At 43.6% G+C, this 115343-nt stretch carries 97 protein-coding genes, 1 pseudogene and 1 riboswitch (2 of these 99 cut by a window edge); of the genes and pseudogenes, 57 read left to right on the forward strand and 41 right to left on the reverse strand.

Annotation, left to right across the window (positions count from 1 at the left end):
* Positions 1 to 421, forward strand: the 3' portion of a protein-coding gene (locus tag FTU95_RS05685) for a hypothetical protein (RefSeq protein WP_180049340.1). It extends 236 nt beyond the left edge of the window; 421 of the gene's 657 nt are visible here — the last part of the coding sequence; its start codon lies beyond the left edge, outside the window; it ends in the stop codon at positions 419 to 421.
* A 132-nt stretch (positions 422 to 553) separates the two neighbouring features.
* Here the strand turns inward: FTU95_RS05685 and FTU95_RS05690 are convergent, their stop codons facing one another.
* The 6 genes from FTU95_RS05690 to FTU95_RS05715 all read right to left on the reverse strand — a co-directional run bounded on the left by FTU95_RS05690 (position 554) and on the right by FTU95_RS05715 (position 7061).
* On the reverse strand, positions 554 to 1792 hold the full coding sequence (locus tag FTU95_RS05690; protein WP_005096993.1) for a mechanosensitive ion channel family protein: 1239 nt from the start codon (positions 1790 to 1792) through the stop codon (positions 554 to 556).
* 187 nt (positions 1793 to 1979) lie between these two features.
* Positions 1980 to 2516, reverse strand: coding sequence for a DUF2058 domain-containing protein (locus tag FTU95_RS05695; RefSeq protein ID WP_005096992.1), 537 nt, complete (start codon positions 2514 to 2516; stop codon positions 1980 to 1982).
* Between the two features lie 15 nt (positions 2517 to 2531).
* Positions 2532 to 3206, reverse strand: a complete 675-nt coding sequence (locus tag FTU95_RS05700) for a YoaK family protein (RefSeq protein WP_005170772.1) — start codon at positions 3204 to 3206, stop codon at positions 2532 to 2534.
* A gap of 42 nt (positions 3207 to 3248) precedes the next feature.
* Positions 3249 to 4445, reverse strand: a complete 1197-nt coding sequence (gene sstT, locus FTU95_RS05705; protein ID WP_100357624.1) for a serine/threonine transporter SstT — start codon at positions 4443 to 4445, stop codon at positions 3249 to 3251.
* A 328-nt stretch (positions 4446 to 4773) separates the two neighbouring features.
* On the reverse strand, positions 4774 to 6522 hold the full coding sequence (locus tag FTU95_RS05710) for a SulP family inorganic anion transporter (protein WP_005096988.1): 1749 nt from the start codon (positions 6520 to 6522) through the stop codon (positions 4774 to 4776).
* A gap of 221 nt (positions 6523 to 6743) precedes the next feature.
* A complete protein-coding gene (locus tag FTU95_RS05715; protein ID WP_005096987.1) occupies positions 6744 to 7061 on the reverse strand; it encodes a helix-turn-helix transcriptional regulator in 318 nt (105 codons plus the stop codon).
* A 281-nt stretch (positions 7062 to 7342) separates the two neighbouring features.
* Between FTU95_RS05715 and cysK the strand changes: the two genes are divergently transcribed.
* From cysK to FTU95_RS05735, 4 genes are all read left to right on the forward strand, one after another.
* On the forward strand, positions 7343 to 8341 hold the full coding sequence (gene cysK / locus FTU95_RS05720) for a cysteine synthase A (protein ID WP_100357622.1): 999 nt from the start codon (positions 7343 to 7345) through the stop codon (positions 8339 to 8341).
* A 191-nt stretch (positions 8342 to 8532) separates the two neighbouring features.
* Complete coding sequence (locus FTU95_RS05725; RefSeq protein ID WP_180077815.1) at positions 8533 to 11235, forward strand: heavy metal translocating P-type ATPase; 2703 nt, start codon at positions 8533 to 8535, stop codon at positions 11233 to 11235.
* Positions 11232 to 11639 (forward strand): Cu(I)-responsive transcriptional regulator, encoded by a 408-nt coding sequence (cueR, locus tag FTU95_RS05730; protein WP_005096982.1) that lies wholly within the window; start codon positions 11232 to 11234, stop codon positions 11637 to 11639. The genes FTU95_RS05725 and cueR overlap by 4 nt, the downstream gene beginning before the upstream one ends.
* 74 nt (positions 11640 to 11713) lie before the next feature.
* A complete protein-coding gene (locus FTU95_RS05735; RefSeq protein ID WP_005096981.1) occupies positions 11714 to 11908 on the forward strand; it encodes a heavy-metal-associated domain-containing protein in 195 nt (64 codons plus the stop codon).
* Positions 11909 to 11973: 65 nt separating this feature from the next.
* Here FTU95_RS05735 and FTU95_RS05740 read toward each other — a convergent pair whose 3' ends face one another.
* The gene (locus FTU95_RS05740; protein ID WP_005096979.1) at positions 11974 to 12579 is read right to left on the reverse strand and encodes a TetR/AcrR family transcriptional regulator; all 606 of its coding nucleotides are present in this window, start codon (positions 12577 to 12579) and stop codon (positions 11974 to 11976) included.
* A gap of 532 nt (positions 12580 to 13111) precedes the next feature.
* On the opposite strand from FTU95_RS05740, the gene FTU95_RS05745 reads away from it, so the two are divergent.
* The 3 genes from FTU95_RS05745 (at position 13112) to FTU95_RS05755 (ending at position 17764) form a co-directional block, all read left to right on the forward strand.
* On the forward strand, positions 13112 to 14893 hold the full coding sequence (locus tag FTU95_RS05745) for an acyl-CoA dehydrogenase C-terminal domain-containing protein (RefSeq protein WP_005096978.1): 1782 nt from the start codon (positions 13112 to 13114) through the stop codon (positions 14891 to 14893).
* Between the two features lie 81 nt (positions 14894 to 14974).
* Complete coding sequence (locus tag FTU95_RS05750; RefSeq protein WP_180076350.1) at positions 14975 to 16150, forward strand: thiolase family protein; 1176 nt, start codon at positions 14975 to 14977, stop codon at positions 16148 to 16150.
* A 117-nt stretch (positions 16151 to 16267) separates the two neighbouring features.
* A complete protein-coding gene (locus tag FTU95_RS05755) occupies positions 16268 to 17764 on the forward strand; it encodes a succinate CoA transferase (protein ID WP_005096976.1) in 1497 nt (498 codons plus the stop codon).
* 88 nt (positions 17765 to 17852) lie between these two features.
* On the opposite strand, the gene FTU95_RS05760 is transcribed toward FTU95_RS05755, so the two are convergent.
* Entirely contained in the window at positions 17853 to 18929 is a 1077-nt protein-coding gene (locus tag FTU95_RS05760; RefSeq protein WP_180077818.1) for a putative zinc-binding metallopeptidase, read from the reverse strand.
* 246 nt (positions 18930 to 19175) lie between these two features.
* Between FTU95_RS05760 and FTU95_RS15155 the strand changes: the two genes are divergently transcribed.
* The 3 genes from FTU95_RS15155 to FTU95_RS05775 all read left to right on the forward strand — a co-directional run bounded on the left by FTU95_RS15155 (position 19176) and on the right by FTU95_RS05775 (position 20627).
* The gene (locus FTU95_RS15155) at positions 19176 to 19340 is read left to right on the forward strand and encodes a hypothetical protein (RefSeq protein ID WP_005096973.1); all 165 of its coding nucleotides are present in this window, start codon (positions 19176 to 19178) and stop codon (positions 19338 to 19340) included.
* Positions 19333 to 19623, forward strand: coding sequence for a GNAT family N-acetyltransferase (locus FTU95_RS15160; RefSeq protein ID WP_159515743.1), 291 nt, complete (start codon positions 19333 to 19335; stop codon positions 19621 to 19623). The genes FTU95_RS15155 and FTU95_RS15160 overlap by 8 nt, the downstream gene beginning before the upstream one ends.
* 116 nt (positions 19624 to 19739) lie before the next feature.
* Positions 19740 to 20627, forward strand: a complete 888-nt coding sequence (locus tag FTU95_RS05775; RefSeq protein WP_180077820.1) for a DMT family transporter — start codon at positions 19740 to 19742, stop codon at positions 20625 to 20627.
* A 68-nt stretch (positions 20628 to 20695) separates the two neighbouring features.
* Here the strand turns inward: FTU95_RS05775 and pcaD are convergent, their stop codons facing one another.
* The 12 genes from pcaD to FTU95_RS05835 form a co-directional block, all read right to left on the reverse strand.
* The gene (gene pcaD / locus FTU95_RS05780) at positions 20696 to 21475 is read right to left on the reverse strand and encodes a 3-oxoadipate enol-lactonase (protein WP_005096968.1); all 780 of its coding nucleotides are present in this window, start codon (positions 21473 to 21475) and stop codon (positions 20696 to 20698) included.
* A gap of 63 nt (positions 21476 to 21538) precedes the next feature.
* Entirely contained in the window at positions 21539 to 22744 is a 1206-nt protein-coding gene (gene pcaF / locus FTU95_RS05785; RefSeq protein WP_005096966.1) for a 3-oxoadipyl-CoA thiolase, read from the reverse strand.
* Positions 22745 to 22870: 126 nt separating this feature from the next.
* Positions 22871 to 23524 carry a 3-oxoacid CoA-transferase subunit B gene (locus tag FTU95_RS05790; RefSeq protein ID WP_180077822.1) on the reverse strand — a complete coding sequence of 218 codons (654 nt, stop codon included), beginning with the start codon at positions 23522 to 23524 and terminating at the stop codon, positions 22871 to 22873.
* 19 nt (positions 23525 to 23543) lie between these two features.
* Positions 23544 to 24215 (reverse strand): 3-oxoacid CoA-transferase subunit A, encoded by a 672-nt coding sequence (locus FTU95_RS05795; RefSeq protein WP_004731110.1) that lies wholly within the window; start codon positions 24213 to 24215, stop codon positions 23544 to 23546.
* Positions 24216 to 24258: 43 nt separating this feature from the next.
* Entirely contained in the window at positions 24259 to 25473 is a 1215-nt protein-coding gene (benE, locus tag FTU95_RS05800) for a benzoate/H(+) symporter BenE (protein ID WP_180077824.1), read from the reverse strand.
* 58 nt (positions 25474 to 25531) lie between these two features.
* Positions 25532 to 26317, reverse strand: coding sequence for a benzoate diol dehydrogenase BenD (gene benD / locus FTU95_RS05805; protein WP_180077826.1), 786 nt, complete (start codon positions 26315 to 26317; stop codon positions 25532 to 25534).
* A gap of 17 nt (positions 26318 to 26334) precedes the next feature.
* Positions 26335 to 27351: a benzoate 1,2-dioxygenase electron transfer component BenC gene (gene benC, locus FTU95_RS05810; protein ID WP_180077828.1), complete on the reverse strand. Its 1017-nt coding sequence runs from the start codon at positions 27349 to 27351 to the stop codon at positions 26335 to 26337.
* Positions 27352 to 27441: 90 nt separating this feature from the next.
* On the reverse strand, positions 27442 to 27933 hold the full coding sequence (gene benB, locus FTU95_RS05815) for a benzoate 1,2-dioxygenase small subunit (RefSeq protein ID WP_005096959.1): 492 nt from the start codon (positions 27931 to 27933) through the stop codon (positions 27442 to 27444).
* On the reverse strand, positions 27930 to 29318 hold the full coding sequence (gene benA, locus FTU95_RS05820) for a benzoate 1,2-dioxygenase large subunit (protein ID WP_005096958.1): 1389 nt from the start codon (positions 29316 to 29318) through the stop codon (positions 27930 to 27932). Before benA ends, benB begins: the two co-directional genes overlap by 4 nt.
* Before the next feature lie 74 nt (positions 29319 to 29392).
* Positions 29393 to 30313: a catechol 1,2-dioxygenase gene (gene catA / locus FTU95_RS05825; RefSeq protein WP_004731099.1), complete on the reverse strand. Its 921-nt coding sequence runs from the start codon at positions 30311 to 30313 to the stop codon at positions 29393 to 29395.
* Between the two features lie 154 nt (positions 30314 to 30467).
* Complete coding sequence (gene catC, locus FTU95_RS05830) at positions 30468 to 30758, reverse strand: muconolactone Delta-isomerase (protein ID WP_004647036.1); 291 nt, start codon at positions 30756 to 30758, stop codon at positions 30468 to 30470.
* Positions 30759 to 30771: 13 nt separating this feature from the next.
* Positions 30772 to 31881, reverse strand: a complete 1110-nt coding sequence (locus tag FTU95_RS05835) for a muconate/chloromuconate family cycloisomerase (RefSeq protein ID WP_180077830.1) — start codon at positions 31879 to 31881, stop codon at positions 30772 to 30774.
* A gap of 115 nt (positions 31882 to 31996) precedes the next feature.
* Here FTU95_RS05835 and FTU95_RS05840 point away from each other — a divergent pair, with 115 nt between their 5' ends.
* The 3 genes from FTU95_RS05840 to FTU95_RS05850 all read left to right on the forward strand — a co-directional run bounded on the left by FTU95_RS05840 (position 31997) and on the right by FTU95_RS05850 (position 35972).
* On the forward strand, positions 31997 to 32908 hold the full coding sequence (locus FTU95_RS05840) for a LysR family transcriptional regulator (RefSeq protein ID WP_005096953.1): 912 nt from the start codon (positions 31997 to 31999) through the stop codon (positions 32906 to 32908).
* A 229-nt stretch (positions 32909 to 33137) separates the two neighbouring features.
* Complete coding sequence (locus FTU95_RS05845) at positions 33138 to 34508, forward strand: aromatic acid/H+ symport family MFS transporter (RefSeq protein WP_100357612.1); 1371 nt, start codon at positions 33138 to 33140, stop codon at positions 34506 to 34508.
* A 111-nt stretch (positions 34509 to 34619) separates the two neighbouring features.
* On the forward strand, positions 34620 to 35972 hold the full coding sequence (locus FTU95_RS05850) for a DcaP family trimeric outer membrane transporter (RefSeq protein ID WP_180077832.1): 1353 nt from the start codon (positions 34620 to 34622) through the stop codon (positions 35970 to 35972).
* A gap of 48 nt (positions 35973 to 36020) precedes the next feature.
* Here the strand turns inward: FTU95_RS05850 and FTU95_RS05855 are convergent, their stop codons facing one another.
* Positions 36021 to 37442 (reverse strand): PLP-dependent aminotransferase family protein, encoded by a 1422-nt coding sequence (locus FTU95_RS05855; protein WP_114541220.1) that lies wholly within the window; start codon positions 37440 to 37442, stop codon positions 36021 to 36023.
* 378 nt (positions 37443 to 37820) lie between these two features.
* Here FTU95_RS05855 and FTU95_RS05860 point away from each other — a divergent pair, with 378 nt between their 5' ends.
* The 4 genes from FTU95_RS05860 to FTU95_RS05875 all read left to right on the forward strand — a co-directional run bounded on the left by FTU95_RS05860 (position 37821) and on the right by FTU95_RS05875 (position 42599).
* Complete coding sequence (locus FTU95_RS05860) at positions 37821 to 39458, forward strand: long-chain-fatty-acid--CoA ligase (RefSeq protein WP_114541221.1); 1638 nt, start codon at positions 37821 to 37823, stop codon at positions 39456 to 39458.
* A 298-nt stretch (positions 39459 to 39756) separates the two neighbouring features.
* On the forward strand, positions 39757 to 40779 hold the full coding sequence (locus FTU95_RS05865; protein ID WP_180077834.1) for a flavin reductase family protein: 1023 nt from the start codon (positions 39757 to 39759) through the stop codon (positions 40777 to 40779).
* A 42-nt stretch (positions 40780 to 40821) separates the two neighbouring features.
* The gene (locus FTU95_RS05870) at positions 40822 to 41988 is read left to right on the forward strand and encodes an acyl-CoA desaturase (protein WP_180077836.1); all 1167 of its coding nucleotides are present in this window, start codon (positions 40822 to 40824) and stop codon (positions 41986 to 41988) included.
* Between the two features lie 260 nt (positions 41989 to 42248).
* Positions 42249 to 42599 carry a hypothetical protein gene (locus FTU95_RS05875; protein ID WP_004280391.1) on the forward strand — a complete coding sequence of 117 codons (351 nt, stop codon included), beginning with the start codon at positions 42249 to 42251 and terminating at the stop codon, positions 42597 to 42599.
* 82 nt (positions 42600 to 42681) lie between these two features.
* On the opposite strand, the gene FTU95_RS05880 is transcribed toward FTU95_RS05875, so the two are convergent.
* Positions 42682 to 43398 carry an HAD family phosphatase gene (locus FTU95_RS05880; protein ID WP_180077838.1) on the reverse strand — a complete coding sequence of 239 codons (717 nt, stop codon included), beginning with the start codon at positions 43396 to 43398 and terminating at the stop codon, positions 42682 to 42684.
* 281 nt (positions 43399 to 43679) lie between these two features.
* On the opposite strand from FTU95_RS05880, the gene FTU95_RS05885 reads away from it, so the two are divergent.
* The 4 genes from FTU95_RS05885 (at position 43680) to uca (ending at position 49949) form a co-directional block, all read left to right on the forward strand.
* Positions 43680 to 44573, forward strand: a complete 894-nt coding sequence (locus FTU95_RS05885) for a LysR family transcriptional regulator (RefSeq protein ID WP_004647024.1) — start codon at positions 43680 to 43682, stop codon at positions 44571 to 44573.
* A 205-nt stretch (positions 44574 to 44778) separates the two neighbouring features.
* Positions 44779 to 44894: riboswitch (guanidine-I (ykkC/yxkD leader) on the forward strand.
* Positions 44895 to 44924: 30 nt separating this feature from the next.
* The gene (locus tag FTU95_RS05890) at positions 44925 to 45662 is read left to right on the forward strand and encodes an urea amidolyase associated protein UAAP1 (protein ID WP_064102896.1); all 738 of its coding nucleotides are present in this window, start codon (positions 44925 to 44927) and stop codon (positions 45660 to 45662) included.
* 11 nt (positions 45663 to 45673) lie between these two features.
* On the forward strand, positions 45674 to 46324 hold the full coding sequence (locus tag FTU95_RS05895) for an urea amidolyase associated protein UAAP2 (RefSeq protein ID WP_005266347.1): 651 nt from the start codon (positions 45674 to 45676) through the stop codon (positions 46322 to 46324).
* 4 nt (positions 46325 to 46328) lie between these two features.
* Entirely contained in the window at positions 46329 to 49949 is a 3621-nt protein-coding gene (uca, locus tag FTU95_RS05900; protein WP_180049365.1) for an urea carboxylase, read from the forward strand.
* Between the two features lie 23 nt (positions 49950 to 49972).
* Here the strand turns inward: uca and FTU95_RS05905 are convergent, their stop codons facing one another.
* Positions 49973 to 52033, reverse strand: a complete 2061-nt coding sequence (locus FTU95_RS05905) for an AAA family ATPase (RefSeq protein ID WP_180049366.1) — start codon at positions 52031 to 52033, stop codon at positions 49973 to 49975.
* A gap of 613 nt (positions 52034 to 52646) precedes the next feature.
* Between FTU95_RS05905 and FTU95_RS15020 the strand changes: the two genes are divergently transcribed.
* Genes FTU95_RS15020 through FTU95_RS05920 form a run of 4 tightly spaced genes read left to right on the forward strand, consistent with a single transcriptional unit; the run spans position 52647 to position 56056 of the window.
* Positions 52647 to 52781, forward strand: coding sequence for a hypothetical protein (locus tag FTU95_RS15020; RefSeq protein ID WP_257220109.1), 135 nt, complete (start codon positions 52647 to 52649; stop codon positions 52779 to 52781).
* Positions 52774 to 53217: a transcriptional regulator gene (locus tag FTU95_RS05910; RefSeq protein WP_180049367.1), complete on the forward strand. Its 444-nt coding sequence runs from the start codon at positions 52774 to 52776 to the stop codon at positions 53215 to 53217. Before FTU95_RS15020 ends, FTU95_RS05910 begins: the two co-directional genes overlap by 8 nt.
* Before the next feature lie 11 nt (positions 53218 to 53228).
* Entirely contained in the window at positions 53229 to 55037 is a 1809-nt protein-coding gene (atzF, locus tag FTU95_RS05915) for an allophanate hydrolase (RefSeq protein ID WP_180049369.1), read from the forward strand.
* Positions 55034 to 56056, forward strand: a complete 1023-nt coding sequence (locus FTU95_RS05920) for an ABC transporter substrate-binding protein (RefSeq protein WP_180049371.1) — start codon at positions 55034 to 55036, stop codon at positions 56054 to 56056. Before atzF ends, FTU95_RS05920 begins: the two co-directional genes overlap by 4 nt.
* Before the next feature lie 87 nt (positions 56057 to 56143).
* Here FTU95_RS05920 and FTU95_RS05925 read toward each other — a convergent pair whose 3' ends face one another.
* The 7 genes from FTU95_RS05925 to FTU95_RS05955 form a co-directional block, all read right to left on the reverse strand.
* Positions 56144 to 56473, reverse strand: coding sequence for a multidrug efflux SMR transporter (locus tag FTU95_RS05925; RefSeq protein WP_114541230.1), 330 nt, complete (start codon positions 56471 to 56473; stop codon positions 56144 to 56146).
* A gap of 8 nt (positions 56474 to 56481) precedes the next feature.
* Positions 56482 to 57363 carry a hypothetical protein gene (locus FTU95_RS05930; protein WP_180049373.1) on the reverse strand — a complete coding sequence of 294 codons (882 nt, stop codon included), beginning with the start codon at positions 57361 to 57363 and terminating at the stop codon, positions 56482 to 56484.
* A complete protein-coding gene (locus FTU95_RS05935) occupies positions 57360 to 58367 on the reverse strand; it encodes an isopenicillin N synthase family oxygenase (protein ID WP_180049375.1) in 1008 nt (335 codons plus the stop codon). The genes FTU95_RS05930 and FTU95_RS05935 overlap by 4 nt, the downstream gene beginning before the upstream one ends.
* A 77-nt stretch (positions 58368 to 58444) precedes the next feature.
* On the reverse strand, positions 58445 to 59326 hold the full coding sequence (locus tag FTU95_RS05940; RefSeq protein ID WP_064096740.1) for an ABC transporter ATP-binding protein: 882 nt from the start codon (positions 59324 to 59326) through the stop codon (positions 58445 to 58447).
* Positions 59326 to 60270, reverse strand: a complete 945-nt coding sequence (locus tag FTU95_RS05945) for an ABC transporter permease (RefSeq protein ID WP_180077840.1) — start codon at positions 60268 to 60270, stop codon at positions 59326 to 59328. Before FTU95_RS05945 ends, FTU95_RS05940 begins: the two co-directional genes overlap by 1 nt.
* A gap of 244 nt (positions 60271 to 60514) precedes the next feature.
* Entirely contained in the window at positions 60515 to 61531 is a 1017-nt protein-coding gene (locus tag FTU95_RS05950; RefSeq protein WP_180077842.1) for a CmpA/NrtA family ABC transporter substrate-binding protein, read from the reverse strand.
* 10 nt (positions 61532 to 61541) lie between these two features.
* A complete protein-coding gene (locus FTU95_RS05955; RefSeq protein WP_100328604.1) occupies positions 61542 to 62120 on the reverse strand; it encodes an ANTAR domain-containing response regulator in 579 nt (192 codons plus the stop codon).
* A gap of 491 nt (positions 62121 to 62611) precedes the next feature.
* On the opposite strand from FTU95_RS05955, the gene nirB reads away from it, so the two are divergent.
* From nirB to FTU95_RS06020, 13 genes are all read left to right on the forward strand, one after another.
* Complete coding sequence (nirB, locus tag FTU95_RS05960; protein WP_218944625.1) at positions 62612 to 65158, forward strand: nitrite reductase large subunit NirB; 2547 nt, start codon at positions 62612 to 62614, stop codon at positions 65156 to 65158.
* 24 nt (positions 65159 to 65182) lie between these two features.
* Complete coding sequence (nirD, locus tag FTU95_RS05965) at positions 65183 to 66793, forward strand: nitrite reductase small subunit NirD (protein ID WP_180077844.1); 1611 nt, start codon at positions 65183 to 65185, stop codon at positions 66791 to 66793.
* A 180-nt stretch (positions 66794 to 66973) separates the two neighbouring features.
* Complete coding sequence (locus tag FTU95_RS05970; RefSeq protein WP_180077846.1) at positions 66974 to 69751, forward strand: nitrate reductase; 2778 nt, start codon at positions 66974 to 66976, stop codon at positions 69749 to 69751.
* Positions 69748 to 70374, forward strand: coding sequence for an NTP transferase domain-containing protein (locus tag FTU95_RS05975; RefSeq protein ID WP_005096934.1), 627 nt, complete (start codon positions 69748 to 69750; stop codon positions 70372 to 70374). Before FTU95_RS05970 ends, FTU95_RS05975 begins: the two co-directional genes overlap by 4 nt.
* 230 nt (positions 70375 to 70604) lie before the next feature.
* Entirely contained in the window at positions 70605 to 71630 is a 1026-nt protein-coding gene (gene moaA, locus FTU95_RS05980) for a GTP 3',8-cyclase MoaA (protein ID WP_005096933.1), read from the forward strand.
* Between the two features lie 2 nt (positions 71631 to 71632).
* Positions 71633 to 71899: a MoaD/ThiS family protein gene (locus tag FTU95_RS05985; RefSeq protein ID WP_004280351.1), complete on the forward strand. Its 267-nt coding sequence runs from the start codon at positions 71633 to 71635 to the stop codon at positions 71897 to 71899.
* 1 nt (position 71900) lies between these two features.
* Positions 71901 to 72443, forward strand: coding sequence for a molybdenum cofactor biosynthesis protein MoaE (locus FTU95_RS05990; RefSeq protein ID WP_004646997.1), 543 nt, complete (start codon positions 71901 to 71903; stop codon positions 72441 to 72443).
* A gap of 70 nt (positions 72444 to 72513) precedes the next feature.
* Positions 72514 to 73437, forward strand: a complete 924-nt coding sequence (gene moaCB, locus FTU95_RS05995) for a bifunctional molybdenum cofactor biosynthesis protein MoaC/MoaB (RefSeq protein ID WP_004646996.1) — start codon at positions 72514 to 72516, stop codon at positions 73435 to 73437.
* Positions 73434 to 74675, forward strand: coding sequence for a molybdopterin molybdotransferase MoeA (locus tag FTU95_RS06000; RefSeq protein ID WP_180077848.1), 1242 nt, complete (start codon positions 73434 to 73436; stop codon positions 74673 to 74675). Before moaCB ends, FTU95_RS06000 begins: the two co-directional genes overlap by 4 nt.
* A 47-nt stretch (positions 74676 to 74722) precedes the next feature.
* Positions 74723 to 75487 (forward strand): molybdate ABC transporter substrate-binding protein, encoded by a 765-nt coding sequence (modA, locus tag FTU95_RS06005; protein WP_180077850.1) that lies wholly within the window; start codon positions 74723 to 74725, stop codon positions 75485 to 75487.
* A 6-nt stretch (positions 75488 to 75493) separates the two neighbouring features.
* Positions 75494 to 76177: a molybdate ABC transporter permease subunit gene (gene modB / locus FTU95_RS06010; RefSeq protein ID WP_180077910.1), complete on the forward strand. Its 684-nt coding sequence runs from the start codon at positions 75494 to 75496 to the stop codon at positions 76175 to 76177.
* Position 76178: 1 nt separating this feature from the next.
* Positions 76179 to 76820: an ATP-binding cassette domain-containing protein gene (locus FTU95_RS06015; RefSeq protein ID WP_180077852.1), complete on the forward strand. Its 642-nt coding sequence runs from the start codon at positions 76179 to 76181 to the stop codon at positions 76818 to 76820.
* A gap of 329 nt (positions 76821 to 77149) precedes the next feature.
* A complete protein-coding gene (locus FTU95_RS06020; protein WP_180077854.1) occupies positions 77150 to 78499 on the forward strand; it encodes an MFS transporter in 1350 nt (449 codons plus the stop codon).
* Between the two features lie 298 nt (positions 78500 to 78797).
* On the opposite strand, the gene cynS is transcribed toward FTU95_RS06020, so the two are convergent.
* Positions 78798 to 79247, reverse strand: coding sequence for a cyanase (gene cynS / locus FTU95_RS06025; RefSeq protein WP_180077856.1), 450 nt, complete (start codon positions 79245 to 79247; stop codon positions 78798 to 78800).
* Between the two features lie 188 nt (positions 79248 to 79435).
* Here cynS and FTU95_RS06030 point away from each other — a divergent pair, with 188 nt between their 5' ends.
* The 3 genes from FTU95_RS06030 (at position 79436) to FTU95_RS06040 (ending at position 82982) form a co-directional block, all read left to right on the forward strand.
* Positions 79436 to 80182: an IS5 family transposase gene (locus FTU95_RS06030; protein WP_180077858.1), complete on the forward strand. Its 747-nt coding sequence runs from the start codon at positions 79436 to 79438 to the stop codon at positions 80180 to 80182.
* Positions 80183 to 80375: 193 nt separating this feature from the next.
* Entirely contained in the window at positions 80376 to 81185 is an 810-nt protein-coding gene (locus FTU95_RS06035) for a formate/nitrite transporter family protein (protein WP_180077860.1), read from the forward strand.
* A gap of 66 nt (positions 81186 to 81251) precedes the next feature.
* Entirely contained in the window at positions 81252 to 82982 is a 1731-nt protein-coding gene (locus FTU95_RS06040; protein WP_180077862.1) for a bifunctional protein-serine/threonine kinase/phosphatase, read from the forward strand.
* Here FTU95_RS06040 and FTU95_RS06045 read toward each other — a convergent pair.
* The gene (locus FTU95_RS06045; protein WP_180077864.1) at positions 82972 to 83238 is read right to left on the reverse strand and encodes a hypothetical protein; all 267 of its coding nucleotides are present in this window, start codon (positions 83236 to 83238) and stop codon (positions 82972 to 82974) included. The two genes, FTU95_RS06040 and FTU95_RS06045, sit on opposite strands and share 11 nt — an antisense overlap.
* On the opposite strand from FTU95_RS06045, the gene FTU95_RS06050 reads away from it, so the two are divergent.
* Positions 83237 to 83434 carry a hypothetical protein gene (locus FTU95_RS06050; RefSeq protein WP_004646985.1) on the forward strand — a complete coding sequence of 66 codons (198 nt, stop codon included), beginning with the start codon at positions 83237 to 83239 and terminating at the stop codon, positions 83432 to 83434. The genes FTU95_RS06045 and FTU95_RS06050 overlap by 2 nt on opposite strands.
* 158 nt (positions 83435 to 83592) lie before the next feature.
* Here the strand turns inward: FTU95_RS06050 and FTU95_RS06055 are convergent, their stop codons facing one another.
* Positions 83593 to 83760: a hypothetical protein gene (locus FTU95_RS06055; RefSeq protein ID WP_004280333.1), complete on the reverse strand. Its 168-nt coding sequence runs from the start codon at positions 83758 to 83760 to the stop codon at positions 83593 to 83595.
* Positions 83761 to 84090: 330 nt separating this feature from the next.
* Here FTU95_RS06055 and FTU95_RS06060 point away from each other — a divergent pair, with 330 nt between their 5' ends.
* Both FTU95_RS06060 and FTU95_RS06065 read left to right on the forward strand, forming a co-directional pair.
* Entirely contained in the window at positions 84091 to 85008 is a 918-nt protein-coding gene (locus FTU95_RS06060) for a LysR family transcriptional regulator (protein WP_005096924.1), read from the forward strand.
* Between the two features lie 501 nt (positions 85009 to 85509).
* Entirely contained in the window at positions 85510 to 87717 is a 2208-nt protein-coding gene (locus FTU95_RS06065) for a TonB-dependent receptor domain-containing protein (RefSeq protein WP_180049407.1), read from the forward strand.
* 67 nt (positions 87718 to 87784) lie between these two features.
* On the opposite strand, the gene FTU95_RS06070 is transcribed toward FTU95_RS06065, so the two are convergent.
* Together FTU95_RS06070 and FTU95_RS06075 are read right to left on the reverse strand one after the other, a co-directional pair.
* A complete protein-coding gene (locus FTU95_RS06070; protein WP_005096921.1) occupies positions 87785 to 88393 on the reverse strand; it encodes a MarC family protein in 609 nt (202 codons plus the stop codon).
* A gap of 28 nt (positions 88394 to 88421) precedes the next feature.
* A complete protein-coding gene (locus FTU95_RS06075) occupies positions 88422 to 90458 on the reverse strand; it encodes a choline transporter (protein ID WP_005096920.1) in 2037 nt (678 codons plus the stop codon).
* Between the two features lie 270 nt (positions 90459 to 90728).
* Between FTU95_RS06075 and betI the strand changes: the two genes are divergently transcribed.
* From betI to FTU95_RS06100, 5 genes are all read left to right on the forward strand, one after another.
* Positions 90729 to 91307, forward strand: a complete 579-nt coding sequence (betI, locus tag FTU95_RS06080; protein WP_005096918.1) for a transcriptional regulator BetI — start codon at positions 90729 to 90731, stop codon at positions 91305 to 91307.
* A gap of 21 nt (positions 91308 to 91328) precedes the next feature.
* On the forward strand, positions 91329 to 92804 hold the full coding sequence (gene betB / locus FTU95_RS06085; protein WP_180077866.1) for a betaine-aldehyde dehydrogenase: 1476 nt from the start codon (positions 91329 to 91331) through the stop codon (positions 92802 to 92804).
* Positions 92805 to 92815: 11 nt separating this feature from the next.
* Positions 92816 to 94471 carry a choline dehydrogenase gene (gene betA, locus FTU95_RS06090; protein ID WP_005096915.1) on the forward strand — a complete coding sequence of 552 codons (1656 nt, stop codon included), beginning with the start codon at positions 92816 to 92818 and terminating at the stop codon, positions 94469 to 94471.
* A 128-nt stretch (positions 94472 to 94599) separates the two neighbouring features.
* Positions 94600 to 95370 carry a hypothetical protein gene (locus FTU95_RS06095; protein ID WP_005096914.1) on the forward strand — a complete coding sequence of 257 codons (771 nt, stop codon included), beginning with the start codon at positions 94600 to 94602 and terminating at the stop codon, positions 95368 to 95370.
* Between the two features lie 334 nt (positions 95371 to 95704).
* On the forward strand, positions 95705 to 97906 hold the full coding sequence (locus FTU95_RS06100) for an OsmC domain/YcaO domain-containing protein (RefSeq protein ID WP_180077868.1): 2202 nt from the start codon (positions 95705 to 95707) through the stop codon (positions 97904 to 97906).
* Between the two features lie 275 nt (positions 97907 to 98181).
* Here FTU95_RS06100 and FTU95_RS06105 read toward each other — a convergent pair whose 3' ends face one another.
* Together FTU95_RS06105 and FTU95_RS06110 are read right to left on the reverse strand one after the other, a co-directional pair.
* Positions 98182 to 99894 carry an electron transfer flavoprotein-ubiquinone oxidoreductase gene (locus FTU95_RS06105; RefSeq protein WP_180077870.1) on the reverse strand — a complete coding sequence of 571 codons (1713 nt, stop codon included), beginning with the start codon at positions 99892 to 99894 and terminating at the stop codon, positions 98182 to 98184.
* Between the two features lie 209 nt (positions 99895 to 100103).
* A complete protein-coding gene (locus tag FTU95_RS06110; protein ID WP_005096911.1) occupies positions 100104 to 100940 on the reverse strand; it encodes an IclR family transcriptional regulator in 837 nt (278 codons plus the stop codon).
* A gap of 504 nt (positions 100941 to 101444) precedes the next feature.
* On the opposite strand from FTU95_RS06110, the gene FTU95_RS06115 reads away from it, so the two are divergent.
* The 5 genes from FTU95_RS06115 to FTU95_RS06135 all read left to right on the forward strand — a co-directional run bounded on the left by FTU95_RS06115 (position 101445) and on the right by FTU95_RS06135 (position 106737).
* On the forward strand, positions 101445 to 102599 hold the full coding sequence (locus tag FTU95_RS06115; protein ID WP_005096910.1) for an acyl-CoA dehydrogenase family protein: 1155 nt from the start codon (positions 101445 to 101447) through the stop codon (positions 102597 to 102599).
* A 31-nt stretch (positions 102600 to 102630) separates the two neighbouring features.
* Positions 102631 to 103830: an acyl-CoA dehydrogenase gene (locus FTU95_RS06120; protein WP_005096909.1), complete on the forward strand. Its 1200-nt coding sequence runs from the start codon at positions 102631 to 102633 to the stop codon at positions 103828 to 103830.
* Between the two features lie 255 nt (positions 103831 to 104085).
* Positions 104086 to 105366, forward strand: a complete 1281-nt coding sequence (locus tag FTU95_RS06125; protein ID WP_004646972.1) for an MFS transporter — start codon at positions 104086 to 104088, stop codon at positions 105364 to 105366.
* Between the two features lie 40 nt (positions 105367 to 105406).
* Positions 105407 to 106078 (forward strand): 3-oxoacid CoA-transferase subunit A, encoded by a 672-nt coding sequence (locus FTU95_RS06130; protein ID WP_004730985.1) that lies wholly within the window; start codon positions 105407 to 105409, stop codon positions 106076 to 106078.
* Entirely contained in the window at positions 106078 to 106737 is a 660-nt protein-coding gene (locus FTU95_RS06135) for a 3-oxoacid CoA-transferase subunit B (RefSeq protein ID WP_005096908.1), read from the forward strand. Before FTU95_RS06130 ends, FTU95_RS06135 begins: the two co-directional genes overlap by 1 nt.
* Before the next feature lie 211 nt (positions 106738 to 106948).
* Here FTU95_RS06135 and FTU95_RS06140 read toward each other — a convergent pair.
* A pseudogene (locus FTU95_RS06140) lies at positions 106949 to 107889 on the reverse strand (IS5 family transposase).
* Between the two features lie 142 nt (positions 107890 to 108031).
* On the opposite strand from FTU95_RS06140, the gene FTU95_RS06145 reads away from it, so the two are divergent.
* The gene (locus FTU95_RS06145; protein WP_180049420.1) at positions 108032 to 110611 is read left to right on the forward strand and encodes an EAL domain-containing protein; all 2580 of its coding nucleotides are present in this window, start codon (positions 108032 to 108034) and stop codon (positions 110609 to 110611) included.
* Between the two features lie 172 nt (positions 110612 to 110783).
* On the opposite strand, the gene FTU95_RS06150 is transcribed toward FTU95_RS06145, so the two are convergent.
* The 3 genes from FTU95_RS06150 to FTU95_RS06160 all read right to left on the reverse strand — a co-directional run bounded on the left by FTU95_RS06150 (position 110784) and on the right by FTU95_RS06160 (position 114682).
* Positions 110784 to 111983 carry an MFS transporter gene (locus FTU95_RS06150; protein WP_004646967.1) on the reverse strand — a complete coding sequence of 400 codons (1200 nt, stop codon included), beginning with the start codon at positions 111981 to 111983 and terminating at the stop codon, positions 110784 to 110786.
* A 17-nt stretch (positions 111984 to 112000) separates the two neighbouring features.
* Entirely contained in the window at positions 112001 to 113266 is a 1266-nt protein-coding gene (locus FTU95_RS06155) for a DcaP family trimeric outer membrane transporter (protein ID WP_004646966.1), read from the reverse strand.
* Between the two features lie 117 nt (positions 113267 to 113383).
* Positions 113384 to 114682: an MFS transporter gene (locus FTU95_RS06160; RefSeq protein ID WP_005096906.1), complete on the reverse strand. Its 1299-nt coding sequence runs from the start codon at positions 114680 to 114682 to the stop codon at positions 113384 to 113386.
* A 454-nt stretch (positions 114683 to 115136) separates the two neighbouring features.
* Between FTU95_RS06160 and FTU95_RS06165 the strand changes: the two genes are divergently transcribed.
* A protein-coding gene (locus FTU95_RS06165) for an enoyl-CoA hydratase (protein ID WP_180077872.1) crosses the window boundary here: on the forward strand, positions 115137 to 115343 show its start. The gene runs 567 nt beyond the window's last position; the window shows 207 of its 774 coding nt (coding positions 1-207); it begins with the start codon at positions 115137 to 115139; its stop codon lies off the right edge, out of view.

The following is a 115343-nucleotide window of genomic DNA, read 5'->3' on the forward strand; positions in this document are numbered from 1 at the left end:
GTTCGCCTATATTATTGTTGATATTGACGGGCAGGATACATCTGCCTTGCGTTCAGTCCTGAAACATGCAGATAAGCTGATTATTCCCAGTTCCATCAATCCAGAAGATATTCAACTTGAAACCGAACTGGTGCAATTGGCGATTGGGATCGCACAATATAATACTCAATTAAAAATTTATACGGTATTGAATAAGATTCCTGAACAGCAGCAACTTGCAGAAATGAAACAGACACAGCACCTGCTCAAGCATATGCCCGGTGCACAGTTTCTGAACACGGTGATTTATGAGCATCAAAGCTATCATCATTTATTACTAAACGGCGAAAGGATCTGTGAAGAGCAGTTTGACTCAGAACATGATTTTTATAAAATGCTACAAGAACTGATGCAGCCGCAAGCGTCTGTAATCTCAGCCTGAGCATCTCAATATCCAATCTAATATTTGTTTAAGTTGTCGTTTTTTATATTTTTATTTAATTAGACCAATTAAAAAGCCTGAAACTGTAGCCAGTTTCAGGCTTTTATTTTATTTGAAGATTGTCGCAGCTTTTCAGGAAACGCTAAAAGATTCCTTGAGGTCGAAACCTGAAGGTGCCTGATACACTTTTAGGCCAAATTCAGGAATAATCGCCAACAGGTGATCCAGAATATCCGACTGGATATTTTCATACTCGACCCAGACCGTGGTATTGGTAAATGCATAAATTTCCAGAGGCAAACCTTCACTGGTCGGTTGTAACTGACGAACCATCAGCGAGTGATTTTTACTAATTCCCGGATGCTGTTGCAGATAAAACTCCACATAGGCACGGAAAGTCCCCAGATTGGTCAGACGGCGCTGGTTATATTGCGAATGATGGCTGAGCTGCAAGTTAAATTGCTGCAGTTCTTCAGTTTTGGTATTTAGATATTGATCCAGCAGAATAAATTCTTTCAGCTTGTTCTGTTCCTCAGCTGACATGAAATGCACGCTGCTCTGATCGACATGAATGGAACGTTTAATCCGGCGCGCACCGGCTTCCTGCATGCCACGCCAGTTTTTAAAGGTATCCGTCACCAGTTTATTGGTCGGAATGGTGGTGACTGTTTTATCAAAGTTCTGCACGGTAATAGTGTGTAATGACATATCAATGACATCGCCGTCCGCATTTAAAGATGGCATTTCAATCCAGTCACCAATACGCACCATGTCATAAGAGGAAATCTGTACCGAAGCCACCAGCGATAGGATGGTATTTTGGAACACCAGCATCAGTACCGCAGCCATGGCACCAAAACCGGCCAGCAAGGTAAAGACATCTTTCTTGAGGAAAGTCCCCAGAATCATCAAACCACAAACGATGAAGATGATCAGCTTGACCAGTTGCAAATAGCCTTTAATCGGCTTGTTACGCGATTTCGGATTGCGCTGATAAATCAGGTTAAAAATATTCAGCAATTCGCCAATCGCCAGGGCAATGGTCAGGAAGATAAAGGCCTGCGCACCCATCTGGATAAAGGTCTCGACCTTGTCTGATAAATGCGGAACGGTGGTAATTCCATTCATAATCACAATGGCCGGCACAATATTGGCAATACGGCGGATCACGCTATGCTCAGCAATGATTTCATTATGCGCAAAAGGCATTTTGGAAATCAGTTTACGAATTCCGCGAACAACGACTTGTTTGGCAAATAAATTTGCAATAATTGCCAGTAAAATCACAATGCTCAATGAAGAGAGCATTTCTAGCCAGGGATATTGATCTGCCCACACTTGTATATTCTGGACAAGCTTAAACTGTTCCAACTTATCTTTTCTCACACTGTTAAAATTGTGAAAGAGTTTATAGCTTTAAGCTGAGTTTTTTAATTTTAATTAAACTTTTAATACATATCTTTGGAAAGTGTTTACCTGAAATAGCTTTTAGACTGTGATCTGATATAAAAAAACCGGCCTAAGCCGGTTTAGTATGATATCAAATACTAATAATAACTTACCACATCAGGTCATCCGGAATGACATAGGCTGCATACGGATCTTCTTCATCGGTAATTTGTTCATTTTTCTCTGAATTATTCACAATGATAAAGCCTTGCATCTTGGCATTAATACGATCTCCCAAAGCCTTAGGCAAGAACACATAACTGTCATTTTCACGTGCAATCACCAGACTGCCTGCCACCAGTGCATTATAGATCTGCTGGTTCAGGTAAACCTTCTTGATCTTGCTGTCATCAATAAACTGATACACCGCATCACCATCCGTATCGCGGATTTTGTGCTGGTTAATCATCTGGATGATCGCGGCTTTCAGTTCTTTTTCCTGTAAGGCCGCTTTTTTCTCTAACTCGATGGCTTGGTCTTTGGCCAGTTTCTGCTGCTTGTCTTGCTCAATTTTCGCCTTGATTTCAGCCTCGGTGCTATCACCGGTGCGTTTTTCATGCACAGCCTGTTTAGACAGTTTTTTGGCTTTTTTATTATCGACCAAACCTGCCTTTAACAATTGTGCCTGCAATGCATTTTTAACCATGAGAATGTCCAGAAATTAATCGTGTTGATGTCGATAACGTAAATAAATCACCCAGTAAATCAGACTGAGCATCAGGCTCAGCCCTGCCGGGATCAGGAATGCATTTAATTTTAAATAAGGATAAAGCCAGCTGGCAAGAATACCACCGCTTAAAAAACCGAGCAAAATAAGTAAATGTAAAACGACTCGGCGTGGTTCTACATCTAAGCCGCGTAAACGGTAACCCATGGCCAAGCCAAGGTCGGTCAGTACACCAGATAAATGCGTGGTGCGAATAATGGCACCTTTATAATGGCTGACCATGGCATTTTGCAGACCCATCGCGACACAGGCCCATAACAGGGCATAGCGCGGGAAATAGGGCAATAATAACCAGCAGATCAGAATAAAAAAAGCCACCAGGCTTAAAGGGTAACCATAAAGTCGTCCCAAGCGAAAGTGACTATTTCCTAGAATCAGCCCGCTATACAGAGAACCAATGACATAGCAGAGTGTGACCAGAAGCAGATATAGCATCATGTCTGGCTGCCAGTCCAGCAGCGCCATGGCCAGCATACTGACATTACCGGTCATATGTGAAACAGACTGGTGTAATACCGTCACCAGACCCAGGACGTTAATCATGCCGGCATTCACCGCAAGAAAGAACGCCCCTAATTGTATCCAGGTAGGTAAACGCTGTAATGGCATAACAACATCATTGGCAAAAAATTTTGATTATTCAATATAAAATCAATTTGATGCGCGGTCTACTGCTGTGGTAAATAAAACATCCGTAGACGAGTTTAAAGCAGTTTCAGTAGAATCCTGCAATACACTGATTACCATACCAATCGCGACCACTTGCATAGCGATATCCGAAGAAATACCAAACAGACCACAGGCCACAGGAATCAACAATAATGAACCACCGGCCACACCTGAAGCACCACAGGCCGAGATGGTTGCTACTACGGAAAGAATTAGCATGGTGGTGAAATCTACGCTAATGCCCAAGGTATTTACCGTTGCCAGTGACAATACGGTAATGGTGACCGATGCCCCAGCCATATTGATCACAGCACCGAGAGGAATCGCGATACTTGCGGTTGATTCTTTGACACCTAGACGTTTTGCCAGATCCAGATTGACGGGAATGTTGGCTGCCGAACTACGGGTAAAGAAGGCGGTAATGCCACTTTCACGCAAGCAGGTAAAGACGAGTGGATAGGGGTTGTGACGCGTCACTAAAGCCACCAACATTGGGTTAATTACCAGTGCAACAAAAGCCATCGTACCTAATAGTACCGCAAGTAAATGTGCATAACTGGTCAGCGTATCCAGACCGGATTCAGCAAAAGTCACTGCAACCAGACCAAAAATACCCACAGGTGCAAAACTGATCACTAAACGAATCACATAATTAACCGCAAAGGCGGCATCATTCAAAAGGGTCTTGGTGGTATCCGATGCATGACGGAAGGCGATGCCCAATGCCACAGACCAGGCCAGAACGCCAATGAAATTTGCTTCAGCAATAGCAACGACCGGGTTGGCGACAAAGCTAAGCAGCAGATTCTTCAGGATTTCTACCAGACTGCCAGGTGGCTGTAAGTCCGCTTGTGCAGCAATATCCAGAAACAGCGTACTTGGAAATAACATACTCGAAACGACAGCACTGAGTGCAGCAAGGAACATACCTACCGCATACATCATCATAATCGGTTTAATGGCGGTGTTGGATTGCCCCACTTTAAAATTTGCGATAGAAGCTAAAACTAAAATGAAAACCAGGATCGGTGCAACAGATTTCAAGGCTTTAATAAACAGGTCGCCCAATAGGCTTAATGAGGGAGTAGCTTCGGGAAATACCACAGCCACACCTACACCTAAAATAATGGCGATGATGATTCGAGAGACTAGGCTCATACGCATAAGGGCAGAAAACATAAGATTGCCTTGTGAAAATTACGAGGGCTAAATTTGGGAAAAAGTTGCGCTATTTTATACTTAATTTAAACAAGGCTTGAAATATATTTTTATATAAAAAACAAGTTATTGATATAATTGATTTATTCAAAAATTAATCAATATAAAAGAATACTTTTATTTGAAAAAACAATCTAAAGATGCTGAATAAATCATCTCTTTTAAAGTTATATTCATGAAATAAATATCAAAGTTAAATCGATAAATTCAAATTATATTTGAAAATTTAAAAAAGTTTGGCGTCATGACCGGTTTGAATCTCCGGCCATAAGTTTAACGATCTGCTGTCCTAAATCGTATAGTCTTTATGCTGCTCAAAGATTTCTGGAGCCAAGTCCCGAATTGCCTGAAAATGAGTCAGATAAATGTGGCCACTCAGATGAATCATCAGCTTCGAGGCTTGTAGCTTGTCCATCACCGGGCCTTTCACTTCGGCAAAATGCAGTCGAATGTTCAGTTTGGCCAATTCCGCATTTAAATCTTCCAGCATTTCCAAAGCACTTAAATCAATGGCACTGATACTGGAGCAATTTAAAATCACATGTTGCAACTTGTCATTCAGGCTCATCTGATTGATCAGATAACCTTTGAAGCTATTGGCATTCAGAAAGGTCAAATTTTCATCAATCCGCAGTGACAGCACCCGATCGGAGGTACTGACTTGATGACGCTGAATATTACGAAAATGCTGTGTACCTTCGACCAATCCGAGCACTGCAATATGCGGACGACTGATTCGCCATAACATCAGGATAAACGTCGATATGATCCCAATAATCAGACCAGTGGAAATATCAATCAGCACCACACCCAGAAAGGTAATCCACATGGCAATACCATCGGCTTTAGAATAACGCCAGGCATCAAAGAAAGGCCGAAAATCGACCAGTTTCCAGATGGAAACAATAATCGTGGCGGCCAGAATGGTCAGGGGCAGGTCTTCAAAAAATCCGGTAAAGAACAGGCTGACGAAAATAATCAGAATGGAGGACAAAACTCCTGCCATGGGGGATTTGGCACCGGCATCGGCATTGACCACGGTACGCGACAGACTGCCAGTAACCGGAAAGGCTGAACTGACGCCTGCACTGATATTGGCTAGGCCAAGTGCAATCAGTTCCTGATTACTGTTTAAATGACTGCGTTGTTGCAAGGCTGTGGCTTGAGCAATCGACAACGATTCCACAAAGCTGATCATGGCGATCATGCTGGCACCCGGTAACAAGGTCATGACCAGTTCCCAGTTCCAGTGCGGAAAAGACAAGGGCGGAAAACCGGACGGGATTGCACCCACTGTTTTAATGCCTTGCCCCTTTAAATTCAGAAATACAATCGCTGCAATCCCGAGACATACCAGAATGAGAGGCACAGCCCGTACCAGAAAATCTGTAGAGCCGATCCGGCTTTGTACTGCCTGAGATTTTAGCAACTTGGGCAGATAGATCAGTAAAGCCATCGACAACAGGCCAAATAACAGGCTTGGTAAATGCAGGAGCGGCAGATACTCCAGAAGACTTGTTGTAAATTCTGGAATGTTATTGGCTTTTAAGGGTAGGTCGACCAAGAACTTCAATTGTCCAAAAGCAATTAATAATGCCGAGGCAATAATAAAGCTCTGAATGACTGGATGACTGATCAGCTGAATTAAGAAACCGAAACGGAATAATCCCAAGAGCAGGGAAATAATACCGACCATGAGTGCTAATAAGGTCGCAGCTTCGATATAGACCGGTGAGCCGACTTCAAGCAGTGGATTGAGCGTGGCAAAAGTCATCATTGAAATGATCGCCACCGGGCCAATCGATAAAGTCGAACTGCCACCGAGCAACGCATAAATGATCATTGGCAGGATGCTGGCATATAAGCCCATGATCGGCGGTAAACCGGCCAGCATGGCATAAGCCATCCCCTGAGGAACCAGCATCGCCACGACAATCAGTGCGGCCAGCACATCGGATTTAAATTTGACCGGCGTATAGTCGCTTAACCATGCCCAGGCAGGCAGTCTATGCAAAAGTTTAGACTTGGAATTTGGCATAAAAAGGTCTAAATCACAGATATAGATATATTATGCACAAATTCTGCTAAGAAATCTTAAGGGGTCGAATTTGTGATGATTTATGTTTTTAAAATAAATCAGCTAGGTCTGGCCTCCATTTTCTTAAAGCAGCTATAGCGATTTTCTACAAAGTCGTTATTTCTGCCAGATCAATGGGGTAGAGAAGTGTGTTTTGGCGTTAAATAGTGTTTAAAAATAAACTATTTAATTTGATTCGCACAATACAGCTGATAAAGCGTAGTCAATACCACAATCAAATTTTGATCTTTAATTGAATAATAGATCTGTTTACCATCCCGACGGGTATTCACTACATCACTTTTGCGCAGCATCATGAGCTGCTGGGAAAGTGTTGGCTGTTTAATCTCAGTTATTTCCTCAATTTCTGAAACATTCAGTTCCGCTTGAGAGAGATGGCATAAAATAAGGAGACGGTCGGTATTGGCCAGGGATTTTAAAATGCCAACGACCTGTTCTGCTGAATCGCGCATAGTCGTGATTTCAAAATCGGTTTTCATTCAATATGTCCATTATAAAGTTACAGCCCGTTAATTATACGGGTCTTAGCTCGTAATACCTTGCTAAAAACAGTTAAGTTTTATGGTTTTTAATGAATTGAATTATCAATTAAAATTATATTTTAAATATTGATAGATAAGATAAATTTATTGCATAGTGCAGAAAGTATTTTAGTTCACATTCGTGCAATCAAGTGCAAGTTTCATCAAACATCTACAAACGAAAAAAATGCTTGTATGATGTTTAAGCGACTTGAACCAATAACATCAGGGATATCATCATGAGTACAGATTCAGCTTTTCCAACACCGAATAATTTAGGTATAGCGGTGTATAGTAATAATGCAGACGCGATTGGAAATACACCGCTTGTTCGTATTAATCGTGTGATTTCCGGTCCAGCCACTGTACTTGCGAAAATTGAAAGCCGTAATCCGGCCTTTTCAGTTAAATGTCGTATTGGTGCAGCATTAATTAACGATGCAGAAAAATCTGGAAAACTCAAACCCGGTATGCACATCGTTGAACCCACCAGTGGCAATACCGGCATTGCATTGGCCTTTGTGGCAGCCGCTAAAGGTTATGAACTGACGCTCACCATGCCTTCAAGCATGAGTATTGAACGCCGTAAAGTAGTCAAAGCTTTAGGAGCCAATCTGGTCTTGACCGATCCGGCCAAAGGCATGAAAGGGGCGATTGAAGCAGCCGAGAGTCTGTTGAATGAGAACCCGGAGCAGTATTTCCTGCCACAACAGTTTGAAAACCCAGCCAATCCTAAAATTCATGAAGAAACCACCGGCCCAGAAATCTGGGAAGCTACGGCGGGTAACGTCGATATTCTGGTCGCAGGTGTCGGAACAGGCGGAACCATTACCGGTATTTCGCGTTACTTTGAGAAAGTTAAAAATAAGCCTCTATATTCGGTGGCGGTGGAACCTGCTGAATCTGCAATTATTGGTCAGGCCAAACGCGGCGAAACGCTGACACCGGGACCACACAAAATTCAAGGTATCGGAGCCAACTTTATTCCGGGCAACCTGGATTTAGATCTGGTCGATGAAGTGATTGCCATTAATAGCGCAGAGGCAATCGAGTGGGCACGCAAAACTGCAGCTCAGGAAGGTATCCTGGTCGGCATTTCAAGTGGTGCGGCCATGGCGGCAGCGGCACAACTGGCTGCACGCCCTGAAAATGCCGGTAAAAATATTGTGGTGATTTTGCCAGATGGCGGTGAACGCTACCTGTCTTCGGTTCTGTTTGAAGATATTTCTGCCGAATAAAATTGATGCATTCAATATTTTAAACACTGCTATAAAAGCCCGAAGTCATCTTCGGGCTTTTATTTGGTTCTTGGATGAGCATCCAATCGCAATACCGCTTTATCTTTCCTAAAATATTTAAATGAAAGACTTGACCTTGCCATGCTGGGAATGTTTAAGCTATAGCATCGGCAGCAAGTTGATGCATGGAGATGGGCATGGCAGAACAAGACAGCATCCGGTTATATGAACAGCAGGTGCAGATTGGCGGTATGACCTGTGCATCCTGCGTGGCTCGGGTCGAAAAAGCCTTGAAAAAAATTGAGGGCGTGGTTGAGGCATCTGTCAACCTGTCGACTGAAAAAGCTTTTATTAAAAGCCAGCAGCCGATTGCTGCCGCTGTGCTAGTTCAAGCAATTGAAAAAACTGGCTTTGATGTATCGACGCAACAGTTTGCTTTGAATATTGAAGGCATGACCTGTGCATCTTGTGTGGCTCGCGTAGAAAAAGCCCTAAAAAAAGTAGAAGGTGTACTGGATGCACACGTGAATCTGGCCACTGAAAAGGCGCATGTGAGTCTAATCAATTCTGTGCCATTGTCCAAGTTGACTCAGGCGGTGCAAAAAGCCGGTTTTGATCTTCAGGCTGACCGGATTGAACTGGCGATTGAAGGCATGACCTGCGCCTCCTGCGTCGCGCGTGTTGAAAAAGCTTTATTAAAAGTAGACGGCGTCAGTACAGCACAAGTCAATCTGGCGACTGAAACTGCTTCGATTCAGGCATCCCGTCAGCACATCCCAGCTTTGATTGCTGCTGTAGAAAAAGCCGGTTTTAAAGCCACAGAAAAAACCAATACACATCTCTCGGCAGATCGCCATGTGGCTTTTCAGGAAAAGAAAGCCACTGAAACCGCGCAACTGAAACGGGATCTTTGGCTTGCTCTTATTCTGGCAGTCCCTGTATTTATTCTAGAAATGGGTTCACATCTGATCCCGGCTTTTCATCATTTTATTGCGCAGACGTTGGGAACCCAGAACAGCTGGTATCTGCAGTTTGTGCTGACCAGTTTGGTGCTGATTATTCCGGGACGGCGTTTTTATCAGCATGGTATTCCGGCTTTATTGCGTTTGGCGCCGGATATGAATTCTCTGGTCGCAGTCGGAACAATCGCAGCTTATGGATTTTCCTGCATTGCGACCTTTTTTCCGCAGCTGTTACCCCAGTCCACCGTCCATGTATATTTTGAAGCGGCAGCTGTCATTGTTGCGCTGATTTTACTGGGGCGGTATCTGGAAGCCAAAGCCAAAGGTAAAACCTCAGAAGCGATTCAGTATCTGGTCGGCTTGCAACCGAAAACCGCACGGGTACAACAGCATGGCAACTGGGTTGATCTGGCGATTGCCGATGTACAACAGGGCATGCTGATTGAAATCCGCCCGGGTGAAAAAGTCGCCGTCGATGGTGAAGTGGTTGCCGGGCAAAGTTATATCGATGAAGCAATGATGAGTGGTGAGCCTTTACCCGTGGCCAAACAGGCCGGGGATCAGGTGGTGGGTGGTACAGTGAACCAGAATGGAACCTTGCAAATCAGGGCCACTGCGGTCGGACAGGATTCTGTACTGGCGCAGATTATTGAGATGGTGGAACAGGCACAAGGCTCGAAACTACCGATTCAGGCGGTGGTGGATAAAGTGACTTTATGGTTTGTACCTGCCGTCATGGCACTGGCGGCCTTGACCTTCATGGTCTGGTTCCTGTTTGGGCCTGAACCCAATCTGACCTATGCATTGGTCAACGCCGTGGCGGTGCTGATTATTGCCTGTCCGTGTGCGATGGGGCTGGCAACGCCGACCTCAATTATGGTCGGAACTGGGCGTGCCGCTGAACTGGGCGTGCTGTTTCGTAAGGGTGAAGCTTTACAGTTATTGCAGCAAACCCAAGTCGTCGCACTTGATAAAACCGGAACCTTGACTGAAGGAAAACCGTTGCTGACGGACTTTGAAGTCACAGCAGATTTTAATCAGCAGACTGTATTGCAACTGGTGGCTTCGGTTGAAGCCAAGTCAGAACATCCGATTGCCCATGCCATTGTTCAGGCAGCTCATGAGCAACAACTGGAACTGAGTGAAGTCACAGATTTTGATTCGATCACCGGCGCAGGGGTCAAGGCACAGGTAGCTGGTCAGCAGCTGCATATTGGGGCTGAACGTCTGATGCAGAACTTAGGTCTAAATGTCGATCTGTTTCGGTCTACTGCACAAAAACTCGGTGATCAGGGCCGTAGTCCCTTATATGTGGCGATCAATCAAAAGCTGGCGGCGATTATTGCCGTCGCGGATCCGATTAAAGCAACTACCTATAGTGCGATTCAGGCCTTGCATGAGCAGGGTCTAAAAGTAGCGATGATCACCGGTGACAATCAGCATACCGCGCAGGCCATTGCCAAACAGCTGAAAATTGATCAGGTAATTGCGGAAGTTTTACCGCATGAGAAAGTGGATGCGGTACGTCAACTCCAGCAGCAATATGGCGTACTCACTTTTGTCGGGGACGGAATCAATGATGCCCCGGCACTGGCACAGGCTGATGTTGGCATGGCGATTGGTACAGGCACCGATGTCGCGATTGAGGCAGCCGATGTGGTGTTGATGTCAGGTAATTTACAGCATGTGGCCACCGGAATTGGTCTGAGTCAGGCCACCATGCGCAATATCCGGCAGAACCTGTTCTGGGCCTTTGTCTATAATATTGCTTTAATCCCGATTGCCGCCGGGGTGCTCTATCCATTCTGGGGCATCTTGTTATCACCAATGTTTGCCGCAGGCGCGATGGCATTGTCTTCCGTGTTTGTTGTCACTAATGCTTTGAGATTAAAAGCCTACAAAGCGGTACAGTTCAAGGAGCAAGCAGGATGAATATTGGTCAGGCGGCAAAACGTTCCGGCATCTCTGCAAAAATGATTCGTTATTATGAAGACATCGGGTTGTTGCCTGCTGCGAAACGAAGCGATGCAGGTTATCGGGTTTATACTGATGCGGACATTAAAACCTTAAGTTTTATTCAACATGCACGCGAACTCGGCTTTTCTTCAGAGCAAATGAAAGAATTACTCGGCCTGTGGCTAAACAGCTCACGTCAGAGTAGCGAGGTGAAACAGCTGGCCGAAAAACATATCCAGTTTTTACAACAGAAAATTGCCGATATGCAGCATATGCTGGTGATATTACAGCAATCGGTGGAGCAGTGTGCCGGCAATGAACAGTCCGATTGCCAGATTTTAAAACAGATTGAACAGGGTGTCGTCCCTGAGCAGCACTGAGCTGATCTGCAGCTCAGGTTAAATATAGTCTACCCAATCACATTAATTTTTAAAGCGATCCTATGGAGCCAAATATGAAATTCCGTATTGAAAATATGACCTGTGGTGGCTGTGCACGCAGTGTGACTGCTACGATTAAAGATCTGGATGAAAATGCCACCGTTCATATAGATGTGGCGACTAAGCTGGTCGAAGTTGAATCGACAGTCACTGAGTCCGAGATTGTCGCGGCTTTAACCGAAGACGGATTTCCGCCAATTGCTGCTTGATATTTGTTAAGTCATTCAATTGAAATAAAATGCCGGATTCAATCCGGCATTTTTTATTATAGGGCTTAGACTGACGAGATTTTATCCGGGGTCATCAGCGCCTGATTAATATACAGTTTAATCAGGCGTTCACGTGAACCAATCGCTTTTTGATAATTGGTCGAATTTAATAATAGTGAAGCACCATAAGTCACGGTCCAGATATAAGACAAATAATCCCGAATCGACATGGCACTTTCTAAAGCCACCAGATAATCATGGGTCATGTCTTTAATCCGGATAATCCGTTCTTCGCGAATCCGATAAAGCTCCTGAAATAAATCTTTCAGATTCTTTTCATTATTGGTTAAACGCTCTTCAATCACATGCAACAGGATGGTGCGATTGGAATTGAGCATGTGATAGAGCATATATTGCGAAACATAATTTTTAATATCGTTATTATATTTTTTTGATATTTCCAGAATTCTTTTTTCATTCAGAATAATTAGTTCTAAATATAACTGGTTCTTGCTTTTGAAATGCTTGTAGATCGTTCCTTTCGCGATGTCCAGTTCACTGGCAAGTTCACTCAGGGTAATGTCCTGATTATTGTCCAGTAGCAGGCTTTCAGCCATGCTCAGGATCTTCTCTTTACGAAGAAGGAAGTTCTGCTGTCTTACAGTCGTCATCTTCTTGGTCCATACTTTTCGAAAAAGAACCTTTCAAGAATATTCAATTTTACCCAAGATAGCTATAAAACTAAGGTCGTGATATTTATCTAATTTTGTATATTTATGCAGCAACTGCTGACAATGAAAAATATATCTGGTGTCAGTCTGGAAATATTGTCAAGAAAACTGAACCCTAGAGATCAACTTTGCTAAATAAAATTCCATTTTCAGCATAATTATTTTATTGTTTCAGCACATCAAGTGAAATCATTATTCGGTTTAAGACCGTCCTGGCAAAGGATTATAGTGGTGAATAAAGAATCATTTTAAGCCTGCTTGGTTCAGTAAATAACGGTGACATAAAGCTTGGGTTTTTAAATTTTATGTCGCTTATTTAGTTGAATGAGATTTACTGCTGGATTAATTCGAGATGATGATTTTCGATTGATATGCATTGATTGAAGTAAAATCATAAAAAAGATTTTCATGAATCAATGATTATAAAACGCTCAGCAACAGAATTGAGTATCACCAGTTAAGGAATGTAAGAATGCCTATTTATAATGCGCCGCTAAAAGACATGGAATTTATTTTAAATGATGTGTTTCAAGCTGAACAATTTTGGCAAGGTAATGAAAATCTTGCACATTTAGATATGGCAACTGCAAATGCAATTCTGGAAGAGATGGCCAAATTTTCCAAGAATGTCATTCTTGACCTGAATCGTCCTGCGGATGAAGAAGGTGGTGCTCAGTTTAAACATGGTGAAGTGACCACACCTACAGGCTTTAAAGATGCCTTTAAGCAGTTTGCTGAAGGTGGCTGGGTAGGTTTAGGTGCCAGTGAAGAATGGGGCGGGCAGAATATGCCAAAAATGCTGACCGTGCTGGCCGATGAAATGATCTGGAGTACCAATCCATCATTTATGCTTTACCCGCTGTTAACCGTGGGTGCAGGCATGGCGATCAATGATCGTGCTTCACAAGAACAGAAAGAAACCTATTTACCAAAATTCTATACGGGCGAATGGTCGGGCACCATGTGTCTGACTGAGCCACATTCAGGTACTGATCTTGGCATAATCAAAACCAAGGCTGAACCCAATGAAGATGGTAGCTATAACATCAGCGGTACCAAAATCTTTATTACCAGCGGTGAACATGACCTGAGTGAAAATATCATTCATCTGGTGCTGGCGAAAACACCAAATGCACCCGCCGGTTCACGTGGCATTTCCCTGTTTATTGTGCCGAAATTTCTGGTGAATGCAGATGGTTCACTCGGTGAACGTAATGCAGTATCTGCGGGTTCAATCGAACATAAGATGGGAATTAAAGGCTCGGCGACCTGCGTCATGAACTTTGATGGTGCCAAAGCTTATATGGTCGGTAACGAAAATGAAGGACTGGCCGGCATGTTCGTGATGATGAACTACGAACGTCTGTCGATGGGAATTCAGGGCATTGGCGCGGCAGAATTTGCTTATCAGAATGCGGCACAATATGCGACAGACCGTTTACAGGGACGCGCCTCGACCGGTGCGAAATCACCGGAAAAACCAGCCGATTCGATTCTGGTACATGGTGATGTGCGCCGGATGTTGCTGAATGTGCGCGCCAACAATGAAGCATCTCGTGCCTTTGCTGTCTATGTCGGTCAGCAGCTGGATATCACCAAATATTCGACCGATGCTGAAGCGGTGCGTAAAGCGACCGACCGTGTGGCTCTGTTAACCCCAATTGCCAAAGCATATCTGACTGATAAAGCATTGGATTCTGCACTGGAAGCGCAAATGTGCTTCGGTGGTCATGGTTATATCCGTGAATGGGGTATGGAACAATGTATTCGCGATCTGCGCATTTCACAGATTTATGAAGGCACCAATGGCGTACAGGCAATTGACCTGATTGGCCGTAAAACCACCAAATGTAAAGGTGCTTATATTGCAGAGTATATCGCTGAAATCCGCGAGTTCGCCCAAGGTCTGGATGATTCATTGACGATTAAAACGGCGACATTAGAGACCTGTCAGCAACTGGAAGACATCACCAGCTTTATCGTCGAGCAGTCTCAACTGAATCCGGACTTTGCTAACTCGATTGCGGTCGATTATCTGCATGCGGTGGGTCTGCTCAGTTTTGTGTATATGTATGCGCGTATCAGCAAAGCTGCAGCAACGAAAGACGATAGCTATTTCCAGAACAAATTGGTACTGGCGAATTATTATGTCGCCAAAGTTCTCCCGGATCTGAGTGCCCGAATTCAACGTATTCAGGCAGGTGCAGAACTGGTCATGCAATTACCTGAAGACTATTTCACTGCACAGGCTTAAACCGGCAAGTATTGCGAAGGACAAACACTGCAGAGCTTCTGCTGTGCGGTGTTAAATAACAATGATGAAAAAGGATGAGATATTAGAATGATTGTAATTGTAGAAGCTGTACGTACCGCAATGGGCGGTTTTCAAGGCTCACTTTCAAGCTGTACGGCGCCTGATTTGGGTGCTGTGGCGATCAAGGAAGCTGTAGCTCGTGCAGGTTTAACTGCAAACGATATTGATGAAGTCATTATGGGCTGTGTACTGCCGGCGGGTTTAAAACAGGGCCCGGCACGTCAGGCCATGCGTCAAGCCGGCTTACCGGATTCAACAGGTGCCACCACGATCAATAAAATCTGTGGCTCAGGCATGAAAGCGGTGATGCAGGCAGCAGATGCAATCAAAGCGGGTTCGGCTGAAATTGTGGTCGCAGGTGGCATGGAATCTATGTCTAATGCGCCATATTTGATGGACAAGGCACGTGCCGGTTTCCGTATGGGACATGGCAAAGTCACGGATCACATGTTCCAGGAAGGTCTGGAAGATGCAGAAACAGGTCTGTCGATGGGAATTCTGGCACAGGAAATGGCAGATAAAAAAGGCTATACACGCGAACAGCAGGACGATTATGCCATTGGCTCATTAAACAAAGCGGTGACGGCTGTTCAGCAAGGCTTCTTTAAAGATGAAATCGTAGCAGTCACTGTCAGTAACCGTAAAGGCGATGTAGTGGTTGAGCAGGATGAACAACCTTTAAATGCCAAAGCAGACAAAATTCCAAGCTTGCGTCCAGCCTTCAAAAAAGACGGAACCATTACCGCAGCAAATGCCAGTTCAATTTCAGACGGTGCTTCAGCACTGGTGGTCACCTCTAGTGAAATTGCTGCACAGCGTAACTTAAAACCGCTGGCTAATATTCTGGCCTATGCCAGCCATTCGCAGCATCCTTCGGAATTCACCATTGCACCTGTCGGTGCGATTGAAAAAGTGCTGAAAAAAACCGGTTGGGATGCCGCCGATGTGGACCTTTGGGAAATCAATGAGGCTTTTGCCATGGTGACGATGCTAGCCATTGATGGCTTTGAACTGGATACTGCAAAAGTCAACATCAACGGTGGCGCATGTGCGCTCGGTCATCCACTGGGGTCTTCTGGTTCCCGTATTATTGTGACCTTGATTCATGCCTTAAAACGTACTGGTGGCAAGAAAGGCATTGCCGCACTGTGTATCGGGGGCGGTGAAGCAACTGCGATTGCAGTGGAACTGGTTTAAGTCCAGCCAAAATTCAATGCTCGAATTAGCAAAATTAATTATTGATTGATTTAGACGCTAATGCTCTTGGTTCACCAGGAGCAGATGCCTCTTTATTTTATATTTTTGAGATTTTTTATGAACGGTTTAGAGCGCATTCGTTTGCTCCCATTACAAGATAAAGTCGTATCTGTCGAAAAAGCACTACAACTGATTCAAGATGGCGATGTAGTTGGTTTAAGTGGTTTTGGGGGGGCAGGTGAAGCGAAAACTGTGCCTTTGGCCTTGGCTGAATATGCACAGAAGTATCCAATTCATATTACCTTGGCGACAGGTGCAAGTCTGGGGAACCGGATTGATGGAAAACTCAATGAAGCACATGTCATAACCCGCCGTTATCCTTATCAGGCAGATCCTTCTTTACGTAAAGCGATTAATGCCGGTGAAGTGATGTATGTCGATCAGCATCTCTCTGAACTGGCCGATAATATCCGTCATAAAAACTTGCCAGCGATTAATGTGGCTGTAATTGCTGCAACTGCGATTACTGAAGACGGTCAGATTATTCCGACAGGCTCTTGCGGAAATTCTGCAAATTTCATCGAAATGGCAGATCGGGTCATTATTGAAATTGATATGACGATTAATCCCGTACTAGAAGGTGTTCACGATATCTATGTACCTCAAGCGCGCCCAAACCGCGAGCCAATTCCTCTGACTCAAGCCAGTGACAAAATTGGAACAATCGGGATTCATGTTGCACCTGAAAAAATTTCTGCGATTGTCATCAATGAGATTCCAGACACTTCCTTTGGCATGGACGAACCGGATCAAGAAACGCTGGCGATTGCCAGTCACCTGATTCATTTCTTTGAACAGGAAGTGGCAGCAGGGCGTTTACCTGAAAATCTGGGGCCGCTGCAATCCGGTGTGGGCTCCGTGGCCAATGCGGTCTTTGCCGGCTTCGAACATTCCAATTTCAATAATCTGGAAATGTATTCTGAAGTCTTGCAGGATTGCACTTTCCAACTTATCGATTCAGGCAAGATGACCTTTGCTTCAGGTTGCTCCATGACCCTGACCGATGACTGTGCCGCACGAGTGATGAACAATTTTGATCGATACAAAGATAAAATTGTCTTGCGTCCACAGGAACTTTCCAATAATCCTGAACTGATTCGCCGTCTCGGGATTATTGCGATTAATACAGCACTTGAGTTTGATATTTACGGAAATGTGAATTCAACCCATGTTACTGGAACCAAGATGATGAACGGTATTGGAGGCTCGGGAGATTTTACCCGTCATGCGCATATTGCCATCTTTGTGACCAAATCCTATGCCAAAGGTGGTGCGATTTCTTCAGTCGTTCCCCTAGTCAGCCATACCGACCATACCGATCATGACGTTGATATTCTGGTGACTGAGCAAGGTTTAGCAGATCTGCGTGGTTTGGCACCGCGTGAACGTGCCCGCAAGATTATCGATATCTGTGCTCATCCAGATTACCGCGAAAGTTTAAATCATTATTTTGAGCGTGCCTGTGCGCGTGGTGGTCAGACACCGCATTTATTGAATGAAGCTTTGTCTTGGCATGCCCAATTTGAAGAAACCGGTTCAATGAAAACCGCTTAATACGTTTAATCGCATTGATCATCAAATAGAGCCCGTTGTATACGGGCTTTATTCATTTGATTACATCCATTTTTTTGTCGTTTAAAGATCATTTGGATGATTTAAAAACTTTTTCCAGTACATGCCGATGTATAAATCGAAGCTTGTCTTTTACCGCGTCGGTCAGCTTGAATGGGTAGGCATCTTCCAGACCCATACAACGGTTCAAGGCATTTAAATTAAAGGTTAAGGTAACCCAGTTTGCAAGAATATGTTCAACGTCCTGTCCGCCAATTGGACATTCTTTAAAATCCATGCTGGCCAGATAGCCACCATTGCCAATAACGCGGATTCCAGCATAGTAAGCAGTTTCCAGTGTTTCCATCATATGCAGATAATGCGCCCAGGTTTCTGCCCAGTCTTCCCAGGGATGTGCGGTGGCATAAGCACTAATATAGTTTTCCTGCCAGTTGATCGGGGCGCCGTCATTATAATAAGTTTGCAGCGCCTCACTGTAATTTTGCCGCTCATCGCCAAAATAATGACGAAACTCTTCAATCAGTTCCGGATGTAAGTGTTGCATCAGTGCAAAATAGTAATGTCCGCTTTCATGGCGAAAATGGCCCAATAAAGTCCGGTAATTTTCTCCCATATTCACGCGTGTTGTTTCACGATACACCACATCCGCTTCAATCGCATTTAAAGTAATCACACCATTGGCATGACCAATCAAAACCGGCTGATCATCTTCAGGCAGTAAAAAATCAAAACGCAGGCCAAATGGATCATCTTCAGATTTTTTGGGACGTGGCATCATGTTCATACGCTGCGCCAAATAAAGGAAGCGGCGTTTGGCCTCTTCCAGTCGAAACCAGTAAATCAGGTTCTCTGAATTTTCCAGATCAGGAATCACATGAGTGAGTTGACAGGACTCACAAAAATCTTCATCTTCATTACTGGGAATCATCCAGTTACATACCTGATAGTGCGTATAGTTATGACAGGGTTTATAACTGGCATGCTGATAACTTTTGGAGACTGGAATCCATTGATCAGCACTCTGCTTTTTAAATGCGCACAATTCTTTTTCCGAAGCGACATAGCCGATTGGTGACATACAATGATCACAAACTGATTTGTAAAAAAATAGCTGTTGCTGGCAGACGGCGCATTCAAAATGTTTCATCTAAACTCCCTGTAGGGAAGCAAACTGTCTAGAATGCCTACCTAAATTTCATCCTATTGTAATAACATCATAAAAATTTTAATAAAAACTCTATATGGCTGAATTGTAAATGGAGGATGCTTGGCATTATATTGTGAGCTAAATAACTCGTTATTTTTAAATAGAAAAAGATTGCTTAGAGAAATACAAATTGACAGATGATCTGTTTTTGCAACAAAGCCAGGTTAAGGTGAAATTTAAAATAATATGAACATTAGAAAAGCTACTGTTCAGGATACATCTGCTATCGTAGAAGTCATTGCACCATTTGTAGAGGCTGTCACTACGGCAGAAGAGGGACGCTTACGTTTTAAAGCTGAAGTAATTCAAACCATTTTTGAACGGCCAGATAATTTATTATTATGTGGCTGAAATTGACCGCAGAATAGTCGGTGTGGTGGCTTATATAGCACCTGCACATTTCATGCATTTTTTCTTGAATAAGGCTTATCAAGGTCAAGGTTACGGTCGCCAAATGTGGCGCTTTTTAGAAAAACATATTCGTAGCCAAGGTCATCAATCTATTACTGTAAAATCCAGTTTATATGCTTTGGATATTTATAAACGCTTCGGTTTTGTTGAAATGGGCGAATACACTGAGGAAAATGGCATTCGTTTTATTCCCATGCGAAAAGACTACTTAGCTGAAATTTAAACCATCTAAAAACAATCCAAACTTTCCGCTATTCACCTTCACTCCATTTTTAATTAGTCATGCCTTTTACTTAGGCATAGAATTGGTTCACTTTTGTTATATATGCAAATCATTTTATGGCAATCGGCTGGATCTTTTTCACCTTAATGGCTGCATTTATGCAGGCATGGCGTAATGCATTTCAAAAACAGCTGAGCACTACGGTCGATGTTTGGGGGGTCACGCTGGCACGGTTTATCTTTGCCTTGCCCTTTGCAATAATCTATCTGTCCAGTCTTTATCACTTCAAGCCCGTTGAAAATATTATCCATTTTACTCCCAGGTTTTGGGTCTATATTGTGATTGCTGGTTCAAGCCAGATTTTAGCGACTGCCTTGATGGTGAAGCTGTTTCAACAAAAAAATTATGCGATTGGGGTCGGTTTGGCTAAAAGTGAAGCCATTCTTGCCGCCGTCATTGGTGTCGTGTTTTTAGCCGATCATTTATCGGTACTGGCCTGGATCGGTGTGGTACTCGGTGCTTATGCTGTATTCCTGCTGAGTAAAGGCCAGCAGATCAGCGGATTTTCTGCCCAGACCTTAGCGATTGGAATCGGCAGCGGCTTAAGTTTTGCGATTACCTCACTCTTGGTCAGGGAGGCGAGTCTGGAGCTAAGCACATTGCCAACTGTCCATCGTGCTGCATGGGTACTGCTGATGGTCATCAGTTTTCAATGCATCAGTATGCTGATCTATCTGAGTCTATTTAGCCGCCAGACTTTAGTGGCCATGTGGCAACGCTTGAGATTAACCTTTAAAGTCAGCGTGTGCAGCTTTATGGCATCGCTGGGCTGGTTTACTGCCATGAGCATGATGAGTGTGCCCATTGTCAAAACACTAGGTCAAATCGAGATTTTATTTAGTATGCTGATTTCTGCATATTTCTTTAAGGAGAAACTGGCACGTGCCGAGCATTGGGGGCTGGGCTTGGTGGTGATCGCTGCGATTTTGGTCATTTGGGCTTAATACTGACTCCATCTTGATAAAAAAAAGCCACTGATGATGATCAGTGGCTTTTTCCTTTTTTGAGCAGTTTAAGCTGCAATAAATGCCTGAACTGCCTGATTGAACGCTTCAGGTTGCTCGACATTGGAAATATGCGATGCATTGATTTCAAACAGTTGGCTATTGGCAATGCTGGCTTGCATCGACTGACCATCAGCAACAGTCGTTACAGGATCTTGCTGACCTGCCACAATCAATACAGGAACTGAAATTGTCTTTAACTGTTCACGTAAATCCGCTTTAGCCAAAGCTTCACAGCAACTCGCATAACCTTCCGGGCTGCCAGCTCCAAGGTCGTTTGAAAGTTCTGCAACAATTGCTGCGTTGCTTTGAATAAAGGGTTCGGTAAACCAGCGTGATGCTGCGGTCGATGCAATCGGTGCCAAGCCTTGCTCACGCACCAGTGCAGCACGTTCCAGCCAGGCCTGTTCCTGACCAATTTTGGCTGCCGTATTACACACAATCACTTGGTTAAAGCGTTCTGGGCGGTTAATTGCCAGCCATTGACCAGTCAGACCCCCCATGGAAATGCCACAGAAAGCAGCTTTCTGGATATTTAAATGATCCAGTAGATTCACTACATCTTGACCCAGTTGATCCAGGGTATATGGCCCTTGTGGTGCGCTCGAGCCACCGTGACCACGGGTGTCATAACACACCACGAAATAATCTTTCTGGAAAAATTCAATTTGTGGCTGCCACATGCTGAATTTGGTGCCCAATGAATTGGAGAACACAATTGCAGGCTTAGAGGTATCCCCAAAAGTCTGGTAATTAATTTGTGCATCGTTAGATGTAAATGTTGGCATTAAAATCCCTCCCGACCTCCCTTTAAAAAAGGGAGGGGAAATTTTTATTAAGTGATCGTGCTTTTAGACGCGTTCGATAATCAAAGCAATACCTTGACCGACACCAATACACATTGAACATAGTGCATATTGACCGCCAGTTTGTTCCAGCTGGTTCAAGGCAGTGGTCACCAGACGTGCACCAGAGGCGCCGAGTGGATGACCCAATGCAATTGCGCCACCGTTCGGATTGACTTTTTCTGAGCCGTCTTCAATGCCTAGATCACGGGTACATGCCAGTGCTTGGGCCGCAAAAGCTTCATTCAGTTCGATCACATCCATCTGCTCTAGCGTTAAGCCGGTTTGAGCAAGTAGCTTTTTGATGGCAGGTGCCGGACCAAAGCCCATGATGCGCGGCTCAACACCCACAACAGTTGAGCCAATAATTTTGGCACGTGGTTTTAAACCGTATTGCGCAATCGCTTCATCAGACGCGATCAGTAGGGCGGCAGCACCATCGTTAATGCCTGAAGCATTACCGGCTGTAACTGTACCATCTGCTTTTACCACAGGTTTTAGTTTTGCCAGAGCTTCTGCTGTTGTAGAGGCACGTGGATGTTCATCTTTATCTACGACCACCGGATCGCCTTTACGTTGTGGAATCACCACCGGAATGATTTCTTTATCAAAGAAACCCTTGGCTTGTGCTGCGGCTGTACGTTGCTGGCTGCTCAGGGCAAATTTGTCCTGATCTTCACGGTTAATCCCAAACTGTTCAGCGACATTTTCAGCCGTTTGCGGCATGGTTTCTACGCCGTACATGTCTTTGAGTTTCGGGTTAATGAAACGCCAGCCCATGGTGGTATCTTCGATTTTCTGACTACGGCCATAGGCGGTTTCTGATTTACCCATGACAAAGGGTGCACGAGACATTGACTCGACACCACCGGCAATAATCAGATGGGCTTCACCCGCTTTAATCGCACGTGCAGCCATGGAGATAGTATCTAGCGATGAACCACATAGGCGGTTGACTGTAGTTGCAGGCACTTGATAAGGCACACCTGCAAGCAGCGCTGACATGCGGCCAACGTTACGGTTATCTTCACCGGCCTGGTTGGCACAGCCATAGATCACATCATCGACCTGTTCCCAGTTCACCGATGGATTACGTTCTATTAAGGCTTTGATTGGAAGTGCACCGAGATCATCAGTACGAACAGGAGCGAGGCCACCGGCATAACGGCCGAATGGGGTACGGATGGCATCGATAATATAGGCGTTTTTCATGTTTTTACTTTCCAAATCTTTGAATCCCTCCCAACCTCCCTTTACTAAAGGGAGGCGTTTTTCCCTGAATTTAAAGGGTGAAAGTCCCTCCTTTAATAAAGGAGGGATTTAGGGAGGATTTATAAATTAGTTCTGAGTCGCATCAATCAGTTTGGCACCAGTCATCGACTGCAACTCTTCAAATGACAGACCTTCAACTTTCTCAATCACTTTCATCCCTTCAGGCGTGACATCAATCACGCACAGGTCAGTGTAAATACGGTCGACACATTTCAAGCCTGTTGCTGGATAAGACAGTTCAGCCACGATTTTTGGCTCGCCTTTTTTGGTCACGTGATCAGTCGTAATAAAGACTTTTTTCGCGCCAACAGCCAGATCCATTGCGCCGCCGACTGCTGGAATTGCATCCGGTGCGCCAGTATGCCAGTTGGCCAGATCACCATTTTCAGCGACCTGGAACGCGCCCAGTACGGCGATGTCTAAATGACCGCCACGCATCATTGCGAATGAATCACCATGATGGAAAAAAGAACCACCTTCCAGTAAGGTCACGAATTCTTTACCGGCATTGATCAGCTCAGGATCGCGATCTTCTTCAGCAGGAGGAGGACCGAACGCCAGCAGGCCATTTTCAGAGTGCAGGAATACGTCTTTATCGCCTGGCAGGTAACTTGAAATTTTGGTCGGTAGGCCGATCCCCAGGTTGACATAAGCACCATCAGGAATGTCTTGTGCCACACGTTCAGCGATCTGGTCACGGGTCAGTTTGCTATAGCTCATTATTTATCTCCGATGCCAATTATTGTGCAGGTTTAACTTGAACAACGTGTTGAACAAAAATTCCCGGGGTGATGATGTGCTCTGGATCCAGTGCACCCAGTTCAACCACTTCAGAAACTTGAGCGATGGTCACATCTGCTGCCATTGCCATGATCGGGCCAAAGTTACGCGCAGATTTACGGTAGACCAGATTCCCCCAACGGTCGCCTTTAGAAGCTTTAATTAAAGCAAAGTCAGCTTTAATCGGATTTTCTAAAACGTAGTCTTTACCTTCGTAATTCATGGTCGGTTTGCCTTCAGCCAGTAAAGTACCAAAACCGGTAGGGGTATAGATTGGACCTAGGCCCATACCAGCCGCCTGAATACGGCAAGCCAGATTACCTTGAGGAACCAGTTCCAGTTCGATCTTACCTGCACGGTAAAGTTCATCGAATACCCAGGAATCAGACTGACGCGGGAAAGAGCAAATGATTTTACGTACAGCCCCGGCTTTCAGCAGTTTCGCCAAACCGTAGTCGCCATTGCCGGCATTGTTATTGACGATAATTAAGTCTTTGATACCCAATTCGATCAGACCATCAATCAGTTCAGCAGGCTGACCTGCTGTACCGAAACCACCAATCATGATGGTTGAACCATCTTTGATCTGGGAGAGTGCTTCTTTCAATGATAATGAACTTTTATCTATCATAATCTGGTCCTTTCATATCCTAAACTTATGGATGTCTTTAAACTCATTTTGAATCTGATGCTGCAAGCGGAACAGCGTTACGGTCTTTCTGTGACAATACAAAGTGCGCCACCAAACCAATACAAATCCCCCAAAAGACTGAGCTCAGTCCAAGGAACTGCATACCAGATGCAGTCGCCAAAAAGGTGATCAGGGCAGCATCACGTTGTGATTCTTTGCCCATTGCAACGGAAATATTGGTGGCAATTGCACCGAGCAATGCCAGTCCTGCCAAAGCCGCAATGAGTTCTTTGGGCATCAGGCTAAACAGCATGACAATGCTGCCGGCAAATAAGCCGCCTAAAATATAAAAAAGCCCATTGGCCACGCCGGCGATATAACGCTTTTCTTTCAGTTCATGGGCATCTTTACCCAAACATAAAGCAGCCGTGATTGAGGCCAGTACAATGGTAATGCCGCCTACACAGGCCACCGCAAGCGAAGCAATACTGGTCACACTAATAATAGGTTTGGCCGGCATGTCATAACCGCTGAGCTTGATAATACTCATGCCTGGTAAAAACTGGCCAGAAAGACTGACTAAAATCAGCGGTAGTGCCAGATTCAAGGTAGAGTTCCAGGTCCATTCCGGGGCAATAAATTGTGGAATCGCCAAGCTAAAATCAGCGGTTACCGGGTTAATTTTGCCCAGTAACAGACTTAAAACCACACCTGCCACTAATACCCAAACCATGGCATAGCGTGGGCTGAAACGCTTGGCCAGTAAAAATACTGCCAGCATGCCAAACACAATGTAGGGCATGGTATCGGTTGCCGTAAACAGACCTAAACCAAACTGCAATAAAATCCCGGCCATCATTCCGGCAGCCACTTCCTGAGGAATCCAGGACAGCAATTTGTCGAAATAACCGGTGATCCCAATGAAAAAAATCACCACGGCAGAGGTGATGTAGGCAGCGACCGCTTCATTGAGTGAAATATCAGGAAAAAGCGTGACTAATAAAGCCGTTCCGGGTGCAGACCAGGCAGTCACCACCGGTATTTTGTATTTAATCGATAAGAAAATACCGGCAAGTGCAGCACCAATAGAAATGCCCCAAATCCAAGAAATCATCATGTCTGGGGAAACTTGGGCTTGTTGAGCAGCCTGGAAAAAAATGATTAGTGGGCCTGAATAGGAAATCAGCACTGCTAAAAATCCTGCAACAGTCGCTGAAATTGACCAATCATTTTTTAAACTGTGAAACAGGTTATTCATTGGTGATGTGCCTCCTTGCGTCAAACCATGATCCTGTTAAAAAAGTCATGATCAGGACTTAGCCCTGATCACCACCACCGACCGGTACGACAGTACCAGTCATATACGATGATTCATCCGAAGCCAGGAATACAATTGCATTCACTTGTTCCTGAATCGTACCGTAGCGACCCATAAAAGTACGGTCAATGGTCTGATCAACCACTTGCTGCATCCAGTCTTTTTCTGACTCAGTCAGTGGATTGGCATTGCGTGGCACTTTACGCGGTGGTGCTTCGGTACCGCCAGTTGCGATCGCATTAACACGGATTCCATCTTTGGCATGTTCAAAGGCAAGGGAAGCGGTCAGACCGTTCACACCACCTTTAGATGCTGAATATGGAACACGGTTAATCCCTCGTGTGGCAATAGAAGATACGTTTACAATTGTACCTTTCTGATTTTGAATCATTTCTGGAAGAACTGCACGGCAGCACCACAGCGTTGGGAACAGTGAGCGGTTCACCTCCTTGATAATTTCCTCTTCAGAAAATTCTTCAAAAGGCTTCATCCAAATCGCGCCGCCAACGTTGTTGATCAGGACATCGACACGGCCATAAGTTTGCAGCGCTTTGGCGACAACAGATTCTGCGCCGGCAAAGGTTTCCAGATTGGCTTTGACAGTAATCGCATCACCGCCAGTGGCTTCAATTTCAGCCAGAACTTCTTCCACATAAGGCGAAAGGTCAGCCATGACGACTTGAGCGCCTTCGCTCGCCACTTGCAGCGCGACACCGCGACCGATGCCTTGCGCGGCACCGGTCACGATTACAACTTTATTTTCAAATCTTTGACGATTAGACATTGAACAAATTCCCTCTATTAGTTGGCAGAGAATTTTTCAAACAGGAAGCTTGCAGGTTTTACGCCTTCAGCATCCAGCCAGCCGCGAACGGCTTCAACCATTGGTACAGGGCCACACAGGTAGACATCTACATCACCGCCATTTAGCCATTCGTTCTCAATATGACCGGTTACATAGCCTTTACGCTCATGTGTAGATTCCGGGTTAGCAACCACTGTACGGTATTCGAACCACGGGAATTTTTCTTGCAGTTCGTTCAGTTTTTCAATGGCAACCAAGTCAAAGTCATTGGTCACACCAAATACTAAACGCACTGGATGTTCTGAACCTTTTTCTTCCAGTACTTGCAGCATTGACATGAATGGTGCAATACCTGTACCACCCGCCAGCATCAAGACGGGACGGGTCACAGGGCGAAGGTAGAAGCTACCAAATGGACCGGTAAAAGTCATCTTGTCGCCAGCTTTGGCATTTTTACTTAAGAATTCACTCATTTTGCCGTTCGGTACGTTACGTACTACGAAACCGGTCAAGCGGTCGCTTGGCTTTGAGCTGAATGAATATGAACGGGTTTCAGTCGTACCTGGAATACCGACATTGACATATTGACCAGCCAGGAAATGAATATCCGGTTGACCTTCATCTAACTGGATGTCAAAAGTAATGGTCGAGTCAGACAGGTTTTCGACACGCGCCAAAGTACCTTGGAAAGCGTGAATTTCAGTTTTGCAGACTTCTGAAGACGCCTGAATCTGGAACACTGCATCTGAAGTTGGTTTACATTGGCAAGCCAGAATAAAGCCTTCAGCGGCTTCTTCAGGCGTTAAAGCATCTTCAATATAAGTTTCTTCAGGCATGTCAAATGAACCTGATTCACAAAACGCACGACACGTTCCACAAGCACCATCACGGCAGTCCAAAGGAATATTGATCTTTTGACGGTAAGCTGCATCCGACAGTGTTTCACCATCTGAAACAGAAATAAAACGTGTAACGCCATCTTCAAATTGAAGTGCAACATTGTGGTTTGACATGGCTGAATATCCTATATAAATCTTTGTAACTGAGCCTTTCAGCCAATTTTCCATCTGACCGAAAGGCATAACCTGGCTGTAAAAACAGTCTTAGAGGTGATAAATGTCGATAACCTGGTTGATGTAATCGTTTTTCAGTACCACGTATTTGCTTAAAATTTGTGGTTTATCGCCTGAGAAATCGATTTCATAACGAGACATACCGAAATAGCTGTAACTTGTTTTGTAACGGAAGCTCAAAGTATTCCAGTTAAAACGTACAGTCACTTTGTCGCCATCACGTTCAACAATTTCAATATTGCTGAGGTTATGGCAGGTACGTGTGTCCGGCATGGTTGCAGATGAACGTTCAGTCTTGATCCGGAACACGCGGTCTTCTAAACCTTGACGATCTGGATAGTAAATCAACGAGATTTCAGACTGCGGATCTGTGGTCAGTTTGTCATCATCATCCCAAGCTGGCATCCAGAAAGACGCAGTAGGGGCATAACAAGTTAACCAGTCATCCCATTGTTCATCATCTAAAAAGCGGGCTTCTTGATACAGGAACTGAGCAATATTTTCTAAAGTGATGTCGCTCATGCGTTTTCTCCTTCAGTTGATGCTGCAATTTCTTTCTCAGTCGCAATACCTTTTTTGATCAATTCTAACCAGTACTGGTGCTGAGACAGGTATAGACCTTCATCTTCAGTTTTAATACCAGACAGTTTTGGTTTTAAACCGATTTCATTGGCAGCATCATCAGGACCTTGAATCCAGTGTTTAGAACCACGGCACATATCGTTCCATTCCAGCGCGATACCGGCATAACCTGCCTGACAAGCACGGAATTCTTCAAGATCGTCTGGTGTCGCCATACCTGAAGCGTTAAAGAAATCTTCATACTGACGGATACGACGGGTACGTGCTTCAGGCTCTTCGCCTACAGGTGCGATACAGTAGATCGTCACTTCAGTTTTATCGACAGAAATCGGGCGCAGGACACGGATTTGTGAACCGAACTGATCCATGAAGTAAACGTTTGGATAGATACACAGGTTACGTGAACGTTCGATCATCCACTTCGCCATGGCTTCGCCATATTGCGCAGTGTATTCATCTTTCTTGGCAAAGTTAGGACGGTCTTCCGGGTTAGCCCATTGAGTCCAAAGCAGCATGTGACCATGTTCAAAGCCGTAAGAACCACCGCCTTGTTTGCCCCATGCGCCTGCGCTCATGGCACGGATGTTGTCGCCAGCTTCTTTTTCTTTACGTTGCTGAGTCGTTGCAGCATAGTTCCAGTGTACAGCAGACACGTGATAACCATCAGCACCGTTTTCAGCAGTCAACTTCCAGTTACCTTCATAGGTATAAGTCGAAGAACCACGTAAAACTTCCAGACCTTGTTCAGACTGATCCACGATCATGTCAATGATTTTGGTCGCTTCGCCCAGGTATTCTTCCAGAGAAGGAACATCCGGATTCAAGCTGCCGAACAGGAAACCTTTATAGTTTTCAAAACGGGCAACCTTTTTCAGGTCATGTGAGCCGTCTTTGTTAAAGCAGTCTGAATAACCCGCTTCAGCCGGATCTTTGACTTTTAATAACTTACCTGAGTTATTGAAAGTCCAGCCATGGAATGGGCAAGTATAAGTTGCTTTATTGCCTTTCTTGTTACGGCACAATTGTGCACCGCGATGCGAACAGGCATTTATCATGGCATTCAGTTCACCTTGACGGTTACGTGCAATGATGATCGGCTGACGACCAATATAAGTAGTATAGAAGTCGTTATTGTTTGGAATCTGGCTTTCATGTGCTAGATAAACCCAGTTACCTTCAAAGATGTATTTCATCTCCAGGTCAAACAGGGCCTGGTCTGTAAATACTGAACGGTGTAGTTTAAATTCACCAGATTCATAATCATCAACCAGTAATTCGTCAATGCGGTCTAAATGGCTGGTGTTAATTACGGGAATACGAGGCATGTCCTTTCTCCGACTTTCCAAGGGGGAAGTCAGCGGGATATATCTTTGAAACATACCCCGCTTCTATAGTTGTATTAAGCGCTAGCGCGGCGACGATCAACTTCAGTAGAAGGTACGTTTTGTTTCTCTTTCACAAGTTCAATATCAAATTGAATGTGTTTGAAAGGACCGTTTAGACCACGTTTTGCAATTTCAGCTTCATCAGTCACGTCAACCGCAGTTGCAACCAAGCCTTCACGAGTCGCGAATGCAAAGTCATCCCACAGGTATTGGTCGCCTTCAATGTTGAATTGAGTAGTCAGTTTGCGGTAACCCGGTGCAGATACGAAGTAATGTACGTGCGATGGACGGTTACCGTGACGGCCTAATTTGTCCAGTACAAACTGGGTGGTACCTTCTGGAGGGCAGCCATAACCCACTGGCATTGTAGTCAATGCAGTATATTGACCATCGGCAGCGGTAATGATGCTGCGACGCAAGTTAAAGTCAGACTGTGACTTGTCAAAGAATGAGTAGTTACCCAGGCTGTTTGCATGCCAGATTTCAACTTTGGCACCTTCAACACGGTTGCCGTCAGTATCCGTCACTGTACCTTCAATGATCAGCGTCGGGATTTTGCCTTCTTCAGAACCATCATCCATACGCGCAAAGCTTACAGTTTCAGGTGCGCCAGCGACATAAAGTGGACCTTCAATCGTACGTGGCGTACCGCCAGTAATACCTGCTTTAGCATCTGCTTCATCAGCACGTAAGTCTAGGTAATGCTCCAGACCCAAACCTGCAGCCAATAAACCTAATTCGTTCGCTTGACCGGCATCAGTAAAGTATTCCAGGCCTTTCCACAGTTCTGACTGGGAAATATCAAGATCTTCGATAGCCTGGAAAAGGTCGCCCAATAAACGCACAACAACTTGTTGTACACGTTCATCTACAGGACCTGTCGCTGTATCAACGTTCATTTGCTTAACTAATGCATCAATTTCTTGGCGATTCATACTATTGCTCCTAAAGTATGTCTTTCATCTTTTAGTGGCGCACTTTTTTAGCTTTCATTGGCTGGCTAAATCTGGCTGGCCACAATCCTTGTTGAGGTACCCTCTGTTTTCGATTCGGAAGGGGAATCCGGTGACTCCCAATCCGCTCATTTAATCAACTGTCGTCATCTCGAACTGAAGATGGGTGACGGTTTAATGCCATCACTTCAATATTCATATAAGGATAGAGCGGCAAGCCTTGTAACAGGTTGTGCAACTCTTCATTGCTTTCAACATCAAAAATACTGATGTTTGAGTACTGGCCCGTGATGCGCCAGATATGACGCCATTTGCCTTGACGCTGCAATTCCTGCGAATAGGCTTTTTCAACAGCCTTAATTTCGTTTGCCTGTTCAACTGGCAGGTCACGTGGAATGTTTACATCCATACGTACGTGGAAAAGCATGGGTTTCTCCTGATTACTGACGACGCAAGTTGTCAATCTTGTTTTCATCCAACTCAATCCCCAGACCTGGTCCTTTCGGAATCTCAAGTTCAAAGTTTTGATAGTTGAGTGGGGTTTTTAAAATATCTTCAGTCAGCAGCAAAGGACCAAACAGCTCGGTACCGAACGCCAGACTTTCAAAAGTAGAGAACACATGTGCCGAAGCAATCGTACCCACCGGGCCTTCCAGCATGGTGCCGCCGTACAGGTCAATACCTGCAAGTTTGGCAATCTTGCCTACTTCACAACCTTCGATCAGACCACCTGACTGGGCAACTTTCACTGCAAAAACAGATGAACCGTTTTGTTTGGCAATCTCATACGCTGAGTGCGGGCCCATTAACGATTCGTCTGCCATGATGGCAACATCAAAACGTCGGGTCAGACGGCGCATGGCATCCAGGTTATCAATTGCACATGGCTGCTCAATCAGATCAACACCGCCGTCTTGCAGCAACTGAATTCCTTTAATGGCGTCTAATTCTGACCAAGCACGGTTCACATCCACACGAATCGAAATATCTTTGCCCAGGGCTTTTTTAATCGCCAGCACATGCTCAACATCTTCTTCAACTGGACGGGAACCAATTTTGAGTTTGAAAATGTTATGGCGTTTTGCTGCAATCATTTTTTCTGCTTCAGCAATATCTTTTTCTGTATTGCCTGAAGCCAAGACCCAAAGCACTGGAATACTGTCACGTAAGCGGCCACCTAAGACTTCACTGAGCGGCTGCTGCATGCGCTGTGCCTGAATATCTAGCAGGGCAGTCTGAATCGCGCATTTGGCAAAACGGTTACCATTAATATTCTTTTTGATCGCTTGTAATGTTTGTGCAACATTTAAACCGGATAATGTCTTTAAAAGGGGGGCGAAATAAGTTTCAATATTGACTTTAACGCTTTCCGGGCTTTCATCACCATAACCTAAGCCGCCGATCGTCGTTGCCTCACCCCAACCGATATAACCATCTTCAGTGGTGATTTTAACTAAGACCAGGGTCTGGGTTTGCATCGTCGCCACAGCCATCTTGTGAGGGCGAATGGTCGGGATTTCTACCAGCAAGGTTTCAACTGACTTATACATAATACGGATTCACATTCTTGCTTTAATGCTTCGATTTGATATACCTTAAAAGAATAATGTTGATTGGTCTAAGATCGATTTAGCATTTTTTTATACTTTAAAGGTATTCTAGATCATGGAACTTAGACATTTACGCTATTTTGTTGCGGTGGTAGAAGAGCAAAGTTTTACTAAAGCGGCAGAAAAACTATTTATTGCTCAGCCTCCTTTAAGCAGACAGATCCAAAACCTTGAAGCAGAGCTGGATATTCAGTTATTTGAGCGTGGTAGCCGTCCATTGAAGACCACAGAAGCAGGTCAGTTCTTCTATCAGCACGCTGTTAAACTTTTGTCTAATGCGGAAGAAATTAAGTCGATGACCAAGCGCATCGGCATTGCAGATCGCACCATTACCATCGGTTTTGTTGGTTCTTTATTGTTCGGTTTACTGTCGCGTATTCTGTTTTTGTTTAAACAGCAGCATCCTTATCTCAAAATCGAGATGATGGAAATGAATACTTATGAACAGATTCAGGCCCTCAAAGAAGGCCGTATAGATGTCGGTTTTGGCCGCTTAAGAATCTCGGATCCGGCCATAAAACGAGTGTTGTTGCGTGAAGAGCGCTTGGTGGTGGCAGCACATGCCAGTCATGTCCTTGCTCAACGCGAGAGCCTGCATTTATCTGAACTGGTCGATCAGCAGTTGTTTTTATATCCGAATACGGGAAAGGCTAATTTTGCCACCCAGGTGCGCGGCATATTTTCTGAGTATGGATTAGAGCCTAAAAATCTGCGGATTGTACGCGAATTGCAGCTGGCACTCGGTTTTGTAGCGGCGGGAGAGGGTGTTTGTATCGCGCCGGAAAGTGCACAAAATATTAAATTGGCCCATCTCAACTTTATACCTTTAGCAGATGCATTTGCTGTGAGTCCTGTATTTATGGCCATGCGTAATATGGATGAAAGTGAATATATCCGCTACCTATTTGATGCTGTCTATCAAGTCTATGATCTTGAAGCATTAAAGTATGATCGTTCGGTGTTTTAAGTCCAATCAATTATCTCAAGAGGCACAGCAATCAGCAGCTCTTGGCAAGTTTATCGGCCTATGTTAAAAAATATTCCACGATTCAATAATATATTTTTTAATTAATTTAAATGCTTAGCCTGAATCAGACTTTATAGGTATAAAGACATGCCTATTCAGTTTTGGACATTATTCTGCATCTTCTTCATTGTGGCTTTCATAAATTGAACTTCACAATCTGGAGGTGGAGATGTCTACAAATAAAGTGAATATAAATACGCTGATTGATGAAGCAAAGTTCACGCCCTTTCACTGGGGCGTGCTGATCTGGTGTTTGCTGATCATTATTTTTGATGGCTATGATCTGGTGATCTATGGGGTCGCCTTGCCTCTGTTGATGCAAGAATGGTCATTAACTACAGTGCAAGCCGGGATGCTGGCCAGTACCGCATTATTTGGCATGATGTTTGGTGCCATGACTTTTGGAACCTTGTCCGATAAGTTAGGTCGTAAAAAAACCATCATGATGTGCGTGGCTATTTTTAGTGGATTCACATTCATCGGTGCTTTTGCGACATCACCGGTCGAATTCGGAATCTTACGTTTCCTTGCCGGCTTAGGGATTGGCGGGGTTATGCCGAACGTGGTGGCCTTGATGACCGAATATGCGCCTAAGCGTATCCGCAGTACTTTGGTGGCCTTAATGTTTAGTGGCTATGCAATTGGCGGTATGACCTCTGCGCTGTTAGGTGCATGGCTGGTGCCACAATATGGCTGGAAAATCATGTTCTTGTTAGCCGGTATTCCACTGTTACTTTTGCCAATTCTTTGGAAATACTTGCCAGAATCGCTGATGTACTTGACCAACAAGCAACAGACTGCACAAGCAAATGATATTATTCAAAAAATATCTCCGACACAGGTTATTACCAGTGACACCCAGTTTGTACTGAATGAAGTACAAAAAGGCGATGAAGCCCCATTAAAAGCACTATTTCAACAAGGTCGCAGCTTCAGTACCTTCATGTTCTGGCTGGCGTTCTTTATGTGCCTATTAATGGTCTATGCCTTGGGAAGCTGGTTACCTAAACTGATGATTCAGGCCGGTTACTCGCTAGGTGCCAGTATGATCTTCCTGTTCGCATTAAATATTGGGGGGATGGTCGGTGCAATTGGCGGTGGTTATCTGGCAGATCGTTTCCACATCAAAAAAGTCCTCACGATCATGTTCTTATGCGGAGCAATCGCCCTGATCTTGCTTGGCTTTAACAGTCCACAGTTTGTGCTCTATACCTTGATTGCTATAGCAGGTGCTGCAACGATTGGCTCACAAATTCTGCTCTATACCTTTGTGGCGCAGTATTATCCATCGACGGTACGTTCTACCGGTATGGGCTGGGCATCTGGTATTGGACGTATTGGGGCGATTGTTGGTCCGGTACTGACCGGTGCTTTATTAACCATGAATTTACCGCATCAAATGAACTTCTTTGCTATTGCGATTCCTGGCGTGATTGCTGCGCTGGCAATTTTCCTGGTGAACTTAAAAAGCTCTGTAGATGGTCAAGCCCTTACGGCGAAGACTATTCAGCCAGATTCACTGGCAGAAAAGACCAGTTAATGAATTAAACTATAGTTAATAAAGATAGTATTACCAATGATATAGATCGCCATCGTAACGGGTGGTGATCTGTTGCTAGAATCTAGTCGAACAATAAAAAGCGAGTTTAGGATGAACACGACACTATTCACCACAACAATCAATAAGCCAACACGAAAACACACGCTTTTGATGAGCATGATTGCAATCAGTATGGGGAGCATGAGCTTATCGGTTCAAGCACAAACCACGCAGAGCAGTCAGCAGGAAATTGAACAACTACGCCAGGAAGTTCAGGCCTTACGTGCCTTGATTGAACAGCAGCACGTTCAGAAAGCGGCTGTAACTGCGCCGGTCGTCGCATCTACACCTGCAACTCCAGCCAGCAAACCGGTGATGAAAATCGCCAGTGGTGCCGAGTTTAATCTATACGGAAACATTCGTGCCGATGCATCTTATCAGGCTGAAGGTGGGTCAGCAGCACGCATGTTCAACCAGATTGGTTCAGTACCACTTGAAGGTGCTGGGGAGCGTAGTGATGAGTTTAAGTCGACACTTTCTGCCACGCGTTTAGGGATGGATTTTAAAGCACCTGTAGGTGCTGGGGATAAAGCACTCAGCGGTAAAGTTGAGGTGGACTTTTTAGGTGGAGCCGGCTTTGACAACCTGCGAATTCGTCATGCTTATATCAGCTATGCTAACTGGCTGATCGGTCAAACCTGGTCAAACTTTGCCACGCCAGACTATATTCCGGAAACTGTAGATGCTCTGGTATATGCTGGGGGTTCGATTAAACGCACACCACAAGTGCGCCACACCAGCACTTTCAGCCCTGAAACCAATCTGGTCGTTGCAGTTGAAGATCCGAAAGATACGAATCCTGGGATCAAACAACGCCTACCGGCTTTAACCGCACGTTTAAATCATAAATTTGCCGATAATTTTGCAGTCAGCGCACGTGCCATGGGTCATGAAAAGCGCGTGAATGAAGATGAAGAAATGGCGTGGGGCGTGGGGCTGGGGGCGAAATATGACATTGTGCCGGGGACGACTTTAAAAGCCGACTACTATCATGTCAAAGGCGATAGTAGCTTTATCTCGAATGCCAATACGGGTGTAATTACAGCTGTAAATGGTGATCTGTTACAAAGTGAATTCGATTCGATTTCGGTGGGCTTAACCCAGCAATTTAATGACAAGTTGCGCGGTACTTTAGGCTATGGTTATATGAGTTTTGATGATGATCAACGTTATATCGATGCGCTTATTGCTTCGACGCCAGCTGATGCAGCGCAATCTAATGCAACTAGAGCCAACAAAGACCTCTGGCAAGCGTGGGCAAACGTGTTCTATAGCCCAACCAAGCCACTCAGTTTTGGTCTGGAATATGTCTATGGTGAACGTACAGCTTTAGCTCCAGCTACAAATGGCAGTGACAAAGGTGAAGACAACCGAATCAATGCGGTTGCGATTTACAACTTCTAAGACTTCTTTCAATGAGAGAGTCTGATCTGTAACAGAAGCGTGGATGAATTAATCCGCGCTTTTGCTATTTTGAAGAATGGTTTCTGCCAGCAGATTGACTGCATCTTCAATCTTGGCTGTCCATTCAAACGAACAGTTCAGCCGAATATAATGTTGGCTGGCAGGCTCAGGCTTAAACAGCAGTGCAGGGGCAACTGAAATATGTTGTTGAAGCAATTGTTCATAGAGCTGCTGGGCATCCAGTTGTTGGGGCAATTCAATCCAGAGAAAATAGCCACCGGAATAATAATAAATTTCACAGAGGGTGCCTAAACGCGCTTTGAGTTCCTGATAAAATTTCTTTTTATATTTTTCCAGATGCTGCCTTAAATGGCGCAAATGTTTTTCATAATGATGATGTGAAATAAATTCGACCAGCGCATTTTGAAGTAAGGGACTGACCGTTAAAGTGCTCATGAGCTGTAAATGCTGAATGGCATCGGAAAATGGGCCGGCATATACCCAACCGACGCGTGCGCCCATTCCCAGTGTTTTGGAAAATGAAGCACAGTGCAGTACCATTTGATGTTGATCAAAATATTTAACTGGTAAGGGCTTGGCTGCACCATAATTTAATTCCTGATAAACATCATCTTCGATTAAATACACCTGATATTCATGCAAAAGCTCCGCAATTCTCTGTTTGATTTCAGAACTGACGGTAAAACCAATCGGATTATGGGCATTCAGCATCAGCCAGCACACCTTGATCGGATACTGTTTCAAAGCCTGCTCAAATGATTCGAGATCAAAACCAAACTGTGGATGTTCCAGGATGGTAATTACCTGTAATCCCAGACGCTCGGCTGCCTGCCAAGCCCCATAAAATATAGTTTGCTGTAACAGGATAAAATCACCAGGTTGGGTTAAGGCCTGTAAGGAAAGGTTTAGTGCTTCTAGTGCACCTGATGTAATGACAATGTCATCCGGATTACAACTAATACCTTGCAATTGATAACGGTTGGCAATCAGTTGTCGCAAGTCCTGATTACCGGGCGGCATGTGATTCTGGTTGTTATAGCTGCTTTTTCTTTTGGCCTGCTGTGCCAAAATCTGCATAAATTTAGCGTTATATAACAGCTCTGCATTGGGAAAGGCAGACCCAAAAGGCACAATTTCGGCTGACTGAGTCGATTTTAAATAATTAAATACCACTGAGTTGATTTGAATTTTAGGATTTAAACCAATCTGGGCGGACTGTTTGCTATTGAGCAGCGCTTGAGTGTGTTCTGCAACGTAATAGCCTGATTTGTCTTTGGCATAGACCAGACCTTGTGCTTCAAGTTCCTGATAAGCATTGAGTACCGTCATCAGGCTATAACCAGATAATTGGGTCTGTTCGCGAAGTGAAGGCAATTTTTCATGTGCCTTCCATACGCCATTTTCAATCATCTGACGGATATTCTGTGCCAGTTTTTCAGACTTATACATACACTTTCTTGAACTATAACTGTTCTAATTATTTTGATTTATAACATATTTTAAGATGCTTAATATAACAAAAGGGAGGACTAGGCTTATTGTCATTCTATTTTTAAGCTTGAGTCTTGATGCACTACAACTAAAGTGAAAATCAGGTCTCAGATTTTCTGTGGAAATTTTATCTCTACATAAATTGTATTCCCATTTTTATACGCCTCAGTCACTTGGCTTAATTTGTCACAATTCGATACTTACAAAGTTAGATTTCCTTGCTAAATTCGATCCACATGATGATAAAAAGTAAGTTACGGTTTCAGACCGAGCCATCATGCAACTATAACAACGATACGAAAATACGGACCAATAACAAGCACAAAGGAGTGGAGAATGCTCGGAAATATGATGTTTCAGCCTTTACTGATCAGCAGCATGATTGAACATGCAGGACGCTATCATGCCGATACCGAGGTAATTTCCAAAAATACCGATACCACTATTACAGTGACCAATTGGGGAGAAATTCACCAAAACTCGAAACGTTTTGCCAATGCATTACAACAACTCGGCTTGGCGCAGGGAGATCGGGTCGCGACTATTGCCTGGAATAATCATCGCCATTTAGAGTCCTGGTATGCCATTTCTGGCAGCGGCCTGGTCTGTCATACCATTAACCCGCGCTTATTTCCGGAACAGCTGATTTTTATTATGAATGATGCTGCGGATCGCGTGGTGCTGTTCGATAAAACATTTGTCCCTTTAATTAAAGCCGTGAAAGCGCTGTTGACCTCGGTCGAGCATTTTATCTGTCTGGATGCGGCGGATCCGGCAGTCAGAGAAGCGATACCAGAAGTACAATTTTATGATGATCTGATTGCCGGCCAAAATGCAGATTTCGAGTGGCCAACACTTGATGAAAACTCAGCAAGCTCTCTGTGTTATACCTCAGGAACCACGGGCAATCCTAAAGGTGTGCTGTTTAGCCATCGCTCTACGGTATTACATAGCTATGCCATCATTTTACCTGACTCATTAAATGTCTCGGCTCGGGATATTATGTTGCCGGTCGTGCCGATGTTCCATGTCAATGCTTGGGGAACACCGTATGCTGCCGCGATGGTGGGATGTACCCTGGTCCTTCCTGGACCGGGTCTGGATGGCGCCAGTCTGGTCAACCTGATTGATACCTATCAGGTTTCGGTAGCACTTGGCGTACCGACCATCTGGCAGGGGTTGATTGCAGCCGCAAACCAGTCAGGTTCCAAACTGGAAAGCCTAAAACGGAATGTAGTGGGCGGATCGGCATGCCCACCGGCCATGCTAAGAGCGTTCAAAGAACAGTTTAATTGTGAAACGATCCATGCCTGGGGCATGACGGAAATCAGCCCACTGGGTACGGCAAATCAGCTCAAGACCAAACATTTGCATCTGTCTGATGAAGAAAAATTACAGATTCGGCTGTCCCAAGGCCGTCCGCCATTCGGGGTTGACCTACGTTTGACTGATACAGAAAAAGGGACGCACGAAATTGAACGTGATGGACAGACCACAGGAAATTTACAGGTCAAAGGGCATTGGGTCATCAGTCATTATTTCGGCAAGGAAGAATCAGCTTTGACTGCTGACGGCTGGTTTGATACCGGCGATATTGCTACGCTGGATCAGGATGGCTTTATGAAACTCAGTGACCGTTCTAAAGATCTAATCAAGTCTGGCGGAGAATGGATTTCATCGGTGGAGCTGGAAAATATTGCCATGGGGCATCCGGAAATTGCGATGGCTGCCGTAATTGCCGCCCAGCATCCTAAATGGGATGAGCGCCCGGTATTGATTGCCATTAAAAAACCGGATAGCCAGCTAAGTGAAACTGATCTGCTGGAATATTATGCGGACAAGGTAGCCAAATGGCAGATTCCAGACCGAGTCGTATTTGTTGATACGATCCCACTCAGTGGTACTGGTAAAATGCTGAAAAAGGATCTGCGTGAATTATATGGGACTATTCTTTTGGAGCAGGCAGCAGGTTAAAGCGTCATTTAATCTGAAAATCCCAACATGAAGTTAAAAAACTGATCTCGAATAGAGGTCAGTTTTTTTATGTACAGGCTAAGCAGCGTTGTCTATTTAAAAATGCTTTTTCTCAATCCATATCGCCTTGATCGCTACTTTTAGACGATATTGTCCGACAAAAAGTCATATTATATGGCTTAGGCACATAATTTGACCTGTATTGACATGGTCTGAATGTGAAAATTCTTTATCCTGAGCAATATAATAATTAGACAGTTGTACATTAATGAAGCTGTCTGCGGATAAGGGGATAAAAATGACAAGCATGCCAACCTATCAGCCGCATTGGATCCGGGAAGATTTCATTGATTTTATTGGTGAAAAAATCCATCCAACCTGGGCAATCAAAAAAGTTAAGGCTGCCGTTATGGGCATTCAAGCCATCAGCCCTGACTTTTTCAAGATTCACTTACGTCCAAATCATAATTTTAAAGCCAAGTCATTTCAGGCCGGCCAGAATATTGCAGTGACCGTCAGACTTGATGGCGTACGTCATCAGCGACATTATTCTGTAGTGACGGTATTAAAAAATGGCGATCTGATCATTGCGGTTAAACAGCAGGGTAAAGTGTCACGTGCCTTAAGTCTGATGCAAATTGGTGCGGTGGTTGAAATATCTCAGCCCCAAGGTGAGTTCACATTGCAAAAATCCACCCAGCCGATTTTATTCCTGGCTTCAGGTAGTGGTATTACCGCCATTTACTCCTTGCTGCAAAAAGCAGTCATTCAGTCTCTGGAACAGATCGACCTGATTTATTTCACTCGAGATGATGCCTTTCATGCTGAACTGAAAACATTGGCTCTTATGCATCCAAACTTGAAATATCACCATTTCAATACCGTGGAACACCAGCAGCATCTGACGCAGAGCTTATTGCAAGAGCTGGTGCCAGACTTTGCAGAACGAAAAATTTATGCTTGTGGCTCCGCCGGGATGATGAAGGCCGCACTTCGCATCGTTGATAAACTGGAATTGAAATCCAATTTTCATTCGGAATATTTCCAGATTGTGGTCGATGAAAAAATTAAAGCACAGCCGGTACGGTTTTTAAGATCGCAGCAGGAATTTCAAGCCCAGTCCAACTTACTGGAAAGTGCCGAAAAATCCGGCTTGAGACCAGCGCATGGCTGCCGAATGGGTATCTGCAATACCTGTTCCTGTACCAAAGTCAGTGGTTCGGTACGAAATGTTCTGACCGGTGAAATTGATCATGGTAATAATACCCAGATCAAACTCTGCATTTCTCAGGCAGTGAGTCCTGTGGTGATTAATTTATAAACTATTGATAAGCCATTAATTAAACTATAAGAAGGTGCTCCCATGAATATGCAAATTGATTTTAAACGACATAGCAAAAGCCAATTTCTCAGTCCGGAACAGATTGAGGAATTCGGTGCCAAAGTCGATGCGATCCGCCGCGAGGTCATGGATGATCTGGGGGAAAAAGACGCCGAATATATTTATAAAATCCGCAACTTTGTCCGCTATAGCGAAATTGCCTCACGCGGCATGCTGATGTTTGCCGGTTGGTTGCCACCGGTATGGCTGGCGGGGACAGGTCTGCTCGGTCTTTCCAAAATCGTGGAAAATATGGAACTCGGTCACAATGTCATGCATGGCCAGTTCGACTGGATGAACGATCCGAGTCTGAACGGTGCGACCTATGATTGGGATACGATTTCAACCGGCGATGACTGGAAATATACGCACAACTATATTCATCATACCTATACCAATATCGTCGGAATGGATCATGATGTCGGTTATGGTCTGATTCGGGTCAGTGAATCGCAAAAGTGGGAACCACGTTTCCTGTTCAATATTCCACTGGGCATTCAGTTAATGGTGTTTTTCGAATGGTATGTTGGCCTGCAACGTTTGCATCTGGAAGATGTGATTGCCTATAAAACCAAAACCTGGAAAGAAGTCTGGGAAGAAGCAGCACCTTTGCGCCAGAAGATGCGTCGTCAGGTGTTAAAAGATTATGTGTTTTTCCCGATTATTGCAGGGCCAAATGCCATTCCGGTATTTACCGGAAATGCGGTGGCTAATGTGATTCGCAGTCTATGGGCTTCTGCCGTCATTTTTAACGGTCATTTCACCGAAGATGCTGAAACCTTTGAGATGGACAATACCGACAATGAAACCCGTGCCGAGTGGTATTTACGCCAGATTCGTGGTTCGAGCAATTTTAGTGGAACAACCTGGCTACATATCTTGAGTGGCAATTTGAGCCATCAGATTGAGCACCATCTGTTCCCGGACATGCCCGCCAATCGCTATGCGCAGGTTGCGCCAAAAATCAAAGCGCTCTGTGCAGAATATGGCATTCATTATAACGAAGCCAGCTTTATGAAACAGTTTTCTACAGTGTGGGTAGGTCTCGCTAAATGTTCTCTACCGAATCACTGGACTGAGCAGGTGGTTGAAAAAACCCATGCTGCTAGATCTGTATTCAACTACTTTAAAGCGAAACTATTGTCATAATTCTTAAGTGTTACTTATTCACCATTTTGGTACTCCTCAATAGATTTGGATGGTCTATTGAGGAATTTTTTTTTGACCTTTATCAGATTCAATATCATTAAAATCCTCCTGTTTATGAATAAAATATGGATACAGATTTCAAAAAATGACGAAAGCAAAACAGATCCAGTACTGCTGAAACGCTTTGCCTACAACAACCTGCTTCAGCTCTAAAGGCTTCTCTCTATAATGGCCGCGTCGTTACACTCAAGGTCTCAGTTTTGAAACATCTTAAATATTTTTCAGCAATTCCATTATTAGTACTTTTAACTGCTTGTAACACCACTGAAGCACCCGCACCAGATTATCAGGGCAATTGGAAAAACACCGTGGAAAATCCAAAACTTGAAAATATTCTGGTTATTTCTAAAAACGGTGAAAATTATCTGATTACCAATACGATCAAAGATAAGGAAACCGGTAAAACCGAGAAAAAGAATCCAATGCCCGCTGCAGTGAATGAAAATGGTATGCTTCAGTTGAACGCAGGTGCAGGTATGGTCGATTTCGCAATCGATGAGAAAACCGGAAATCTGGTTGGTTCAGGCTCAATCTATAAAAAAGCCAAATAGGTAATAAGATTTTTAGGCCACAAATAGTATTCGAGATGCCATGAATAAGGATGTTTCATGGCATCTTTTTTAGTGGGTGTTTTTATTGAATGAAACTCAATAATTCAGCAAAATCCTCGACATAATAATTTGCTTTGGCTTTGATCAAATCTATTTCATGAGCGGAGTGCTGATCATAAATTGCCACCACCTCGATGCCCGCATGATTTGCTGCTTCTACACCGACTAACGAGTCTTCAATAATTAGACATTCCTCAGGTCGAAGGTTAAAGGCTTGCAAAACATTCAGATAAACTTCGGGATGCGGCTTAATGTTCTGGACATTTTCACGTGTGAGAATCAAGGCAAAATCATCCTCAAAGCTGATTTTAGAATTAATATTTCGATTGTTATCCTGATAGCGCTGTACATTGAATAAACTGGTGGTGGTGGTCAAAGCCAGTGATATCTGTTGCTGTTTTAAAGCCTGAATCAGGAGGTCTGCCTGAGGTTTTAACTCGACGATATAATCAAGAAAATGTCGGGAAATACTATAACGACGATTTTTTACTTCTTCTTTAGCTGGTTTAAAACCGTATTGTTCTTTTAAAAATCCACAATATTCGAGATAAGGATCTGACATATGTCTCAAGGCGGTAAGTTGAAGATCGCGCTGTTGCTGAATCTGAATCTCATGTAAATCGACTTTTCTGTTGGAGAGCTCATCAATCAGGGCTGCATCGACCTGATTCCAGATGCCTACAGAATCAATCAACGTACCATCCAGATCAAAACAGACCAGCTTTTTATCCTGAAACATATAAGATTTCTCTGTATTTTTATCATTTATTGGGTGTGGCTGAGTATATCGCATACGATTTAAATGTTTAACTGACCTGAGCAAACCGGGCTGGAAATTTTACGCTAAGGTACTTTTTAATGGATTTATTCATCTGGCAAAAGTATTTATTTACGGAAAATTACAGCGAGTTTAATCCTGAAAATAGTTGCGAAGTGTTATATTTTAATCTGACCCTCAATAGACTTATGCGGATGAAAGACCTGTCCGAATGATGAGAAAGTTAAAGGAAATGTATTTCTGTGTTTGAACTTGACTGTAAATTGCTCAGTATTTTTTATTATGTCTATAAATTTAAAAACGTATCTCAGGCAGCCGATCATTTAGATATGAGCCAGCCAGCGGTGAGCAATCTGCTGAATAAAATTCGCCAGCATTATGGTGATCCTTTATTTTTACGTATTGGCAATGAGATGCTACCTACGGATCTGTCCAAACAGCTCTTTCCCTTGGTCAGCGAAGCACTGAGCAAAGTTGAAGCAATCAATAATTTTACGATCAATTTTGATCAGGTCACTTCACAGCAGCGCTTTACACTAGCGATGACCGATGTATCGCATCTGGTGTTATTGCCAAAAATTTCCCAGTATCTGAAGCAGCATGCATCCCATATCCGTCTTAATGTGCGTCCGATTACCTCGGAAACCAGTTATCAGATGGCCAATGGTGAGATTGATCTGGCTTTGGGCTTCTTGCCAAATCTGGAGAATGGCTTTTATCAGCAGAAACTGTTTGAGCAATATTATGTAGTGATCGCAGCGAAAGACCATCCGCGCCTGACCGGTGACAGCATCACGACCGAAGAGTATTTACGTGAAACCCATATCGATATTGATGCCGGGATGGGGCATTACCATATTGAAAATGAATTGCTGAATCTGGAACTTAAGCGTGACATTCTAATGCGTCTGCCAAGTTATCTGGGGGTAGGACTGGTGGTACAGGAAACCGATGCGATTGCGACCGTGCCTTATTATTTGAGTGAAGTTTTATTATCACGCGGCAATCTCAAGATTTTTGAGGCACCGATTGCTTTCCCGACCTATTCCGTAAAGCAGTATTGGCATATGTCCTGTCATCATAAAACCAGCCATCAATGGCTACGTAATATGCTGCATGAGATTTTAAGTAAATAAGCTTGCAACATGGAAGGCTTGATTTAATCTTCATCTCTAGATTTTAAAATTCCTGGTTCAAGCCGGGAATTTTTTATTTTGGTACATCTTGATGCCTTTTTCAGAGCCTTGCACCTGAATTGATCAGTTCCAGCTCAAAAAAGTATTACCAAACGGGAAAATAGTATTACTGATTTGGCACAGCCTTTGCATTAACTCTGTCATAGACAAAGTGATCTAGGGTTCCGGCAGTTATTTTTTTAAGACTGCGTCTGCGACCGAGAGTTCACGGCTAGGTTTGTTAAAACCAAAGCTACACGGAGGGATAAAAGCCCGGGAGGTAAACCGTACAAGTTAGATGCAGAGGCTGTTATGAGCACAACTACTTATCACGAAGATTCCGCACTTTGGACTGAACTTTTACCGGGTGGCCATCACTGGTCAGCGCGCATTCAACGTGGCGCAGTTTTACAACTCAAATCCTTGGGCGCAAATACCAATGTTTCACTGTTTTGTGTGAATAGTGAAGACAAGCTTGAAGCCTATAACATGCCAGACAGCCTTAAAGGTCAACACAGCGCATTTTTAAGTACAGGGCACATTTTGGCGTCAGATTTGGGTCGTGCGATGGTGTCAATTGTCAAAGATGACCACGGTTGGAATGATGCTTTTTGTGCACCAAGTACCGCACCGCAAATTGAAGCACAGTTTGGCACGAAGACCTTCCAGGATGCCCGTAACGATATGTACCGCAATGGCAAAGACAGTCTGCTTTTAGAGATGACCAAGTTTGGTTTATCGGCTACGGACTTAAGCAATACTTTAAACCTCTTCTCAAAAGTTCAACCGGATGACAACGGCAACTTGTCTTATGTGAAGTCTGACAATACCGATCAAGTGATTGAACTGCGCTTTGAAATGGATTGTTTGGTGTTTTTATCTAGCGCACCGCATGCCTTAGATAACTCATCTGAATATGTACCCGCTGATATTCAACTCTCACTGTTTAAAGCACTTCCTTTAGGCGACACCGATGTCTGCCGTGATTCATGCCCGCAAAATCAGCGTGCGTTCCAAAATAATAACCGCTACTACGCTTTAACTGCTTAAGGGGAATAATCATGACTGCATTAGTAAACCTAGAAAAATCAGTACTCAGCGAAGTTTGTCCTGCCGGTGAAGCGTGGATGTGCGAAGTCAAAAAAGGCCAGTATTTCCGCATCGTGGATCTAGAAGGCAATCAGGCGGTGGATACTTTGTTTATTTCCGCACATAACCCTGAAGAGCGTTATAGCGCAACCGATACTTTGGCGATGAACCGTCAAATTTATCTAGAAAAAGGTACGACTTTATATACCAACTTTGGCAATAAAATTGCGAGTATTCATGATGACAACTGCGGTCGCCACGATACTTTAGGCGGTGCATGTTCATGTGAAAGTAACACGGTTCGTTATGCGCATGATAAATATCCAATGCACAGTTGCCGTAACAATTTCATGATTGCATTGTCACAACATCCGATTGCGAAAAAGCATGGTCTGAATGTGCGCCATATCGGTCCAAATATTAATTTTTTTATGAATGTACCTGTAACTTCAGATGGTCACCTGAAATTTGATGATGGGATTTCTGCACCGGGCAAATATGTGGAAATTAAAGCTGAGATGGATTTGATTGTGTTGATCTCAAACTGCCCACAACTGAATAACCCATGTAATGCCTATAACCCAACAAAAATTCAACTGATTGTCCGTGAAGGCGAGGTATAAGACTATGACTTTAAAATATGGGTTTAATAAAGTTCTCATCGCCAACCGTGGTGCAATTGCTTGTCGTGTCATCCGTACCCTTAAAAAATTAGGCATCCAATCGGTTGCGGTGTATTCGGAAGCAGATCGTGATTCCTTGCATGTGACTTTAGCTGATGAAGCGGTCTTTATTGGTGATGCACCTGCAAGCCAAAGCTATCTGAATGTCGATAAAATCTTAGAAGTGGCCAAACATACCGGTGCGCAAGCGATTCATCCGGGCTATGGATTCCTGTCTGAAAATGCCGAATTCTGTAATCTCTGTGAAGCACAAGGCATTGTGTTCTTGGGCCCAAATGCCGAGCAAATGAAAGCATTTGGTCTGAAACACACTGCACGTGAATTGGCGATTCAAGCCAATGTACCGTTATTGCCAGGTAGCCAATTATTGGCTGATGAAGCTGAAGCCCTGCTTGAGGCTGAGCGTATTGGCTATCCTGTGATGCTGAAAAGTACCGCAGGTGGTGGTGGTATTGGCATGCGTTTGGTGTGGAATGCGGAGGAGTTGAAAGAAGCTTACACAACCGTGTCCTATTTAGCACAAGCCAACTTTAAAGATGCAGGTTTATATCTCGAGAAATTTGTACAAAATGCCCGTCATATCGAAGTACAAATCTTTGGTGATGGCAATGGATTAATCTTAGCACTCGGTGAGCGTGATTGTTCGGTACAACGTCGTAACCAAAAAGTCATTGAGGAAACGCCTGCACCACATCTGAATGATGAACAACGTGCTTATATCCAAAATGTCGCGATTCAATTGATGCAGTCGGTGAACTACCGCTCGGCAGGAACCGTTGAATTTGTGATGGATACTGATACACAAGAGTTCTATTTCTTGGAAGTGAATACCCGTCTACAAGTGGAACATGGCGTCACTGAACAAGTATTTGGTGTCGATCTTGTTGAATGGATGGTGACTTTAGGCAGTGGTGATTGGGTTGCACCGACATCAAAACTTGAGTCTCAAGGTCATTCGATTCAAGTTCGTCTCTATGCCGAAGATCCAATCAAAAACTTTCAGCCAAGTGCAGGGCTTTTAACGCATGTTGAGTTTGATGCCAATGTGCGTAATGAAACATGGGTAGAAACAGGTTCAAACGTGTCATCTTTCTATGACCCGATGATTGCCAAAATTATTGTGACTGCGGATGATCGTGATTCTGCAATTCAAGCCATGACAGTTACGCTCGCTAAAACCCAAGTGGCGGGCATTGAAACCAACCTTGAATATCTACAAAACATTATCGACTGCAATGTCTTTAAAGCCGGTACGCAAACCACACGTTTTTTAAATACCTTTGAGTGGAAAACTCAAAAAATTGAAGTGCTACAAGCGGGCATTCAAACCGCCGTGCAAGATGTCACAGGCCGTTTGGGCTATTGGGATGTCGGCGTACCGCCATCAGGTGCGATTGATCCGCTGTCTTTAAATGTTGCGAACCAACTGTTAGGCAATGCACCAAATACCGCAGGGCTCGAATGTACCTTGCAAGGCCCAAGCTTAAAATTCCATTGCGATAGCCAAATTGTCTTGGCAGGTGGCGATATGCCATCGACGTTGGATGGTGTTGCTGTCCCAATGTGGCAAACCGTTAATGTGCGTAAAGGTCAGGTGTTGAAATGTGGCAAGATCGCCACAGGTTGCCGTACCTATATCTGCATTAAAGGCGGTCTGAATGTCCCTGAATATTTAGGCTCACAAGCGACCTTTACACTTGGTCAGTTTGGCGGTCATGCAGGGCGTAACTTACTGATTGGCGATATGCTTCCAATCACGGCATTTACATCCGATGAAGTGAAAGCATTAAATGAAGATCAAATCCCAACATTCTCAAATACTTGGGAAATTGCGGTGATGTATGGTCCACATGGTGCGCCTGATTTCTTTACCAAAAACGACATTGATATTTTCTTTGCTAACGAATTTGAAATTCACTTTAACTCAAGCCGTACTGGTATCCGTTTGATTGGTCCAAAACCTGAATGGGCACGTCAGGATGGTGGTGAAGCGGGTCTGCATCCATCCAATATTCATGACAATGCCTATGCCATTGGGGCGATCGACTTTACGGGTGATATGCCAATTATCTTAGGGCCAGATGGTCCAAGCCTTGGTGGTTTTGTTTGTCCTGCGGTGGTGATCAACTCTGAACTATGGAAACTCGGTCAGCTCAAAGCAGGCGATAAAGTCAAATTTTTGCCTGTCAGCTACCATCAAGCGAAATTGCTGAATGAAAAATATCATGCGCAATTAACTGCTCAAGATACACAAGCGGTGACCTTTGATGAATCGTTCTATCCCGAAATCAGCACCTTAAAATCTGCCATTTTAGATACGTTAAAAGGTCAAAATGGCACTCCTGATGTGGTGTATCGCCCTGCGGGCAATAACTATATGCTCGTTGAATATGGCGAATTGGTTTTAGATTTAAACCTACGTTTCCGTATTCATGCGCTGATGCAATGGGTCAAAGATCAAAATATTCAAGGCATTATTGACCTGACACCGGGTATTCGTTCACTGCAAATTCATTTTGATTCGACTCAGCTCGATCAAATTGATTTATTGCGTATGCTTCAAGTCGCAGAAGAACAACTGCCTGATGTGACCGAGATGCAAGTGCCATCACGCACCGTGTATTTACCGCTTGCGTGGGAAGATTCACAAACCCAACTCGCAACAGAACGCTATATGCAAACTGTGCGACCTGATGCACCGTGGTGTCCTGACAATATCGAGTTTATCCGTCGTATTAATGGCTTAAAAGACAAACAAGCCGTGAAAGATGTGGTCTATAACGCAAGTTATTTGGTCATGGGCTTGGGTGATGTGTATTTGGGTGCGCCTGTGGCAACGCCACTTGATCCACGTCAGCGTTTAGTCACGACTAAATATAACCCTGCACGTACTTGGACACCTGAAAATGCCGTTGGTATTGGCGGTGCGTATATGTGTGTTTACGGTATGGAGGGTCCGGGTGGCTATCAGTTTGTGGGTCGTACCTCGCAAATGTGGTCACGTTACCGTAAAAACCCAGACTTTGAACAAGGTATGCCGTGGTTATTACGCTTCTTTGATCAAATTAAGTTTTATGAAGTATCTGAAGCTGAACTCATGCAGATGCGTGAGGACTTTAAAGCAGGTCGTTTAAAACTGCGTATTGAAGACGGTGTATTGAACTTAAAAGAATACAATGACTTCTTAACCGAAAACCAAGCATCCATTTCTGCCTTTAAAGCGGTGCAACAAGCGAATTTTGATTCTGAACGCCGTCGTTGGCATGAAGCAGGGCTTGCGGAATATGTCTCTGAAAGTCTGGATGCTGTGGATGATGGTGAAGGTGTAGAAGTGCCTGAAGGTGGTTGTGCAGTGGAATCGCATATGCCAGGTTCAATCTGGAAAATTGAATGTGCATCGGGCGATATTGTGGAAGAAGGTGCAACGCTTGCTGTCATTGAAGCGATGAAGATTGAGATTCCAATTATTGCACCTGAGCGTATGCGTGTAGATGCGATTACCATTGAAAAAGGACAAACGGTAAAAACAGGGCAGGTGTTGTTTACGTTGGCGCCAGTGGCTTGATGAGATAGGAATAAAAAGACCGCTTAAGCGGTCTTTTTATTTGGTAAAGGGTTTTCAGAAATAATGTGTTCGAAAATTTTTTCACATAGTTCTTTGGCAGATTCGGTTAATTCCCATTCAACATGATCCATGACCGTTAGAACTAAGCGACAAAATTTAAGTTTTTCTTTAATAGTGCCTGATTGGTCAGAAAAACATTTTTTAGGCTTGTCATCAGTAGTTCTAGGATTACCAACTCTAATTTGGTCATCAAGAATTTTACCAATACCATTTTTTGCATGAAAATAATCATGTTCTTCTATTAGAGTGACAATATCAAAACCTTCTTTGGTATCTGCTTGCATACCATCCATGGATAGATGATTGGAAAGAGCATTTCTTTTTGTCTCATCATCCTGAAAAGCACCATTTAAGCCTAAAAATTTAATACGGCAAGCATGATAAATAATGTTTGATGGCAGGGTATTTTCAGTTTCTTTACACTCTAAAAGGAAAAACTTTTCTCCTAGTTTTTCTTCTAAACTTGTAGCTCTCATGCCTTTATTTTTAGTTTTAATATCACCATCAGCTATAAGAAACACACTACTAGAAGTTAAGAGAGCGTTCATACCGCAATCATCTAAATGATCAGTAAATTCGTCACTAAAATCCCAATGCGTTAAGTTGCTACCAGCATATTCTACAAATGTGTAATGGTAATTCGGCATTAATCTTTGAATATCTGATGACCTAAATTTATATAAATCTAAATTATTAGGTTTTCCTTCAACCACTAAAGTTTCTTCTTGTTTTAATACATCTAAATATTTCTGCATATATTTAGTGATATACAGTCGATCTGTAATGCCTTCCACCCAAATCGTACAGTTAGCCAAATAAATAGAAGAAGGACGTACACCTAATGAAGCAAGTAAGTCACGATCTCTGTCACAACGATGAATTTTAAAATCAAATTTACTTGGATTATCTACTTTGGGTTGCTTTACAAATTTCTGAATCATGACTTGATCAGATTCATCAGCCATATCGAGTAAGTGGTTTGAGTGCGTTGTAAAGAAATAATAATGAGGTGTTTCGTTTAAGTAGAAATTCATCAATTGACGAACCATACCAGCATGCATGTGAAGTTCAGGTTCTTCTATAAAAAATGCGTGCGGTTCTGGGTAACCCTCGTTATCTTTGCTTTTTATGTAGGCTTCATATGTCAAAATAATTGCTTGTTGCAGGCCGTCACCTAATTGAGAGATAGGAAATTGTTTATCTTTTCCAATTTTAATATTCACAACATCTTGATCGTGTTTAGGTATGAGTGAAACAAGTTCATTATCAAAAAAATATTGGCTTAGTTTTTCTTCATAACTTTTGATTAAATCTCGTTGTTCAGGCTCGCCTAACAAATGGATTTTAAGTTCATGGTATAGACATTCACCTGTAATAATATTTTCAGAATTAAATTGAGTTGTATCCGAAAAATAATCTTTTTGGGCACGCTCAATGTAAGGTTGTTTATTTTCAAGGTTGGTAACAGGGCGCATCCCTCTCAATATAGGAATATATAATTTCCCATGTTTAAAATTTTCTTGTAGTTCAATTCTTGCAATTTTATTATCTATTTTCGAAAATAAATCTTCTAATTTTTCTTTAGAATTACTAGATTCTTCTTTGTAATTAGAAATTTTCGATTTAGTTTGAGCAACTAAATCTTTTACAGAATCAAAATTGAATTTACAGCTATTAATAAATTGAATTTCTGAGGTTATTTGAAATATTTCATTGGCATTTACAGGTGATGTACCATTAGAACTCCATGAGTTGTCTTGACCATGTCGAGTTGGCCTTCTAAATTTTGTTGCATTTAAATATTTACAGAGATTATTAATTTCTATTGTTAAATCATATTTTTGAAATTTTGCAAAATCCATTGTTGTTTGAAATAATTTACGTAAAAATCTACTTTTCCCGGCATTATTTTTTCCAATGAAAAAATTTAGTCTTTTAATCTCAATAATTTCATCATATTCAACATCATTGTCAGAGCTATAGTCATCTAAATTTTCAGCCCAATAATATAATTTTTCTGTCATAAAAAGCCCCCCAAATATGGGAGCTAATTTAGCAGTAATTCATTACTTTTCAAATGAGTTATGAAATAGTAATTGATTCAAGTTTAGTAATCTTAGTTTCAAATATAGAAAGCAGAGGCATACAGTTGCCTGAACAACTCAGCCACACTTTGATGCACACTCGAACCCCAATGGTGCAAAATAGTTTACTTTTTAGGCATATTTAAAAAAGTAAATCCTCCTTGATCTAGCTCACTATATGTATGTGATAGATTTTAAAAGCATTGTGCTTAAATCTATTCAATTTTATATTGTGGCACGCTTAATGCATTTATTTATATACAACATAAATAGAGGAGAACAATACACTTGATCACTCATAATCACAAACATCGGTTAACCATTCATGTATAAAAAGAATAGCAAGGACATGAGCAATCAAAATGGAATAAACCGGTGAAATACAAAACTTACTTTTGCTTTAGAACAAGCCCCATTTCAATGTTATGGGGCTTTTTTTCGCCCTTTTATATAAGTTTATTCACTTCATCCAAATAACTAAAAATTGGCACGCTTTCTGCATTTTCCTAAGTAATACGAAATTTTGGTTTTGTAATATCCACAGGAGATGCACATGAACAATCCGACATCAAATAAAAAAATGCATCCATGGCTTCACTTTTTGGTTGAGCTGCTCAGCGTACGCGCAGGCTTTCACATTAAACAGTCTTCACAATACCAACAACCCAAGGATCAACATCGTGCCTAAACAAAAATTGGCACGGATCAGTATTACCGTGCCAGAAACCACGCTGCATGCGATGGATCAAAAAATTGTCGAGCAACACTATGAAAGCCGCTCGCAGGCCATTGTCGACATGATTAACCGCCACCTGATTGATGATCTGGTGATTCGCGATGAAGTCATGGTCGGTACACTTACCTTGCTCTATGACGTCAGTTTGAAGCCGCTGCGCAGTCAGCTGGTCGATCTGCAGCAGCAGTATCTGGCACAAGTGATCAATTCGCTTCATATCCAGCTGGATGATAAAAAAATTCTACAAGTCATGCTGATGCAGGGCGCGAGCAGTGATCTGAAAGAAATTAGCGAACAATTTATTGCATTGAAAGGCGTGATTAAAGGGCATCTCGAACTGATGGATGCCGTCATGCCGCCCATTCCACAAAATACCGAACACACTTAAGGAGAACAGCTGTGCACAACTTATGGACTGTACAGGACTGGCAACACGCCTACCAGAATAACAATATCCAGCTTAGTGACCTGATTGAGTATGTTGCCGGGTTGAATAATGATGATCATGCCTGGATTTCAATTGCGACGGCAGCCCAATTACAGGCACAAATTGATGCATTGCCTGGTGTAGATAGTGCAAGCTTGCCACTTTATGGGGTGCCATTTGCAGTCAAGGACAATATTGATGTTGCAGGGTTCTATACCACAGCAGCGTGTAAAGAAGCAGCTTATCTGGCGACTTCCGATGCAACCGCAGTAGCCAAATTAAAAGCTGCCGGTGCAATCGTCGTGGGTAAAACCAATCTGGATCAGTTTGCGACAGGTCTGGTCGGTGTTCGCTCTCCATACGGCGCGGTGAAGAACAGCTTTAATCCTGAATATATCAGTGGCGGTTCGAGCTCAGGTTCCAGCGTGGTGGTAGCCAATGGATTAGTACCATTTTCACTAGGTACAGATACTGCAGGTTCAGGACGTGTACCAGCAGGGCACAATAATATGGTCGGACTCAAACCGACCAAAGGCTGGTTTTCAACTACAGGCCTGATTCCGGCTTGCCGTACCATCGATGTGATTTCGATTTTTGCCTTAACGGTGGATGATGCCTGGCAGGTGGCGCAAGTCATGCAGGGCTATGATGCCAGTGATGATTATTCCCGAGTACATCCTCAAAATGTACCGAGCCAATTTTCAAAAGGGAAAATTGCCATTCCGGATACACTGGAATTTTATGGCGATGCCGAAACTGAAAAAGCATTCCAGCTGGCGATCGCACGTGCACAAAGCTTGGGTTATACAGTTGAGCCGATTGATTTTGCTCCATTTCAGCAACTGGCAGCGGCCTTGTATAACCGCTCTTGGGTGGCTGAACGCACCAGTGCCGTTGAAAAAATGTTGCAACGCGAGCAGACCCATCCGGTCATTGGCCAGATTATTGCGCAGGCAGACCGGTTCAGTGCAGTCGATGCCATGCAGGATGAATATGAACGCGCCCGCCTGAGCCGTATCATTCAAAATACCTTGACGGATTATGATGCATTGATGGTGCCTACCGCACCTACCATTTATCGCATTGCAGAAGTAGAAGCGGACCCTCTGGTAAAAAACAGTCACATGGGCGCTTATACCAATTTTGTCAATTTTGCCGATCTTTCGGCTTTGGCGCTACCCAATAGCATTCGTGCCGATGGTTTGCCAACGGGCGTGACCTTTATTGCACCAGCCTGGATGGATGAAGCACTGGCCAAATTCGGGCAAAAATGGCAGCAGGCAAGCCAGTTGAAGCTAGGCACCTCTGAACGCCCATATGAAAAAACAACTGAAATCTCATCGGGTCACAGCGTCAAACTGGCTGTCGTCGGTGCACATCTAAGCGGAATGCCGCTGAATTTTCAGCTGACCACACGCGGTGGCACCCTGATCAAGCAGACCCGGACTGCTTCGCATTACAAACTGTATGCATTAAAAAATACCACACCGCCAAAACCCGGCCTGCAATACAGCGCGAAAGGTTTTTCAATTGAAGTAGAGGTCTGGGACATTCCGCGTGCACTGTTCGGAGACATTGTTGCAGAAGTTCCGGCGCCTTTGGGGATCGGCAATGTCCAGCTGATTGATGGTACTTGGGTGAAAGGCTTTATCTGTGAAGGCTATGCACTTGAAGATGCAACAGATATCAGTCATTTCGGTGGCTGGCGCGAATTTATGAAATCTAAACAACTTTCAAATACCAAATTTAAATGTGAATGCATAGGGGAAGTCGCAAAATGATCAAAAAAGCACTGATGTCCGTTTCCGTACTGTCTGCAATCCTTTTTAGCGGTTGTGACAATACCGCTAAAGTACCTGAACCAAATGCCAAGGCAGAAGGGAGTGTAAATACTCAGCCCATCCGGATTGGTTATAGTGACTGGCCGGGATTTGTGGCCTGGCAGGTGGCGATTGAAAAAGGCTGGCTGGAAGATGCCGGAGTTAATGCCGATTTTAAATGGTTTGACTATTCTGCTTCACTCTCTGCATTCGCAGCGAATCAGCTGGACGCCGTACTGGTCACTAATGGTGATAATCTGGTCACTGGCTCTGGCGGTACCAAGGGTGTAATGATCATGGCGACTGATTATTCAGCTGGAAATGACGTAATTATTGCCAAGAATGGCATTAATTCGATTCAGGATCTGCGTGGTAAAACGGTTGCAACTGAAAAAGGCCTGGTCGATCACTTGTTACTGTCCACTGCACTGGATGATGCCAAGGTTAAACTGAATGAAGTTAAATTGGTCAATACCATGACCAATGAATTGCCACAGGTATTTGCAACTCCTGATATTGATGCGATTGCAGTATGGCAGCCGGTGGCGAATCAGGCTTTATCTGCGGTGGCCGGTTCCAAGATTATTTTCACCTCTAAAGACAAGCCAGGATTAATCTACGATACCTTGACGGTGAATCCCGCCCATCTGGAAGCCAATAAAGAGCAATGGAAAAAGGTGATTCAGATTTGGGATAAAACCGTCAAATATATCAATGACCCGGCGACTCGTGAAGATGCTGCACAGATCATGTCCAAACGTGTCGGTGTCGATGCGAAGACCTATATGCAGTTCATTGATGGCACGCATTTACTGGATCTGGCCGCCAACAAGAAAGTCTTTACCAAAGGTGATGGCTTCGATTCGATCTATGGTTCCAGTTACCATGTGAATAAGTTCAATGTAGCCAACGGCATTTATACAACAGAAATGAATGTGGATGGCGTGATTGTTCCAACTCTGGTACAAGAACTCAAATAGTGCACCTATACTCATTCTAGAATGTAATCTAGACCAATAAAAAATCCCCAGATTGGGGATTTTTTATATTCAGCTCATTATTAAAAGCTAAAGCTCCGTACTTTTGGAAAAAACATTAATAAAAATAATGCCAATAATCATAAATGCCAGACCGATCAGTGCGGGAAGATCCAGTTGCTGTTTAAACACCAAGAGGCCAACCGTTGAAATCAGGATAATGCCGGCACCAGACCAGATTGCATAGGCAATGCCCATCGGAATGGTTTTCATGGTCAGTGACAGGAAAAACAGGGCAACGGCATAACCGGCAATGGTGGCAAGTGAAGGCCAGAGCACGCTAAAACCATTGGAGGCTTTCAATGCAGAAGTTGCAATGACTTCTGCAATAATGGCAATCGAAAGATATAAAAAAGACATATTTCTCCCTATAACACCCGTTCTGCATGCTGCATCAGGTGATCCTGTTCTGACTTCAGCCAGCTTTCAGCTTGTGTAGTCGTGGGGGTTACATATTGAAATTGGTAATCCGGCTGGTATATATCCAGCTCAAAAATCAGGTCAATGTCGCGACCATCTAAAATGACATGCTGAACCAGACGGGTTTCATTGAGAACTTCAAAATTTTCCAGCTTAAAGGCTTTGCCTGTTTCGCTTGTGCGGGTGCTGTAAGTTTTAGCTTGACCATCAGTCCCGATAGAAACTTCAAAACTTTCCACCAAGGCAAACACGGTCGGATCGACTGCTTTCAAATCTATTTGAGCTACTGCACTTTGCACTTCAGGCAAACGCGTCAGGGCATAGGCAATATGATCAGCACAAATAATCAGGCCACCATCCATTTCCAGTGTCTGACCAGATTGAACATCAAGTGCAGACTGAAGGCGCAAGCCTAAAAATAAACCATGCTGTACCTGCTGGCGCCAGTCTTCGACATAGACATTACTTGGAGAAAACTCCAGAATGCAGTTGCCAATCGCATGTAGCTTGGCTGGTTCCGGCCACTGCACATGATTCTGGTAATTGGCGTAGTCTTTCACTTCCCAAGACAAGAGCTGGCTGGCGTTATCCCAAAGCGTATTGCCAATCCAGCCTTGGCGTTCCTGAACAGCAGTTCCCGTCTGGCTTTTTAGACGAAGATCAATGGTGAAACTGCGCGACTGAAACCAGTACACAATGGTGTTTTCATCGGTTAGGCCATTATAAAAACTGATACTTTTACGCCGGAAAGCACCGTATAAAAATTCTGGAATAATCTCTGGCTGAGGGATAGTGGGCTTTAAAGTCTTAATCACTTCAAACAGATTCATGATGCTGTCTCCGCCTGTTCTTCAAGTCCAAAAGAGGAAAGTGGTACAGCATTTTTTAAGATCAGTTCACCGCTAGCAATGCGCTGTTTTAAATATTGAAAGGTCTGGGCGGTCTGATTAAACAGATGCTCACCCCCGATCAGGGCAGAATATTTGGAATTTTCAGTGTGAATAACCGGTTCAATCACGGTGTCATAATTGCAGGCGCAAAACAGAGGGAATGAATAACGTTCTTCAGAGACTTTTTTCACGCGGTGCTTGGTGGCGAGATATTTACCATTTGACAGAATTTCCATCATGTCACCGATATTCATCACCAGTGTATTTTCAATCAGTGGAATGTCGATCCATTCGCCGGCTTTATTCAAAACCTGTAAGCCGGGTGCGGTGGGTAACAGCAAGGTAAAGCATTCGTAATCGGTATGTGCGCCAATGCCTTCGGCATCTTGCACTTCCGGATTATAGGGATAATGAATCAAGCGTAGCTGACTTGGTGCATCAGTAATTTTGCTTTCAAAAAAGTCCTCACGAACGCCCAACGCCAGTGCAAAGGCAGAAAAAATCTGCCGGCTGATCTCACGCAGATGACTATAGTATTGGCTGACAATAGACTTGAAATCCGGATGGTCTGGCCATAAGGTGGGCCCAAGTAAAGGACAGTCTTTTCTTACCCCCTGATAATCATAATTGACATCATAGGCTTCTTTTAAATCATAACTGTTGCCGGCAAACTGTTCTTCGCCAATCGGCACATAGCCACTATGGTTTTTTGATTTGCCAATATAGTGCTGCATTTTGGTGTCCAGATCCTGAGAAAAATAGGACTGGGCCATTTCAATCAGGGCTTTGGCGTAATCAGAATTAAACTGGCTACCTTGCAGATAAAGAAATCCGACTTCTTTACAGGCTTGATCCAGAGCATGAGCAACTTCAATACGATCGGCTAAATCCGGACTTTGTAATTTTGAAATATCAACCAGTGGGAGTACATATTGCGCTTGCATGATAATCACCTCTAATGTTGGTCGTCCAACACAGCGATTAAAACCTTCGGGTCGTCCCAAAGGCATTTTGGATAAGATTATTTATTGCTGCTGACCTTGGTCATACGCGGAATGACCGGCAGTTCTGCTAGTGCCGGATCCAGTTCATCTTCTTCAGCATGCACCAGATAATCGACACGTTGTCTTAACTGTTTAAATTCAGGACTAAGCATGACGTCTGGATGGCGTGGACGAGGTAGATCAACTTCGATAATTTCCTTGATTTCACCCGGATTGGCTTTCAGCGCCACAATACGGTCGGCCAGTAAAATGGCTTCATCCATATCGTGAGTCACAAAAATGATGGTGATGTCGATATTTTGCCAAAGATCCATCAGATGACGCTGCATTTTTTGCCGGGTATGCGGATCGAGTGCTCCAAAGGGTTCATCCATCAACAGGATCTTCGGTTCATTGACCAAAGCCCGGGCAATCGCGACACGCTGTTTCATCCCGCCAGACAGCTCATGCGGATACTGGTTTTCATACTTTTCCAGACCAATGATATTGATCCATTCACGTGCCTGCGCTTCGGCAGCTGCACTACTTTGGCCTTTCATGCGCGGGCCAAACATGACATTTTCCTTGACGGTTTTCCATGGAAACAGGGTATAGCCCTGGAACACCATGCCACGCTCTGGACTTGGGCCGGTAATCGGCTGGCCATCCACCAGAATCTCACCACTGCTATAAGGATCCAGACCGGCGACTACACGGCTAAAGGTTGACTTGCCGCAACCGGAAGGCCCAATCACACAGATGAACTCCCGCTTATGAATTTTCAAATTTAGTGCATTTAAAACCGTACGCTCGGTTTTGCCATGACTGAATTTTTGCGTCAATTGCTTCGCTTCCAGAATCACCGGACGGCTATAAATCTTGTCAAAGTATTCGCGGGTATTAAATTCAGTGTTTTGCATCAGTTGGCTCCCGGTTTCCATTTAAATAAGCGTTGTCCCAGTTTCATTAAAATCACATCACAAAGCAGGCCAATCACACCGATAATCAGGATCGCGGCAAAGACATTATCAAAGTTTTGATAGCGGGCTTGCTGGGTAATGAACCAGGTAATCCCGGAGGTACTGCCGATCAGTTCTGCTACGATCAGGTAAGTCCATGCCCAGCCGAGCAACACACGCAGATTACGGTAAATTTCAGGCAGGGCGGCAGGAATCACCACATGTAACAGACTTTTGAGTTTATTGGTGCCCAGAGTAAAACCGGCTTCGATCAGGCTGCGATCCACCAGACGTGTGGTATTGGCAATAATCAGGATTTGCTGGAACAAGGTTCCAATCACAATAATGGCAATTTTTGGTGCATCATTAATTCCGAGAATTGCCACTGCCAGTGCACCAAAGGCCGGAGCAGGCAAATAGCGGAAGAATTCGACAAAGGGTTCGATCAGCTGGGAAATTTTATTTGAAAACCCGCATAAAATACCGAGTGGAATACCGACCAAGGAAGAAATAAAGAACGCAGTAAAGACCAGCTTGATACTGTGCCACAGACTTTCATGAAACCAGGGTGCATTGGCCTGAGCAGGCTCCGTGGTAAAGGCCGTGACCAGTGCAATCGCAACTTCATGTGGTGCAGGCAGATAAATCGGGTTGACCAGAATACCCTGCGGCGGAGCCAGACCCTGATCTACCGCAGACTGAGCAGCAGAAAAAAACTGGTCTTTATCAATACGACTTTCGATCTGTAAGTAGGCAACACTACCTGAATCAGTAATCTGGACTTGTGGATGCCAAATAAATGGCAAATAGCTGACTGCACACCAAATCAGAATTGGTATTAAAAAAGACCCCAAGCCAAACAGTAATTTATTTCTTTGACTGAGTTCACGTGCAACGTAACTCATAGTGTTGCCCCTCAATATTACAAATTTTATAAAACGTAATACTGACTAAGCAAAATGGATGCCATTTCATCCCAAATCCTGAAATGACTTTAAAAAGGGCTTATTTTTATAGAAAAAATTAGCAGATAACTCTTAATCATATTTAAGAAGTTAGATCAGAATACAGAGATTTTTAATCATTTTCTGGAAAATAGACTCAATAAAAAAGACCCGAAAAATCAGGCCTTTTTTTCAGTAACATCATTTAGCCAATAATGTCTGCATGCTGGTTTTGCAAGCTATAGATGCACTGCTGCGCAATCTGTAGCTGATCATCTTCTGATAGATCAAGATTTTCCCATTTCTGCATCTGCTGTAGGAGCCAGATAAAATCATCGACTTTCGGTTCGGCACTTTCCCCAACAAAATTCCGGATAATATTCTTGATCTTGTGAAAGTCATAAACATGCCGCTGGGCGGAACATTCAAACTGAATAATCTGATAGTCCACCAGCATGTCCCATACTTCTGATAAATCACTGCGCTGCTTTAAATCATTCTGCGCTTTTTGTACTGCCTTGACCACTGCCTCTACAGTAAATGGATGCTGTTCTGCCCATTCTTGGGTCATGGCCAAAACTTTATCGGCAACTTTTGGAATGACATTCTGGCTCGCAGCGACGATAAAGCTATAGCCTTCAAGTTTGGCCTGAATATTCCAGGGTTCTCCCACGCAAAAGCCATCGAATATCTGTTCCGAGATTCCTTTCACCATCGAAGGTGGTGGTGACGTCATCAGGTGAATAGTGTGGGCAATATTGAAATCTGTCAGGGCCAACCATTCTTTTATACAGTAATGATGAATTGAATGCTTATAGACATAGGCAAGATTCACTTTCTGATGATGTTGCAAGGCCCGCACCAATTTCTGAGAACTGCTTTTTTCATCATCTTCTGCATGAATTCCCAATTCATAACATAGATCTTGACGCAGGCTGATATAAGCCTGATTGATACTCAGCACCAAAGAGGTTTGTAAAGCCACCTGTAACTGGTCTGTGCCCAGGGCAGCAGCGGGCAACATGGCGGACAGACAATGTGCAGCATCCAGAAAGCCATAGGCCAGACGGTCACGCAAACTTGACCATGAGGCTTCGCGGATTAAATTGATGGTTAATCCTTGCTCGGCAAAATAACCCTGTTTTTCAGCCCAGAGAATGGCAACACAATCAAGTAAAGGAATATAGCCAATATTGAGTTCAGTTTTTTCTAATGAGGACATATGCTTTTCCTTATTGGCCCAGTAACAGCTTCTGTGCATCGAGCAGGCGTCTGGCCATTTCACCAATGGTAATCCGGTGACTCATGGCATTTTTACGTAATAAGGCAAAGGCCTGTTCTTCAGATAATGCATGCAGCTGGATCAGCAATGCTTTGGCTTTATCGATATCTTTACGGTCAATCAGCTTGTCTTGGGTTTCTTTTAAATCGTTCAGCAGCTTTTTATGCTTGCGGAACTGTTCAATTGATATTTCCAGAATGCTTTCTAATTTGCTGGGATCAATACCATCGACAATATAAGCCGTGATCCCGGCATCAATCGCACTTTTGATGGTGTCTTTATTGGAGTTTTGGGTAAACAGTACGGTAGGAAGTTCATATTGGCTGACACAGCTTTCAATAATATCCCGATGTGGATGATCCATATTTAGCAGAATCACATCTGCATGGATGCCTTTGACATGCACCATATTCAGATCATTCAGGATTAAACAGGCCACCACCTGAAAATCATGTAACAGCAGCGATTCCTGGATGAATTGGGCGCGCTCCAGATCATCATCAATAAGAGCAATTCGTAATTTAGACATGGAATATTTTCAAGTAAGGCCTAAGGAATATTCAAGTACGAATAATGCAAAAAACATGCCATGATATTGGTGCATCAAAGAGTTATTTTGAGTTCAATTTGGTGCAGGAGTTTGGCATCCATCATCAAAATAAAGCATTTCCTGCAATTTTCTGGCTGATATCAGTCATTGTGTTGCTAAAAAAGTTGGCATGCTTCCTGCATTTATCAAATTGTCAAAGATGACTTTCAATACGAATAACGGCCAACGATGCCCGTTCTGATCGTAGTTGCACTTTAAAAGGGTGCAACTGATATTTCGTTCAGCACAGGATAAATGACATGGTCAGTTGTTCAGCAATACAAACCGTACGGGCATTTCAACCTTTGATCCAGCATTTCAAACAGCTGGGCACGGTATTTACCACCCATTCAAACAGTCGACATATCAACCACTAGATCTGATATGTGGCTTTTTATCGTCTTTAAAAAAACAATAGTCGGAGCGCAGATATGAAAATTCTCATGATTGGGCATGGCATGGTGGGGCATAAATTCATCGAATCTGTACTGGAACAGGCCGGTGATGACATTGAGCTGACCATTTTGGCAGAAGAGCCACATTTGGCTTATGACCGGGTACATTTGACCGAATATTTCAGCGGCAAGTCGGTCAAGGATCTGAGTCTATGCCGTAGTGATTTCGCCGATGCTTATGGCATTGATTTGCGACTTAATACTAAAGCGGTTGAAATTGATCAGCTCCATAAAACCGTCACCACCAGCCAGGGTGATGTGCTGAGTTTTGACAAGTTGATTCTCGCTACCGGTTCTTATGCCTTTGTGCCACCAATCCCGGGCAATGACCGTCAGAATTGCTTTGTTTATCGTACCATTGAAGATCTGGATGCCATTCGTGCAGCCAGTCTGAATGCCAAAACTGGCGTAGTGATTGGCGGCGGCTTGCTAGGGCTGGAAGCAGCGAAAGCCCTGCGAGATCTGAATCTGGAAACCCATGTCGTAGAATTTGCTCCGCGTCTGATGGCGGTGCAGATTGATGATCTGGGCGGCCGGGTACTGCGCTCTAAAATTGAAGACCTTGGTGTCAAGGTACATACTCAAAAGGCCACGTCAAGTATTGAAGATGGTGACAGCACTCAGCATGTAATGAAGTTCGGAGATGGTTCGGTGCTTGAAACCGATATCATCCTGTTCTCGGCCGGCATTCGTCCGCGTGATGAACTGGCGCGCCAAAGTGGTTTACTGATTGGTGAGCGTGGCGGCATCATCATTAATGATTATTGCCAGACCTCACATCCGGACATTTATGCCATTGGTGAATGTGCACTTTGGGACAATAAAATTTATGGTCTGGTTGCACCGGGCTATGACATGGCGCGTATCGCGGCAAAACATGTACTGGACCAAGAGAGCCATACATTCGCTGGTGCCGACATGAGCACCAAGCTCAAACTGATGGGAGTGGATGTTGCTTCTATTGGTGACGCACATGCCATGTCACCTGGTGCCTTGAGTTATTTCTATGCTGATGAAGCCGCGCAGGTTTATAAAAAAATCGTGGTGTCAGCAGATAAGACCAAGCTGCTGGGCGCGGTGCTGGTGGGCTGTGCCAAAGAATATAGCGATCTTTTACAAATGATGCTGAATGGTCTGGCGGTACCGGAGCAACCGGAAAGCCTGATCATGCCGGGTTTTGATCAGGCAACTTCCAAATCAGGTGGTAGTGGTGTCGATTTATTGCCTGACAGTGCGACCATCTGTTCATGTAATAACGTTTCCAAAGCTGATATCTGTTCAGCCATTGATGGCGGTGCAACTTCATTGGGTGCACTGAAAAAATGCACACAGGCTGCAACGGCGTGCGGTGGCTGTGCACCACTGGTAACGCAGGTTCTCAAATCTGAATTACAGCGTCAGGGGGTTACAGTCAATAATCACCTGTGCGAGCACTTCGCCTATTCGCGTCAGGAACTGTATCACCTGGTACGCGTGCATGAAATCAAGACTTTCTCTGACCTGATCCAGCAACATGGGCACGGCATGGGTTGTGATATTTGCAAACCGACTGTAGCCAATATTCTGGCATCCTGCTGGAATGATTTTGTTCTGAAACCAAGTCATGCCGGTTTGCAGGATAGCAACGACTACTACCTCGGCAATATTCAGAAAGATGGTTCCTATTCGATTGTGCCACGTGTGGCAGGCGGCGAAATCACCCCGGATGGCCTGATTACCATCGGTCAGATCGCCAAAGACTATGGCCTATATACCAAAATCACAGGCGGACAACGAATTGACATGTTCGGTGCGCAGGTACATCAACTGCCTGAAATCTGGGAAAAACTGATCAATGCCGGTTTCGAGTCTGGACATGCCTACGGCAAATCCTTACGTACGGTGAAATCTTGCGTGGGCAGTACCTGGTGTCGTTTTGGGGTCGATGACTCTGTCGGCTTGGCGATTTTCCTTGAGAATCGTTATAAAGGCCTGCGTTCACCACATAAAACTAAAATGGCAGTATCTGGCTGTACCCGTGAATGTGCAGAAGCACAGAGCAAGGATGTCGGTGTCATTGCCACCGAAAAAGGCTGGAATCTATATGTATGCGGCAATGGCGGTATGAAACCGCGCCATGCTGAACTGCTCGCCTCGGATCTGGATACTTCCACACTCATCAAATATATCGACCGCTTCTTTATGTTCTATATCCAGACGGCGGATCGTCTACAGCGCACCAGTGTATGGCGTGACAATATGGAAGGTGGGCTGGATTATCTGAAAGATGTCATTGTGCACGATTCGCTTGGCATTGCGGCTGAACTGGAAAGCCGTATGCAGCATGTGATTGGCACTTATCAGGATGAATGGCGCACCGCGATTGAAGATCCAGAAGTACGCAAACGCTTTAAAACCTTTATCAACGCCAAAGCAGCCGAGCAGAATGACCCGCATATTCAGTTTGCACCTGTACGTGGTCAGATCCGGCCAAAGACTGACGCTGAACGTGATCTCAACCGTATTCCAGTGGTTGAAGCCTAAACACCACAGTCAGGGAGAATGAAAATGACAATTTTAAAAGATATGAACGAACTGAACTGGTACGAAGTCTGTCATCTGGATGAGATCACCCCGAATACTGGTGTTGCAGCTTTGATTGAAGATCAACAGATTGCAATTTTTCGCGTGGGTCAGGAACAGCGGGTGTATGCGCTCAGCAATCAGGATCCGTTTAGTCTGGCCAATGTCATGGCACGTGGCATTCTGGGCGATCTGCAAGGTGAGCGTGTAGTCGCATCCCCAATTTACAAGCAGCATTTCAGTCTGGTGACCGGCCGTTGTCTGGAAGAGCAAGATCAGAAATTACTGGTATTTCCAACCCGAATTGAAAATGGCACAGTCTTTATCAGCCCAACTCCGCAAAAGACTTATATTTCCAGTAATGGTCAAAACACAGAGCGCTTAAAATTGGTATTGGTCGGGAATGGGCTGGCGGGTATGCGCTGTCTGGAAGACTTGCTGGATATGGCACCAGATCGTTATGACATTACCGTGATTGGGGAAGAGCCATGGGGAAATTACAACCGGATCATGTTGTCACCGGTATTGTCTGGTGAGAAAAGCTTTGCCGAAATTATGCTGCATTCAGCTGACTGGTATGCCGAAAAAGGCATTCGATTTATTGCTGGAGATGCTGCTATCGCTATCGACCGTTCACGTAAGCAGGTTCATACCGAAAAAGGTGAGATAGTTGCTTATGATCGTCTGATCCTCGCGACCGGTTCCAAACCTTTCGTACCGCCAATTCCGGGTGCTGAACTTGAAGGCGTAATTAGCTTCCGGGATATTCAGGATGTTAACCGCATGCTGGATTACTGCAAAACCAGGCAAAACGCCGTCGTGATTGGAGGTGGGTTGCTGGGTCTAGAAGCAGCTTATGGACTGAAGCAGCAGGGGATGAATGTGACTGTGCTGCACCTGATGGATCGTATTATGGATCGTCAGCTGGATATGAAAGCCAGTCAAATGCTGAAAAAATCAATTGAAGATAAAGGTATCCGGATCATCACCGAAGCCAACACCGAAGAACTACTCGGTAGTGATGGCCACGTGAATCAACTGCGCTTAAAAGACGGGACGGTGCTGGATGCTGAGCTCGTGGTCTTTGCAGTTGGAATCCGACCAAATAAAACTTTGGCTGAACAGGCTGGCTTGCGCTGCAATCGTGGGGTGCTGGTGAATGACACCATGCAGACTTATGACCCAAGTATTTATGCGGTAGGTGAATGTATTGAGCATCGTGGCCAGACCTTTGGATTGGTTGAGCCATTATGGGGACAGGCCTTTATCTGTGCGACGCATCTGGCTGAACATGGCCGACTGACCTTTAAGGCACCGACTGTTCCGACCCAACTGAAGGTCAGCGGATGTGACGTATTCTCGGCAGGTAATTTTGAACCGACTAATGATTTCGAAGATATCGTGCTGAATGATGAGAAGCGTCAGATTTATAAACGGATCATCATTCAGCAGGACAAAGTCATTGGTGCAGTGCTATTTGGCGATACCGAAGATGGGGCTTGGTATGCAGAACTGATTGCGGACCAGACACCAATTAGTAATATCCGCAGCAAACTGCTTTTTGGTCGGGATTTTGCATTAAAAAAGGCAGGGTAATCGGATCAATCTCCCAACCCCTCTTAAAACAAGAGGGGAACCTCTCTCCTTTATTAAAGGAGGGTTGGGGAGGATTAAAGCTTTTGAGACATAGAAAAAATTTAAATCAAACCTGTAAAAGCTAGATATCAGCGTTTTGGTGAAACAAGTGAATTTGGATGATTAAGGAGCGCAGCAGCAATGAATAGTATTCCGGTTATGGAACTACATAGCTCTACTGAATCCCAAATAAAAACCACTCAGACGACCTGTCCTTATTGTGGAGTAGGCTGTGGTGTCATCGCGCACGTAAGCCAAACCCCGATGGGTGAAAAGGTTCAGATTGAAGGCGATGTTCAGCATCCTGCGAACTTGGGCAAGTTGTGTATTAAAGGCAGTCATCTTGCCGATACACTTGGCTTAAAAACCCGGCTTCTGCATCCGATGACAGGTCGAAAAGAACAGCGGCAAATAAGCACTTGGGATCATGCCATTTCTAGTATTGCCAATAAATTTCAGCAATGTATTGATCAGTATGGACGCGACAGCATCGCCTTTTATGTCTCCGGCCAGCTTTTGACTGAAGACTATTATGTGGTGAACAAGTTTTTAAAGGGCTATCTTGGTACTGCCAATATTGATACCAATTCAAGACTGTGCATGTCATCTGCTGTGGCTGCACATAAGCGGGCTTTTGGCGAAGATCTGGTGCCGGCCAGCTATACAGATTTTGAGCAGACAGAAATGGTGGTTCTGGTCGGTTCCAATACCGCCTGGTGCCATCCGGTGCTTTATCAGCGCATCATGAAAGCCAAGGAAGAGCGGGATTTATTTGTGGTAGTGATTGATCCACGCTTTACTGCAACCTGTGAAGCGGCAGATTTACACTTACCTATTTTACCAGGTCAGGATGTCGCGCTGTTTAATGGCCTGTTACAGTATCTTCAGCAAAATGGCTATACTGATCTGGATTTTGTTACACAACATACCCAAGGTCTGGAGCAGGCACTTGCCAGCAGCTCGACAGAGTCATCACTTGAAAGCGTGGCAAAGCGTACTGGTATTGCTATTGAAAAATTAACCTTATTTTTTCAGAAATTTGCCCAGACCGAAAAAATCATGAGCCTGTTTTCCATGGGTGTAAACCAATCCTCTCAAGGAGTAGACAAGGCCAATAGCATTATCAACTGTCATTTATTGACAGGGAAAATAGGCAAACCCGGTGCGGCACCTTTTTCCATGACTGGACAACCGAATGCGATGGGCGGACGGGAAGTCGGTGGGCTGGCCAATATGCTGGCCAGCCATCTAGATTTGGAGAACCCGCAGCATCAGCAACTGGTGCAGGACTTCTGGCAAAGCCCGGTCATCGCGCGGCAGCCCGGATTAAAAGCAGTAGATTTATTTCAAGCGGTGGAAAGCGGAAAAATCAAGGCCATCTGGATTATGGCCACCAATCCGATCGTGAGTTTGCCCAATGCAGATCAGGTTAAACGCGCTCTGGAAAAGTGTGAATTTGTAGTGGTTTCTGATATTTGTCTCGACACTGATACCACGCAATATGCCGATGTACTGTTACCGGCACTGGGTTGGGGCGAAAAAGATGGCACAGTCACCAATTCGGAGCGCCGTATTTCACGGCAAAAGGCCTTTTTGCCGGCTCCGGGTGAAGCCAAAGCAGACTGGTGGGCCATTTCCCGGGTGGCTCAGGTCTTAGGTTTTCGCGGTTTTGACTTTAACAATAGCCATGACATTTTTCTGGAACATGCCCGTTTATCTGCCTATCAGAATGGTTCACTTTCGCAACGCGCAGATACGCCAAATTTCCGCTATTTCAACCTGCAAGGTTTAACTCATCTCAGTTTTGCAGAATATCATAATCTGGCACCGATCCAGTGGCCAGTCTGGGATAAGCAAGAAGTTCATCAGGTTGGTCAACTATTTAGCCAAGGCCAGTTTAGCCATGCAGATGGCAAAGCCAGATTGGTGCCAACAGTTGCAGCCGATCCGGTACATGCTATTTCTACTGAATATCCGCTGATCCTAAATACCGGACGGATCCGCGATCAATGGCACACCATGAGCCGTACCGGATTATCTGCCAGTTTATCCCAGCATCGTGCCGAGCCTTATTGTGAGTTGCATCCGCAAGACGGGCTGAAATATGGCCTGAAAGATGGCGAGCTGGTCGAGGTGAAATCCGCTTGGGGAAGTTGTGTACTCCGTGTGCAATTTTCACAAAATATGCGACGTGGCCAGATTTTTGCACCGATTCACTGGAACGACCAGTTTGCGTCCGATGCGCGGATTGGCAAAGTGGTGAATCCGGTGGTTGACCCGATTTCCGGCGAGCCAGAGTTTAAGCATACTCCGGTGATGATCCAGCCATTTTATACTCAGTGGCAGGGTGTGCTGTATGTACGGGAAGGCTTTAAACAACAGATCCAGACCATGATTAAAAATACGGTGTGGTGGAGCAAAATTCAAACCACTCAGGCCATCCGTTATGAACTGGCAGACCGGCGCAGGTTTTCTGACATCACCGGGCAGATCAAGAGTCTCTTAGACTTTAATGATGAAAGCTTTGAATGGCTGAATCTCGAAGATCAAACGGCGCATATCAGTCATAGTGTGGTTCTTCAGGATGGCCAGTTAATTGCCAGTTTTTATATCGCACCGGCGGCATTATTGCCAGATCGTGACTGGGTGGCTGGCCTGTTTAGACGTGAACGTCTGAGTGCATTACATCGTAAAGCATTGCTGGCAGGTCAGGCCATGTCGATGGGAAATAGTGAAGGAGCATTGGTCTGTAGCTGTTTTAAGGTCGGCAAGAACCGAATTATTCAAACCATTAAAGATAAAAATATCACGCATGAAAAACAGGTGACTGCATGTCTAAAAGCCGGAGGAAATTGCGGTTCGTGTTTGCCAGAAATTAGAGGCCTGATTAAGGCCTGCCAGACGGAGTGCATAGAATGAAAAGAAGAGTGATGAAGACGGTGTCTTATCCGGAAACCGACGTGGTGATTCTGGCCGGAGGTTTAGCGCGGCGCATGAATGGCATCAATAAATTGCTGCACAAATTTGATGATGAAATCCAGCTGATTAAAATCCATCAGCAACTGAAGTCCCGGGCAAGCAAAGTCTGGGTCAATAGCCATCGGGATCACTCTATTTATAAACGGATGATTCCTTCGATTGATTTTTATCAGGACGATGAACCCGGCTTTCAGGGACCATTGATGGGCATGAAGAGTGCCTGGTCACATGTGGAATCTGATTATGTGCTGTTCGTGCCTTGTGATGTGACCTATATCCCCAAAAAGGTCATTTCACGTTTACATCAGGCCTTGCAACGACATCCCTTATGTGAAGTGGCGGTAGTTGAAATCAATGAAAAGGCATTGTTTCCATTCTGTCTGATGAAACACAGCAGCTTACCCACTCTTATACAACATCTTGAAAATGATCAGCACAGTTTAAAACTCTGTTTTGTTGACATGCACATGCAGCGGGCAAGCTTTAAAAATCGTGCCCTGTTTTTTCACAGTATTAATTCATTTGACGAGCTACAGCAGCATCAACAGCTTAACTTTCTCTAGCGTTTAAAATGCTAAAAGTCGAATTATCATATCCTGGTTCACCAAAATATTGCTTTTTTTATTTTTCGAGCGAACTTTTGGACTAAAAAAGAACAAATATTACCCATTAATATTCATTAAACATAAATTTGTGCAAAGTTGGAACACTTTTTGCTCATTCATTGTGAAGAAATAGGGCAGTAACTCAAGACTGTTAAATAACCGTGCAGATCTCATCATGGACCGCAGCAATGAACAGCATGACAGCTTTAGCACCTCGCAGTATCTTTCAGGATCAGTTTGGACGCCAGAAACGTAAGTTGCGGATCTCGGTGACTGACCGCTGTAATTTTAAATGCAGCTATTGCATGCCTGAACATCCGCAATGGATAAATAAAAAAGAATTGCTCAGTTTTGAAGCCCTGTATGCTTTTTGCGAGTTTATGGTGCGACACGGGATTGAGCAGATCCGCGTGACGGGGGGCGAACCGTTGATGCGTCAGGGTATTGTTCATTTTATTGCCTGCTTACAGACATTGAAAGCAATTGGCCTGAAACGTATTTCCATGACCAGTAATGGCCATTATTTAAAAGATTATGCTCAAGCGCTTAAACAGGCAGGACTGGACGATCTGAATATCAGTCTAGACAGTCTTGATCCAAAGCAGTTTCAGCAACTGACCCAAAAACAGTTACAGCCTGTACTTCAAGGTATTTCTGCCGCACAGCAGGCAGGTTTGACCGTCAAGATCAATAGTGTGCTCATCAAAGGCATCAATGACAATCAGATTATTCCTTTGGTGAAATGGGCACAGCATCAGGCTATAGAACTGCGTTTTATTGAGTTTATGCCCCTCGATGGCGATCAGAAATGGAATCCGTCTGATGTCATCAGTGAGCAGGATATCCTGGATCAACTGAAAACTGAATTTGATGTCCAGGTATCTCAAGGACAAGGCGCCAATCCAGCCCGTGGCTATTTGGTCAATGGGCAGCCTTTGGGGATTATTTCCACCATTACCCATTCATTTTGCAGTGATTGTGACCGTCTGCGCCTCAATGCCCAAGGTGAATTTTATAACTGTTTATTTGCCAGACAAGGCCTGAACCTTAAGGCAGATATCGAACAACTGGCGCTGGATCATTTCGCCACACAGACATTTCAGCACAAGCTCCACGCTTACATCTGGCATAAAGAGGCCGGCTTCCATGCGATCCAGCAATCACCAATACAAAAGCCGATCCGAAAAATCAGCATGCACAGCATTGGAGGGTAAATATGTCACTCACTCAGCAAAAATTAATTCATATCAAAATAGAAGCCTTCGGTGCGATTGAACGACAAATTCCCGCAGATTTAAATTTGCAATGCGAGTCTGAAATTCATGTTTCTGAAGTCCTGAACCAGTTGCTATCCCTCTATCCCGATATACAGCCCATGCTGGAACGTTGTGCCTGTGCAATCGGTGAAGACATTATTTCCAGACAGAATGTTTTAAATCGTGACAGTACGCTGGTGCTGTTATCGCCGGTAGCAGGAGGCTGAGATGCAACTCAAGTCACTAAAACAATTTGCCCGAATCCAGCAGACTGCTTTTAGTCTGGAGGATTTTGATGGTATCCAGCATTTTCCGGAATGTGGTGGAATCGGCATCTTTGTCGGAACAGTACGTAACCATCATCAGGGGAAAGCTGTGCGTGCCCTGAAATATACCGCCTATGCGCCTGTGGCTGAAAAAATGATTCGTGAAATTGAACAGCAGATCCAGATCAAATACCAGGTGTCTTATGTACGGGTAGTGCACCGTATTGGTGAGCTGGAGGTTGGGGAAACAGCCATTATTGCTATGGCTTATGCGGCCCATCGTCGTGAGGCCTTCGCTGCCTGTGAGGAAGCTGTGGAACGGGTGAAGCATGAGGTTCCGGTCTGGAAAGAAGAGTTTTATCTGGATGGTAGCAGCCAGTATGTGGAAGGCTGTTGTATTCGAAAAGATCATGGACCTGAAACTAATCACTCTCATCATGCAGAAGAAGCGCATTGTCACCATCACCATGTAGCAGAACACGCTTGCCAATCACCATCTAATTAAATGCGTCCAATGAGGATGCATAAGATGAATCACTTTAAAACAGATTTTAAAAATTAGCCTGGGATGAATCATGAAAAATGTAGGGATGAAAGCAGAAAGTTACCGTACAGCAATTGCCACTGGAATCCTGCATGCACCGCCACATTGCATTGAGCTGCTACGTAATGGCAATACTGAAAAAGGTGATGCCCTGAAAACAGCACGCATTGCCGGCATTCTAGGTGCCAAACGGACCGATGAGCTGATTCCATTGTGCCATCCATTACCGATTTATCGTGCCGATGTGGAATATGAACTGTGTGATGCACATGTCGAAATTATTGCTACTGTTGAAACCATTGGACCAACTGGTGTGGAAATGGAAGCTTTGACAGCGGTCAGTCTGGCAGGTCTGACCTTGTATGACATGCTGAAGCCGCATTGTGAACCGGAAGATTTGTCGCTGGATCAATGCAGGTTGCAGCAGAAAAAAGGCGGAAAATCACATTTTACCCGCGTACTTAAAGAGAGTCTGTCCGCTTCGGTTATTGTGCTGTCCGATACGGTTGCAGCAGGCAAAAAGCCGGACACTGCCGGACAAAACGTAATGGAAATTTTAAAAGAAGCCAATTTTGATTCTATTAGTTATCAGGTTATTCCCGATAGCCCAGAACAGCTCTTGACCCTGATTGAACAGCAGAAAAATCAGTATCCGCTGATTCTAACTGTGGGCGGTACTGGCTTAGGTCCTAAAGACCTGACCGTCGAAACCCTACAACCTTTGCTGCAACGGGAAATTCCCGGTTTAATGGAAGCTTCACGTAGTTTTGGGCAAAAACGTACCCCTTATGCAGCATTAAGTCGTGGCGTGGCTGGCTATATTGAGAACAGTCTGGTGATGACCCTACCGGGAAGTCGTCAGGGTGCGAAAGAATCTCTGATCGCGGTACTTCCGGCTTTGGTGCACTTGTTTGATGTGCAAAAAAATATCCCACATGCGGGGGGCTATCAATGAATCAGGCACTATCACATTCAGCCTGCGGTGCTGAACCCGGACTGATTTCTGTTGATCAGGCACTGCAGATGTTACTTGAGCAGACGCATATCTTGGTAGCTGAAAGCCTGCCGCTTGCTCGGGCTCTGAATCGCTATCTGGCAGAGGCGATTGATTCGGCCATACCATTGCCGCTGTTTTCACAAAGTGCTGTAGATGGCTATGCGCTTTGCAGTCCAGAAAATGTTAGTGCTCACAGCACTTTTGAACTCATTGGAGAGATTCGGGCAGGGCAAAGTACTGAAATTGAACTGCGGCCAGGTCAGGCGGTCCGGATTTTTACCGGTGCCAGGATTCCAGCAGGAACTACAACGGTCGCCCGTCAGGAAATTGTCAAATGCCATGCCAATCAAATCATTATTACAACAGACCTAAAGCCTCATACGGATATACGTGATGCAGGCGAGGAAATCGCACAAGGACAGCGTCTGGCAGATGTAGGACAAAAACTGCATGTAGGTGCAATTGCAGCTTTAAGTATGGCAGGCGTGAAGCAGGTTTTAGTCTATCGTTATCCTAAAATTGCTGTCGTGATTACTGGAGATGAAGTGGTTTCCAGCATTGAGGAGCTGAATTGCGGAAAAATCTTTGATGCCAATGGACCACTGATTCAGGCCTGGTTTCAGTTACAGGGTCACAACGTAGATATTCTGCATGTTTCAGATCATGAGTCTGAGTTGCAAGCATTAATGCATCGTCTTAAAAACCAATACGATGTCATCTTGACCACCGGCGGAGTGTCAGTGGGCGATTATGATTTTATTCGCCCGGTTGCCCTAGATCAAGGTTTTGAGCAGATTTTCTGGAAAGTGAAGCAGAAGCCCGGAAAACCGATGTTATTTGCCAAGTATCAACGAGGCGATAAAAATTGCTGTTACCTTCTGGGTTTGCCGGGGAATCCGGCTGCCGTTTATGTCGGGATGCAAATCTATACGGCAACTTTACTGAATGCCTTACAAGGGCAAAAGGAGTCGCCTGCATGGCTCAGTGCGGTGATGACGCATGATTTGAAAGCGGATGCACGCGAACGATTCTTAAGAATGGCTGCCGAATTTGATCAGGGCACTTTAAAGCTCAAGAGCCTGGCAAAACAACAGTCGCATATGTTGAGTAATCTGATGCAGGCCAACTGTCTGGTCCGTATTCCGGCAAGAACAGAAATCCAGGCCGGGCAAGTGGTACAGGGTTTGTTGATTTGATGTGTCTGCATCAATTTTCAATATTCAAACCAAGCAGAATGAGAAAGATGGATTTATTCAAAGTTCTACTCACCGGCATACTGTTGACTAGCCCCATGCTGCATGCTGAGACAGTAAAAATATATGCTGCAGCAAGCCTGACCAATGCAATCACTGATATTTCCAAACTATATCAGCAGCAATATCGCAATATTCGGATTATTCCTGTTTTTGGAGCATCTTCTGTATTGGCCAGACAGATTTCAGCTGGAGCTGAGAGTGATATCTTTTTTTCTGCAGATCTTGAATGGATGCATGATTTACTTAAAAAACAAAAAATTCAGATCGGTCAGATTCGACCTTTGCTCTTGAATGAACTGGTATTGATTAGTCCTATTCAGCAAAAAAATCATTTTAAAATGTCAGCCGACTTTAATTTTGCTAAGGCCTTTCTGGGTTATTTATGTACCGGACAAATGGAATCGGTGCCTGCCGGGAAATATGCCCAGGAAAGCTTAACCCGGCTGGGCTGGTTAAATCCGCTTCGGGGTAGAATAGTCGGTACGGATAGCGTTCGTTCAACCTTGGCTTTTGTAGAACGTGGCGAATGTCAGGTCGGCATTGTATATAGAACTGATGCCTTGATGAGTAAAAAAGTTAAAATTTCGGGGGTGTTTCCAGCCAGTACACATCGTCCGATTGTGTATCCGATTGCTTTAACCCGGCAAGGCCAGAAAAATCAGGCAGCAGTCCAGTTTTCTGAATTTATCCAGACGAGCGCACAGGCCAGACAGATTTTCCAGAAATATGGTTTTAAGTTCAAGGCTCCATAACTAATGATGCTCACACCAGAAGAATTGAGTGCCTTGATGCTTTCAGCCAAAGTGGCGGGCTTTGCCACAGCGGTGTGCCTGCCATTTGCTATCGCCGTGGCATGGCTACTGGCACGTTATGAATTCAGGGCCAAATTTCTCGTAGAGGCTATATTGCAGATGCCCATGGTGCTACCGCCGGTAGTATTGGGTTATCTTCTGCTCCTGCTATTTGGTCATCAGGGGATACTGGGACAATATCTGCATGCATGGGGAATTCAGCTGATATTTAACTGGAAAGGTGCGGTACTCGCTGCCATGATTGTGGCATTTCCTTTAATGGTTCAACCAATTCGCTTGTCTTTTCAAATGATCAACCGGCAATTAGAACAGGTGGCAGGATCTCTGGGCGCCGCACCATGGCGGGTATTTTGTAGCATTAGCCTGCCTCTGACTTTGCCAGGAATTTTAATCGGCAGCATTTTATGCTTCAGTCGCAGTCTGGGAGAGTTTGGCGCCACGATTACCTTTGTCGGTAATATTCCCGAGGAAACCCGCACGATTCCTATCGCCATTTATAGCCTGTTACAACAGCCTGATGGAGAAAGCATGGCCATGCGTCTGGTCATTTTATCTCTGATTCTGGCTTTTTCAGCCTTGATTGCAAATTACTGGATCATGCAGAAATATCAACGTAAATTGGGGGCTTAATATGCTGAAGTGTGATTTTCAGTTTAATTATGCAAATTTCCAGCTACAGGCCAATCTGGATATGCAGACGCAGTTAATTGGTATTGTGGGAGCCTCGGGAAGTGGGAAAAGCACCTTTTTAAAAAATATTGCAGGACTATTAAAACCATCACAAGGCTTTATTCATTTCCAGCAAAAAATATTATTTGATCATCAGCAGAAACTGAATATTCCTGTTCATCAAAGAAAAATTGCCCTGATTTTTCAGCAAGCCTTACTGTTTCCGCATCTGAATGTCATGCAGAATTTAAACTATGCAGAACAGCTAAATATAAAAAATAAAGGTCAGCAGAAATTTATGTTTGAGGACATTGTGGAACTACTTGAATTAAAGCCACTGCTTCGGCATCGGGCGCGTCAGCTTTCTGGTGGACAGGCACAGCGCGTTTCTATCGGACGTGCACTTTTATCTTCTCCCGATCTATTACTTTTGGATGAACCTTTAAATGGACTGGATCAAAAGCTGAAAAACCAGATTTTACCCTTTCTGAAAATTGTGATTAATCAAACAGATTTACCCATGATTTATGTGACTCATCATGTAGATGAAGTGGCGTATTTGCAGGCGCAGCTGCTGCATTTTGAAAAGGGAAAAATTATTTGATCCAGCACTGCACCGATTTAAACCAGCAATGACTCCGAGCAGGTCATTGTTTAACTATTTTTCTAATAATGCCTCAGAAGATATCTATTTTTTCTCTATTTTGAAAAAAGAAACATCTAATTTAAGAGCTTGAATATAAATTATTTTATTTAAAACAATATCTTATTTTATTTTAAAAATAATCTGGCATGACCTATGCATATATCTGCTTAAAGTCAAAGAAGACTCTACATTTGTATGACGGCCAATGACGTCCGTTCTGATCGTTACTGACATGCCTAGTGCATCACAGTGACTTAAATACGTTCAGTTCTGGTAAGGAAATGGCTATGTCTTCAAATACAAGTCTCAATAAAGCAACAAAAATAAGTCTACTTAACTTCAGTACTTCAGCGATGCGGGCCTTCCATATGAGTTGGCTCGCTTTTTTTGTCTGTTTCTTTGCGTGGTTTGCCTGTGCACCGTTAATGCCTGTCATTGCCGGTGAATTCAGCCTGACCAAAGAGCAGATCGCCAATATCAATATTGCCGCAGTCGCCATTACCATTCTGGTGCGTCTGATCGTGGGGCCGTTGTGTGATAAATACGGTCCGCGTAAAACCTATACCGCCTTACTGATTATTGGCAGTATTCCGGTGTTTGGTGTGGCATCGGCCAACAGCTATGAATCTTTCTTGTTTTTCCGTTTATTGATTGGCGCCATCGGTGCCAGCTTCGTGATCACCCAATATCATACCAGCATCATGTTTGCGCCAAATGTGGTGGGAACGGCAAATGCGACTACAGCAGGCTGGGGTAATGCCGGTGGCGGTGCGACTCAAGCCCTGATGCCTTTAATGTTGGCTGCTTTGGTCATGTTCGGTGTAGAACAGGCAATGGGATGGAGAATTGCGCTTCTGGTGCCGGGTATTCTGATGATCATTGTCGGTGTGCTGTACTGGAAATTCACCCAGGACTGTCCACAAGGCAATTTTAAAGAACTTCGTGCGCAAGGTATTTCTGTCGGTAGCGATAAAAAAGGTGGTCTTGCCATTCTGATGCATGCCGCACGTAACTACCGTGTCTGGATTCTATTTGGGGCTTACGCAGCCTGTTTTGGTATTGAAATTTTTATCCATAATATTATTGCCTTGTACTTTGTCGACAATTTCCAGTTTGGCTTAAAAGAAGCAGGCATGGCAGCCGGGATTTTTGGTTTACTGGCATTGTTTGCCCGTGCCTTGGGAGGTATTGTTTCAGACAAAGTCGCGATTCAAAAAGGTCTGGATGGTCGAACCAAAGTCCTGTTTGCCTTGATCATGCTGGAAGGTCTGTTTCTTATTCTATTTTCGCAAATGAACAGCGCGACCTTGGCGATCATGGCGATGACCATCTTTGCCTTGTTTACTCATATGGCATGTGGCGCTACCTATGCACTGGTACCCTTTATCGACCGTGATGCCTTGGGGGGTGTGGCTGGTATTATTGGAGCAGGTGGCAATGTCGGCGCGGTGGCTGCGGGGTTCCTGTTAAAAGGGATGCTGGATATTCAAACCACTTTGATGGTACTGGGTGGCTTGGTGGTGATTGCTGCAAGTTGTGTGTTGATGATCCGCTTCTCTGTCGAGCATAAAGAAAAAGAACAGCGTTTATATGAACAGGCCGTGACTGAACGTCATCTGGCGGAAGCACAGCAATAATACTACATTCCCGATTTAAAATGAATGAACAAAAAGGATAGCAATATCCTTTTTGTTGTTTTTGCTAACGCAATAATAAAATGATGAGCTATATATTCAGGATAGCAAAATATTATTTAAAAAGTACAGAATGATTGAATTCATCGAATAAAAATAAAATCATTTATAGTTTATATGTTTAACTTGAGATGAAAAAATTATATATATTTTAATAGCGATTTTAAAAAATAAATGAATTTAATAAGTGCAGATAAAATAAAAGCCATTTTAATAATGGCTTTTATTCTTATAGTGGGGATTAATAAGTTTTATAAGGTAAAAACTTTCCGGATAATACGACGTTCACCCGATCTCCGTTTGGATTATTCTCACGTTGAATATCCATATTGAAATCAATTGCACTCATAATTCCATCACCAAATTCTTCATGGATCAGTTCTTTAATAGTCATACCATAGACACTGACGACCTCATACCAGCGATAAATCAGTGGATCTGTCGGCACGCTAGTTGGCAGAGAACCTTTATAGGGTACGATTTGCAGCCAGGCAATGGCTTCGTCAGTCAACCCAAATATTTCACCAATTTTTTCAGCCTGTTCTTTATTAAAAGCCATCTGACCTAAACATGCAGCAGTCACCCATTCTTTAGAAAGGCCTATAGCTTCAGCGACATCTGCCCATTTGATAGACTTTAAAACTTTCGCTGAAATAATCATGTCTGTCACTTGTTGACGATGGCTAATCATAATCTTCTCCAATAGCTATATTAAAAAAATGACCGCTATAGATAATGCAGAGATTGTGCCAATATAAGTATAAGGATTAAATTTTTAAAATAATTTATATGATTTAATTAGGGTCTGTTGACATTTACTGTGCAAAAAAAATAGCGAAAAAGTAGAATTTAATCGCCAAACCAAATCTACTCCTCGCTATGCCTCGTACAATGTTGACTGATCAACACTGGTCTAAGTTAGAAAACATTTTCCGTAATTTTCGTATTTATCTCAAACAAAATCTTCGAAATTTTATTGAAGCTATTCTTTATAGAATCCGTACAGGCTGCCCGTGGCGGGATTTACCTGCTGCCTTCGGAAAGCCAAACTCCATATTCAAGAAATTTTCCCGGTGGTCGAAAGACAATAAGTTATTAAAAATATTTAAGTTAATTTCATCTGATGCTGATCTAGAGTGGGTGTTTATTGATGCTAGCCATGTGAGGGCTCATCAGCATGCTACAGGAATCAAGGATCAGGCTATTTCAAAAAGTATCGGTGGAAACAGTTCTAAAATTCATTTGGCAGTTGATTCTCATGGGAACCCTGTTCAGTTTTTGATAGAGGATGGTACGACCCATGATGTAAAAGTGGCACCGAAATTAATTAATAGCATAGACCTGAATGAGACAGAAATTCTCTGTGCCGATAAGGGGTATGACTCTGAATCCTTGAGAGAACAGATAGAAAAAACGGGGACTCAAGCTAATATTCCCAAGAAATCCAATACGCTTTCAAATAATGATCATGTGGATTGGTATTTTTATAAAATCAGGCACTTAATTGAGAATGCCTTTGCTAGATTAAAGCAATTTAGAGGAATTGCCACACGCTATGACAAGCTAAAGCAAAGCTATGAAAATTCTGTTGCCTTAGCTTGTATCTTTATTTGGCTACCATTATGAAATGTCAACAGACCCTAGTTATTTAAAATAAATGGCATACTATTTGCTTTAATCTATTTTAAATATGGCAACGGCGCCATGACACAACTGATCTGTTTGAATAATGCAAGGCAAAGACGCCTAGGGTTGAAATAGACCTTAGGCGTTTTTTATTTGCAAACAGGCAAGTAATTTATATAAAGGGGATAAAAATATGGCTTATCTTGCTCCTGCAGAGTTTGCAAAAAAAGTGGTCGATGCCGGTGAGGCAAAACTTCATATGGCAACGCGTGATGTTTTAATTCGTGCGTTTATGGCAGGCGCAATTCTGGCATTGGCGGCAGTATTTGCCGTGACGATTGCGGTACAAACAGGGGTGCCACTGATCGGTGCGCTGCTATTTCCAGTCGGTTTCTGCATGTTGTATCTATTGGGCTATGATCTGCTGACCGGGGTATTTGTACTGACCCCTTTGGCCTGGTTAGATAAACGTCCTGGGGTAACGTGGGCACGTATTTTAAAAAACTGGGGATTGGTTTTTTTAGGTAACTTTGCCGGATGTTTGACCGTGGCAGTGTTGATGGCCGCAGTCTATACCATGGGTTTCGCCGCAGAACCGAATGCGGTCGGGGTGAAAATTGCTCATATTGGTGAAGACCGGACTTTGGGCTATGCCGAATATGGTTTTGCTGGCTGGATGACGATTTTTATCCGCGGCATGCTGTGTAACTGGATGGTATCACTCGGTGTAATTGGTGCCATGATGTCAACCACGGTCAGCGGCAAATTCATCGCAATGTGGATGCCGATCATGCTGTTCTTTGCCATGGGTTTTGAACATTCAGTCGTGAATATGTTCCTGTTCCCATTTGCCATGATGATGGGCGGTGATTTCTCGATTACAGACTATTTCTTGTGGAATGAGTTACCGGTTGCACTGGGGAATCTGGTGGGCGGTCTGGCACTGACAGGTCTGGCGCTCTATACCACGCATGTACGTACTGGCGCTAAAAAAGAATTCTAATCTAAGCATGATGATTTATGTCTTGAGATTAAAGGGATCGATTCGATCCCTTTTTGAGTATTTAAAATGAATAAAAAATTAAAGATCAGCATTGGGCAATATTCTTCTGCTGGAATCAAAGCACAGAATCAGGATTTTCACGGGGTCTATATTCCTGAAGGCCACGCGCTTAGCAGTAAGGGAATTGCCTGTGCAATTGCAGACGGGATCAGCAGCAGCAATGTCAGTCATATTGCAGCAGAAACTGCGGTCAGCAGTTTTCTATCGGATTATTATTCGACTTCGGATGCATGGAGTACCCAAACTTCAGCGGCACGGGTCATTCGTGCGACCAATTCCTGGCTCTATGCACAAACCCAGCAGAGCCGCGGGCGTTTTGATAAGGATCAGGGTTATGTTTGCACCTTTAGTGCACTGATTTTGAAACAAAACAGGGCGCATATTTTTCATACAGGCGATAGCCGGATTTATCGCATTCAGGCACAAGCCATTGAACAGTTGACGGCTGATCACCGGGTTTTCCTGTCATCAACAGAACATTATTTAAGTCGTGCACTGGGTGCCGACCATCGTATCGATGTCGATTATCAGCAGCTTGAATTATGTGAAGATGATTTATTTATCTTGATGACAGATGGTGTCTATGAGTTTATTGATATGCAGCTCATATCGGAGATGCTGCAACAGCAACAACATCTGGATATCATTGCCAAGTCTATAGTCGAACTGGCCTTAAAGCGGGGTAGTGATGATAATCTCACCATTCAAATCATTAAAGTGGAACAGTTGCCTGATGAGGAATCCTTTCATATCAAGAGCCATGTTTTATTTCCGCAACAGCTGAGTCATGGCGACCTGTTTGAAGGTTATCGAATTGATAAAATCCTGCACCAAAATCATCGCAGCAGCCTCTATTTGGCGCATGATGAAGCAACACAAAATCAGCTGGTTATTAAAACCTTGTCTGTCGATGTGCAGGATGACCTGCAAGCGATGGAACAATTTCAGCTGGAAGACTGGGTATCGAAACGCTTAAAACATGAAAATCTGCTGCAATGCTATCCACATAAGGGCAGCAAGAAGTTTTTATTTCAAAGTTATGAATATTTACAAGGGGAAAGCCTAAACCGATGGCTGCACCGTCATAAAACTGCTTTAACTTTACAGCAGTTGCTTCCGATCATTGAGCAGGTGGCCAAAGCATTGAATGCCATGCACCGTCTTGAAATGCTGCACCAGGATGTACGACCAGAAAATGTCATGCTGCTCGAACCAGCCGATACCTTGAAAGTGAAACTGATTGATTATGGATCGACTGCGGTCAGAGGTCTGGTTGAACTGAATCCCAAACACGCAGATGTTCCTTTGGGAACCTTGGCCTTTATGGCACCTGAGTATTTTATTGGACGCTCACCCTCAGTAAAATCAGATCAGTTCTCGCTGGCGGTGATGAGTTATTATTTATTAACCCGACAGTTGCCTTATGGGACGGACCTCGCGCGCTGCAAGACCGAAAAGGCCTTAAAGCAGGTTCGATATCATCCTCTCTATGAGTATCGACCGGATCTGCCACATGGCTTGGACGCAATCTTTAAAAAAGCGCTTTCCATTCGCCCGGAGCAGCGCTATGAAGCACTTTCAGCCTTTATATATGATCTGAAACACCCAGATATCAAATTTAAAAAATCAGTTTCACGCCCTATGCTTGAAAAGCATCCAGTCACTTTCTGGAAATGCTGCACAGCGATTCTTTTTTTGTTATTGCTCTGGGTGTTTGCAGTATATTTTAGCCAATGAAAATAATCCAAATCAGCTGTTGAACGATTTTTTTTGACTGAAGTAAAAAATCAGATGTGATTTGAGCTGAGATGTAGTCAAAATATCTATTTATTCTTATTGCAGATTTTTCTATTTTTACGATGATTGACTCTGTTTTTTCGAAGATTATCCCTATAAAATAGAAAGTGCAGTTAAAATCTAAGTAAGCATAAAAACATTGGAATAATAATTGCTTATTTTTAATACCATTAGAATAAAAAGGCAGATGAGACATGAAAATTCAATTTTTTAAGCTGATTTTAATCTTGAGCAGCAGCATGGTGATGAGCCAAACCAGTCTCGCCGGAGATGGTGGCTTGCGTTTTGCTGAGAAAAATCAGGAAATAGCGGCACAAATTCAGGCCAAGAAAAAAACGGCAGAAATACAAGCGCAGTCCCTACAAGCAAAAGCCTCTACAGAAACGAAATAGTAAAATAGCACTCATCCAAGAAGGTGAGCTGTTCAGATTAGATCAGATGTATAAGATGTGGTGATGCGAAAAACTAGTCCATAACTTTTTAATACTGAAAAAAAACTCCCCATCTATTTTAAGAATGGGGAGTTTTTTATTTTGCATCTCAGGGAAAATTACTGAATTTGTTCCTCATCCTGTCTTTCCTGACGCAGCTGATCACGTTGTCTCTGTGGATCATGAAGGCCTAATTGACCTCGCTGGATCTCACGATCCTGTTTTTCTTGAGGATCAAGTTGTTCTTCAGTGAGTTCTTCATCATTTCGATCGATTGGATTCGACATAGTCTTTCATCCTCTAAAATACTTTCTAATTTTTATTGTATGAGTGCAGCAAAATTATTCTGTAACTTTTATACTTGAGTTAGTTTTCGATCTTGTTGCTGCTGTAAGTTTAAACGATATTTAATGGGTTATTTTAATGATGTTTAAGTTAACCAAGAAAACTAAATTAATAAAAATTGAGGGAATAGAAATTTAAACCTATTAATCCAATAGGTGAATATATCTCATTATTCTGGTTTTAAAATGAGAAAAACTAAATAGAATAAGAGAAATGGGTTATGCTTAAGACAGATCAAGTGTCATCCGTCTTTTGAATTTCCGGTATTTTCCATGATAGAACTCCGCCATTTAAGAACCCTGACTGCTCTGCGGGAGCATGGCTCCCTGGTTGCAGCCGCAAGTGATTTATGTTTAACACCATCGGCCTTGTCACATCAGCTACGTGAACTCGACCAATGGTTCGGGGTTGAAGTAGTCAATCGGCGTAGTCGCCCTGTGAGCTTTTCTAATGTTGGAGAACGGTTGCTAAACCTGGCAGATGAAATATTACCGCAAGTTCAAATTGCACAGAGTGATATCAGCCGTATTGTGCATGGCCAGACCGGGCGAATTGTTTTTTCTTCTGAATGTCATAGCTGTTTTGACTGGCTAATGCCGCTACTCAATCAATACCGGATGCAATATCCGGATGTAGATCTGGACTTTGCTTCAGGTTTTGAATCGAATCCGCATGAATTATTGCAAACTGGAGAGTTTGATCTGCTGATTACGGCTGATCCGATTGCGCTTAAAGGCATTGAATATTTTCCGATTTTTGAATATGAATCACGCTTGGTTTTATCCAATACCCATCCACTGGTACGTGCGAAAGAGATTACTGTTCAGGAACTTGCTGAAGAAACGCTAGTGACTTATCCGGTGGATAAACACCGTTTGGACATTATGTCGCGCTTGTTTATTCCCGCTAATATTCTACCAAAAGCCATTCGCACCACCGACTTGACTCAAATGCTGATTCAGTTGGTGGCAAGTGGTCGCGGGATTGGTGCATTACCTGATTGGGTGGTCAATGAATATGAGCAGAAAGGCTGGGTGACATCACGCCGTTTAGACTGTGTGGCGCCTGAAGGCTTACGTCGAACTTTATACGCCGGCTATCGCACAGAAGAAAAACAGAAAGATTATTTTGAAGGCTTCTTGAAACAGCTGGATCGGTTTTCCAAGAAAAGACAGGTCTATTACAGCTAATTTGCGAATAGTTAAATATATTTAGTCCGTTATTTTTAAAAATTCTGCATCGTCAGGATTTTTAAAAATTGATTGTTTTTCTCTCAAGGATTTCAATTTTTCTATAAGGTGATGAGGTTAATCTTGTCTACTTTAAATCAGAAAATATACAACTTCGGCCAACTTTCGAAATTAAAGAACTGGTTTGGTCGATTATAAATTTTTCTACTTATCACATTTTGCCAAGTGGAAATACATCTGTACAGAATTAAATTACATATTATTAAATATCAATTACTTAAAAATTAAGTTCTTGGAACTTGTGAGGATGTGGTTTTGATCTTGCAAGTTGATTTTTAATAAAAAGATTAAATAAAATGAAAAAACATACGCTGATCAGTCAATTTTTTGGCAGAAAATAACTCCTGAAAATAACAATGTTGATCTATGCTACAGCATAATTTTTAAACTGATTTCCTCTCATAAAACGGAATCACTTATACAGGACTGTATAAAATCGCCATGCACATGACAAAAATTCCTCTCAAGAAAAGCCCGCTGAGCCTCATGATTCTGTCGATTGTCTCAGGTCATCTTTATGCTGAAACTGCCGTAGAACCGGACAATGTTCAACAGCTGAATACTATTGTGATCAGCGCTGAGCAAAATGCCAATCCGCAGCAGCAATATCAGAAAGAGCTGGCTCAGGTTTCAGGAGGAACGAATTTCATTGGTGAGCAGCAATTAGAACAGCAGCGACTTGCAACCACAGCCGATGTGTTCCGTTTACAGCCAGGAATTTATGCCCAGTCTGCAGGGAATGAAGGTGCAAAAATATCGATCCGTGGCTCAGGAATCAACCGGACTTCAGGTGCACACGCATCCGGTACGCACGTCCTGATTGATGATATTCCATTTACCGGACCGGGTGGTACAGCGTATGAACTGCTAGAACCCTGGTGGATTGATCATGTCGGCGTCTATCGCGGAGCCAATGGCTTTAAACAGGGTGGACTGGCCTTAGGTGGAACAATCAACTATAAATCCAAGACTGGCGCTGATCAGGATGGCTCTGAACTCAAATATGAAATGGGCAGTCATGGTTATCAGAAATATCAGTTTAGTACCGGCCGAAAGCTGGATCAGATGGATTATTATTTGGCGCTGACGGGTACCCAGTTCGATGGGATTCAGGATCATGCTGAAGGCGATGGCAAAGGTCTGGCTTTTAATTTGGGCTATCAAATTAGTCCGGATATCGAAACCCGTTTTTATGCCCGTTACCGTGAGAGCAAGCATTTAACTCCAGGTCGTATTACGCAAGAACAGCTCAAAAATGATCCTGAAGCAGCGAATAGCTTTAATTTAGCGGTAGATGCCAAACGGATTCAGCCAGGCAGTACCTGGTTGGCCAATACTACGACCTGGAATTTACAGGATGATGCTAAACTGACCGGCAGTCTGGCTTATCATCATTATCCGCTGGATTTACGTGAAAGCAGTTATCGTACTAATGTCGATTATGAAGATATTACAGCGCGCTTCCAGTATGAAAGGCCTTATCAGTTTCTAGGTCTGGAGCATCAGGGGCGTATTGCCTTGCGTAGCACCACTCATCGCCCGGACAGTGGGGTTACTGAAACTTTAAGATTTAATACAGAAATTGGTAATCAAACGTATCCGGTAGACACAGTTACCCGCCGCTATACCTATCGTGGTTCAGACAACGTGCTGCAATTTGATCAGGAAACTACATTAAATGATCAGTTCAAATTAGATCTGGGATTGGCAGCTGTGTATACCCATCGGGAAAGTGAAGTTACTTATGCAAATATTCTTCCCGACCCAGATTCAGGTCCTGAGGTAGATCCTAAAGTCAGTCGTTATGAATGGAATTTTGCACCACGACTTGGGTTGACCTATCAGCCGAATGACTCTGTGCAATGGTTTGCCAATTTAAGCCGCAGTATTGAGCCGGCACATCCTTGGGCGATGGCATGGTCTTCACCTTATTATTATCCTAAAGACAATGGAGCTGCATCAAATCGAGTGCGTGCGCCAATCTATTTGGACACGCAAACCGCCAATAGCTTTGAACTGGGCGGACGTGGACAATCGGGCTTTGGAGACTGGGCACTGAGCTACTATTATTCTAAAGTAAAAAATGAACTGTTAACCTCTGAAATGATTAAGGATTATGGAGATACTGTTGATCCCAATACACCAAAGGAAAGAATCGGTGTAGAAGAAAATGCGACGCCAACGATTCATCAAGGGGTGGAGCTAAGCCTGGATACGCCATTGCATGAATCCCGATATGGCGAGCTGCGTCTGCAACAGGCTTATACGCTTAGCGATTTCCAGTATAAAAATGATCCATTGTTTGGCAAGAACCAGTTGCCAGGAATCTCTAAACATCTGTATCAGGCTCAACTGAGTTATGCTTTGAATAATGGCCTCTATATTGGTCTGAATACTGAATATGCATCCAAAATGGCGCATGATTATGCCAATAGCCGTTTCAGTGACGACTATCAGATTTGGGGCATTGACTTAGGTTATGCACCAGAACATCAATCATGGAAAATCTGGATCAACTTTAAAAATATCACCGATGAGAAATATGCTGCGGTCGTGATTCCAGGCCTTAACGACGGTGGGAAAGATGAAGCTCGTTCTTCGCCGGGTGAAGGTTTTTCTACTTATGCCGGTGTGTCATTTAAATTTTAATTATTTAAAAATTAAAAAAAGAGCGGGATATTTCCCGCTCTTTATATTTATCGATAGAAAGGATTTATCAGGTTTCTAATATTCCTGTAATACCTGTCACGATCATATCGATGGCAATGGTACCGATTAAAAGCGCTGCAACACGACCTACAATATCGACATACAGGTCAATATAGTTTGAATACTTGTGCTGTAAATGATCATGCAGGTATTTCATCAGGATCAGCAGACTACAAGTCAGAAACAGGGTAAAGAAAATCACCAGAATGGTTTGCATTAAACTGAGCTGTATACCGGTGATCACAGATGCCGAAATGGTGCCCGGACCAATCATAAACGGCATGGCAATCGTGCCCGCCAGATGACTGGGCGCTCCACGCATCACGCCAATCGTATCAGCACCTTCAAAGACATAACGATAGCCAATCACCAAAAAGATAATACCGCCAAAAATCTGGAAGGACTCAAACCGTACATGCAAGAATTCATTAAAGAAGGCTTCACCGGTTTTTGCAAAAATGATGAACACAATAAAGCTGATCAGACTGCCCTGAATCAATGCCATGTTGAATATTCTTGCGTCGGAATTACGGATAATTCCGAGCATATAAATACTCATCAGAAAAGGATTGAGCAGGGAGAAAAACAGGGCAAATGCATTCAAACTTTCTGACATTATTGATTCCTTCCGTAGTTGAGAGATCCTAGATTTCACGATCCGGGAACAGCGGACGTTTACCTGGGCTGATCCGGTTAATATGCAGATACATCATATGGCGTTCATATTTATCCAGGATGTCATTGATCACCTGTTCCTTACTATAACCGACCAGATCGTTGCCCTGAGAGCCTTCAAACAGATAACTTTCCAGACGATAGTAATAACGTTTGGTTCGTTTACCACGTGAACTGAAATTTGGCGTGTCATAGCGTACCGGCCATATTTCATAGACAAAGTTTTCTTCTTCATCGAGCTGAATGGTCAGATCTAGGTGATACAGTTCAGGTTCTTCCTCAAGTGATTTTTCCTGAATATTGACTTGAATGCCTTTATCAATTAACTCGGTTGCAACCGCCTCGATGGCCGGCTTGCAGACATTGTCCAGCATGGTCCGGGTCTGGGACAGGCTTGGATGCAGCATGACCCGGCTTAGACGCTTCTTCCAGTTCAATATATCCACATTGCCGACCACAGGTGCCGCATTCAGACTGGTACTGGCCTGTCGAAAATCCTCCAGACGTAAGGACTTATATAGTCCCGCCATCACAAAGAAAATGACGAAACTAAAAGGCAGGCCCATAATAATCGTGGTGTTCTGTAATGCTGTTACGCCATTGGCCATGAGCATTGCCAAAGTTAGCAAACCGATGGCAATGGCCCAGAACACACTCAGCCAGCGCGGTGAATCATGCTCAATATTAGTGAATTTGGTGGTGAAATTTCCCAATACCAATGCCCCTGAATCCGCTGAGGTCACATAGAACAGCAAGCCGGTAATGGTGGCGACACCTGCAGTAAACATAAAGCCTGGATACTGCGCCAGCAGATCATAAAAACCATGTGCCGGATTTTCTAAAACTGTCGTAGCAAGTTGAGTATTACCATCAAAAATCACGCTATATAAAGCACTGTTACCGAAAATAGACAACCAGGTCAGGGTAAATAACAGAGGAATAACCAAAGTCCCGGTGACAAATTCACGAATGGTACGACCACGGGAAATACGGGCCAGAAACAGACCGACAAAAGGTGACCAGGCGATCCACCATGCCCAGAAGAACAGGGTCCAGCTATTCATCCATTCTTTCGGTTGTTCAAAAGGGAAACTGGTTAAAGAAAGTTTCGGGAACTGGCTGATATAGTCACCAAAATTCTGAATCAAGGCAGCTAATAAAAACTCGGTATTGCCTACAAACAGAATGAATAGCAGCAGCCCAATTGATACATAGATATTAATTTCAGACAGGATCCGGATGCCTTTATTGACACCGGCAGTGACTGAAATAATAGTAATAATCACAGCAACAGCGATGAGTGCAGCTTGAATCCAGATATTTTCCGGTAAATCAAACAGCACATGCAGGCCATAATTTAATTGCACAACGCCAATCCCGCAGGTGGTGGCAATACCAAAAATCGTGCCGAGTACTGCAGCCGTATCCACAGTATGGCCGATCGGACCATTAATTCTTTTTCCAAAGATCGGATAAAGTGCCGATCGGATGGTGAGCGGTAAATTGTAGCGATAACTGAAATAACCCAGGGCGACCCCAATCAGCGCGTACATACTCCAGCCGGTTAAACCGTAGTGAAATAGGGTCCACACCATGGACTGGCGCGCAGCTTCAAAGGTTTCGCCTTCGCCTACAGGCGGATTCATATAATGGGAAAGTGGTTCCGCCACCGAGAAAAACATCAGGTCAATCCCGATTCCGGCAGAAAATAGCATCGCCGACCAACTCAGCAGGCTAAATTCTGGCTTGGAATGTTTGGGGCCTAATTTAATCTCGCCATAACGGGAACAGGCGATAAAAATGATAAAAACCAGATACAGCGTTGCCGCCAGCAGGTAATACCAGCTAAAGGTACGACTGACCCAGTTTAAAATATTAATAATGACTTGATTAGCTTGTTCATTAAATAAAATGGTGATGATAGAAAACAGCAGAATAAGTGTCGCCGAAAAATAAAAAACTACTTTATTCAGACCATCTTGCATATCTTCTTTTTTCTTTTGCATAAATTCATGACCATCGTTTTGTTGCCGGATGATCTACAGTGCAGTGTGATTTAAAAGCAAAAGCCTGCGGTAAAGCTTCCTTGTTTTCGTTAATTACAAACTTTTGCAAATCCAAAACAAACTGCGCTGTACATCAAGGGTGAGCTGGCACTATAATTTTTATTAATTGAACGTTCAATTAAAAAAGCGTTTATGAATTGTTACATCATTCAGCTATTTGCTCTAGCAGAGTGATTTTTTATTGCTACATCCGTTATTCAGGTTAGTCCTATGCCCAAAGTTGGTATGCAACCGATCCGTCGTCAGCAACTGATCGATGCCACCTTAGCTGCAGTGAATGAGCTAGGTTTTGCAGAAGCTTCAATTAGTCAGATTGCTCAGAGGGCAGGTGTCTCAACCGGCATCATAAGTCATTATTTTCGAGGTAAAAATGGCTTGATTGAAGCCACAATGCGTTACTTATTGCAGCAGTTGGGTAAATCTGTTGCAGAAATGCAGTCCAAAGTCGATGGCGAACCTGAACAACGTTTACTGGCAATTGTGCGTGGCAACTTTGCTGCACCACAAACAGATAAAGCTGCGATGAAAGTATGGCTGGCGTTCTGGGCTAGCAGTTTGCACCAACCTGAATTACATCGTTTACAGCAGATTAATCATTACCGTTTACATTCCAACCTTAAATATGAATTCATGAAAAAGTTGAGTAAAGACCAGGCAGAGAAAGCTGCTCAAGGTTTGGCAGCATTGATTGACGGATTCTGGTTAAGAGGTGCTTTGGTAAATGGCGAAATTGACCCAGAACTGCCGATTGAACTGTGTAGTGAATATATCCGGCAACAACTCAAATAACCCACCTGCGAGGAAATTCCATTGACAACATTCAAACTGCAACGTCCTTATATTCATGGACAATATGTCGATGCAACATCCAATAGCACGTTTCAAACGATTAATCCTGCAACTGGAGAAATTCTGGCAGACGTGCAGGTATGTACGCGAGATGATATCGATCGCGCTGTTGAATCGGCACAGCAAGGACAAAAAGTCTGGGCAGAAATGACGGCGATTCAACGTTCCCGTATTTTGAACAAGGCTGTCGCTATTCTTCGTGAACGTAATGACGAGCTGGCACGTTTAGAAAGTCTCGACAGTGGTAAAGCTTTCAGTGAAACATCCACCGTCGATATTGCAACAGGCGCAGATGTACTCGAATACTATGCAGGTATTTTGCCAGCATTAGAAGGCCAGCAAATCCCGCTCAGAAGCAGTTCGTTTGTCTATACCCGCCGTGAACCTTTGGGTGTGGTTGCTGGGATTGGTGCGTGGAATTATCCGATTCAAATTGCCTTATGGAAATCTGCACCTGCACTGGCAGCGGGCAATGCCATGATCTTTAAAGCCAGTGAAATAACGCCTTTAACTGCGCTAAAACTGGCAGAAATTTATACTGAAGCCGGTGTGCCGCATGGTGTATTTAATGTGGTAACCGGTAGTGGTGAAATTGGTGGCTATCTGACTTCACATCCGGACATAGCCAAAGTTTCATTTACCGGTGGTGTCGCGACCGGCAAAAAAGTCATGGCCCAAGCTGCGAATTCCAGCCTGAAAGAAGTGACTATGGAGCTGGGTGGAAAATCCCCGCTAATTATCTGTGAAGATGCCGATCTGGATCTGGCAGCAGATATAGCCATGATGGCCAACTTCTACAGTTCCGGTCAGGTCTGTACCAATGGTACCCGCGTATTTGTACCTTTAGCCTTGAAAGCCGAATTTGAAGAAAAGATTCTGCAGCGTATTCCTTATATCCGGATGGGGGATCTACTTGATCCTGAAACCAATTTTGGTCCAGTGTCCAGCTTCTCTCATATGGAAAAAGTGTTGGGCTATATTGAAAAGGGCAAGATCGAAGGTGCACGCTTATTGTGTGGTGGCGGCCGTGCTGAAGATGAGCAGTTTGCTCAAGGCGCTTATGTGCTACCAACGGTATTTACTGATTGCCGTGACGACATGACCATTGTCCGTGACGAAATCTTTGGTCCAGTCATGAGTATTCTGAGTTATGACTCAGAAGAAGAGGCGATTCGTCGTGCCAATGACACCGAGTATGGTTTGGCAGCTGGTGTCGTGACACCAAATCTGGCACGTGCGCACCGTATTATTCATCAAATCGAAGCCGGCATTTGCTGGATTAATACCTGGGGCGAATCACCGGCAGAAATGCCAGTGGGTGGTTATAAACATTCGGGTGTCGGTCGCGAGAATGGTATTGTCACGCTACAGCAATATACCCAGACCAAGTCAGTGCAAGTTGAACTTAGTCCTTTCCAGTCTGTATTTAGCGCATAAGGGAGGATTGGATGAATTACGATTATATTATTATCGGCGCAGGTTCGGCAGGAAATGTGCTAGCAGCGCGTTTAACTGAAGATCCGGATGTAAAGGTCCTGTTGCTGGAAGCGGGTGGACCAGATTATCGTCTAGATTTCAGAACACAAATGCCGGCTGCATTAGCTTATCCATTACAGGGACGACGCTATAACTGGGCCTATCTGACCGACCCCGAACCCCACATGAACAATCGCCGTATGGAATGCGGCCGTGGTAAAGGTCTGGGCGGATCTTCACTGATTAATGGCATGTGCTATATCCGTGGTAATGCTATGGATCTGGAACAGTGGGCCAGCCTTAAAGGTCTGGAACACTGGAGCTATGCCGAATGTCTGCCGTATTATAAAAAAGCTGAAACCCGCGATATTGGCGGCAATGACTATCATGGCGATTCAGGCCCGGTTTCAGTCGCAACGCCTAAGAATGGTAATAATGAGCTGTTTCATGCCATGGTCGAAGCTGGGGTTCAATCCGGTTATCCACGTACTGATGACCTGAATGGCTATCAGCAGGAAGGTTTTGGGCCGATGGACCGTACCGTAACGCCGCAAGGCCGTCGTTCCAGTACAGCACGTGGTTATCTGGATATGGCCAAAGGCCGGGATAATCTCACGATTATTACTCACGCCATGACCAACCGGATTCTGTTTAATCGTAATCAGGCAATTGGTGTGGAATATTTTGAAGGACAAAATACCTTACAGCCGATTCAGGTCTTTGCGGATCGTGAAGTATTGCTATGTGCGGGTGCAATTGCCTCACCGCAAATCCTGCAACGCTCCGGTGTAGGTCCGGCCGAACTGTTAAAAAGTCTGGATATTCCTGTGGTTCAGGAGTTGCCTGGTGTGGGTGAAAACCTGCAAGACCATCTGGAAATGTACCTGCAATATAAATGCAAAAAACCGGTTAGCTTATATCCGGCACTCAAGTGGTATAACCAGCCGATGATTGGCGCTGAATGGTTATTTTTAGGTAAAGGTATTGGAGCCAGCAACCAGTTTGAAGCCGGTGGTTTTATCCGCTCTTCCGACGAATTTGAATGGCCCAATATCCAGTATCATTTCCTGCCTGTGGCGATTAATTATAATGGCACCAATGCCATTCATGAACATGGTTTTCAGGCTCATGTGGGCTCTATGCGTTCGCCGTCACGTGGCCGTGTTCGTCTGAAATCCAAAGACCCGTTTGAGCATCCAAGTATTCTGTTCAACTATATGAGTACCGAGCAGGACTGGCGTGAATTCCGCGATGCCATCCGCATTACCCGGGAAATCATGCATCAGCCGGCATTAGATCCCTATCGTGGTGAAGAAATCAGTCCGGGAAAACATCTACAAACAGATGCTGAAATTGATGAATTTGTTCGTAATCATGCAGAAACTGCGTATCATCCATCGTGTAGCTGTAAAATGGGTGAGGATGACATGGCGGTTGTCGATGGTTATGGACGCGTACATGAAATGCAGGGTCTGCGCGTGATTGATGCCTCGATCATGCCTTTGATCATTACCGGCAACCTCAATGCAACTACGATTATGATCGCTGAAAAACTGGCAGACCATATTCGTGGCAAGCCTGCTCTTGCGCCTTCATCTGCACCTTTTTACAAGGCGCCTCGCGCTTAAATCATGGTTTTATTCCTGTTGTCTAGCAAAGCAGGAGTAAAGCGAATTTCAATTTTGTCCCAAAGCGGAGATAAAACCTCGACTGCTTTCGATTTTATCTCCGCTTTGCTTAATACATTTTATATTTTATGAAAATATTCAATCAAACAGTGCTGTTTGGCTGCGCTGCTGTTTCAAGTTTTTACTGTTATGCCGATGATGCGGAAGTAAAAAAAATAGAAGCAAGCGGAAACTTGAGTGTGGTATCCAAATATGTATCCCGTGGTTTGACCAATGCACCTGAAAATGACGACGTTGCTGTACAGGCAGGGCTGAATCTAGCTTACGGCAATTTTTATGTCGGATATTGGGGATCTACGCTTGGATATTCTTATGCAGAAGTGCAGGGGCGTCAGGGACATCGTTCAGACAAATTCGAGCATGATTTTCTGGTGGGTTATACCCATAGCAGCGAAAATTATGACTGGGATCTATGGAACGCAACCTATTATTATCCGGGCGGCAAGCATACTACCGGAAATGAGCTGGGTTTAAATGTAAGTCGTACGTTGAATGATCAGACCAGTATCGGTGCCAGCGTATCAACCTATCTCTATGATGTGGCTTATGCCAATCAGGGCGATACTTTTTATACACTTAACCTGAGCCATCAATTGAATGATCGCCTGAATGCCAGCGTTACGGCAGCAGGGAGCTATTTTAACGATGAAGGCAAATATGAGGGCGGTGAACTGGGCGATACCGAAAAGCAGTTTACCTTTCGTTATGCTTCTGCCGGACTCAGTTATGCGCTTTTACCGCAGTTGAGTGTGTCGGGTGAATATATCTTTGGCGGTTATGACCGCTATGCTGACAAGCAGCGTAATCTTGCAGTATTTGCCCTGAGTTATGATTTCTAAGATTATCTCAGACTAGGCAGGTGAAAATCTGCCTCATCCGCAACCTTGATTGATCATATAATTCATGACTTGAAGTAGATTCATGCTCCTGTAGCTCAGGAAAGACTGAGGGCCTAGTTTAATCTGCCAGAATTTCAGACAAACATTATCAATTTCATAAAATAATTCTATAATAGCGGCCATTCTCGGCAGCGTTATCCAGACACTTAGTCAAATGGCATAACCTGACCATTTTCTATTTTTCATTCAAGTTCTCCTCCGTGAACCGGCTTGTATATTCAGATTCAGCATCTTATCTGTCCGTGACGGCACATAAGAATATTTAGGTATCCACATGGAAATTAAGGTCAATTATCTCGATAATCTACGCCAGGAAGCCAAGTTCGATGACTTCACGGTGATTGCCGATCAGCCGATCCGCTATAAAGGCGATGGTTCGGCACCTGGCCCATTCGATTATTTTCTGGCGTCGTCGGCACTTTGTGCGGCTTATTTTGTCAAAGTATATTGTGCAGCACGTGATATTCCGACTGATAATATCCGCCTTTCGCAAAATAATATTGTTGATCCTGAAAACCGCTATAAACAGATTTTTAAAATTCAGGTGGAACTGCCGGCTGATATTTCTGAAAAAGATCGCCAAGGAATTTTACGTTCGATCGACCGTTGTACCGTCAAGAAAGTAATTCAAACCGGTCCTGAATTTGTCATTGAAGAAGTGGAAAGTATCGATGCAGATGCTCAAGCCTTGTTAATGCCAAGTCTGGCTTCTGATCATACGACTTTCATTCCGGGTAAAGACCTTCCGCTGGAAGAAACCATTGCCAATATGTCTGCAATTCTGGCAGGCCTTGGCATGAAGATTGAAATTGCGTCTTGGCGTAATATCGTGCCGAATGTCTGGTCATTGCATATTCGTGATGCGCAGTCGCCAATGTGTTTTACCAATGGTAAGGGCTCGACCAAAGAAAGTGCGCTGGCATCTGCCTTGGGTGAATTTATTGAGCGTCTAAACTGCAACTTCTTCTATAACGACCAGTTCTGGGGTGAGGATATTGCCAATGCCGAATTTGTGCATTATCCAGATGAAAAATGGTTCCAGCCAGGTCCGAATGGCGAACTACCTATAGAAGTTTTAGATGAACATACCCGTGAAATTTATGATCCTGAAGATGAATTATTGGGTACACATTTATATGACACCAACTCTGGGAACAAGGCTGGTGGCATCTGCTCATTGCCATTTGTACGTCAATCTGATGGTGAAACCGTTTATTTCCCGTCCAATCTGATTGAAAACTTATACCTGAGCAATGGGATGAGCGCCGGGAATACGCTGGCTGAAGCTCAAGTACAATGTCTGTCTGAAATTTTCGAACGTGCGGTAAAACGTGAAATTCTGGAAGGTGAACTCACACTTCCGGATGTGCCTGAGCATGTTCTGGCAAAATATCCAAAAATTGTTGAAGGCATTAAAGGTCTGGAAGAACAGGGCTTCCCGGTTCTGGTCAAGGATGCTTCTTTAGGCGGTCAGTTCCCGGTCATGTGTGTCACCTTGATGAACCCACGTACCGGTGGTGTATTTGCCTCATTTGGTGCCCATCCTAACTTTGAAGTGGCATTAGAACGCAGTCTGACTGAGTTGTTACAAGGCCGTAGTTTTGAAGGCCTGAATGATCTGCCAAAACCAACTTTTAGCAGCAATGCAGTGACTGAACCGAATAACTTTGTTGAGCATTTCATCGACTCGAGCGGTGTAGTGTCTTGGCGTTTCTTCAGCGCGAAATCAGATTATGATTTTGTCGAGTGGGATTTCACTAATAACGCTCAAAATTCGAATGCGGACGAAGCTCAGGAATTATTCACGATTCTGGAAGACATGGGCCATGAAGTTTATATGGCGGTGTATCAGCATCTAGGTGCAACAGCTTGCCGTATTCTGGTACCGGGCTATTCGGAAATTTATCTGGTAGAAGATCTGGTTTGGGACAATACCAACAAGGCTTTGTTATATCGTGAAGATATCCTGAATCTGCACCGTCTGAATGATGAACAATTGGAAGCATTGGTTGAGCGTCTGGAAGAAGCAGATGAGGATGACTATACCGAAATCAAAACCTTGATCGGTATCGAGTTCGATGAAAATACTGAATGGGGCCAACTCACTATTCTTGAACTGAAACTGCTGATTTATGTGGCTTTGCAGCAATTTGAAGAAGCCAAAGATCTGGTTGAGCAGTTCCTGCAGTTCAATACCAATACCGTTGAACGTGGCCTGTTCTACCAGTGCATGAATGTCGTTCTGGAGGTCATTCTGGATGATGAAATGGAACTGGAAGATTATGAACACAACTTCCGTCGTATGTTTGGTGATGCCCGTATGGATGCCGTTTTAGGTTCAATTGAAGGAACAGTCCGTTTCTATGGTTTGACCGAAACCAACATGCAGCTTGAAGGGCTGGATCGTCATCTACGTTTAATTGACAGCTATAAGAAATTGCATGCAGCGCGTGCCAAGTTTGTGGCTCAGCAATAATCCATAGAAGAATGACTAAAATTTTTCGTCATTTGTTTTAAATCTTAAAGATGGCTTACTCGGTTTCGAGTAGGCCATTTTTATCTGTGACCCTATATGCAATCTTTTCTATTTTTCTATTTTTCTATTTTTCTATTTAAAAATTTATTAATCCCAGCTCCCGAGGGAACTGGGATTACCTAAAAAATTAAAGTGAAGTGTTAGTACTAACTGCTTCAAGATTGGGTATGTGAATGTGAGAAATAAATATATTTTTCTTCTTCACAGGAATTACCTTACATATTCGGGTAATTCGGACCACCACCACCTTCCGGTGTTACCCAGGTGATGTTCTGGGACGGATCCTTGATATCACAGGTCTTGCAGTGCACACAGTTGGCTGCATTGATCTGGAAGCCTTTTGAACCATCATTATTCTCCATGATCTCATAAACACCCGCCGGGCAGTAACGCTGCGCAGGCTCATCCCATGTCGGTAGATTTACTTCTACCGGAATTGAAGCATCGGTCAGTTTCAAATGTGCTGGCTGGTTCTCTTCATGCACGGTATTCGATACAAACACCGAAGACAGACGGTCAAAGGTCAGCTTACCATCCGGTTTTGGATAGTTCGGCTTGAAGCTTTCAGCTGCCTGGGTTTTTAACGCAGCATGGTCCTGAACCAGATCATGCAGGGTGAACGGCACTTTAAATATGTTCTGGTCGATGAAATTGAATGCACCTCCCATCCATTGACCGAACTTGTGCATGGCAGGACCGAAGTTACGTGAGTTATACAGCTCTTCTTTCAGCCAGCTGTTGTTGAACTTGTCGGTATACGTGGTCAGTTCTTTGACAAAGAAATCTTCGCCTTCCACTACACGTGCCACCGCCAGATCACCGCCTTTTTCTACACCGGCAGCAATCGCTTCAAACACCGCTTCACCGCAGAGCATGCCGGATTTCATTGCAGTGTGTGAGCCCTTGATCTTGGCAAAGTTCAGGAAGCCGGCATCATCACCAATCAAAGAACCACCCGGGAAGGTGAATTTTGGTAATGAGTTAAAACCACCTTTGGTCACAGCACGCGCACCATAAGAAATACGCTTACCACCTTCCAGATACTGCTTGATCAATGGATGGGTTTTCCAGCGCTGCATTTCCATGAAGGGATACATATGCGGGTTGGTGTAAGACAGATCTACGATCATGCCCAGAGTCACCTGGTTATTCTCAGCATGGTATAACCACCAGCCACCTGAAGAACCAGTTTCATTTAGTGGCCAGCCGGCACCGTGCATCACCAGACCCGGTTTATGCTTGGCAGGATCGATTTCCCAAAGCTCTTTAATGCCGATACCGTAATGTTGCGGATCCGCGTCCTTGTCCAGGTTGAACTTTTGGATCAGACGTTTACCTAAATGACCACGGCAACCTTCTGCAAAAATCGTATATTTGGCATGCAGTTCATAACCCGGGGTAAAGTTATGTGTTGGTTCGCCATCTTTACCAATACCCATGTCACCGGTTTGAATGCCTTTGACTGTGCCATCTTCATGATAAAGAATTTCAGAGGCGGCAAAGCCCGGGAAGATTGACACTTCGAGTTCTTCAGCTTTCTGGCCTAACCAGCGCACCACGTTGCCGAGCGAGATGACATAGTTGCCATCATTGTGCATGGTTTTAGGCACCATCCAGTGTGGTGCTTCCTGTGATTTTTCATCTGACAGCAGGAAGAAGGTTTTATCTTCAGTCACCGGAACATTCAGCGGGGCACCCTGTTCTTTCCAGTCTGGGAACAGCTCGTTCATGGCACGCGGTTCAAGCACAGCACCAGACAGAATATGTGCACCGACTTCGGAGCCTTTTTCTACGACACAAACGGACAGATCGTTTAAGTTGTTTTCAATTGCAAGTTGACGAATTTTGATCGCAGCAGAAAGACCCGCAGGGCCTGCGCCTACGATGACGACGTCAAACTCCATCGATTCTCTTATTATATCTTCCATAATGTAAAATCCAATTTCGCTATACGATATTTATAGCATTATCTAAATCGGTTATGAAGTTTATTTTTGATCTTTTTATTTGAAATAGGACTTTATCTATTTCACAGCATTAAAAAAGGTTTGCGGCAAATTCTGGGTAAAGTAAGAAGATGTGTAGACTGAGTATTCAATAAAAAGAGCGACTTAATGTCGCTCTGATGATTAATTTTTTATATGTTATTGAGATTCATCGCAATATTATTCACCATGTGAATCAGACGTGGTCCAATTTCATTTTCCAGTTTTTCTTGGTTTAACAGATAACTTGGAGCACCACAGTTAAATGTTAAAATTCCATGTTTGGGATGAACTAGTGGAACTGCCACGGAATTCACATCTTTTGCCCAGTCACCTAGAGACAGACAGTAGCCATAATCCTGATAATCACGGATTGCACGTTCCAGATTACGCTTGATGGTTAGCCACTGATCTTCGTTTCTTTTCTTGATCGCGTCAAATAAATATTCGCGTTCCTTTACATCCATCGCTGCCAGACAGGCGCGTCCCATGGCACTGCTATGAATCGGTAAAGTCGAACCGACAGGGCGGCGCATGGTCAGCGTCGATTCTGTATGTACCACTTCCAGATAAATCATGCTCAAACGGTCACGGGTAGCCATTGCCACAGGGGCTTGGGAATAGCGTGACATTTCTTCCATAAACGGATAAGCCTGAGTCCGTGCAGAAATATTACTCAAAGCTGCATAGCCTAAAGCCAATACACCAACATCCAATAGATATTTCGTGGTATTTGGCAGTTGTTTTAAATAACCTAAAGAAACCAGGGTGCTGGTAATACGCGCTACAGTCGGCTTGGGCAAGTTGGTTAATTGTGCAATTTCCTGATTACCAAGCAATTGATTGGTCGCTGAAAAGCAACGCAAGATTTCCAATCCACGCGCAATAGACGCAATAAATTGAGGATTATTTTCTCTATGAATATGTGAAATCGGATCTAAACGGATTTCATCAAAGTTGGGAATTTCACCAGTTTTATTTTTTGTCATGGTCAGGGCAATTAAAGTTAAATTAATGAATATGATAGCAACATAATTTCACGATACAAAATAAAACACTTCTACAAAAGATAAAATATAGGAAAAAGTGCCGAAATTATTTGTGGTCGAAAAGAATCCTGTTACCCAACTTTGAAGACAATATAAAATCATCTAGTTTTTGAGGTTTAATACGTAGCCAACACATTTAAAAAGTTTCGATTTCTCCGAAAGAGTCAGTGATCGATAAATATTACAGCAAGAAAAAAGGTTTAATTATCTATTCAAAAAAAACTGATAAATAAAACAACCATCCATCAAAATATTTCGTATCGTGAAATTAAATCTTAAACATAAATTAACTGGAATACCAGAAAAATTTCATTTTTTAGTTAAAATATAAAATTTTTAATAATTTCACTTGCTCAAAATGATTTTATATGATTATTTATTTCGTAATACGAAACAAAAATAAGGGTAAAGGAATTTACCTAAATTATATCCATGGAGATTCATATGATTCGTGATCCGGAAATGCTAGACCAACTTCTGTCAACGATTCGCGATTTTGTAAAAAATGAACTGGTGCCTCTTGAGCATGAAGTAGAAGAGAACAACGCCATTCCTGAACATATTGTGGAACAGATGAAAGAGCTGGGCTTGTTTGGCCTGACGATTCCTGAAGAATATGGTGGTTTAGGCATTACCATGGAAGAAGAAATTCTGGTCGCGATGGAATTAGGTCATACATCGGCTGCCTTTCGCTCTTTAATTGGTACTAACAACGGCATTGGCTCAAGTGGCATTGTAATTGATGGTACAGAAGAGCAAAAACAGAAATATTTACCGCGTTATGCCACGGGCGAAATTATTGGTTCATTCTGTTTGACCGAACCGGATTCAGGCTCAGACGCTGCTGCTTTAAAAACCAGCGCTGTCAAAGACGGCGATTATTATATTTTAAACGGAACTAAACGCTTCATCACCAATGCGCCACGCGCCACGACATTTACCGTGATGGCACGTACCAATCAAGAGATTAAAGGTGCTAGCGGTATTTCAGCATTTTTAGTTGAAGCAGGCACACCTGGTTTAAGCCTAGGTAAAATTGACAAGAAAATGGGTCAGCATGGTTCTTATACCTGTGATGTAATTTTTGATAACTGTAAAGTGCATAAAGATCAGCTGATTGGCGGTGTAGAAGGAATTGGCTTTAAAACAGCTATGCGTGTGCTGGATAAGGGCCGTCTGCACATTGCCGGTTATAGCGTGGGCATGGCAGAGCGTATGCTGGAAGACGCACTTAACTATGCAGTGGAACGCAAACAGTTTGGTCAGCCCATTGCGAATTTCCAGCTGATCCAGGGTATGTTGGCAGACTCTAAAGCCGAGATTTATGCAGCCAAATGTATGGTGCTGGATGCTGCGCGTCTGCGTGATGCTGGTCAAAATGTTACGACTGAAGCCTCTTGTGCAAAAATGTTTGCAACCGAAATGTGTGGTCGAGTAGCTGATCGCTGTTTGCAGATTCATGGCGGAGCGGGTTATATCAGTGAATATTCAATTGAACGTTTTTACCGTGATGTGCGTTTGTTCCGTTTATATGAAGGAACCACACAAATCCAGCAAATTATTATTGCGCGTGAAATGATTAAACAGGCAACCGCCTAATCTCATAATTTTAAAATAAGGAAATATTAAAATGACGACAAAAATTAGATTTGATTGGCAAGACCCGTTTTTAATCGAACAGCAACTGACGTCAGAAGAGCGCATGATCCGCGATGCAGCGGCAGCGTACTGTCAAGACAAACTGATGCCGCGTGTACTGGAACAGTTCCGCCATGAAAAAACTGATCCGGCCATTTTCCGTGAGATGGGTGAACTTGGTCTGCTAGGCCCAACCATTCCAGAACAGTATGGTGGTGCAGGTTTAAATTATGTCAGTTATGGTCTGATTGCCCGTGAAGTTGAACGTGTCGATTCAGGTTATCGCTCAATGGCCAGCGTACAAAGTTCTCTGGTGATGGTACCCATTAATGAATTTGGTTCTGAAGAGCAAAAGCAAAAGTATTTACCAAAATTAGCAACCGGTGAATATATTGGTTGCTTCGGCTTGACCGAGCCAGATCATGGTTCTGATCCGGGTAGCATGATTACCCGTGCTAAAAAAGTCGAGGGTGGTTACCGCTTAACAGGCGCAAAAATGTGGATTACCAACAGCCCGATTGCCGATGTATTTGTAGTTTGGGCCAAAGAAGTATCTGCTGAAGGCAATGTCGGTGACATTCGTGGCTTTATTTTAGAAAAAGGCTGGGAAGGGCTTTCTGCTCCAGCAATTCACGGCAAAGTGGGTCTACGTGCCTCAATCACCGGTGAAATTGTGATGGATAATGTCTTTGTACCGGAAGAAAATGCATTTCCAGAAGTACGTGGCTTAAAAGGTCCATTTACCTGTCTGAACAGTGCCCGTTACGGGATTGCCTGGGGTGCGATGGGCGCAGCAGAATTCTGCTGGCATACCGCGCATCAATACACCATGGACCGTAAACAGTTTGGCCGACCACTCGCTGCGAATCAGCTGATCCAGAAGAAACTGGCAGATATGCAAACTGAAATTGCCCTTGGCTTACAGGTGGCTTTACGTTTTGGCCGCATGAAAGATGAGGGCATTGCTTCAGTTGAAGGTACGTCTTTAATTAAGCGTAATAACTGCGGCAAGGCACTGGATATTGCCCGTTTGGCCCGTGACATGATGGGTGGAAATGGCATTAGCGATGAATTCGGTGTGGCCCGTCATCTGGTTAATCTGGAAGTGGTAAATACCTATGAAGGTACCCATGATGTACATGCCCTGATTTTAGGTCGTGCACAAACCGGAATTGCAGCCTTTTGCAACTAAACCTGACATCAACCTCTAGCCAGCATTGCTGGCTAGATTGTTTTACGGGTTTAAGAATTGTGCTTAATCACATCTTTCAATGTATTGCTACGTGATTTCTGCAGAGAAAATTTATCAAGAACTTTGAAAATCATCTTCATACCACTTTGTTCAAGTGTGGTAATGATCAGTAAATATTCTATATTTCACCTAAATAATTAAGTGAAATATGCGTTTTAAAAAGGCACAGGAGTGCCGAAAAGTAGAAAGAGCATTATGGATACGATCAGTTCACAACAACACCCAGTGGAAGGTGGAAACGAACCCAAGCAAAGAGTCTGGATTCTGGCCTTTATTTTCTCATTTTTAGCATTACTGGTTGATGGTGCTGATATTGCGTTATTAGCCTACAGTCTGACCAGTCTGAAACAAGAGTTTTCATTAAGTAATATGCAGGCCGGTGCCTTAGGGAGCTGGACGCTTGCAGGCATGGCTATCGGCGGTTTTTTTGGTGGCTGGGCTTGTGACCGTTTTGGCCGGGTTCGTGTGATCGTCATTGCCATTGCATTATTTTCTTCATTAACCTTCTGGTTAGGATTCGTAGAAAGTTATGATCAGTTCAAATGGCTGCGCTTTACGTCTGCGATTGGACTAGGTGCTCTATATATTGCCTGTAACACACTCATGGCAGAGTATGTACCCACCAAATATCGCTCTACAGTATTGGCAACGCTTATGACTGGCTGGACTTTAGGCTCGGTGGTCGCAACTGTTCTGGCTGGATGGCTATTGCCTGAATTTGGCTGGCGATACCTCTATTATATTGCCATTATTCCAATTGTACTGGCCTTCGCGATGTACTTCTTGGTGCCTGAGCCGAAAGCCTGGTTAGATGCGCGTAAAGCACGCCTGGATGCAAAAGCCAGTGGTATTCTGCAGGAAAAACCAAAAAATACTTTTAAAATGATTTTTGAAGATGCACTTAGCCGCCGCATGTTTATCCTCTGGTCCTTCAGTACCGCATTTTTACAGTTTGGCTATTATGGAGTCAGCAACTGGCTACCGGCGTATTTAGAGACTGATCTGGGAATCAAGTTTAAAGAAATGACCATGTATATGATCGGGACTTTCCTGATCATGATGTGTACCAAAGTTATTGCCGGTTTTATCGCTGACCGGATTGGCCGTCGTGCGGTATTTGCTTTCGGCACTATGGGTACTGCAATTTTTATCCCTGTGATTGTCTTTGGTAATACGCCGGATAATATCCTCTGGCTGATGTTATTTTTCGGTTTTCTCTATGGTATTCCATACGGTATTAATGCGACTTACATGACAGAAAGCTTCTCCACCAAAGTGCGTGGAACAGCAGTGGGTGGGGCATATAACGTAGGCCGACTGGGTGCGGTGTTTGCACCTCTTACCATTGGCTATTTTGCTCAAGGAGGCTCAATTGGTACCGGCTTACTGATTATGGGCATTGCCTATTTTCTTTGCGGCCTGATACCCGCTTTCTTTATTAAAGACCGCTTATTTGATCCACAAAAGGCAGATTAATCTGCACTCGTAATATAGATAGAACATGCTAGGAAACAATATGATGAATAAAATCACGCAGGATATCGAGACGGTACTTAAGCAAATTCCTGATGGTGCACACATTATGACCAGTGGTTTTGGCCTGGCAGGTCAGCCGGTAGAATTAATCGAAGCATTAATTGACTTTGGTCCTAGAGACTTAACCATTATTAACAACAATGCAGCTTCTGGAGATCGTGGTCTAACCAATCTGCTGTTGTCTGGACTGGTTAAAAAAATGATCTGTTCATTTCCACGGGCCAATAACTCAACCGTCTTTGAAGATCTGTATAAAGCCGGAAAAGTTGAGCTGGAACTGGTGCCACAAGGCAATCTGGCCTGCCGTATTCAGGCAGCCGGTGCAGGCTTAGGAGCTGTTTTTACTCCAACCGGTTTTGGTACCAAAATAGCTGAGGGTAAAGAAACCCGTAATATCAATGGAAAAGATTATGTGCTGGAATATCCGATACATGCTGATTATGCCTTGGTTTATGCCAATCAGGCAGATCAGTGGGGCAACTTGACCTACCGTAAGGCAGCACGGAATTTTGGTCCGATCATGGCCAAAGCAGCAAAAACCACCATTGCACAAGTCCATCAAGTTGTGGAACTGGGAGAACTTGATCCAGAGATCATTGTAACGCCAGGAATTTTTGTACAGCATGTGGTCAAGGTTGGAGATATTAAATAATGAATATTCAAAAACGTAGTCGTGAACAGATTGTAGCTAAAGTTGCACAAGACATTCCAACCGGCTCTTTTGTAAATTTGGGTATTGGTTTACCGACACGCGTAGCAGGTTATTTAAAACCTGAACAAGGAGTAATTCTACACTCGGAAAATGGCGTTTTAGGTTTTGCTGCATTGAGTGATCCTGAACAGGCAGATGATGATCTGATTAACGCCGGCAAAGAACTCGTAAGCATGTTGCAAGGTGGCAGTTTTATGAATTCTGCCGACTCTTTCGATATCATGCGAGGCGGGCATCTGGATATCTGTATCATGGGGGCTTTTCAGGTCGCTATTAATGGTGATCTGGCGAACTGGCATACCGGTAATGCTGATGCTGTACCTGCTGTAGGCGGTGCGATGGATCTGGCAGTGGGTGCTCGCTGTGTCTATGTTTGCATGGAACATGTGACCAAAAACGGTGAGGCAAAAATTGTTGAAGAACTGACTTATCCTCTAACAGGTAAACATTGTGTCAACCGTATTTATACTGATTTGTGTGTGATTGAATTAAAAGACCTACAAGCTCAGGTTATTGAAATAGTGGATGGCTTAAGCTTTGAAGAATTACAACAGCAGACAGGCTGTAAATTAGTGGACAGTCGTCAACAAGCAGCCTAAAAATAAGTCCGCAATATTCTGATTAAGTAAAAGTATAGTTTTAGATCACAGCTTCGGCTGTGATTTTTAAATTTTAGAATTATTATAAAATACACGTAATATTGACCGTATTTCCGTATTTCCGTATTTCCGTATTTCCGTATTTCCGTATTTTAAAGAGGCTTTGTTGCATAAACATTCAAAAGCTGAGTTTTCCCCAATCCATTCAAATTTAAGTGACAACTTGGGTGTGAGGTCTACCTAATTCCGTAAATCTATTCAGAACTGCCACACGCGCATGAACTTCATTGACCTGACTTTGAAAATGTCTTGCCGTCAGCTTATCTCCTAATAATTTGATGCAATGCATCTTGGTTTCCACCAAACTGCGACGGTGATAGCCCGACCATTTTTTCCATAGGGTTCTGCCTAAATGCTTAACCGTTTGAAGTAACTCATTTCGTTCTATTGAACTGATTTTAGAATCTTTCCAGGGCTTGGCATTCTTCCTGGGTGGAATTACTGCATGTGCTTGACGATCTGAAATCACTTGTCTGCAGCACTTCGTGTCGTACGCCCCATCGGTATAGACAGAATCTATTCGCTCATTTGGTGGGATTTGATCCAGTAAATCACCTAGTACTTGTGAATCACTGACATTATTTGTCGTAAGCTGAACGGCACGTATTTGCAGTGTTTCAGCATCTATACCAATATGCAGTTTACGCCATTGCCGACGGTATTCAGGCTGATGTTTCTTACGCTTCCATTCACCTTCACCTAAAAATTTTAAACCCGTAGAGTCGACGAGTAGGTGTAACCCATCACGACTTTTCTGATAGCTTATCGCAATATCAATATGCTTTTGTCGTCTACAGAGGGTGGAGTACGAATATCACTGATATTCGGGGCTGCTCAGCCACAGAGTTTAATCAGGCTTTGAGCAAAGCCAGTGACCATACGTAAAGAAAGACGGAATAGAGATTTGATCATTAAACAGCATTGAATCGCTGTATCGGAATAAGTTTGATTTCGTCCGTGCTTGCCTTGTGGTTGTGCATACCATTGGGTCTTAGGATCAAACCAGATTGAAATATTTCCTCGCTTGATTAAAGCTTGGTTATACGAGGACCAATTGGTTGTACGGTAAGTTTTAGGTGCAGGCTTCTTCATCTGGAAATTATATTGCTAAAGAAGCCCTCAAGAATAGCTTTGTGCAACAAAGCCTTTTAAAGATATAAATACAAACTTTTGCTAATGATTATTTTAATAATAAGTCTAAAATGTTAAGAAGCTAAGGAAGGTGATAGTCTGAATGAATAATAATTGTGATGATCAAGAAATTTTTCATATTTTTAATCTGATTGGTCGCCATACTGAACTTAAGCCTATCCTCGATGTCATTAGCCAGTGGCTTGAATCGCGCATTCCAGATGCGCTTGTCACCATTATGCTCTATCAGGATGACACCCAAACTTTAAATGTTATAAGTGGCAAACAGCACTTTTCAAAAGAGTACTGTAATGCTATTCAAGATTTGAAAATTGGGCCAAATCAAGGATCGTGTGGCGTAGCTGCTTTCTTACGTCAGTTGGTCATTAGTCCGAATTTAATGAAAGACCCAAACTGGCAGTCTTACCGTGCTTTGGTAAATGCAGAAAAATTGTCTAGCTGCTGGTCTATGCCGATTATTAATGCTTCAGATATTTTGTACGGAACGTTTGCCACTTATTATCGAACACCGAAAATACCGACTGAACATCATATTCAGCTTTTACAGCAAGCGGCAAAATTAGTTGCTCTGGCAATTGAGCTTGATCAAGAGCGTCAAAAAAGACATGAGCTTAATGAAAAATACAGCTCATTTTATACCTATCATCCAGATATTATTTTTGAACTTGACCTACAGGGACATGTGCTTAATACCAATATTGCTTGCGAAGAAATTACAGGTTTTTCTAAAGCGCAAATCCATGGTCAGCACTATTGTGCCTTCATACCGCCCGAATTCCATGAACTTGCTAACGTTTCATTTTCAGAAGCGGCGCAAGGTAAATCTCAACATTATGAACTTCCAATTTATAATGTTGCAGGCGATATCTTATGGCTGGATCTGACCAATTTACCGATTATTCAAAATCAGAAAGTCACCGGTATTATTGGCATTGCCCGAGATATTACTGTATCGCGTGAAAACAAGGAGTCTCTACGATTATTAAAACGGGGGGTAGAGGCCAGTCCGAATAGTCTTTTTATTACCGATGTCTCTGAAGAAAGGCTAATGGTGTATGTAAATCCGGCTTTTCTAAAGCTCACCGGTTATACAGCAGCAGAAGTATTAGGACAAAGCTGTTTTTTCTTACAGGGTCCAGATACTGATCCGGATCAGATTGCATTACTCAAGCAAGCGGTCAAAGAACAAAAAGAAATTCAGGTGACTATAAAAAGTTACTGTAAAGATGGTAGCTGGTTCTGGAATCGTTTAACTATAGGTCCTATTTTTGACCAGACAGGAACCTGCACCCATTTTTTGGGGATTCAGGAAGATATTACCCAGCAACGTATTCACGAAGAATATATTCAGCATCAGCATACCCATGACCATTTAACCGGTTTACCGAACCAGTATGCATTCAAACAGATTCTGGAAAATATTTTTGAAGCACAGCACGAGAGCTCACAACCTTTAGTCTTGCTGTATATAGATCTGGATGATTTTAAAAATATCAATGACAGCTTAGGTCATCTGGTGGGTGACCAGATTCTCAAAATTGTAGGCGAGCGGCTGCAAAAATTTGTTCAAGGCAATAATGTGCTATGCCGCTTCGCTGAAGATGAATTTATTTTGCTGCTCTCAGGGACAGATGAGCATACTGAAGTCGAGGCGATCGCCGGAGAAATTCTTGATCTTCTTTCCATGCTGTTTATTGTTGATCAGTACAAAATACATTTAAGTGCCAGTATTGGTATTGTGGCAGATGACAGTTCGATCCATCATTCTTCTGAATTGATCTACCAGTCTGTTTTGGCGATGCAGGAAGCCAAAAGACAAGGTCGTAATATGTGGCAGTGGTATGAAAAAACCAGAATGCAGCCTGTCGCAGAAATAGACTATACCAATCTGCGTCTGGAACTCATGGAAGCGATCAATCAAGAAAATTTTGACCTGTTCTATCAGCCGCTGGTTCATCCTGAAACTGGACTGGTAACAGGTGTAGAAGCTTTAATCCGTTGGTGCCATCCACAGCAGGGTTATATTTCCCCAGCGATTTTTATTCCACTTGCAGAAAGAACTGGGCAAATTATTAGTGTAGGTCAATGGGTATTGGAAAAGGCCTGTTTAGATATTGCCGAGTGGAACAAGACACACAATAGCCAGATCACGGTATCGGTGAATATTTCTCCTTTGCAATTCCGTAGAGCAGGCTTTTTGCAGGTGCTTGAACATGCACTTGAACTCAGTCAATTACCGCCGGAATTACTTAAAATTGAAATCACGGAAGGTGTCATCATTAATGGTGCAGATCGAACCATAGAAATTTTGAAAGCAGTGCGTGCTTTAGGTGTACAGGTCGCCATTGATGACTTTGGCACAGGTTATTCGAGTCTCAGTTATCTGCGTCGCTTGCCGATTAATCAAATCAAGTTAGACCGTAGTTTTATTGAAGAGCTGACCCTCGATGGTCAGGATGCTGCAATTGTGCAATCGATTATTCATCTAGCCCATCAGCTGGATCTGGAAGTTGTCGCGGAAGGGGTCGAAACCGTAAGTCAAGCCAGTTTACTCTATCAACAGGGTTGTGATCTGCTACAAGGCTTCTTTTATGCAAAACCTGCACCTTTAACTGAATTGAAGCCTGTTTATCTCGCAATGGAAAATAGTAAATTGAATTAACTCTAAAAGTTAAGATATCAATATTTTCAACCGCTCTTCAGATAGAAAGGAAACGTTAAACAGGCTTAAAGAATTTTTCTATTTTATCAGCGTATCATCTCTATAATTTATGCTCGGTACAGAAAGCGGGATAAAAAAATAAGCTTTTAACCCCAAAGGTTTTTAACAGTATCTAAGGCTCAGGCTGAATATTGGCTAAATTTCTTTCTTGGTTTAAATCATAATAGTTAATCAAAAAGATCAACACGGCAAAAATAAAACCTAAAATGACGCAGGCAGACCAGCCATAGCTTTTCCATAAATGCAGCGATAAAAATGCACCCAGACCGGCACCTGAAAAATAACAGGTCATATAGATGGCATTAATCCGCGAGCGAGCCTGCATTGAAATTCGATAGACCAGATTCTGGTTCAAGACATGCAAACAGGAAATTCCAAAATAAGCCAGAATTAAGCCCAAGATATAAATCCATAAATAATTCTGGGCAAAGAATAAAGGAATCCAGGCCAGAATCAGTCCGCACGTAGCCAGATGCGCAATCCATTTTTCCCGATGCCTGCCAATCATTTTACCGGTCCACTGAGAGGACCAGATGCCGACCACCCCCACAATGCCCATGAGGCCAATCTGGAAATCATTAAAATGATAAGGTGCTTCAGCCAGAATAAAAGTCATGGTAGTAAAGATAATACTCAGCATGCCAAAACCCAAACCTCCGATCATACTACGCCGGATCAGCATGGGTTCTGTGCGTGCAAAGGTAAATAGTGAGCGATAAATTTGCAATATATTCATCTGCAACTGGCTCTTAGCGCTTGGTAACTGGAACCACATGGCCAGACTCAGCAGAAGAATTGCACAACCACTAAACAAGTACACCGCATGCCAGGACCATAAAGTAGAAATCAGTCCGGCCACGGTACGGGCAAACAGAATACCCACCAGAACACCACTCATGAGTAGGCCAACGACTTCGGCACTTTTATCACGCTGCGACAGGCTGGCGGCAAAAGGAATCAGAATCTGGGTGGTGATCGAACAAAAAGAGGCGAGCAGGGTAAAGCCATACAACATATGCAGATTGGTACTGGCTGAAAGCCCAATAAGCGCCAATCCGGTACAGAACATCAAACTGCAGATATACAACCGTTTTTCGAACAAGTCACCCAAAGGGACAAACAAAAATAATCCGGTGGCATAGCCAATCTGGGTCAGTACTACAGTCCAGCCAGACTGAGCCACACTGATCTGCAGATCCTCTGCAATAGAATAAATCAAGGGCTGGTTAAAATAGTTACAACCTGCGCAGAGTGCGCAGGTCATTGCCATCATGAACATGAAACGGCGTGAAATTTGCCCTTGGGCTGACATCCTTGTCTCCTGAGGCTTTAAAAACTATAGTTGGCAGAGAGGTTGATACGCGAAATATCTGCTTCCTTATTGTCAAAGGTTTCACGCTTGCCATGATGATATTCTGCACCCAAATTAATCTTTGGAACAGGAGAATAGATCACGTTAGCCACATAGTCGGTTAAGCGCTTATTGGTTTCCGGATTGGCTTTGGCATAATCGCTAGAATCATCAAAATCAACCACGCTGGCATTAATACTACTACGTAGTTTCGGCGTAAATTTATGCGTGAAGCCAATATTTATACTATTGAACTCATTCAATAAAAGTTCATTATTGATTGGATCGACTGAATAATCGCCACCCCAGGCAGCACCATCGGTTGTTGAACCTTGAGTCAAGAAAGCTGCAATACGCTGATCACCGACCATATGGAAATAGTTCCCCTGAATTGAGTTTTGATCATCTAAACGGTAACGTCCACCAACGCCCACACCCCAGCCAACTTTTTCAATATCACCTGTATCTGTTTGCGCTTGCTTTTGATTGACAAAGCCTTGAGCTAATAAATGAAGAGGGCCTGATTGATGAACATATTTAGTGCTTAAGGCAGGTAAGGCAGAAGAACGATCGCCACCGGCCATGTACTCCAGACCGACATTCCAGGTATTTTCCGGATCAAGTTTGAAAGCATAGCTCACCTGAGGTGTACGTAAGACTGATCCACCCAGGAACAAGCTGTAGTCGACAGCTTCAGTGCTAATCTCTGGTGTTGACATCAATGACCAGGCCTGACCAAACGTCCAGTTATAGTATTTTAAGTGTGCATGACGGATACGTAATCCACCATCGCCTTTACCATTGTTGGTCCAGAAGTCGGCTTCTAAACGAGCAGAAACATTCGGATTGCCTCCTAGATCTTTGGCCAGGAAACCAATCCGGCTGGCAGCCGCAGTAAAATCGGAACGTACAGAATCCGGTTCAGTAAAAGGTACTTTATTAATCTGGTTAATGGTACGGCCACGGGCTTCAGTAGTACTTTTGAAATCGACTGCACCATCAAAGCGGATCAAGCCATAAACATCGACATTATCTACCATTGAACTCAGCGTTTTAGAGTCTTGCGCTTTGGCTTGTTCCTGCTGGTTCTTTAATGCAAGTTGCGCGGCTTTTTGTTGTTCTAGTTCTGCCTGGATTTGCTTTAACTGTGACTCAAGAAATTGCATACGGTCTTCAGAAGCTTCTGCTGAAAATGCCTGTGCTGAAGCAATACCACATAATGTCGCTAAAACTAATTTTTTCATTTCTTAATCCCTAAAGAAATTTTTAATCCTGAATGAAAGGAGACCTTTCTATACTGACGTGTTGTAAATATTTGAAGTGAGGAAGGCAGCGATTTGACCTGCCTTCCGAAGTAGGGTTTATTCTGCTTTTTGCGGATCGTATAAACGGTCTTTAATAAACAGGGCAGGAATCAAACCGCATAGGAAATATGCTGCACCCATTACCAACAGACCTGTACCGATCGAACCATGCATCGCCAGATAACCAATCGTAATTGGCGCAAAGATTGCACCGATACGACCAATATTGAATGCACCGCCCACCGCTGTACCACGAACACCGGTCGGGAAACTTTCGGTTAGATAGGTTGCATTGATGGCATATGGAATACCGTACAGGAAGCCGAAGATTAGCATCAGTACGCCAATGTTATCGGCATTATGCATATACACCACGACAGGGATAAATAGCGCTGTTCCCATGGTGCCGAAAGCAAACACAATACGGCGACCAATTTTATCAGCAACATAACCTGCAATGATTTTGGCAAAAATCATGGTGATGAATGTACCCACCATATACAGTGCCATTTCTTTAAACTTAATGCCTAATTCAGCTTCAAGATAACTTGGCAACCAGTTACTTACACCGAAGTAACCAAATAACAGGAAACCGGAGCTGAAAGACCACAAGATGAACATCTTGCCATGAGTTTTATCTTTAAGAATGGTGATGTATGGATTACCTTTTTTGGTATCGTTATCCACAATCTGACCAGTTCTTTTCATTTCACGGACACGTTTCCATGATTCTGGCTCTGGCACCATAAAGTGCATCAGGATACCCAAAGCTAATGGAGCAATTGTGATCCAGTACAGCATACGCCAGCCGAACTCAGGAATAATCCAGCCTGAAATCATGGTAATCACCAATGAACCTAAAGTGAAACCAGTCATCAATGTTGCCAGTACAGTAGTACGGTATTTGGTCGGTACGTATTCTGACATCAGAGTATTACAGGCAATATATAAACAGCCTAAACCCAAGCAAGAAAGAGTACGTAAAATTGCAAATTCAGTATAAGACTGTGCAAAACCTGAGTAGGCGGATAAGATCGAGAAGGCGATGGTGGCCAGTACAATGACACGGACACGTCCAAATTTGTCGCATGCCCATCCACCAATAAAGCCTCCGATCCCCATACCTAAAAGAGAATAACTTCCCAAGGCACCCGCCTGTACAGAAGTCAGGCCCCATTCAGCTTTCAGACTGGTCAGACTGAAAGCCAGAATCCCGATATCTGCACCGTCACAGAGCAAAATCAGAAAAGCAAAGACAAAAGCCGTCATCCAAAGACGTTTTGGTGCCTGTTTAATGGTATCCGTGGAGGAGACATCGGTTTTATTGTCTCCTGTTACGATGGTATCGCTTGTCATTCTTATATCCTCTATATATTCAAAGTAGCATTTCCTCTGCTACCGCTAAATCCATTTTTCTTCCTCACGGAAACATAGTTTTCCTGATTTAACAGACTCGCTCTGCACACAACAGCCGCTGCATTTTTTATCAGGCTACATTCGATTTTTCACGCTTTACGCTAAATCAAAATCATCTCATTGCTGGAAAATTTGATTTCGTAAATTAATTTTAAGTTCTGCCTTATGGCGATTATTCATTGAAATGAATAATCAGATTGCATTTAAAATACTTAATTCCGTATTGCGAAATCAATTAATCATAAAATAACCAGATGAACAAGAGTTTTTACTCTATTTTTAGTAAAAAATAACTTTTTTGCATTCTGGAGTTAAAAATCCTTGATTTATAGCTTGAGAAACCTTAGTTTTATATAAAATAAAATTTCGCTATACAAAATAAATGGAGATTTTAATGGAACAGGTAGTTCAAGTAGAACAAGTTTCAGCACATGTAGCGATGGTTAAAATTCATCGACCAGAAGCGAAAAATGCCCTGAATACAGAAGTTCGCCAGAAACTTGCGGCGGCTTTTTTGCAACTGAATGACGATGAAAATGTTCGTGCCATTATTCTTACCGGTGGTGAAACAGATTTTGCAGCAGGAGCCGATCTTAAAGAA

Origin of the sequence: Acinetobacter sp. YH12208, from assembly GCF_013418055.1 — a bacterium.
Taxonomy (GTDB): domain Bacteria; phylum Pseudomonadota; class Gammaproteobacteria; order Pseudomonadales; family Moraxellaceae; genus Acinetobacter; species Acinetobacter pseudolwoffii.

Bases quoted from the DNA above. Each gene is read 5' to 3' on its own strand.
- FTU95_RS05970 (WP_180077846.1), top strand. From the start codon at position 66,974: ATGAATAGTATTCCGGTTATGGAACTACATAGCTCTACTGAATCCCAA.
- FTU95_RS05745 (WP_005096978.1), top strand. From the start codon at position 13,112: ATGCCTATTTATAATGCGCCGCTAAAAGACATGGAATTTATTTTAAAT.
- FTU95_RS05715 (WP_005096987.1), bottom strand. From the start codon at position 7,061: ATGAAAACCGATTTTGAAATCACGACTATGCGCGATTCAGCAGAACAG.
- modB (WP_180077910.1), top strand. From the start codon at position 75,494: ATGCTCACACCAGAAGAATTGAGTGCCTTGATGCTTTCAGCCAAAGTG.
- catC (WP_004647036.1), bottom strand. From the start codon at position 30,758: ATGCTTTTCCACGTACGTATGGATGTAAACATTCCACGTGACCTGCCA.
- FTU95_RS06135 (WP_005096908.1), top strand. From the start codon at position 106,078: ATGAATATTCAAAAACGTAGTCGTGAACAGATTGTAGCTAAAGTTGCA.
- FTU95_RS06125 (WP_004646972.1), top strand. From the start codon at position 104,086: ATGGATACGATCAGTTCACAACAACACCCAGTGGAAGGTGGAAACGAA.
- FTU95_RS06120 (WP_005096909.1), top strand. From the start codon at position 102,631: ATGACGACAAAAATTAGATTTGATTGGCAAGACCCGTTTTTAATCGAA.
- FTU95_RS06015 (WP_180077852.1), top strand. From the start codon at position 76,179: ATGCTGAAGTGTGATTTTCAGTTTAATTATGCAAATTTCCAGCTACAG.
- benD (WP_180077826.1), bottom strand. From the start codon at position 26,317: ATGTCTAATCGTCAAAGATTTGAAAATAAAGTTGTAATCGTGACCGGT.
- nirB (WP_218944625.1), top strand. From the start codon at position 62,612: ATGAAAATTCTCATGATTGGGCATGGCATGGTGGGGCATAAATTCATC.
- betA (WP_005096915.1), top strand. From the start codon at position 92,816: ATGAATTACGATTATATTATTATCGGCGCAGGTTCGGCAGGAAATGTG.
- benE (WP_180077824.1), bottom strand. From the start codon at position 25,473: ATGAATAACCTGTTTCACAGTTTAAAAAATGATTGGTCAATTTCAGCG.
- FTU95_RS05840 (WP_005096953.1), top strand. From the start codon at position 31,997: ATGGAACTTAGACATTTACGCTATTTTGTTGCGGTGGTAGAAGAGCAA.
- benC (WP_180077828.1), bottom strand. From the start codon at position 27,351: ATGTCAAACCACAATGTTGCACTTCAATTTGAAGATGGCGTTACACGT.
- FTU95_RS05795 (WP_004731110.1), bottom strand. From the start codon at position 24,215: ATGATAGATAAAAGTTCATTATCATTGAAAGAAGCACTCTCCCAGATC.
- FTU95_RS05775 (WP_180077820.1), top strand. From the start codon at position 19,740: ATGGCAATCGGCTGGATCTTTTTCACCTTAATGGCTGCATTTATGCAG.
- FTU95_RS05955 (WP_100328604.1), bottom strand. From the start codon at position 62,120: ATGTCTAAATTACGAATTGCTCTTATTGATGATGATCTGGAGCGCGCC.
- FTU95_RS06070 (WP_005096921.1), bottom strand. From the start codon at position 88,393: ATGTCAGAAAGTTTGAATGCATTTGCCCTGTTTTTCTCCCTGCTCAAT.
- cueR (WP_005096982.1), top strand. From the start codon at position 11,232: ATGAATATTGGTCAGGCGGCAAAACGTTCCGGCATCTCTGCAAAAATG.
- FTU95_RS06075 (WP_005096920.1), bottom strand. From the start codon at position 90,458: ATGCAAAAGAAAAAAGAAGATATGCAAGATGGTCTGAATAAAGTAGTT.
- FTU95_RS06150 (WP_004646967.1), bottom strand. From the start codon at position 111,983: ATGTCAGCCCAAGGGCAAATTTCACGCCGTTTCATGTTCATGATGGCA.
- FTU95_RS05945 (WP_180077840.1), bottom strand. From the start codon at position 60,270: ATGAGTTACGTTGCACGTGAACTCAGTCAAAGAAATAAATTACTGTTT.
- FTU95_RS06100 (WP_180077868.1), top strand. From the start codon at position 95,705: ATGGAAATTAAGGTCAATTATCTCGATAATCTACGCCAGGAAGCCAAG.
- benB (WP_005096959.1), bottom strand. From the start codon at position 27,933: ATGAGCGACATCACTTTAGAAAATATTGCTCAGTTCCTGTATCAAGAA.
- FTU95_RS05735 (WP_005096981.1), top strand. From the start codon at position 11,714: ATGAAATTCCGTATTGAAAATATGACCTGTGGTGGCTGTGCACGCAGT.
- FTU95_RS15020 (WP_257220109.1), top strand. From the start codon at position 52,647: ATGAACAATCCGACATCAAATAAAAAAATGCATCCATGGCTTCACTTT.
- FTU95_RS05930 (WP_180049373.1), bottom strand. From the start codon at position 57,363: ATGAATCTGTTTGAAGTGATTAAGACTTTAAAGCCCACTATCCCTCAG.
- FTU95_RS06115 (WP_005096910.1), top strand. From the start codon at position 101,445: ATGATTCGTGATCCGGAAATGCTAGACCAACTTCTGTCAACGATTCGC.
- FTU95_RS06110 (WP_005096911.1), bottom strand. From the start codon at position 100,940: ATGACAAAAAATAAAACTGGTGAAATTCCCAACTTTGATGAAATCCGT.
- FTU95_RS05755 (WP_005096976.1), top strand. From the start codon at position 16,268: ATGAACGGTTTAGAGCGCATTCGTTTGCTCCCATTACAAGATAAAGTC.
- FTU95_RS06065 (WP_180049407.1), top strand. From the start codon at position 85,510: ATGCACATGACAAAAATTCCTCTCAAGAAAAGCCCGCTGAGCCTCATG.
- FTU95_RS06050 (WP_004646985.1), top strand. From the start codon at position 83,237: ATGAAAATTCAATTTTTTAAGCTGATTTTAATCTTGAGCAGCAGCATG.
- FTU95_RS06055 (WP_004280333.1), bottom strand. From the start codon at position 83,760: ATGTCGAATCCAATCGATCGAAATGATGAAGAACTCACTGAAGAACAA.
- FTU95_RS05865 (WP_180077834.1), top strand. From the start codon at position 39,757: ATGACAAGCATGCCAACCTATCAGCCGCATTGGATCCGGGAAGATTTC.
- FTU95_RS06040 (WP_180077862.1), top strand. From the start codon at position 81,252: ATGAATAAAAAATTAAAGATCAGCATTGGGCAATATTCTTCTGCTGGA.
- cysK (WP_100357622.1), top strand. From the start codon at position 7,343: ATGAGTACAGATTCAGCTTTTCCAACACCGAATAATTTAGGTATAGCG.
- FTU95_RS05905 (WP_180049366.1), bottom strand. From the start codon at position 52,033: ATGACAGAAAAATTATATTATTGGGCTGAAAATTTAGATGACTATAGC.
- sstT (WP_100357624.1), bottom strand. From the start codon at position 4,445: ATGTTTTCTGCCCTTATGCGTATGAGCCTAGTCTCTCGAATCATCATC.
- FTU95_RS05990 (WP_004646997.1), top strand. From the start codon at position 71,901: ATGCAACTCAAGTCACTAAAACAATTTGCCCGAATCCAGCAGACTGCT.
- betI (WP_005096918.1), top strand. From the start codon at position 90,729: ATGCCCAAAGTTGGTATGCAACCGATCCGTCGTCAGCAACTGATCGAT.
- pcaD (WP_005096968.1), bottom strand. From the start codon at position 21,475: ATGCCAACATTTACATCTAACGATGCACAAATTAATTACCAGACTTTT.
- FTU95_RS05925 (WP_114541230.1), bottom strand. From the start codon at position 56,473: ATGTCTTTTTTATATCTTTCGATTGCCATTATTGCAGAAGTCATTGCA.
- FTU95_RS06035 (WP_180077860.1), top strand. From the start codon at position 80,376: ATGGCTTATCTTGCTCCTGCAGAGTTTGCAAAAAAAGTGGTCGATGCC.
- uca (WP_180049365.1), top strand. From the start codon at position 46,329: ATGACTTTAAAATATGGGTTTAATAAAGTTCTCATCGCCAACCGTGGT.
- FTU95_RS06045 (WP_180077864.1), bottom strand. From the start codon at position 83,238: ATGTCTCATCTGCCTTTTTATTCTAATGGTATTAAAAATAAGCAATTA.
- FTU95_RS05880 (WP_180077838.1), bottom strand. From the start codon at position 43,398: ATGTTTCAGGATAAAAAGCTGGTCTGTTTTGATCTGGATGGTACGTTG.
- pcaF (WP_005096966.1), bottom strand. From the start codon at position 22,744: ATGAAAAACGCCTATATTATCGATGCCATCCGTACCCCATTCGGCCGT.
- FTU95_RS05975 (WP_005096934.1), top strand. From the start codon at position 69,748: ATGAAAAGAAGAGTGATGAAGACGGTGTCTTATCCGGAAACCGACGTG.
- FTU95_RS05895 (WP_005266347.1), top strand. From the start codon at position 45,674: ATGACTGCATTAGTAAACCTAGAAAAATCAGTACTCAGCGAAGTTTGT.
- cynS (WP_180077856.1), bottom strand. From the start codon at position 79,247: ATGATTAGCCATCGTCAACAAGTGACAGACATGATTATTTCAGCGAAA.
- FTU95_RS05890 (WP_064102896.1), top strand. From the start codon at position 44,925: ATGAGCACAACTACTTATCACGAAGATTCCGCACTTTGGACTGAACTT.
- moaA (WP_005096933.1), top strand. From the start codon at position 70,605: ATGAACAGCATGACAGCTTTAGCACCTCGCAGTATCTTTCAGGATCAG.
- catA (WP_004731099.1), bottom strand. From the start codon at position 30,313: ATGAATCGCCAAGAAATTGATGCATTAGTTAAGCAAATGAACGTTGAT.
- FTU95_RS05710 (WP_005096988.1), bottom strand. From the start codon at position 6,522: ATGCCAAATTCCAAGTCTAAACTTTTGCATAGACTGCCTGCCTGGGCA.
- FTU95_RS05920 (WP_180049371.1), top strand. From the start codon at position 55,034: ATGATCAAAAAAGCACTGATGTCCGTTTCCGTACTGTCTGCAATCCTT.
- FTU95_RS06160 (WP_005096906.1), bottom strand. From the start codon at position 114,682: ATGACAAGCGATACCATCGTAACAGGAGACAATAAAACCGATGTCTCC.
- FTU95_RS05725 (WP_180077815.1), top strand. From the start codon at position 8,533: ATGGGCATGGCAGAACAAGACAGCATCCGGTTATATGAACAGCAGGTG.
- FTU95_RS05790 (WP_180077822.1), bottom strand. From the start codon at position 23,524: ATGAGCTATAGCAAACTGACCCGTGACCAGATCGCTGAACGTGTGGCA.
- FTU95_RS05940 (WP_064096740.1), bottom strand. From the start codon at position 59,326: ATGCAAAACACTGAATTTAATACCCGCGAATACTTTGACAAGATTTAT.
- FTU95_RS05845 (WP_100357612.1), top strand. From the start codon at position 33,138: ATGTCTACAAATAAAGTGAATATAAATACGCTGATTGATGAAGCAAAG.
- FTU95_RS06020 (WP_180077854.1), top strand. From the start codon at position 77,150: ATGTCTTCAAATACAAGTCTCAATAAAGCAACAAAAATAAGTCTACTT.
- FTU95_RS05850 (WP_180077832.1), top strand. From the start codon at position 34,620: ATGAACACGACACTATTCACCACAACAATCAATAAGCCAACACGAAAA.
- FTU95_RS06030 (WP_180077858.1), top strand. From the start codon at position 79,436: ATGCCTCGTACAATGTTGACTGATCAACACTGGTCTAAGTTAGAAAAC.
- FTU95_RS05985 (WP_004280351.1), top strand. From the start codon at position 71,633: ATGTCACTCACTCAGCAAAAATTAATTCATATCAAAATAGAAGCCTTC.
- FTU95_RS05695 (WP_005096992.1), bottom strand. From the start codon at position 2,516: ATGGTTAAAAATGCATTGCAGGCACAATTGTTAAAGGCAGGTTTGGTC.
- FTU95_RS05860 (WP_114541221.1), top strand. From the start codon at position 37,821: ATGCTCGGAAATATGATGTTTCAGCCTTTACTGATCAGCAGCATGATT.
- moaCB (WP_004646996.1), top strand. From the start codon at position 72,514: ATGAAAAATGTAGGGATGAAAGCAGAAAGTTACCGTACAGCAATTGCC.
- FTU95_RS05855 (WP_114541220.1), bottom strand. From the start codon at position 37,442: ATGTATAAGTCTGAAAAACTGGCACAGAATATCCGTCAGATGATTGAA.
- FTU95_RS05870 (WP_180077836.1), top strand. From the start codon at position 40,822: ATGAATATGCAAATTGATTTTAAACGACATAGCAAAAGCCAATTTCTC.
- FTU95_RS06155 (WP_004646966.1), bottom strand. From the start codon at position 113,266: ATGAAAAAATTAGTTTTAGCGACATTATGTGGTATTGCTTCAGCACAG.
- FTU95_RS06145 (WP_180049420.1), top strand. From the start codon at position 108,032: ATGAATAATAATTGTGATGATCAAGAAATTTTTCATATTTTTAATCTG.
- modA (WP_180077850.1), top strand. From the start codon at position 74,723: ATGGATTTATTCAAAGTTCTACTCACCGGCATACTGTTGACTAGCCCC.
- FTU95_RS05935 (WP_180049375.1), bottom strand. From the start codon at position 58,367: ATGCAAGCGCAATATGTACTCCCACTGGTTGATATTTCAAAATTACAA.
- FTU95_RS06000 (WP_180077848.1), top strand. From the start codon at position 73,434: ATGAATCAGGCACTATCACATTCAGCCTGCGGTGCTGAACCCGGACTG.
- FTU95_RS05835 (WP_180077830.1), bottom strand. From the start codon at position 31,881: ATGTATAAGTCAGTTGAAACCTTGCTGGTAGAAATCCCGACCATTCGC.
- FTU95_RS05700 (WP_005170772.1), bottom strand. From the start codon at position 3,206: ATGCCATTACAGCGTTTACCTACCTGGATACAATTAGGGGCGTTCTTT.
- FTU95_RS05760 (WP_180077818.1), bottom strand. From the start codon at position 18,929: ATGAAACATTTTGAATGCGCCGTCTGCCAGCAACAGCTATTTTTTTAC.
- FTU95_RS15155 (WP_005096973.1), top strand. From the start codon at position 19,176: ATGAACATTAGAAAAGCTACTGTTCAGGATACATCTGCTATCGTAGAA.
- FTU95_RS05740 (WP_005096979.1), bottom strand. From the start codon at position 12,579: ATGACGACTGTAAGACAGCAGAACTTCCTTCTTCGTAAAGAGAAGATC.
- FTU95_RS05950 (WP_180077842.1), bottom strand. From the start codon at position 61,531: ATGTCCTCATTAGAAAAAACTGAACTCAATATTGGCTATATTCCTTTA.
- nirD (WP_180077844.1), top strand. From the start codon at position 65,183: ATGACAATTTTAAAAGATATGAACGAACTGAACTGGTACGAAGTCTGT.
- benA (WP_005096958.1), bottom strand. From the start codon at position 29,318: ATGCCTCGTATTCCCGTAATTAACACCAGCCATTTAGACCGCATTGAC.
- FTU95_RS06060 (WP_005096924.1), top strand. From the start codon at position 84,091: ATGATAGAACTCCGCCATTTAAGAACCCTGACTGCTCTGCGGGAGCAT.
- FTU95_RS06105 (WP_180077870.1), bottom strand. From the start codon at position 99,894: ATGGAAGATATAATAAGAGAATCGATGGAGTTTGACGTCGTCATCGTA.
- FTU95_RS06095 (WP_005096914.1), top strand. From the start codon at position 94,600: ATGAAAATATTCAATCAAACAGTGCTGTTTGGCTGCGCTGCTGTTTCA.
- FTU95_RS06130 (WP_004730985.1), top strand. From the start codon at position 105,407: ATGATGAATAAAATCACGCAGGATATCGAGACGGTACTTAAGCAAATT.